We start from the raw sequence: 112,048 nt of genomic DNA, 5'->3' as shown, positions 1-112,048 counted from the left end.
CGTGTCGTCGCTCCGTCGGGCTTGGTGTAGTCGACCGGGACCTTGATCCACGCGCACCGCGCCGAGTCGCACGACGACCACGAGACCTTCTGGTCGTAGAACTGCGCGAGGCCTGACGGCGCCGAGGCGGAATCGGGCTTCGGCTCCTCCCAGTTGTCACGGTTGAGGGCGATCGCGACGAGACCGATGCCCGCGAGCACGACGACGACCGCGATGGCGATCAGGATCCTGGAGCGAGTCACCGGCGAAGTCCCATCATCATGCGTTCGAGCGCGAGCAGAGGTGCCGCGTTGGCCGTCAAGGCGGTTCGACAGTCGACGATGGCATCGATCGTGTGGATCGTCGACTCGGGCGTCCACACGCGGGCCATCTCGGCGATGTCGTCGGCGACGTCGGCATTGACCAGGTCGATGCCGTTGGCGCACTGGACAGCCAGCACGTCACGGCAGAACGAGAGCAGGTCGAGCAGCACGCCGTCGATCGAGTCGCGGGCCATCCGCTTGCGACGGCGCTCCTGGTCCTTCTGGAGCGTGGACAGCGCGCCGGCATATCCCGGTGGCCGGCGGCCACGCTCCTCGACGCCCCACGTGGTGCGCAGGTCGTCGAGCTCGCGCTCGTCGGCGGGATCGCAGAAGTCCTTGGCACGAGCCGTGGCCTCCTCGTTGACCTGGTGGGCGGCCCGCAGGCAGTCGCCGAGATCGCGAAGGCCGACCGGGATCGACAAGATGGCGCGGCGTCGCTCGCGCGCAGCCGGGTCACGAGCAAGCCCGCGGGCCCGACCGATGTGCCCTTGGGACGCGGCGGCGACCGCGTGCGCGAGCTCGGGCTCGATGCCGTCGCGGCTCACGAGCAGGCCCGTGATGGCCTGGGTCGAGGGGGTGCGCAGCAGCACGCTGCGGGCGCGCGACCGGATCGTCACCGAGACGTCGTCGACCGCAGGCGCGCACAGCATCCACACGGTCTGCCGCGACGGCTCCTCGATCGCCTTGAGCAAGGCGTTCGCCGCCTCGTCGGTGAGCCGGTCGGCGTCCTCGATGATGAGGATCTGCCATCGGCCGAGCGCCGGCCGCAGCGCCGCCGAGCGGACGTACTGGCGGATGTCCTTGACCCCGATCGACAGGCCGTCGGTGGTGATGAGGGTGATGTCGGGGTGGCTGCCGGCGCGCGCGGTCGTGCACGCGTGGCACTCGCCGCAGCCGCCGAGCTCGCACTGCAGGGCGGCCGCGAACGCGCGCGCGGCGTTGGAGCGGCCGGACCCGGGTGGTCCCGTGAACAGCCAGGCATGGGTCATCGAGCGGCCGTCGCCACCGGCGGACGAGACCGCCGACTGCAGCGTCTCGACCACGGGCTCCTGACCCACCAGGTCCGACCACACGGTCATGACGCGGCTCCGGCCTGACCCAGCCACGGCTCGACGGCGCCCCGGATGGCGGCGTGGATCTCGGCGGGGGTGCCCCGCCCACCGACCACGAGATAGTGCTGCGGGTCGGCGTCGGCCAGGTCGAGGAAGTGCTGGCGCACGCGCTGGTGGAACTCGAGCGGCTCGGACTCGATGCGGTCGGCGCCCTCGAACCGGGCGTGGCCGATCTCGGGATCGATGTCGAGGACGATCGTCAGGTGCGGGCGCAGCGACGAGGTGGCCCAGCGGGCGACGTGCTCGACCTCGGCGGCGTCGAGCTTGCGGCCACCACCTTGGTAGGCGAGCAGCGAGTCGACGTAGCGGTCCGTCAGGACGATCGTGCCCGCAGCGAGAGCCGGGAGCACGACCTGGTCGACGTGCTCGGCCTTGTCGGCGGCGTAGAGCAGGACCTCGGTGCGCGGTGACAGCTCACCGGTCTCGTTGTCGAGCACGATGTGGCGCAGGATCTTGCCGACCTCGGTGGCACCGGGCTCTCGCGTCAGCAGGACGTCGTGGCCGAGGCCCTCGAGCCACTCGACGAGCAGGGCGGCCTGCGTCGACTTGCCGGCGCCCTCCCCACCCTCCAGGGCTAGGAACACCCCGGTCTCGGTGAAGAGCGGATCCATGGAGGCGAGCCTAGTCTGCGTCACCCACATCCTCCGAGGGTGCGTACGCGTGACGGCCGAAGTACTCGACGATGCGGCGCGAGTTGGCCCGCGACCTGGTGAAGAGCACGTAGCGCTTGCGAGGGCCGGCCGACCCCGTCGCGATCTCCGGGACCCGGAAGTCGTGGCGCATGCGGCTGCGGCGGGCGATCACACCGATGGCCTTCGGGCTGTAGTAGGAGGTGTGTCCTCGGGAGTAGAGGTAGCGGTGGTTCTTGACGTTGCGACCGTCGTAGATGTTGGTCGAGCAGACCAGAAGGCCGTTCTTGGTCAGCAGCTTGAACAACCGGGGGAACTCCGTGCGCGGGTCCGTGAAGTGCTCGACGACCTCGCACGCGATGATCAGGTCGAAGCGCTCCGACGTGCCATTGGCGATGTTGATGAAGTCGGCGTCGATGCCGAGATCGACGACATCGCTCATGACGACCCGCTCGACGGCCGGAAGCTTCGCGATGTGGCGGTAGTCGAGGCTCCGGCCGGCGCCGAACACCATGACCGTGAGGCCCTGACGGCCCAAGATCTCGGCACCCATCTCGGCCATGTGGAACTCGCGCCCCTGGTGCTCCTCGGTGCCGACCCGCGGGGACAGCCGGAAGCTGTCGACCGACTCGAACGCGGTGTAGTCGACGGTGTTGGTGAAGTTGGAGACGTAGAGGCAGCGCTGGCAGATCCGGATCTCGTAGGACCGCCTCTTGCGGTCGACGACCTGGGTGCGCGAACGGCGTGATCCGCAGACCAGGCACGGGGGCGTACGGAGTCGTCGCGCGACCGCCTCGGCCGTTGCCTTGGGATCACGCACCAGCCGGGACACACGCTGCAGGGCCACCATGCGGCAACCGTAACGGGTCAGCCGGGCAGACCGGGCCGCTCGACGCGCGCGACCAGCTTGCCGGGCGCCATGACGCAGAAGCTGTCGGTCAGCAGCTCGGCGAGCTCGACCCAGTCGGTGTCGTCGCGCAGCTCGACACCGACGACGTCGCGCCCCCACCGCGCGACGAAGAAGGGCGGTCCGCTCTGTCGGAACGCCTCGAGCTCCTCGCCCGGAGCCCGGAACGTCACGACCGTGACTGGACCCTCGTCAGCGATGAACCTGGCATAGGCGTCGGGGCGGCCGTCCTCGATCACCAGCGCGTGCGCGAACGTCTTGCGGCGCACGCACCAGCGCAGTCCGGTCCACGCGGTCTCCTCGTAGGCCTCGGGCAGCGCGAGGCAGATCGCGCGGAGACGCTCCACGACGTCCAGCGACACATCGGCCATGGACCCACGCTAGGACGTGGCACCGACACTCTCGTCGTGCGTCGTGGTCAGGCGGATCTCGGTGACCAGCACGGCCAGCCCGATCAGACCGGCCCACAGCTCGGAGTAGGGCACGAACGTCACCGCCACCATCGCGACGGCACCAGCTGCGAAAGGCAGTGCGGTGCGCATCGACGCGTCGTGCAGGCGCACGTTGACGATCCACAGCGCCACCAGGAACGCCGCACCGGGTCCGGTCACGAAGGCGCTGCTGACCAGGTCCGACGCCTCGGAGTGATGGGTGTAGTGGTCGACCCGCGCCGCGAGCCCCGCTCCGACCGCTGCCGCAGCTCCGAAGATCACGTAGTGGCCGAAGCCCCAGACGTACCCGACCGAGTTGTCCAGCAGGACGCCGGAGTTGTCCCGGGCGAAGTACAGCCACCAGCCGGTGAACGTGATCAGCACGCCCGCGGTCACGACGAGCCAGAGCTCCGCCGGCGGGTGCGCCTCGTCGAAGGCGACCTGGAGGGCGATCGTCACCGAGAGGATCGTCTCGCCCAGCACGATGATGAAGAACAGCCCGTAGCGCTCGGCGATGTGGTGCGGGTGCCACGGCGTGGTGCCGGCCGCCTCGGCGTAGACCGGTACGGCGAAGTCGAGGGCCACGCCGATGACGAACAGCCAGATGGGCAGGTGGCCGTCGGTCGCCACGAGGGCGACGACCCAGCCGATCTGCACGGCGATGAGTCCGTACGCGTACCGGAGCGCCGTGGTGCGTCGAGCCTCGTGGCCGGCTGCTGCGCGCAACCACATCAGCACCAGGCCGACCCGCATGATGACGTAGCCGACGATGCCGAGCGTCAGGTCCTCCTCGAAGATCCGCGGCACGCCTGCGGCGAGCACGAGCGATCCGAAGACCTGGGTCAGCGTCAGGATCCGGTTGATCGTGTCGTCGGGGTCGTACGCGGAGTTGAACCAGACGAAGTTGAGCCAGGCCCAGAAGATCGCGAAGAACGACACGGCGAACCACAGGAGCCCGTGCGCGGCGTGCCCCTCGGCGATCTCGTGGTGCAGCGACAACGCGGCCTGCGCGATCGCGACGACGTAGCAGAGATCCGTGAACAGCTCGAGCGGCGATGCCGCCCGGTGCTCCTCGCGGGGGTCTCGGGGTGCAAGTGGCCTGACGATGGGGCGCAACATGGCCCCGATTGTGGCAGGTCGTCAGGCCTTCTTGGCAGCCGACTTCTTGGCGGGCGCCTTCTTGGTGGTCTTCTTCGCGGTCTTCTTGGCCGTCTTCTTGGCGGTCTTCTTGCCGCCCTTCTTGGCCGGGCCCTTGGCACGGCGCTCGGCGAGCAGCTCGAACGCACGCTCCGGCGTGAGGGTCTCGAGGGAGTCGTCCTTGCGCAGCGTCGCGTTGTACTCGCCGTCCGTCACGTACATGCCGAAGCGGCCGTCCTTGGCCACGACCGGCGCGCCGCTGACCGGGTCGTCGCCGAGCTCCTTGAGCGGGGCGGCCGCGGCGCGCCGACCGTACGTCTTGGGCTGCGCATAGATCGCCCGCACCTCCTCCTCGGTGATCGTGAGGAGCTGGTCCTCGCGCTCGAGCGACCGGGAGTCGGTGCCCTTCTTGAGGTAGGGGCCGTAGCGCCCGTTCTGGGCCGTGACCTCGGTGCCGTCCTCCTCGACGTAGACCACGCGCGGCAGCGTGAGCAGCTGGACCGCCTGGTCGAGCGTGATGGTGTCGAGGTCCATGTCCTTGAACAGGCTCGCGGTCCGCGGCTTGTCGGCCTTCTTGGCGTCCTCGGGCAGCGTCTCGGTGACGTAGGGGCCGAAGCGCCCGCTCTTCGCCACGATGGCGAGCCCGGTCTCGGGGTGCGTGCCGAGCTCGCGCTCGATGCCGGACGGGCTCGCGAGCAGCTCCTTGGCCTTGTCGAGCGTCAGCTCGTCGGGCGGCAGGTCGTCAGGCACGTTGGCGCGGGTCGGCACCTTCTTGCCCTCGGCGTCGTCGGTGAACGGCGGACCCTCGACGTACGGGCCGTAGCGGCCGACGCGCAGGTCGATGTCCTCGCCGAGGGGGAAGGTCGCGAGACCGCGCGCATCGATGTCGGGCAGGTTCTCCACGAGTCGCTTGAGGCCCGTGTCGCCCTCGCCCGTGCCGGTCCAGAAGCTCGACAGGACGTTGAGACGTTCTTCCTGTCCCTTGGCGACCTCGTCGAGCACGTCCTCGAGCTCGGCGGTGAAGTTGTAGTCGATGAGCCGCGGGAAGTGCTGCTCCATGAGCCGGATCACCGAGAACGCGATCCACGCCGGGACCAGCGCGGTGCCCTTCTTGTAGACGTAGCCCCGGTTCTGGATCGTGCCGACGATCGACGCGTACGTCGACGGTCGCCCGATCTCGCGGGTCTCGAGCTCGCTGATGAGGCTGGCCTCGGTGTAGCGCGACGGCGGCTTGGTCTCGTGGCCGGCCTTGCCGAGCTCGGCGGCCGTGACGGTCTGGCCCTCCGACAGGTTGGGCAGCTTGGTCTGCTGGTCGTCGCCCTCGGCGTCGGAGTCGTCGTGCGACTCGACGTACGCCTTGAGGAATCCGTAGAACGTGATCGTGCGGCCGGACGACCCGAAGACGACGTCCTCGCCGGTCGCGGCGGAGGCACCGATGCGGATCGACACCGAGTCGCCCTTGGCATCGCGCATCTGCGAGGCGATCGTGCGCTTCCAGATGAGCTCGTAGAGGCGGAGCTCGTCGCCGCCCAGACCGGTCTGCTGCGGCGTCGCGAACCGCTCGCCGGCGGGGCGGATGGCCTCGTGGGCCTCCTGTGCGTTCTTGACCTTGCTCGCGTAGACCCGCGGCTCGTCGGGCAGGTAGGCCGGGCCGTAGAGCTCGGTCACCTGGGCACGGGCCGCGTTGAGCGCGGTCTGCGACAGCGTCGTCGAGTCCGTGCGCATGTAGGTGATGTGCCCGCCTTCGTAGAGCCGCTGGGCGACCTGCATCGTGCGGGCGGCACCGAAGCCGAACTTGCGGGACGCCTCCTGCTGCATCGTCGTCGTGCGGAACGGGGCGTAGGGGCGACGTGTGTAGGGCTTGGACTCGACCGAGCGGACCGTGAACGGACGGTCGGCCAGGGCCTCGGCCAGCGCGCCGGCCTGCTGCTCGTCGAGGTGCGCGACCTTGTCGGAGGTCAGCTGACCGGTGTTGTCGAAGTTGCTGCCCGAGGCGATCCGCTTGCCGTCGACGCTGAACAGCTTGGCGGGGAACTGCCGCGGGTCGTGACCCTCGCCGACGTCGAACGTCGCCTCGAGGTCCCAGTAGGAGGCGATGCGGAACGCCATGCGCTCCCGCTCACGCTCGACCACGAGCCGGGTCGCGACGGACTGCACACGACCGGCCGACAGGCCGCTCATGACCTTCTTCCACAGCACGGGGCTGACCTCGTAGCCGTAGAGGCGGTCGAGGATGCGGCGGGTCTCCTGCGCGTCGACGAGGTCCATGTCGACGTCCCGCGGGTGCGCGATGGCGTACTGGATCGCGTCCTTGGTGATCTCGTTGAAGACGATGCGCTTGACCGGGACCTTGGGCTTGAGCTCGTCGAGGAGGTGCCACGCGATCGCCTCGCCCTCACGGTCCTCATCCGTCGCCAGGACGAGCTCGTCGGCGTCCTTCAGGAGCTTCTTGAGCTTGGTCATCTGCGACTTCTTGTCGGCCGAGACTACGTAGATCGGCTCGAACTCGCTGTCGATGTTGACGCCGAGGCGGGCCCAGGTCTCGCCCTTGAAGGCGGCCGGCACCTCGTCGGCGCCGCGCGGCAGGTCGCGGATGTGGCCGACGGACGAGTCCACGACATAGCCGTCCCCGAGGTAGCCCGCGATGCTGCGGACCTTGTTGGGGGACTCGACGATGACGAGGCTGGTCACTGGTGAACTCCTGATTGGTCAGACGCAGCACACCGTAGCGTGTGTCGTCAAGACTTCGTGCATCCGCATATGGGACCGGTTGGGGCGCGTCGATCCGTGACAGTCGGTCCTCCGGCGTCCCATGTCGGTGAAATACTGCGCTGTGGCCTTCTCCGGATATGCGCAGCTGCTGGCGGACCGATCTGTCCGCACGCTGTTCATCGCCGCGTTCTTCGCCCGCATCCCGATGATGGCCGCACCGCTGGTCCTCACGCTCTATGTGGTCGACGACCTCGACGGCACCTATGCCCAGGCCGGCATCGTCGCGGCGGCCACGACCGTCGGCGCCGCGATCGGCTCGCCGTGGCGCGGCCGGCTGATCGACCGACTGGGCCTGCGCCGCGCGATCCTTCCCTCGATCATCGCGATCGGCATCCTCTATCCCCTGGCGACGTTGGCGACGTACGTCTGGCTGGTCCCCGTCGCGGTGCTGATGGGCCTGTTCCTCATCTCCATCTTCTCGATCGTGCGGCTGTCGCTGAGCGTCATGGTCGAGGAGCGCCAGCGACGCACGGCGTTCTCGGCCGACTCGATCATCGCGGAGGCCAGCTTCATCGTCGGCCCGGCCGCGGGCGTCCTGCTGGTGACCCAGGCCGGCGCCGACGCCGCGCTCTACGCGATCGGCGCGTGCGAGGTGGTCGCCGGCCTCATCTTCCTGCGGCTGGACCCACCGACCCGCTCGGCGCGCACGGACGACGAACCTGCCCCGGACCCGGCGGCCACCAAGGCCCCGTTCGTCTCGGCGCCGGTCGTCTTCCTCTTCCTCATCTCCGGCGGCACGATGGCCACGCTGATCGGCACCGACCTCGGCATCGTCGCCGAGCTGCGCGAGCTCGACAAGGTCGGCGCGATCGGGTTCACGTACGGCCTGTGGGGGCTGTCCTCGCTGCTCGGGGGCCTCGTCTACGGATCGCTCAACCGCTCGATCAGGCCCACCTATCTCCTCCTTGCCCTCGGACTCACCACGATCCCGGTGGGTCTCGGCGGCGAGGTCTGGTCGCTGTCGCTCTGGGTCATCCCGACCGGCTTCCTCTGCGCGCCGACCATGACCGCCGCGGCCGAGTGGATCGCCAAGCTCGTGCCCGAGGAGCGACGGGGCGAGGCGATGGGCTGGCAGGGCACGGCGTTCACGATCGGTGGTGCGGCCAGCTCTCCGGTGATCGGCGCGGCGATCGACGAGGTCGGCGCATGGGGCGGCTTCGTCGTCGGCGGCTCGATCGCGACCGTCATCGCCCTGGTGTGCTGGGGCGGCCAGCTCATCCCGGCCTTCCGGCCGAGCAACTACGCCTCGGTCGACGACGAAGTCGGCGACAGCAGCCGATGATCGTCCGCGACGCCGGGCACGACGACCTGCCGGCCATCCTCGAGATCCACAACGACGCGATCCGCACGACGACGGCGATCTGGGACGAGCACGAGGTGGATCTCGCCGACCGGCGAGCCTGGTTCGACGCGAGGCGATCCGCCGGACTGCCGGTGCTGGTGGCCGAGCTCGACGGGGACGTCGTGGGCTTCGCGACGTACGGGCCGTGGCGGCCCAGGACCGGCTACCGGTTCACGGTCGAGAACTCGGTCTACGTCCACCCCGACCATCAGGGCCGCGGCGCCGCGAACGCGCTGATGCCGGTCCTGATCGAGCGGGCACGGGCGGGCGAGGTCCACAGCATCGTCGCCGGCATCGAGGCGACCAACACGAGCTCGATCGCGCTGCACGAGAAGCTCGGCTTCCAGCAGGTCGCGCTGATCCCCGAGGTCGGCTTCAAGTTCGGACGCTGGCTCGACCTCGCCTATCTCCAGCTGTTGCTCTAGCGCTTCCGGAACAGGGACCCGATGCCGCCCAGGCTCTTGGCTGCGAGGGCCAGGCCCTTGCCACCGGGCAGGCCCGGGACCTGGTCGAGGATCGGGGTGAGTGCGGTCAGCCCGGCGGGATGGGACACCCGCAGGCGTCGGGTGGCCAGCAGGCGTACCGGCTCGGCGCGACCTGCGGCCGCCTCGAGCAGGTCGCGGGCGCGACCGGAGATCCGGGGTCCATGCGGGTCACCCTCGACCGGGGCTGTCGTCCACGACCCGTCGGGACGGGAGGTGAAGGTCCACGGCGCCTCGTCCGCGATGATGCCGATCGTGGCGTCGGCGCCGGCCCGGGCGGCGAGGCAGCCGGTCGAGTCGGCAAGCGCCGCGACACCGTTGCGCAGCAGGACGGGATCGCACGTGGCTCCGGTCGCCTCGACGACGTCGAGCGCGTGGAGCGCAAGCTCGAAGCACTGCGCGTGCACGACGGTCAGCAGCGGCATCGGGCCCGTGACACTGGCCACCAGCTCCGTCCCACGGTCGCGGGCGATGTTGGACGTCAACAGCTCGGCGGCCGCGTCGCGCGACCCGACCAGGGCAGCCCGGATGTCGGCCGCGGTCGCGTCCGGGTGCGCGTCCACCAGCTCGGCGTTGAACGCGTCGGTGTCGAGCGGCTCGTCCGCGGCGGTCGAACCCAGGGTGACGAGCACCTCGGACAGCGCGGACCGGCCGTCCCAGGTGCCGACGTGCAGGGCGATCTCGCGGACCGACCAACCGCGCAGGCGAGTGTCCGCCGACAGGTCGACCTGGTCGACCAGCGCGATGAAGGCGTCCCAGCTGTCCAGCACCGCCGCGGCGAGGTCGTAGGCGGGCAGGTCGATGACACCGTGAGGGGAAGCTGACGTCATGCCCCGAGCATCTCGTGTGCTGCGCGTCTTCGCATGCCGAGCGTCAGGTGAGGAAGCCCTCGGCCACGAGGTCGCGCACCGAACCGGCATACGTACGCCGGAGGTCCGCGGCGTCGCGGTCGAGCAAGGTGGCGAGGGCGTCGAGGATCTGCCCCGCCGTCAGGTCGCCCTCGCTGGCACTGACCAGGCCGGCCTCCACGGTGTCGACCTGGCGGGCTCGGCGGACGCCCTGCTGGAGGCGGAGCACGATCGACTCCGGGTGCTCGGCGCCGACCGGTCCGCGGGTCTCCTCGACGAGGTCGGGGGCGTGCCGGAACGCGTGGCCCAGCAGGGTGTCGTCGTCGGCCCCACGCAGCAGGTCGGTGCGCCGTCCCCACGCGCTGACGGCCGGACCCACGGGCGGGGCGACCTCGCCGGTCCACTCCTCGAGGCGATGGACCGGGGTGGTCTGGGTCCTGCGCAGGTTCAGCCAGCCGAAGCCGACCGCCTCGATGCCCACGTCGACGAACCAGTCGAGCCACGCGTCGTAGCGCCGGGCGTAGTCCTCGGCATGTGCCAGGCCGGCGTCGGCGAGCCACATCTCGACGTACTCCGCGGGGTCGACCAGCTCGCGCTGCACCACCCAGGCGTCGAGGGGCTGCCCCGCGAGCCATTCCTCGAGCCCGTCCTGCCAGACCGTGTCCGACCGGTGTGCCCAGTTGGCCAGGATCTGGCACCAGCCGCCCTCGGTGAGGTGCGTCGCGGCGTTCCCGACGAGGTGGCGCACGACGCTGTCGCCCGGCATGCCGGAGTCGCGGTAGACCAGCACCTCGCTGCCGGGGGGTGAGATCACGAACGGTGGATTGGTCGCGATCAGGTCGAACGTCTCCCCCGCGACGGGCTCGAACAGGCTGCCGTCGCGCACGTCGATGGGCAGCCCGTTGAGCTCGGCCGTCAGCCGCGCCATGGCCAGGGCCCTCGGGTTCACGTCCGTCGCGACCACCTCGTCGGCGTGCTGGGTGAGGTGCAGCGCCTGGACGCCGCAGCCCGTGCCCAGGTCGAGCGCGCGCCCGACGGGCTCGCGGATCGTCAGCTGCGCCAGGGACGACGAGGCCTCGCTGATCCCCAGGACGTACGCGCCGTCCATCGGCGCCTGCTGGCCGTCGAGTCCCGGGGTGGGGTCGCACACGATCCACCAGTCGTGCGACTCGTCGCCGTACGGGCGGATGTCGACCAGCGCCCGAACCTCGTCCCCTGACGTCTGCAGCATGCCGGCGGCCACCAGTGGCTCCACCAGTCCGGGCAGGGCGGTGTCGGCGCGCCGACGGTCGACCGGGACCTGCAGGGCGAAGAGGCGCACCAAGGTCGCGAGGTCGCTGTCGCCGACCGTGGCGCGCCGCGCCGGCACGGTCTGGTTGCGACCGAGAGCGCGGTGGGCGTGCTCGCCGAGCAGCCCGAACACCGCGTCGACCGTGAAGTCCGCCCGTGTCAGCGCCGCACGGAGGTCTTGGACGTACGCGCCTGAGATCATCCGCCCAGCCTGTCAGACGTGCCGGGACGCACGAACGGCGCAGACCCTGAGGTCTGCGCCGCTCGTGTCGTACGTCCTACGGAGCCGGAACCGTCTGCGGCTCGGCCGGGTCGACGAGATCCGTCTCGAGCGCGATCGGACGACGCTTCGAGATGTAGACCGCCACCGCGATGATCAGCACCGAGACGCCGGCGATCGTGTAGCGGATCGGGTCGCTCGCGTCATCGCCGTACGAGTACTTGATGATCAGCGGCGTCGCCAGCAGGGCCACGAGGTTCATGACCTTGAGCAGCGGGTTGATCGCCGGTCCGGCGGTGTCCTTGAACGGGTCACCGACGGTGTCACCGATGATCGTCGCCTCGTGGGCGGGCGATCCCTTGCCACCGTGGTTGCCGTCCTCGACCAGCTTCTTGGCGTTGTCCCACGCGCCACCGGAGTTGGCCAGGAAGACCGCCATCAGCACGCCGGTGCCGATCGCGCCGGCGAGGTAGCCGCCGAGCGGACCGATGCCGAGACCGAACCCGACGGCGATCGGCGCGAAGATCGCCAGGATGCCGGGCGTCGCCAGCTCACGGAGCGAGTCGCGCGTGCAGATGTCGACGACCTTGCCGTACTCGGGACGACCCGTGCCCTCCATAATGCCGGGGATCTCGCGGAACTGGCGGCGCACCTCGTAGACGACGGCGCCGGCAGCACGGCCGACGGCGTTGATCGCGAGGCCGGAGAACAGGAACACCACGGCCGCACCGAGGATCAGGCCGACCAGGATGCTCGGGTCGCCGACGTTGAGGATGCCCTGGAAGGCGTACGTCTCGATCAGCTTGAGATCGGCCGCGTCCTTGGACTCGGCGAGGCCGGACTCCTCGACCGCCTCGGCGATCGAGCTGCTCAGCGAGCCGAACAGCGCGGTCGCGGCGAGCACGGCCGTCGCGATCGCGATGCCCTTGGTGATGGCCTTGGTCGTGTTGCCGACGGCGTCGAGCTCGGTGAGGATCTGCGCGCCCTCCTCGTCGACGTCGCCCGACATCTCGGCGATGCCCTGGGCGTTGTCGCTGACCGGACCGAAGGTGTCCATCGCGACGATGACGCCGACCGTGGTCAGCAGGCCGCAACCGGCCAGCGCGACCGCGAACAGCGCCACGACGAGCGAGCCGCTGCCCAGCAGGAACGCGCCGTAGACGGCGGCACCGATGACGATCGCGGTGTAGACGGCCGACTCGAAGCCGACCGACAGGCCGGACAGGATGACGGTGGCCGCGCCGGTCAGCGAGGTCTTGCCGACGTCCTTGACCGGACGGGTCTCGGTGCCGGTGAAGTAGCCGGTCAGCGCCAGGATCACGGCGGCCAGCACGATGCCGATGAGCACCGCGATGATCGCGATCAGTCGCGGGTTGGAGTCGAGGCCCGGCTCGCCACCCTGCGCCTGGCCGATCGTGATGATGAGCGACTGGGTGTCGATGCCCGGGAGCTTGGCGTCGCTGAACTTGGTGGGCAGCAGCAGGAACGCGGCACCGACCGAGGCAGCACCGGAGACCAGCGCCGTGATGTAGAACGAGCGGTTGATCGTGACGAGTCCGCCCTCACCGGCGCGGGGCCGGGTGATGTAGACGCCGAGGATCGCGGTCAGAGCGCCGATCGCGGGAATGACGAGCGGGAAGACGAGCCCGACCTCACCGAAGGCCACGGAACCGAGGATCAGGGCCGCGACGAGCGTCACGGCGTACGACTCGAAGAGATCGGCAGCCATGCCGGCGCAGTCGCCGACGTTGTCACCCACGTTGTCCGCGATGGTCGCGGCGTTGCGCGGGTCGTCCTCGGGGATGTTCTGCTCGACCTTGCCGACGAGGTCGGCGCCGACGTCAGCGGCCTTGGTGAAGATGCCGCCGCCGACACGCATGAACATCGCGAGCAGGGCCGCGCCGAAGCCGAAGCCCTCGAGCACGACGGGGGCATCACCGGTGTAGATCAGGACGATCGCGCCGGCGCCCAGCAGGCCCAGGCCGACCGTCAGCATGCCGACGGTGCCACCGGTGCGGAACGCGATGCGCATCGCGACCTCGCGGCCCTCGTTCTGGGCGGCAGCGGCGACGCGGATGTTGGCGCGCGTCGCGAGCCACATGCCGAGGTAGCCGATCAGCGCGGAGAACCCGGCTCCTGCGAGCAGTGCGACGTAGCGACCGATCTTGATCTTCCAGTCGTTGTCCCAGCCGAACACCGCCGCGTCGAGCGCGAACAGCATCACCAGGGCGACGAGCGCGAAGACCGCGAGGGTCCGGAACTGCCGGCTCAGGTAGGCCGAGGCACCTTCCTGGACGGCCTGGCCGATCTCCTGCATCTTCTCGGTGCCTTCGGACGCCTGGAGCACCTGCGAGCGGAAGATGCCCGCCATGATGAGCGCCAGGATCCCGACTCCGACGACTGCGTACAAGTAGTACGAGTTCTTGTCGGAGAAGTCGAGATCACCGCCTACTGCAGCAACAAAGGTCGCGTTTGCCATGAAATGGTCCTCCAGAGGTAAGGCAAGACGTGGAAACGGGCCTGGCGAGACCAGGCCGCGTGACGCAGGTTACATGGACGTTCGGTGATCCGGTGCGACCGGGATCACAGTTCCTGGTCGGTCCTCGCGTCCTCGATCGACGTGTGGAGGCCGAAGACCTTGTCGAGCCCGGTGATCTCGAAGATCTTGAGGATGCGTTCCTGGGTGCACACGATGTCGAGCGACCCACCGTCGGCGCGCACGCGCTTGAGGGCCCCGACCAGGACGCCGAGGCCCGTGGAGTCGAGGAAGTCGACCTTCTGCACGTCGATGATGAGGCGGGTGTGGCCGGCGTCGACGGCCGCCACGATGGCCTCGCGGAGCTTGGGAGCGGTGTAGACGTCGATCTCGCCACCGACCTCGATGATCTCGAAGTCACCCTCTGTGCGCGACGTCAGCGACAGCTCCATCTCCACCTTCTCTCTCCGCCTGCATTCAATCACGATCCGTAGGCCACTGCCGCTGGGCGAGATGCGTGCAGCCGTCTGGGAGAATCACGAGGTGGACCCCGCCGACCTCGTGCTGCGCTACGGCGAGCGGGTGACCCACGTCGAGCGGGTGCCCGAGCGCGAGGCGGTCGTCGAGCCGTGGCCCGACTGGGTCGACCCGGCCGTGCGCGCGATGTACGAGGCCGAGGGCATCGCGGCCCTGTGGGGACACCAGGCCGAGGCCCTGCACCAGGTCCACGAGGGCCGGCACGTCGTGATCTCCACCGGCACCGCTTCCGGCAAGTCGCTGGCGTTCCAAGCACCGGCGTTGACCGGGCTCGCCGAGGGTCGCAGCGGCAGTGCGCTGCGCGGCAACCGGCTGCCGACCGTCCTCTACCTGGCACCGACCAAGGCCCTCGCCGCCGACCAGCTGCGCCGGCTCTCCGGTGCCCGCGACTTCGCCCGGCCGGCGACCGTGGACGGCGACAACTCCCGCGAGGAGCGGGTCTGGGCCCGCGACCACGCCAACTACCTCCTGACCAACCCCGACACGTTGCACCACTCGATCCTCCCGGCCCACGCCCGCTGGGCTCGCGTCCTCGGCGGGCTGAGCCATGTCGTGATCGACGAGTGCCACCACTATCGCGGTGTCTTCGGGGCACACGTCGCCCACGTGCTGCGGCGTCTGCGGCGGGTGTGCGCCCACTACGGCGCCGAGCCGACCTTCGTCCTCTCGTCGGCGACCGTCGCCGAGCCAGAGGTGTTCGCGGGCCGGCTGACGGGGCTCGACGTCGTACCGGTCACCGATGACGCGTCACCCCATGCCGCCCGAACGATCGCCCTGTGGGAGCCGCCCCTGCTGCCCGGCCGAGACCCCGTCAGCGGCGACCAGACAGAAGGAGTGGTGCGGCGGGCCGCGACGACCGAGGCCGGCGAGCTGTTGACCGACCTCGTGATCGGCAAGGTCCGGACGCTGGCGTTCGTCCGCTCACGTCGAGGCGCCGAGTCCGTCGCCGCGACCGCCCAGCGCAGGCTGGCCGAGGTCGACCCCGAGCTCGTGGCCCGCGTCGCGACCTACCGCGGCGGCTACCTCCCCGAGGAGCGGCGCGAGCTCGAGCAGCGCCTGCGCAGCGGTGACCTGCTGGGGCTCGCCAGCACCAACGCGCTCGAGCTTGGCATCGACGTCGCCGGGCTGGACGCGGTGATCAGCGTCGGGTTCCCGGGCACGCGTGCCGCCCTCCAGCAGCAGTTCGGCCGCGCCGGCCGGTCCGGGCGCGACTCGATCGGCATCCTGGTGGCCCGCGACGACCCCCTCGACACGTTCCTCGTCCATCATCCTGAGGCACTGCTCGGCGCCCCTGTCGAGGCGTCGGTCTTCGATCCCGACAACCCGTACGTCCTGGGCCCTCACCTGGCCGCTGCGGCGCAGGAGATTCCGCTCACCGAGGCGGACTTCGACATGTTCGGACCCCGTACGGCGGAGGGCGTGCAGGCGCTCGAGGCCGCGGGATGGCTGCGCAAGCGCTCGTCCGGCTGGTACTGGACCAAGCGCGAGCGGGCCAGCGACCTCGCCGACATCCGGTCGAGCGGTGGCGCACCGGTGCAGATCGTCGATGCCGTGACGGGCCGCCTGATCGGCACGGTCGACGCCGGCTCGGCCGACTCCGCCGTCCACGAGGGTGCCGTCTACGTCCACCAGGGCGACGTGCACCTGGTCGACGACTACGACGTCGAGCACGGCGTCGCGATCGTCCATCGTGACGACCCCGACTACTCGACCATGGCTCGTTCGGTCACCGAGATCACCGTGACCGGCACCGAGCGCACGACCCAGTGGGGCCGGGCCGCGATGTCGTTCGGCTCGGTGGACGTGGTCAACCAGGTCGTGTCCTACATGAAGCGGAGCACGACCGGCGGCGGCATCCTCGGCGAGGAGCTGCTCGACCTGCCGGCGCGCACCCTGCAGACCAAGGCGGTGTGGTGGACCCTCGAGCCGTCCGCCGTCGCCGCAGCCCTCGAGACCGGGGACGTGCCGGGCGCCGCCCATGCCGCCGAGCATGCCGCCATCGGGCTGCTGCCGCTGCTCGCGACGTGCGACCGCTGGGACATCGGCGGCGTCTCGACCGCCCTGCACGCGGACACGGGGACCATGACGGTGTTCGTCTACGACGGCTACCCCGGCGGCGCGGGCTTCGCTGAGCGTGGCTATGAGCTGGCGGCCCGCTGGCTCCGGGTCACCCGCGAGGCCATCGTGGCCTGCGAGTGCGCGGCCGGCTGCCCGTCGTGCGTGTACTCCCCCAAGTGCGGCAACGGCAACGAGCCGCTCGACAAGGCCGCCGCCGTACGCCTGCTCGATGCCCTGCTGACCGATGCTCCGCCAGAGAGCCCCGCGTCACAGGAGTGAGGGCTGGGACCCACCGATCTCGTGACGCCACAGACCTGACCGGCTACTCCTCGATGTAGAAGTCCGGAGCTGCCCGGGCCTTCTGCTCGAGCGCCCAGCGGTGACCCCACCACCGGTGGCTGGTGGCTCGGGTGGTGATCGTGGCGACGTCGAAGTCCATCCGGCAGGTCACCAGCGTGGTGCCGTTGCGACGCGCGATGCGGCGAGCAGCGGAGCACGCGTCGTCCCCGGCAACGCTGGCCTGGGTCGCCGACAGCGCCGCCAGGTCCGCGCCCGCGGCGACCCGATGACGCAGCCTCACCAGGCCCGCCATCTCCGTGATGACGAGCGCCGCCACGACCAGGAGCACACAGATCGTGGCGGCGTGTGCCGTGACGGAGCCGCGTTCGGTCCACCGGCTCACGGTGACTCCACGGCAGCCACTGACGCCGAGTCCATCGTGCGGGAGCCGACCGAGGAGAAGAACGGCACCGGCATCCGCGATCGTGCGGTGACGGTGACGGTCACCGTGCCGGACTCGGTGTCCACCGAGACCTTGGCCCCCTCGGGCGCGTGCCTGCGGGCGACGTCCCTTGCGTCCTGCACCGCTTCGCCGCGGGCGATCATGCGGGCAGCCTCTCGCGAGGCATCGGTGATGCGGATCTGGGTCAGGCCCAGCGAGATGATCCAGAGCAGCAGGAAGGCGAAGGCCACCCCGAACGGCACGATCGTGGCCAGCTCGGCGGTGACCATCCCCCGGTCGCGCTTCATCCGACCCGGATGCCGATGCCGGGCACGGTGTCGAACAGGCTGCGCAGCCGCCCCCAGCCGAGAGCCCGGTCGAGGATCTCCTTGAACGAGTCGAGCCACGGATTGCCGTGGTCGAGCAGGCCGAGCCTGAAGAGAGCTGCGGCTATCACGACGGCGCCCAAGGTGCCGATGGTGTACTCCGCGGTCGCCATCCCGCGGTCGTCGTGGTGGGACATGTCATGCCCTTCGGGTCGAGGTCCGGGGCGGCACGACGGCCGCCCCGGACGATGGGTCAGAACGGGAGCAGGTCGGGGATCTTGCCGATCACGTCCTTGACGAGGTCGCCGAACCACGGGGACTGGCCGATCTTGACGAGGACGCCGCCGATCGTGCAGGCGCCCAACGTGCCCACGGTGTACTCGGCCGTCGTCATGCCCCGCTCGGAACGGCGGATGAGGTGCTTCATGTGGAGTCCTTTCGATGAATGAAACGGTCGAGAGGAAGATGCGGCAGGTGCGCCGCGCACTGCGCCTCGTGCCGTGTGGCTGGGGACAAGCCGGTCGAGGCACGCGACTGTGGATGGTCAGAAGCTGAACGAGCGGAACGTGGCGATGATCGTCGGCACGATCCCGATCAGGAAGAACGCGGGAAGGAAGCAGGCGCCCAGCGGGGCAGCCGTCCGGACCGCGACCTTGCGGCTCCGCTCTCGCCGGGCCGCCCGTCGCTCGCGCCTCAGGTCGTCCGCCACACCCGCGACGACCTGGGCGACCGGCATGCCGGACGCCGACGCTCGGCGGAACGCCCGACCGACCGGAGCCAGCGAGCGGTCGACCGTGACGGTCCGCCACACCGCCTCGGAGTCGCCGGCGATCGCGAGGCGGCCGGCGACGAGGCCGAGCTCGGACCCCAGCGGTTCCGCAGTGGCGTCAGCGGCGAGCTCGAACGCGGTGACCGGCGGCCGTCCCACCTCGAGCGCCGCAACGATGAGGTCGAGTGCCGTCGGCAGCTGCGCGGCGACCTTGGCGCTCCGGCGTCGCTCGGCCGTCCTCTCGAGACGGCTCATGGAACGGTGCACCATCGGGGCCAGACCCACGCCGACCAAGGGACCGATCGGGAGTCCGAGGACGACGGTCGCCGCCACCGGGGTGATGAGCGCGGCGACCAGGGCGGGATCGATCCGGCTGGGTGTCGCCTCGGGCTCGCCGAAGATCACCTCCCGCCGGGCTGCGGTCGACACGGGGATGAAGCACCACACGGCAAGGCCGGCGAGCACGGCGGAGATCACGACTCGGCCTCGGCGCTGGCCGCGATGCGCTCGACCCAGGCGACACCGGCGCAGGCCAGCGCGCAGCCCGCAGCCAGGCACACGACGCCCGGGTAGGTCCCCGTCAGGATCGCGACCGGGTCCGCGCCCATGCCCGAGCCCAGTGCCAGGCCGAAGACCGGAAGCACGGCCATCAATCGACCGGTCGCGCGGGCGGGCGCCAAGCCGGACTCGACCTCCCGCTCGATCTCCAGGTCTCCCCGAGCCGTCTCCTCGAGCCGGTCCAGGACTCGCGCCAAGGGCGCGCCTGCGCGCTCGGCCACGAGCCACGCCCCGGCGAGCTCCGCCAGCAGCCCGGCACCTGTCTCCTCGGCGGTGGCACGCAGGGCCGCCGGCACGTCGCCGCCGAGGTCGGCCGCACGCGCCGCAGGGGCCAGGAACTCGAAGTCGGGAGCGAGCCCCGACAGGACGCGCTGCGGGAGCAGCCCGGCCCGCAGCTCGGCCGCCATCAGCCCGATCGCCTCGGAGACGAGCCTTCGTCGCTCGTCCAGACGCTTGCGACGCAGTCCGGACCTCCACTGACGTACGCCGAAGCCGACGACCCCGGCGATGGTGACCGCGAGGATCAGGTGCGGACCGGACAGCGCGGTGCGGCCGGTCACCCACACCACCAGCAGCACCATCGCCGCGACGAGGACAGATCGGGATGGTCGCGTCGCCTCCACATCGAGCGCCAGTCGGTGCCGCGCGACCCACCGGCCTGGTGGGCTCTGCAGCCAGGCCGCGCCGGCAGCGAGCACTGCAGCCAGCAAGGTCACCCGAGGACCGCCCGGAGGCGCGCTTCGCCGGGCCCCTTCTCGACCCCTGACGCACCCGCAGTGAGCGCCGGGACGCAGGTGACGATCCCGTCGGGAGTCCGCTGCAGCACCGCGACCTGCTCGACACGACGCGTCCCGTCGCGCCCCCGACCCACGTGCACGACGAGGTCGAGGCTCGACGCGAGCTGGCTGTGCACGGCGTCGCGGGGCAGCCCGGCCGCCACTCCGAGAGCCTCGAACCGGGCCGGCACGTCGCCGGTCGAGTTGGCGTGGAGCGTGCCGCACCCGCCCTCGTGCCCGGTGTTGAGAGCCGCCAGGAGGTCCACGACCTCGGCACCCCGCACCTCGCCGACGACCAGACGGTCGGGCCGCATCCGCAGCGCCTGGCGCACGAGGTCGCGAACCGTCACGAGTCCCGCGCCCTCGACGTTGGCCGGCCGAGCCTCGAGCCCCACGACGTGCGGGTGATCGGGCCTCAGCTCGGTGGCGTCCTCGACCACGACGATCCGCTCGCCCGGATCCACCTCGGCGAGCAGGGCGGCGAGCAGGGTCGTCTTGCCCGAACCCGTGCCACCGGTCACCACGAACGCCGCCCGCGCGGCGATGATGCGGCGCAGCACGCCTGCGGTCTCGTCGGTGAGCGCGCCGACCACCCGCAGCTCGTCGAGCGAGAAGCTCCGCCGGGCCGGGACGCGCAACGAGACCAGCGTGCCGGGCCGGGCCAACGGCGCGAGAACGGCGTGGAGGCGGGTGCCGTCCGCGAGGCGCGCGTCGACCCACGGGCTGGCATCGTCCAAGCGTCGCCCCGCCTGAGCAGCGAGGCGCTGGGCCAGCCGCCGGACCGACTCCTCGTCGGCGAACCTGACGGACGACCTCTCGAGGCCACGTCCGCGATCCAGGTAGACCTCGTCGGCCCCGTTCACCAGGACGTCCGTGACGCCCGGCGTGGCCAGCAGCGGGTCGAGCACCCCGGCGCCGCGGGTCTCGCTGCGGAGCTGGTCGACCAGGGCGAGCACGGTGTCACTGCCGGCCACGTGCTGCTCGGCACGCAGTGCCGCCGCCACGGTGTGAGGCGTCGGCTGGGCCGTGCCGGCCGCCAGCCGGCGTCGGACGCGCTCGAGGATCGGCGGCTCCGTCATGGCGTGTCCAGTCCCAGGGCGTCGAGCAGGGTGGTGGCCGTGCGGCGTGCCGGCCGCGATCGTCGAGGACCGTGGCCGCGATCGACCGACCCGCGCAGTCGACGATCGACCCGATGTCGGGCCAGCACCGGGAGGCCTAGCGCGTCAGAGACCGCTGCGGGGCCGATGCCGCCCGGCCGGCTCACGCTCACGACGGCAACCGCCGACGCCACCCGTTGGAGGTTCCCGAGGACATGACGTGCGGCAGCCACCCCGCAGATGTCCTCGGCGACCAGCAGCACGCTGAGGACCGATCGCCCGACGACGTCGATCCCGAACTCGTCCAGGTGTCGCGGGACGTCCGCCACCACGAGGTCGAATCCCCGCACCGCCGCAGTGAGGACCGAGGACACCGCCGATGGGAGCGCCGTCGGGCCCGACCGGTCCCACGACAGCGTTGAAACCCCGTGGTGGACCGGGAGCACGTCGGCGAGCGACCCCGCACTCAGCCGGCCCTGGGTCGCGTCGAAGTCGTGCCACCGCAGGCCCTGGGCCTGCTCCGCGCCGATGAGCAGCTCGAGTCCTCCGCCGAGGGGGTCCACGTCGAACAGCAGCGACCTCAGTCCGCGGCGTTGCGCGGCGAGGCCCAGTGCGGCCGTCAACGTCGAGGCACCCACCCCTCCGGAGCCGCCGACCATGCTGACGACGCAGGCCTCGCCCTGCCCGTCGAGCGCGCCGGCGAGCACCTCGAGCATGCGTTGCTCCTCGTGGACGCCGCACACCGCGACTGCGCCCAGAGCGACCGCGTCGGGCCACCACTCGGACGGCTCCCTCGCCAGCAGCACGACGTGCTCGCGCCGGGGCAGCGCAGCACGTGCCAGCTGGGCCGCCAGGTCCTCCCCCACGACCACCACCGACGCCCGCCGCCACGACCTGCGGGTCGCGGTCAGGTCGGGCGCGACCTCGGGCACGGCCCCGACGGCGGCGCACCAGCGCAACGCGTCGTCCAGCAGGAGCTCGTCGGCGGTGGCGATCAGGGGGACGGCGAGGTCGGGCATACGTACGAGGGTTGCCACCCGGGCGGGGCCGCGGAACCGGCTCCGCCGCGCCTGTGGACCACCAAAGGCGGACCCGCGGGATGTGGACCGGCCTATCCTGAACGAGTGAGCCCCACGAGGTCCGCCGCATTCTTCGACCTGGACAAGACGATCATCGCCAAGTCGAGCACGCTCGCCTTCAGCAAGCCGTTCTTCCAGGGCGGCCTGCTCAGCCGTCGCGCGGTGCTCCGCAGCGCGTACGCCAACTTCATGTTCGCCCTCAACGGCGCCGACCACGACAAGCTCGAGAAGATGCGGGCCTACCTCACCCAGATGGTCACCGGCTGGGACGTCGACGTCGTACGCCAGTCGGTCGCCGAGACGCTGCACACGATCATCGACCCGCTCGTCTACGAGGAGGCGGTCGACCTGATCGAGGAGCACCAGGCGGCCGGGCGCGACGTCGTCATCGTGTCCGCGTCGGGCAGCGAGGTCGTCGAGCCCATCGGCGAGATGCTCGGTGTCGACCACGTCATCGCGACGACCCTGCTGGTCGAGGCCGGCCGCTACACCGGCCACGTCGACTTCTATGCGTACGGACCCAACAAGGCCGTCGCGATGGAGGCCCTCGCCGCCGAGCGCGGCTACGACCTCTCCGAGTCGTACGCCTACTCCGACTCCGAGACCGACGCGCCCATGCTCGAGGCCGTCGGCCACCCGTTCGCGGTCAACCCCGACAGAGCGCTGCGCCGCATCGCCGAGGACAACGGCTGGCCCGTCCTGTCGTTCGGCCGACCCGTCGCCCTGCGCAGCCGCCTGAGCCTGGACACCAAGGCCGGCAAGGCCGCCGCGGTCGCCGTGATCGCCAGCGCTGTCGGCGCGATCACCGTCGCGCTCGTCTCGCGCCGCAGGCACCGCCTCGTCGCGTGAGCCCGGCTTTGTGAAGCAAAGCGCACAACGTTACGACCGAGTAGGCCTCGCGCCGTCCGGTCGTTTGGCGTAGACAAGGAGCAAGAACTCCACAGCGGCAAAGCAGCCCAGTACCCACGCGGCGATCACCCGTCTCAATGGGAAAGTTGCTCGACGATCTTCGTCCCACTCAGGGATTCAGACGAGGACGCGACGACTCAGATCCAGCACGCCTGGTAGCCGGGCCGGCTTGCCAGGCGGCGCCATTCCCCCGGGGATCGGCGCCGCCGCCCTGTGGAGCTCCGCGCGTACGTCCGTCAGCCGGGCTGCACCGCGCGCAGCGCCTCGGCGCCGGCCGGGTCGTCACGGTGCGAGACCGCGACGTCCCAGAAGTGGTACGCCCGGGACTCCACCGGCTCGTCGAGCAGCGCCGCGCGCTCGGCCATCTCCGACAGCGGGTAGATGCCAATGGGGCGTCCCCCGTTGTCCCACACGCGCACGAGGTCGTAGCCCAGTGCGTCGAGGTCCTGCCACACCTTGACCGGGTCGTTGCCGGCGAGCCGCGACAGGTCGTGGTCGTACTCGAAGAACAGCACCGGCTTGGTGTCGGACCACGTACGCGCGACAGCCGGCACGAGCGTCACGTCGTAGCCGTCGGTGTCGGACTTGACCAGCCGCATCGCGTCGAAGTCGGGGTGCCGCTCGCGCAGCTGGCTCACGGTGACGGTCGGCGCGGTCTTCTCGGACTCGCCCGGCACGAACCGGGTCGTGCCGCCCTGGCGCACCGGTGCCATGGTGACCTCGGCCTCGTCGTCGAGCAGCAGCGACGCCTCGACCGCGACCCGGTCGTCGTCGCCGACGTTGCGGCGGAGGAAGTCGAGGTAGAACCCGTCGGCCTCGACGCACAGCACCTTGCCGTCGGCGACGTCGAGGATCTGCAGGGTCGAGTCACCCACGTTGGCGCCGATGTCCATCGCGACGACCGGACGACCGTCGGCGGCCGCGAGCGCCGCGGCGAGCCGCGGGAGGTTCTGGCCGTACTCCGGCTCCACCCGTGCGTAGTCGGGCAGCCGGTGCGACCACGGGAGGACCATGTCGACGCCCTGGACCGTGCGCTTCACCGGTCGGTTGGGCCAACGATCGCGGATCGCCCAGCCCAGACGGCGGCGCACCCGCTGAGCGATCGACTCCGGGGTCTTCGGTGGCATGCATTCTCCTTCGAGGTCGGAGGCAGTCTAGCCGCGGCTCACCGCGCGGATGCTTTGCGCCACATCGCATCGGCGCACGACCTATCATCGTCGGGTGACAGCAGCCAAGACCCGCAGCGTGGCGATCGACCTCGTCCGCGTCATTGCCATCATCGGCGTCGTCGCCCGGCACGTCTGGTACGACCCCGACGGCATCGTCGCCCAGGTCGTCTGCCCGTGGGCCATCGCGGTGTTCTTCGTCCTGACCGGCTACCTGTGGTCGTCACGGCGCGACCTCGAGGGTGAGGTCAAGAACCGGTTCCGCAACCTCCTGATCCCCTACATGACGTGGCTGGTCGTGATCGGCGTCCCGTTCTTCACGTGGGCATTCATCCACTTCTCCGACAAGCGGCTCGAGGTCCTGGCCCTGATGGCGGCGACGGCGTACGGATCGCAGCTCATGGTCGTGCCGTTCAGCGCCTGCTGGTTCTTCACCACGATGTTCTTCACCGCCGTGCTGGCGCGCTACCTCGAGCGCTACCCGCGCCGGGTCACCTGGGTCGTGCTCGCCGTGACGCTCCTCATCACCAGCGCCCCCGGCTCGATTCCCAAGGTTCTGTGGTTCCTGCCGCTCGGCACCGGTCTTGCGTTCCCCTGCCTGCTGTTCCTCGTCTTCGGCCAGGAGCTGCGCCGCCACCGCGCCCGCATCACGCGGCCCCTCACCACCGGCTTGCTCGTCATCGGCGTGGGCGCCGTCGCCGTCGCCCTGGGTGCGTCGCACAACCTCGCCGGCACCTTGATCGAGGTCAAGAACTCGACGTACGGGTTCCCGGTGCTCGGTCTCGTCAGCGGCGCCGTCATCGGGCTCGGCCTGGTCCTGGTCGCCGAGGGCCTCGACCCGATCGTGCCCAGCCGCATCGGTCCCGCTGTCGTGCAGGTCGCGTCCACGTCGACGTTCGTGATGTTCCTGCACCCGTGCATCCTGTTCCTGATGCGGGGCGACGAGGACGCCGGCACGTGGCCGCAGTTCCTGGCGTCGCTGCTGGGCTCGTTCGCCCTGGCCCTGCTGTTCCTGCGGCTGCGGATCTTCTCATGGCTGACCGGCGTGTGGGCTCCCCGGGTCCCGGCCGGCACGGCGGTCCAGCCCGCGGCGAAGGACCCGGTCTAGAGCGGAAGCGGCGTGCGCGAGAGCCACACCGTGCCGAGGCGCGGGGTCAGTGGCTCCTGGCGCACGACCGTCAGGCCGGCCTTGGCGAAGAACTCCTCGAGCTCCTCCCACGACTGACCGTCGACGGGGTGGTACTCCATGACGACTCGCTGCACGCCCAGCCAGTCCGACGGGTCCGAGCCGAGCACGATGTCATACTCCGCGCCCTCGGTGTCGATCTTGACGACGTCGACGCGATCGCCGGCCTGCGCGAACGCGGCGGCGACGGTCGTGCACGGGATCTCGATCACGGTGGAGCCGGCCGGGGCGGTGATGCCGTTGAGGCCGCTGCCGCCGGCGTTGTCGGCGAACTGCAGCGTGCCGATCGTGGACGACACAGCCGTGTTGTTGACCGTCACCCGGTCGGCCAGGCCGTTGCCGGAGATGTTGCGGGCGAGGAAGCTGTACGTCGTGGGGGACGCCTCGAACGTCTGGACCCGGCAGTGCGGGTGGAGCCGCGCGAACGCCATCGAGAAGCTGCCGATGTGACCGCCGATGTCGACCGCCGAGACGTCCTCGCGCAGGTCACCGGTGAACCACGGGAGCCGGTAGGCGTCCTCGGCAAACACCTCGTAGACCGGCACGCGTGCGCCGGCGACGTTGGGGATCGTCACGGTCAGGTCGTCGTCGACCTCGAACACGAGCTCCGGCTTGCGCTTGGCGATCGCTGTGAGGACCGACACGCCGTTGTCGAAGTCCACCAGGGTCTGGCGCACGCGCTTCGCGGCCAGGGTCAACCTGCTCATGCCTGAAGTCCTTTCGAGGGGCTGACGTCACCGTAACGCGGCACGCCAGGGGTCCAACGACCGGCCGGTCGCGTGGTCACGCGATGCCGATGACGGGCTTGTCGCGCCCCTTGGTGAGGCGCTTGAGCTTCATGGCCTGCTTCTCCAGCAGGTGCCAGCTGAGCCAGGCCAGCGGAGCCGTGACGATGAAGCACAGCGGCAGGAAGACCCAGACCGGCATCGCGTGGTCGAGCGCGATCGTCGCCAGGATCTGGGTCATCGGGAACGCGTAGATGTAGAGCCCGTACGAGTAGTCGTCGGGGTAGTTGATGCGCGCCAGGCGCGGTGAGCTGCCGAGGTACATCACGACGTACGCAAATGGCAGCGCCGCGAACACGTGGAACCAACCCACGACGCCCAGCAGGACGCACAGCGCGAAGCACGCCCACACGGCGGCCGGGACGAGCTTGATCCTGTCGCGGTGCAGGTAGAGGATCGCGCCAGCCATGAAGAAGATGCCGAGCCTGGCCAACGGCTCGAACGACGAGACCAGGGAGTCGAAGCCCGACGCCTGCGCCTCCGCGACCCTCTTGGCCGCGGTGTCCTCGGCGCCGAAGTCCGAGGACGAGTAGGAGACGACGAACCGGTCGAGGATTTTGACCGCCGTGAAGAAGACGAGCCCGAGGTAGACCCCGATGTGCAGGTGGCGACGACCGAGGATCGTCAGCAGCAGCCCCATGCCGACCCACAGCGCGAACTCGTAGAACAGGGTCCACGCCGAGAAGTTCCAGACCCCCGCGACCGGGACGCCCTCGAGGGTTCCGCTGACGTCGAGCTGGATCAGCTTGAGCCCCAGGTTGTAGACGATGTAGTCGACACCGCTGGACCAGTCGTAGCCGGACTTGCCCTCGATCATCCGGGAGATCGGGCCGAGGACCAGGCCGACGAGCAGGAGCGAGGCGATCCACGCGGGATACATCCGCAGGAACCGGCGCCAGAGATAGTCCCAGAACGAGCTGGAGGCCAGCCGGCTGGCGGCGATGAGGTAGCCGGACATCACGAAGAAGCCCGCCAAGGCGTACGTCGGGATCTCGTCGTGAAAGAACAGCTTCGGCATCCCGACCATGTAGCCGCCCAGCGGCAGGGCGTGGCCGAAGAGCACCGAGAGCGCGAAGAACATGCGGATCGCATTGATGCTGTTGCGGCGAGGGTCCAGCGCCTGCCCGAGACTTGTCACGGGCAGCAACTGTAGTCGCAGGCTCATGGGAGTCGTGAGAGCATTTCAGGAATTTCTTACCGGGTGCCCACGTGACTCACGCGTTCTGGAAGAGTTAATGCGGTGTGCCGACCAATGACGACCCGATGACCGACACCCAGCCCACCAGGACCGGCCTCCGCGCAAGGTTCGCCTCGCTGCTTCCCCCGGGGCACTGGGCCTACATCCTGCTCCAGCTCGTCCCGCTGGCGATCGTGGACCTGCTCTGCACCAGCATGCGCATCACGAGCGCCACCGAGGACAGCGACACCAGGGTGGGCTCGTGGTCGTGGATCGCCCAGCTCTCGTCAACGGTGTTCTTCTACCTCGCGCTGATCGCGTTCTGGGTGGGCGTCTTCGCGCTCGTGCGCCGGCGCGCGTCGCGACGCATCGCCGTCATCGTGTTCCACCTCGTCTTCACGGCGCTGGCGCTGCTCGTCGTGCTGACGCAGATCTACTTCATCCTGCTCGACGTCACGCTCAACTCCGAGTCGTTCGAGCTCGTCAAGCTGATCTTCCAAGTCAACATGCTCAAGATCATCCAGGCCGAGCTGCAGTCGTTCCTGCCGGTCCTCGCCGTGGTCTTCATCATCCTCGCCAACTTCTTCGCGGTCATCGTCAACCGTCGCTGGAAGCCCCGGCGGCTGCGCGACGACCCGCCCACCGGCTGGCGCCGCGCCCAGTCGGGCCCCGCCGTCGTGGCGTCGACGAGCCTCGTCGTGATCGCCTCGCTCGTCGTCTCGGCCCTGCCCAACGGTCAGGGCACGACCAACTTCAGCCGCAACCGCGTCGTCAGCATCACGATGGACTCGGTGACCAAACGCCTCGACGACAAGCCGGACGGGTTCACCGCGCCGACCAGGGCCGACCTCCCCCTCGACACGCGACTCGTGCCCACCAGCAGGACCAAGAAGTACAACGTCGTGCAGATCGTCCTGGAGTCCCAAGGGATCCAGGCCACCTCGCTCGGCGTGCCCGGGTTGCCAACGACGCCGTACCTCGCGTCGTTGGCCAAGGAGAGCCTCGTGGCCAACCGGGCCTACACCGGGATGCCCCACACGACCAAGTCGCTCGTCGCCTCCAACTGCGGCGTTGCTCCGCCGCTGGACACCAGCAACAGCGAGGCCGAGCCCGGGGGCCTCGCGGCCAAGTGCCTGCCCACGCTGCTCAAGGAGCAGGGCTACGCCACCTCGTTCTTCCAGACCGCGACCAAGAACTTCGAGAACCGCGAAAAGGTCGTCAAGGGCTTCGGCTACGACCAATTCTTCCCCCTCGAGGCGTTCGACAAGAAGGGGTTCTCCGAGACCAACACGCTGGGCTACGAGGACGACCTGATGCTGCAGCCGAGCCTCGACTGGGCGGCGGAGCAGGACGGCAAGCCGTTCGCGATGGAATACATGACCCTGACGGCGCACTCGGAGTACGTCCTGCCCGAGGGCTGGAAGATGAGGCACTACGTCGACGACGAGACGCACAACCACTACCTCAACGCGGTCGCCTACCAGGACCAGTTCGTCGAGCAGGTCATCGACGGGTTCAAGAAGCTCGGCCTCTACGACGACACGATCTTCGTCATCATGGGCGACCACGGCGAGGGCTTCCGCGAGCACGGCCGGCGGCTCCACAACGACACGATCTGGAACGAGGGCATCCAGATCCCGTACGTGATCCACGCTCCCGAGGCCACCGGCACGCAGGGCAAGACCGTCGACGCCCCGGTGCAGAACACCGCGACGCTCCAGACCGTCGCCGACCTCCTCGGCTTCGACATCGTGGGTGGGGAATACCACGCCTCCTCGATCCTCTCGCCCAAGGACAACGAACGCCCGCTGATGACGGGGTGCTGGGACATCGACCAGTGCGTCGCCTACTTCCCGGACGACCGGCACAAGTACATCTACTTCTTCGGTTACAAGAAGCCGCAGTACTACGACGTCGTGGCGGACCCGCTGGAGAAGAAGGACCTGTTCGAGACCCTGTCCGACGCCGAGGCCGAGCGCCTCAAGCAGGAGGTCTTGGTCTGGCAGGAAGAGGTCAACGCGACGCACGAGCTGAGCCGGCGGCTCGCCGACCGCTAGGTCGCCGTCAGCCGAGCAGGTCGTCGACGGCGGCCAGGACCCGCTTCGGGTCGAGGCTGATGTCGGCCTGGATGCCGGACAGCTCGCCGGCCGGCCGCGGCTCCCCACCGATCAGGTAGCGGTAGCTCGCCCCCTCGATGCTGTCGGTGATCGCCCAGAAGCAGTGCTTCACGTACGTCGAGGTGAACAGCTCCAGCACCGAGACACCCGGCTTGGCGAACACCAGGTTGGTCAGCGCCGCGCCGTGGATCCCGACGATGACGTCCGCGGCGGCGAAGTGGTCGATCTGGTCCCGCACCGACATGGCGCCGGGGTCGATCCGCACGAAGCCGCGACCCTCGAGCTCTGGCCACAGCTCCGGCTCCTCGATCAGCCGCCGCGTGTTGCGGCCACCCGTACGGGTCACGAAGATGCGCTTAGGCTTGTCGGCGGTCTCAACGGCGGGGAACGTGCGGCGCACCCACTCGACCATGCCGCGCGGCGCGACCTCCATGGGGTTGGCCGGCGAGGGCACGAGCAGGTGACGGGCCCGGACCGCGGTGCTGCGGGACGCCTCGATGACCGGTAGGCGGTCGAGCCCGGACAGGGCGAGCAGCTCGCGGTGGTAGCGCGTCGTGCTCGGGACGTGGATCGCGTCGGGCTCGCGGCCCGGCATGCTCTCCTCGAATACCCCCCAGCGCGGGAGGACGTCGAGCAGGAAGTGGTAGTAGCTGTTGCCGCCGCCGCGGGTCGCGAGGGCCAGCACCGAGCCGTCGACCTGCTCGGCGCGAGGCAGCCGCCGCCGCAGGAACAGCGGGTGCTCACGCCAGTCCGTGATCGCGAAGTAGGGACTGGTCTCGAAGTCGAGCGTGCCACCCGGCGTGACGACCGCGCCGTAGTCGCCCACGACCGTGCCGTCGGCGATGTCGGCGGTGAACGGCGGCGGCACGTCGTACGTCCGCATGGTCGCAAAGGCCCAGTGTCCCGCGGGCTCGCCCGGCGGCTGCTCGCGGTCGAGGTGCTCACCCTCCGGGCGTACGTGGATCGTGACCGCCTGGGGCTCCCACGCTGCTGTCATGGCCGTCGAGTCGCTGCCTCGGCGCGGCAGCGCGCGCTGGCCGAACACGACGGAGATCCGCCGGAACACGGCGCCGGCGAAGAAGGCCGTGAGACGGTGCGCGCGCTTGACGAGGGGCCACGCCGGTTGCAGCGCGCTGGGCAGCCGAGTCACGACACCGTCTCGACCGGGACGGCGCGACGGCGCGACCGCCGGGTCTCCATCGCGCCCTCGTCGTCCTCGTCGAAATCCATCCCGGTGACCACGAACGCCAGCGCCAGCAGGATGCCGACGTAGCGACTGCCCAGGTTGGGGGTGATCGGACCGGCGATGACGTAGGCCAGGGCGGGATAGGCGAGCAGCCGGTAGGGCCGCGGGCCGTGGAAGATCGGCGAGACCATCGACCACAGGACGAACAGGAACGCGATCAGGCCGATGACCCCCATGCCGGCCAGGACCTGCACGTAGATGTTGTGGGCCAGGAAGATGTCGAAGTCGAAGCCCGCGCCGAAGATCGGGTGGTGCGTGAAGACCTCCCAGCCCTCGCGCAGGCCCTTCTCACGCTCGGCGTTGGAGCCGGCGGCACCGGCCCGGCCGAGGAGGCGGGACAGCGCGTTGCCGCCTTCCTCGTTGAGGATGCGGTCGATGTTGGCGATGAGGAAGATGCCGCCGAGCGTTAGCCCGGCAGTGACCTTGATCGACCGCTCCATCGCGGGATAGATGACGGCCAGGACGGCCGCGACGAGGAGCGAGGCGCGGCTGCCGCTGATCCAGATCGTGTACATGCACAGGGCGCCCGCGAGGAGCACCATCCAGCGGTGCTGCGGGGCCAGCTTGGCGTAGATGAACGGCAGCAGGGCCAGGGCGAGCAGGCCGGCGTAGCCGAAGGCCGTGGGCTGCTCGGACAGGCCGATGTAGCGAGCCGTGAGCGGGTCGGGGCCGCTCACGATGCCGTACGCCAGGCTCAGCACGACGCCCACGACGTAGCCGGCCGCCAGGCAGAACAACGTACGTCCGCGCGGGGCCCACCACACGAAGAGAAGGGGAAACACCAAGGTCGCGGCGAACACGCGCACCATGAGGCTGAGGCTGCCGATCGGCACCTCGTTGAACAGCGACGTGCCGAAGCCCACGACGAACAGGACGCTGGCGCCCAGCGCGAACTGCCACGGGACCCGCAGGCGCTGGCCGAACATCGTCGGGAGCAGCAGGATGAAGCCGACGACGAACAGCAGGTCGGAGATCGTGACGGCGCTGGCGCCCGGCACCACGACGCTCGTCATCGGTGCGGCGACCATGCCGGCCACGTTGAGCCCCGCTCCGAGCCCCCGCAGCCCGAACGTGATGAGGGCGACGAAGAACAGGGCCACGCCGATCGAGAGCACGGCCCCGACGGTCGAGGACATCGCGAGCGGGAGCAGGCCGACCAAGAGCACCCCGGTGAGGGCGACCGGCCACACGCGCATCCCGACGGGATGCGCGTGTGGCACGTTCTTCGGATCCTCGTTGGGATCGATCGTCGGCGTCTCGAACGGAGCGCCGCTGAACGTCATCGCTTGGCCCGTCGACCCGTCCCACTCAGGGCGCTCTCGGACTCCTTGAACTTGACCTTGACCTTCCCCTTGTCGATTTCGTAGGGAACGCCGTAGCCGTAGCCGTAGTAACCGTAGCCGTCCGTGCTGGCCCGGCGCGGCGTGCGGTTGAGGACCGTGCCGAACAGGCGGCCACCGACGGCCTCGACGCGGGACACGGCCAGCCGCAGCTGCTCACGACCCGTCGAGCCGTAGCGCGCCAACAGCAGGGCCCCGTCGACCTCGGTCATGAGGATCGCGGTGTCGGCGACTGGGAGCAGCGGCGGCGCGTCGATGATGACGACGTCGTACAGCGCCCGGGCGTGCGCGAGCAGGTCGCGCATGGCCTGCGTGTCGAGCACCTCGGCCGGGTTGGGCGGGCGAGGGCCGGTGCCGAGGAAGTGCACCCCGCTGGAGTGCTCCTGGATCGCGTGTTCCAGCGTCGAGCGGCCGATGAGAGCCGTGATGACGCCCACGGAGTTCTCGAGACCCAGCAGGTCGGCGACGTTGGGGTTGCGCATGTCGGCGTCGATCAGCAGGACCGACCGGCCGGACTTGGCCATCGACACCGCGAGGTTGGTCGCGACCAGCGTCTTGCCCTCGTCGGGCAGGGCGCTGGAGACCACGATCATCTGCCGGCTCGCATCAAGGTTGGCGAACTGCAGGTTGGTTCTCAGCACCTTGAACGCCTCGCTGAGCGAGCCGCTGTCGTCACGACTCAGGGGGTCCTTCCTGACGGACGGGTCGAACGGCAGGGTCGCCATCACCGCATTCCCGGTCGCGTGCTCGACGTCCTGTCTCGTCTTGACGGTCGTGTCCAGCAGGTCACGGAGCACCGCCCCGGCCACACCGATGAACGTGCTCAGCAAGATGCCGACGATGATGTCGAGCATGACGTTGGGGGCCACGGGGCTGGCGTTGAACGAGGCCTTGCCGGTGACCCGGGCAACGATCGCGGCCGACAGGTTGGTGTCGGCGGGCTTCTCGATCTCCTTGACCAGGTCGACGATCTCCTCGCTCTCGGCGGCGGCGATCTGCTGGGCGAGCTGGGGCGTCTCGGCCTTGGCGGTGATCTGCAGGATCAGCGTCTGCGGCACGACGTCGGCCGAGATCTCGCCGGCGAGCTCCTCGCGCGTCATCTTGAGGCCGAGCCGGTCGATGACCTTCTGCAGCACCGTCGGATCGGTGGCGAGGTCGGCGTAGGAGGCGATGCGCTGGGCCGCGAACACCGTGGCAGCGTAGGGGTCGGCCTGCCCATTGGTCGGGGTCGAGACGAACACGCGGGCGGACGAGCTGTAGACCGGCGAGAGGTTGAGGACCAAGCCGACCGTCGCGATGGTGCCGATCACCAGCGTGCTGATGATGAACTTCCAACGACCACGCAGGATGCTCAGGAATTGACGCAGATCCACGCGTTGGTCCCTTTCAGTGAGTGTGCACGACCGACATGCCGGTCAGGTGTAATAGGGAGTGTATGCGAGGCGACGTTCGCGGCGTGCACGAAGTCCGTCCCGGGGGCCCCGGGCGTAACCATCGACACCCTGTGCCGTTGTGTAACCTGTGGTCCACCCTGGACAACTGACGGCACCACGGCCGGCGTACGCGGCCACGAAAAGGTAGGAATTCGATGACCGTACTTGTGACCGGCGCCGGAGGCTTCATCGGCGGCCACCTCGTTGCTGACCTCCTGAAGCAGGGCAAGGACGTGCGCGCTGTCGACGTCAAGCCCCAGGACGAGTGGTACCAGGTCCACGGCGACGCCGAGAACGTCGTCGCCGACTGCGCCGACATGAGCGACGCCCACAAGATCGCCGTCGGCACCCAGGAGATCTACAACCTCGCGGCCGACATGGGCGGCATGGGCTTCATCGAGAACAACAAGGCCGAGTGCATGCTCTCGGTGCTCACGAGCACCAACATGCTCGTCGCCGCCCGGGACGCCGGCACGCAGCGCTACTTCTACAGCAGCTCCGCATGCGTCTACGCCGGGGACAAGCAGACCGACCCCGACGTGACGGCCCTCAAGGAGTCGGACGCCTACCCGGCGGACCCCGAGGACGGCTACGGCTGGGAGAAGCTCTTCAGCGAGCGCATGGCCCGCCACTTCCGCGAGGACTTCGGCATCGAGACCCGCATCGCCCGCTACCACAACGTCTACGGTCCCGAGGGCACGTTCGAGGGCGGCCGCGAGAAGGCCCCCGCGGCGCTCTCGCGCAAGATCGCCCAGGCCAAGCTCAGCGGCGACCATACGATCGAGGTCTGGGGCGACGGCGAGCAGAGCCGCAGCTTCATGTACATCGACGACTGCGTCCGCGGCAGCCAGGAGATCCTGGCCGGCGACAACGTCGAGCCGGTCAACCTCGGCAGCGCCGAGCTCGTCACGATCAATCAGATGATCGGCATCCTCGAGGACATCGCCGGCATCACGGTCACCAAGAACCACGACCTGTCGGCCCCCCAGGGCGTGCGCGGCCGCAACTCCGACAACACGATGTTCCGGGAGATCTACGGGTGGGAGCCGTCGATCTCGCTGCGTGACGGGCTCGAGAAGACCTACGGCTGGATCTACGACCAGCTCAAGTCCCGGGCCTAGAGCCGCACGATGGAAGTCATCGTCCACGACTTCTCCGGCCACCCCTTCCAGGCCGAGCTGTCGCGCAAGCTGGCGAGCCGCGGCCACACCGTCGAGCACCTCTCGGCCGACCAGTACGTCAGCGGCAAGGGCCACCTGGAGCACCAGGACGGCGACCCGGACACCCTGACGTTCCGCTCGATCCGGCTCGACCTGGCGTTCCAGAAGTACGCCCCGCTGGCGCGGCTGCGCTGGGAGCGCGCATACGCGCGGGCGTGGATCAAGCAGCTGCGCACCTCGTCGCCCGATGTCGTCGTCGCCTGCAACCTGCCGCTGATCACGCTCTATCTCTTCTCCCGCTACGCCAAGCGCCGCGGGCTGGCCTGGGTGCTGTGGCACCAGGACATCTACAGCTTCGCGCTCGCCGACGAGCTGCGCCGCAAGCTGCCTCGTCCCCTGGCCTGGCTTGGCGGCAAGGTGCTCGTGAACCTTGAGGCGCGTTGCGCGCGCCGGGCGGCTCACGTCGTGGCGATCGGCGACGCGTTCGAGGGGGTCTACGACGACTGGAGCGTGCCGCGGGACCACGTCTCGGTGATTCCCAACTGGGCGCCGCTCGACAAGATCTACCCCGTCGAGCGGGACAACCCGCGCACGGCCGACCTCTTCGACGCCGATGCCGCGCTCCGGCTCGTCTACGCCGGCACGCTGGGCCGCAAGCACAACCCTCGGCTCCTGATCGACCTGCTGGCGACGGTCCGGTCCACCGGGATCGACGCCGCCCTCGCCGTGGTCTCGGAGGGCGAGGCGGCCGACGACCTTGCGGTCATGGCGCGTGAGCAGGACCTCCCGGTCCGCATCCTGCCGTTCCAGCCCGCGGCGAGCCTGCCGGACGTGCTCGGCACCGCCGACGTCCTCGTGGCGCTGCTCGAGCCTAACGCCACGAAGTTCTCGATCCCCAGCAAGGTCTTGTCCTACATGGCCGCCGGACGGCCGATCCTCGGTCTCATGCCGGCCGACAACCCCGCCGCCCTCGACATCCGGGACAGCGGCGGCTTCGTCGCCGACCCCTCCGACGTCGGGGCCAAGACCGGTGCCGGGTGGCTCGCCGAGCTCTCCGGGGACCGCGCCGCCCAGGCCGACATCGGCAGCCGCACCCGCGCGACGGCCGAGCGCAAGTTCGACGTCGACAAGGTCGCCGAGCAGTTCGAGCAGATCCTCGAGGCGGCGATCCCGGCCGGAGCCCTGACCGCGACGTGACCGAGCGACTCGACCATCCACGACTCGGAGCCTTCACCCTCGCGGGCTACGACAAGGGCCGCGGCGTGCTGTGGCAGGCCGCCTGGTTCGCCGTCCAGAACCTCGTGTTCGGCACGTGGTGGTTCCCTCGCCGCTTCCGTCCTGCGGTCCTGCGGGCCTTCGGCGCGACGGTCGGCAGCAACGTGACCATCCGGCACCGCGTCCGCGTGCTGTGGCCGTGGAAGCTCACGATCGGCGACGACACGTGGGTCGGCGAGGACGCGTGGCTGCTCAACCTCGAGCCCATCGCGATCGGCACGGACGTCTGCGTCTCGCAGGGGGTCTTCCTCTGCACGGGCAGCCACGACCGCCGGTCGGCGGACTTCCGCTACGACAACGGTCCTGTCACGATCGAGGACGGGGTGTGGCTGGCGGCGCAGAGCCTCGTGCTCCGCGGTGTCACGGTCGGCACCGCCAGCGTGATCGGCGCCAGGGCGGTGGCGACCAGGGACGTGTCCCCGGGCTCGACCATCCGCGTCGGGACGGTCCACTAGCTCCATGCGCATCCTCTTTGATGGCTTGCCGATCACCGGCTCGAGCCTCGCCATTGTCATCGAGCACACCCTCGCCGGCTGGCAGCAGCTCGCCGACCGCGACGAGCTGCACATCGTCTTGGGTCCGGACGCCGAGCTGACGGTGCCCGACGCGGTGACGGTGCACCGGGTCGGGTTCGGCAGGCGTCCCGGCCTCGGCCGCGTGCGCCAGCAGAACGTCGCGGTGCCCCGACTGGCCAGGCAGCTCGGCGCCGACGTCGTCGTGGGGGTCCTGCCGACCACCACGATCGCCCCGCTGCCGTGCCCACGGATCGTCATGGCGTACGACATCCGGCACGAGCTGCGACCGCACCAGTTCAGCCGCAAGACCCTCGCGATGCGCAAGGTCAGCTATGGCCTCGGCTGGCGGCAGGCCGACGGCATCACCTGCATCTCCAACCGCACGCGTCAGGACCTGCTGCGGTCACGACCGTGGCTCGCAAAACGGCCGGTGCGGCTGAATCTCCTGGGTGCCGACCACGTCGACTCCTGGCCCGCCGGCGTCCATCCGGAGCGCTATGCGATCGCGTTCGGGCAGTACGGCAACAAGAACGTCGATTTGGTGCTGGACGCCTGGCGCCTGCAGCTGGACCGCGGTCCTGTAGTGCCGCTCGTGATCGTCGGGCTCGGCGAGGGACCCCGGGCTGAGACCCAGCGACGGATCGACCAGCTCGGCCTGAGTGACGTCGTGACGCCGCTGCCGTGGCTGTCGGACGAGCAGTTCCGCGCCCGCTTCGCCTCCGCCGACCTCGTGGTGTTCCCCTCGGACTTCGAGGGCTTCGGCCTGCCGGCTGTCGAGGCGATGCGTCTCGGGCTGCCGCTCGTCGTCACACCGGAGACCGCCTTGCTCGAGGTCACCGGGGGCCACGCCACCGTGATGGACGGGTGGGACCCGCCCGCCCTCGCCGATGCCGTCGGCGTGGCGCTCGGACGTACGCCGGCCGAGCTCGAGGCGGCGCGCCAGCACGCGCTGCCCTTCACCTGGCGCCGGACGGCCGCAGACGTACGTGCTCTGCTCGTCGAGGTGGCGGACCGGAAGCCCTAGGGCATCAGGGGGTCTGCGTCGTCGAGCTCGATGACGTCCACCAGGTCGACCTCGTGCGGTTGTCCCTCAGCGTCGCCGGTCCCCCACGACAGGGTCGACGCGACCCACACGCAGGCGATCGCGGCCGAGACCACCAGGGCGACCCCAGCACCCTCGAGGCCCCACAGGTGCATGCCGAGGAACGCGGACGCGACGAGCACGACGGTCGAGCCTGCTTCGGCGAACGACGAGGCCGCGACCCGGCCCTGGGCCTGTGCCGCCGCGACGAGCACCCGGCGCAGCGCGAGCAGGGCCCAGGCCACGATCAGGATGCGGGCGACGTCGGTCGCCGGCACGAACTCCTCGCCGAAGAAGATCCGCAGGGCGGGGCCGATGACGAGCAGCATCCCGCCGACCATCGCGAGGTCGAGCACGATGGCAGCGGCGAGCCACCGACGCATCACCGCTTTGGCGCCAGCGGGCGGCAGGGCGGCCATCCGGGGCAGCAGAATCGCGGCGATGCCGGCCAGGACGATCGACGGGAAGCTGGTCGCGGACGCGGCCACTGCATAGAGGCCGAGGGCGGACGAGCCGAGCACGAGGCCGACCAGCAGCTGGTCGAGGCCCCACGCGTCGAGGGCGTTGAGGCCGCTGATAAACCCGCGCCGCGCGAAGGCGTGCACGTCGCGGCGGTCCACCTGCGCGTCGAGCTCGCCGGTCGGCGGCCGCAGCATGAGCCACGCGACGACGAACCCGCCCAGCAGCGAGAGGATGTAGATCAGCAGGATCACGGCGGCGTCGTCGACCGGATCGAGGATGAACAGGGCCGCGACCGCCGCGACGTACGACGCCATGCCGACGAGTCGCTGGGTGTTGATGCGACGGACGTTGCCCTCGCCCTGCAGCATCGCCCCGAGCAGGAACTGCACGGAAAGGCAGAAGCTGACAGCGAGGCACTCGACCGCCAGCAGCCACTGGTGTGGGGCGTCGCGGACCAGCGCCGCGACGAGCCCCGCGGCGACAGTGGCGGGCACGAGGGTGGCGAGGATCCAGACCTTGAGGTGGCCGCGCACCACGTCGCGCGCCGGCGCCCCGGACGAGCCCACAGCGTGCGCGATGGCTGGGCTGAGGCTGCCGACACCGGCGAGCGCCCCCAGCATCGCGACGAGCATGACCATGACCATCTGGCCGCGGCCCTCGGGGCCGATCATCCGAGCGACGAGCGGGCCCGAGGCGACGGTCAGCAGCTGGACGCCGAAACCGGCCGCGGCGATCGAGAGGAATGCCCGCAGCCCTCCGCCACGACGGGGCACCGACTTGTCGGGCGCGGCGTCAGCGGGGGTCATCGTCTCCTCGAGAGGTGCGGCAGATCGCGGGAAGTCTACGGAGGGCAGCGACCTCACCGTATCCGCCATCTGGGCCGGGTCAGGTCGGGGCCACGCGACCGCGACAATTCTCCATGGGGCGGCGTAACGAATTACTGTCTCTCTGAGTTGGATGTACGACGAGGAGCCACACAACGCGCTCGGCAGTGCCGACCGCCACACGGAGCGGAGCACCACCCGATGACGGACTCGAAGCGCGAGATCGGCCACGCGCCTTCGTGGGGAAAGCGGCTCGCGGGTCTCGACGGGCTACGCGGTCTGGCACTGCTCGCGGTGATCCTCGCGCACACGATCATCCTGCTGCCCGGGTCCGGCGGCTACAGCGCGTTCGGCACGGCACTCACGGGTCTGATGGTCCACGGCCTGACGTTCTTCTTCGTCCTCTCGGCGTTCCTGCTCTACCGGCCGTTCGCCTCCGCCGCGATCCAGGGCCGTACCCGCCCACCCACGCGCGAGTTCTACCGCAACCGCATCCTGCGCGTCTGGCCGGCGTACCTCGTGATCTTCGCGATCGTGACCTGGGGATTCGGCCTCGCGGTCGTCGACAACGAGATCCCCGGGGTCGAGCGGCTGGGGCGCATGACCGACCCGGTCGACATCATCCTCAACCTCCTGCTGCTCCAGAATTGGTGGCCCGGGTCGGCGTTCACGGGTCTCAGCGTCTCGTGGTCGCTCGTGACCGAGGTGTCGTTCTACGCCATGCTGCCGGTCCTTGGCGCGATCGCGATCTGGTTCGCCCGCCGCGGCCGGCCGGTCGTCGGCGCACTCGTGCCCGCCGGCCTGATGCTCCTGATGGGCCTGTGCGGCCGGCTCATCACGATGGGCATTAACGGCGGCGAGGACATCGAGGTCGAGTCGACCTGGCTGTCGGCCATCAACCGCAGCATCATCGGTCAGGGCGACCTGTTCGGTCTGGGCATGATCATCGCGGTTCTTATCGTCGTGTCCGACCGACTCAGCGAGAAGCGGCTGCGCACTTGGCGCATCGCCGGCTGGGCGACCGTGTTCGTCGCCTGCGTCGCGGTGCTCGGGATCGGGTCGGGCGAGTACGCCACACCGTTCATGGGCGTCATCTTCGCCTGCATCCTCCTGCTGACGCAGATGCCCAAGTCCGACGCCTTCTCCCGCGCCGTCGTGCGCGTCATGGAGACCCCGCTGCCGCGGCTCGCCGGCGAGTACAGCCTCAGCGCGTACCTCTGGCACTACCCCGTCATCTGGTTCCTCTACAAGCACGTCGGCCGGGCCGTCTACGACTCCAACGCCGACATCGCCGTGAGCTTCGCGATCGTGCTCGTGCCGACCGTGATCCTGGGCGCCATCACGTACCACCTGGTCGAGAAGCCCGCGATGAGCAAGAAGCGCCGCACCGACCGGCGCCTCAGCGAGGCCAACACTGCGCCTTAGTCGTCGGTCTTCTGCACGAACACCAGCAGCGCCGGCGACAACGCCGGCGGCGTCAGCCGATTGAGGAACGAGACGAGTCGCCAGGCAGTCACCGACCGACCGAAGTAGGCCGGCTCGCTGGTGTTGCCGTAGACGTACGTCCGATGGCGGCCGAACAACCGACGGAGCGTGCGCCGGGTGTTCATCTGGTAGCGGACCGGGAAGACGTCCTCGGCGACCCGGTCGGGCTGCAACCGCTTGAGCAGCCGCACGTGCAGCCCGTTGGGGATCGCCCGCGCACCGAGGCCGACCATGCCCCACTTGTTGGGCGTGCGGGCCGCGAACCATCCGCCCGGCTTCAGGACCCGCATGATGTCGTCGGCGACGTCCTGCGCGTCGGCCGCGTTGATGTGCTCGAGGACGAAGTCGGCGAAGACCAGGTCGAACGAGGCGTCCTCGAACGGGAGCGGCTTGCCGATCTCGACGACGAGGCCCTTGTCGAGGGACGGGTTGGTGAGGACCGCATCGTCCACGTCCGTGCCGACGACCTCGGCGACCCGTCCACGCAGCATGCGCAGGCGACGAGGCATCTCCGGGATGGGCTCGAACATCCACCAGGCGCGGCCCGCCCCGAAGTCGAGGACCCGGCTCTTCTCGTCCACGAGGGCGTTGATCCTGGAGTAGAACTCGATGTCGCCGTTGACCCGCGAGTAGCCGCCGACGGCCGCTTCCGGGAAGACGCGAAGCAGCGTGGGATCGGGCTTGAAGTCGTCGTTCTCCGTGGGCACGAGGAACAGCCTAAGGGGCGACGCCCGCTAGCGGCGGAGATACTCGGCAGACTCCTCGACCCCGGTCCGAACGCGCTGGAGCTCGACCTCCACCATCTCGGCGACGAGCTGCTCGAACGATGTCGCGGCGGTCCAGCCCAGCACCTCACGGGCCCGCGACGCGTCGCCGGACAGGCCCGGCGCGTCGGCCTTGCGCATCAGGGCCGGGTCCTGCTGGACGTACGGCCACGGGTCGGCGATGCCGACGGCACCGAAGGCCAGCTCGAGCAGGTCCTGCAGTGAGCGCAGGACCCCGGTCGCCAGGACGTAGTCACCGGGCTCGTCGTGGCCGAGGGCCAGGTGCATCGCGGTGACGTAGTCCCGGGCGGCGCCCCAGTCGCGCGAGACGTCGAGGTTGCCGAGACTGATTGCGTCGCGGCGGCCCTCCGAGATCTCGACGGCCGCCCGCACGATCTTGCGGGTCACGAACCCGGCACCGCGCAGCGGGCTCTCGTGGTTGTAGAGGATCCCGACGCACGCGAACAGCCCGTGATCCTGCCTGGCCCGCACCGTCGCCTGCTGCGCCCGGCTCTTGGAGACGGCGTAGGGACTGGCCGGGGCGTGCGGCGTCGACTCGTCCTGGGGGTTCGGGGCCCGCGGTCCGAACACCTCCGAGCTGGAGGCCTGGAAGAACCGCGGCGCCGCGCCCGTGCGGTCGCGCATCGCGAGCAGCGAGTCGAGCATCGACTCGACCGCCGCGGTGTTGACCTCGTGCACGAGCTCCTCGGCGTCCCAGCTCGCCCCGACGGACGTGAACCCGGCGAGGTTGTAGACCTCGTCCGGCTCGTGCGCCGCCAGCAGGCGATCGAGCCCCGCGGCGTCACGCAGGTCGTGCGGCTCGAGCTGCACCCCGTCGAGATACGGCAGCATCGGCGCCGTCGCCCCGGGCTGCACGGTGCCGACGACCCGGTATCCACCGGCGAGCAGGTGCCGGGCGAGGAGCACCCCGTCCTGTCCGCCGGCGCCCGTGACGAGGGCGGTTCGGGTCACGCCTTGAGCAGGGCGATGTCGGCGTCGACCATGAGCTCGGCGAGCTGCTGCGTGCCGGTCTGGGCCTTCCAGCCGAGCAGGTCGTTGGCCTTGGACGGGTCACCGAGCAGGGCGTCGACCTCCGTCGGGCGCTCGTAGCGCTCGTCGTACTTGACGTAGTCCTTCCAGTCGAGGCCCACGTGCGAGAACGCCATCTCGCAGAACTCCCGCACCGTGGTCCCGGTGCCGGTGGCCAGGACGAAGTCGGTCGGCTCGTCGTGCTGCAGCATCCGCCACATGCCCTCGACGTACTCCTTGGCGTAGCCCCAGTCGCGGATCGAGTCGATGTTGCCGAGCACGAGGTCGTCCTGCGTGCCCGCCGCGATGCGGGCGACGGCGCGAGTGATCTTGCGGGTCACGAATGTCTCGCCACGGCGGGGCGACTCGTGGTTGAACAAGATGCCCGAGACCGTGAACATGTCGTAGGCCTCGCGGTAGTTGACCGTGACCCAGTGCGCGTAGAGCTTGGCCGCGCCGTAGGGCGAGCGCGGGTAGAACATCGTGCCCTCGTCCTGCGGCGGCGGCGTGGCGCCGAACATCTCCGACGTCGAGGCCTGGTAGAAGCGGGCCTCGAGCTTGGCGGCCCGAATGGCCTCGAGCAGGCGGATCGTGCCGATGCCGTCGGCGGATGCGGTGTACTCGGGCATCTCGAACGACACCTTGACGTGGCTCTGCGCAGCCAGGTTGTAGACCTCGTCGGGCCGGATGTCGCGGATGAGGTTGACCAGGCTGACGCCGTCGGTCATGTCGCCGTAGTGCAGGAACAGGCGCTTGGCAGCCTCGGGATCGTTGTCGCGGATCGGGTCGATGCGGCCTCGGTTGAACGACGACGAGCGCCGGACCAGGCCGTGGACCTCGTAGCCCTTGTCGAGCAGGAGCTCGGTCAGGTAGGAACCGTCCTGGCCGGTGATCCCGGTGATGAACGCGCGCTTCATGGCCTGCCTCTACGTGGATTCGTTGGGGTTTCCCGCGCCTCAGCCCGGTCTCGCAGGTCACAGCATATGGGGTCCGCTGGGCGAAGCGGCCTATTATGCTCAGACGTGCTTACGATCGTCGTGACCGCCACCCGGGGGCTGTCCCCCCGGCACTCCCGAGGAGAAACCAGATGACCACCCAGGTCGTGGCCCCGCCGCGCTGTCAGGCGTGCCTGTCGACCGACGTCCAGGTTCACGCCGCTTCCAAGCGGACAGGTCTGGTCATCCACGAGTGTCGCGGCTGCGGGCTGCACGCCCTGGCCGAGCGCCCCGAGCTCGACGACCTCGTCGAGATCCTCGACGTTGACCGCGACTGGTACGCCGGCTGGGTCGAGCGAACCCGCGGCGACATCATCCACGCGAGCCACACGCAGGTGCTCGACCGGCTGGCGGCGATGGTCGGCGACGTCGACGACCGCAGCCTGTTCGACGTGGGGGCCGGCGAAGGCGGGTTCTTGACGATGGCCCGCGACAAGGGCTTCCGGCCCGCCGGCAACGACGTCGCGACCGGCGCGATCGACCTGGCCCGCGAGCGCAACGGCATCGAGCTGTTCATGGGCGACCTGTCCACCCTCGGAGACGTCGGTCAGTACGACGTCGTCACGATGTGGTGCGTCTTGGCGCACGTGCCCGACGGCAATCGGCTGCTCGCCGACGCCCTCAAGCTGCTCAAGCCGGGCGGCGTGCTCTACCTGCAGACCCCGCGCTGGTCGGCGATGGACACCGCCGGCATGGCCGCGCACGACGTGACCAGGGGCCGCTCGACCCGCATCACCGATCGCCGCCTGGCCCTGCACCACATGGCGCTGCACACCCCGACCAGCATGCGCACCAACCTCGAGCGACTGGGCTACGAGATCGACGCGATCGAGCCCAAGGTGCGCTACTCGCTCAACACCGCCGACTACCTCGGCTCGCTCGGAGTCGGCCAGGGGGTCGCCGAGCGCCTGGCCAAGCCAATCGACAAGCTCCTCGAGCGGGACCTCTTCTTCCGCAACGTGATCGACGTCTACGCGCGCCGACCCCGCTGACCTCATGCTTCTGAGGCGAGCCGCCGCCGCGCTGGTGGCCGGCACGACGGCGCTGGTCTTGGGCGCGTGCACCGGCTCCGACCCGGAGCAGGCGACCCAGAGCGTCCCGATGTACGTCGCCCTCGGCGACTCCTACGTCTCGGGAGCGATCGGCAAGGGCGCGGGCACGTGCGGCCGCGGCGACGACAACTACCCCCACCTCGTGGCGCGCGCGCTGCGCCCCATGACCGTGCGGGACGCGAGCTGCGGCGGGGCCGGCACCGCCAACGTGCTCTCGTCCGCCCCGCTGGCCGGCACGACGCTCCCGGCCCAGCTCGACGACGTGCCCGCCGACGCCGACCTCGTGACGCTCGGCATCGGCGCCAACGACGGCAACCTCTACCCTGCGATCTTCTACGGATGCTTCATCGAGTCCCAGATCAAGTCCGCCACGGCGTGCGGCCGCGCCCTCGCGAAGGCGCCCACGATCCTCGCGACGACGAGAACCAGCATCGTGAGCACGATCGACGCGGTCCGCAGGAAGGCCCCGCGCGCCGAAGTCGTCCTGGTCGGCTACCTCCGGCTGGCTCCGGACTCGGGTGACTGCCCGGACCTCGGCGCCGGGCAGCTCCAGGTCCGACAGTTCGCGCAGGTGGAGGCCCTGCTGGCGCAGACCCAGGCCGCCGCGGCCGAGGAGGCCGGCGTGCCGTTCGTCCCGGTGCACGAGAGGTCCGCCGGTCACGACGCGTGCGCCGACGACGCGTGGACCAACGCCTTGACGGCCGAGCGCGGTGACGGGATCCTGCTGCATCCTCGTGCCGCCGGCATGGAGGCGGTGGCCCGCATGCTCGAGCCGGTGCTGGCGGACACCTCAGCGCGCCAGCGGTGAGGCCTCCGCGCCACGGGTGAAGGCCTGCGACGCGTACATCAGCCACTGGTGCACCCCGGTGGGCTCTCCCCCGGCGTACGCCGCCAGAGCGGCTCGGTAGCCCTCGGCCTCCGCCGCGTGGCCGGCCTCGGGGACGGTGACCGACGCCGGGTCGACGCCCTTCGCGACGAGCACGAGTCGCTCGGCGGCCCGGCCGACGACGCCGTTGTGGGTCGCGAACGCCCCTGCGGCGGCGATCTCGGCGTGCACGAGTGCCGCGACCACGAGCCCGGGGGCGTCGGTCCGCTCCCCCAGCATCGCGGCGAGCGCCGTCAGACGGGCGACGCCCTCCGGGTGCACCGGACGGCCGAGGTCCGCGTCGTCCACCGAGCCCGCCGCCGCGAGAGCGTGCATGCGAGCCAGGGCCTGGACCGGCGAGTGGTTCCACACCGGCAGCAGGCCGAGCAGCTCCGTCGACAGCCGGACCGCACCGCGGGCCACCGCGTCTCCGCCGCCGGACGCGAGCACCTCGACGTCGTACGGGCTGCCCTCGAGCGATGCCGTCGCCGTGGCGCCCAGCAGCAGCGAGCGGGCCGTGTCGTCAGGCGTGCTCCGGCGCAGGCCCCGGTCGCGGAGCATCGAGTCGATGCCGTCCCGGGTGCCGGCGTACGTCGAGGGGATGCCCTCGAGCTGGGCTGCCGAGATGAACGGATCGGACACGCCCGAAGCGTACCGGCCGGCCCTCACGCCGACCGGTAGCCTGAGCAAGATGAACGACTCCCCCGAAGATCGCACCGCCAAGTGGCTGGTCGGGGACCGTCTGGCGTGCGTCCTGCACCTCGGTGACACGTCGCTGGCCTACCAGCTGGCCGAGCAGGGGCACGAGGTCGTCGTCGCGGGGGACGACGTCACGGCCAGCCGGCACGAGGACATCCAGTACGTCCGCAGCCAGGGCGAGCGGCTCCCGTTCCTCGCCGGCGCGTTCGACGTCGTGATCGCTCCCGAGCTGCGCGAGGCGCCGACGGCGCTCGCGGAGTACGCCCGGGTGCTGCGTCCCGACGGTCTGCTCTCGACCATCTCCCAGCGCTATGACGACTCGATCCCGTGGATGCGCAAGCTGCGCGAGATCACCGGCGACCGCGGCTCGGTCGCGGCGCCGGTCGACACGTTCACCGCCTCGGGCCTGTTCCACGAGCCCGAGACGCACGAGCTCGGCACCTGGGAGAAGCTCGACCTGCCCGGGCTGCTGCGCTTCGCCGAGGCGACCCGGCACCCGTCCGTGCCCGAGTCTGCCCTGTCCCAGGTGCGGGAGCTGTTCATGAGCCACGGCGCGCAGACCGGCTTCCTCCGCCTGCGGCACGAGACGTTCTGCGTACGCGCCAAGGTCGACAAGACCGGGATGGAGCATGAGGTCGAGCCCCCCGACACGATGCTGCTCGACTTCCGCTGACGGTCAGGCGCCGGCGGAACCTCGGGCACGGAGGCGGCCCACGGCGCCGCGCGCTGCCGACACCGACGACCTGCCCGCCTGCGTCAGACGCGGCGACAGCAGGATCTTGGTCGTCGCCCGCAGCGGGACGCGGTGGAACAGGTGGTAGTTGTCGCCGTTGCTGGTCAACTGGTAGTCGAGGCGCTCCGCGAGAACCTCGAGCGAGCGCTGTGTGTGGAACGCGATGTGCTGCCCGGACTCCAGCGCGTAGTAGAACCACTCGGAGGGCCGCGGCGGGATCGCCGGCTGCAGCCGCGTGGTGAAGAACAGGCGGTCGTTCGCGGCGGCGAGCTTCTCGAGCTCGGCGACCGGGTCGCTGATGTGCTCGACGACCTCGAACGCGGTGACCAGGTCGTACGACGCGTTCTCGTCACCGTCGAACCCGGGCGCCAGCAGGTTGTTCGCGTAGGCGTCGCAGGTGTAGTAGTCGAACCCCTTGTCGCGCATCATCCGGGTCAAGGTGCCGTAGCCGCCGGCCCAGTCCAGGAACCGGCCGTTCGAGAGGCGCTCGCTGCGAATCAGGGTCGTGGTCAGGGTGCTCATCAGCCGGCAGCGCCGCAGGAGACCGCTGTCACCGTCGTAGATCGCGCTCGCGTAGGCCTCCTCCAACCACGTCGGGTCGGGCAGGACGATCAGCCCGCAGGAGGTGCAGCGGTGGAAGTCCACCTCGTACTTGCCCAGCACGACGTCCCGGTCGAACAGGACGTGCGGACCGCCGCACACGGTGCAGGTCGGCCTGGGAGTAGGGGCCACAAGCTGAACGCTACCCGAGCCGGGGCGCCGCCGACCGCACAATCGATGATTCGTCGACACGAAACGCTCGCAGGTACCGGATTTGTCGGCCCCTGTTCCTATCGTGGTGGTTGAGGGAAGGAGATCGACATGCGACAGTCACTGGCACTCATCGGGCTCGCGATGGTCTGCGAGACCTGCGACGGGGAGATCGACCTCCCCGAGGACCTCGAGTCGGGCGACGGCATCTGCCGCCAGTGCGGCATCGCCTTCCTGGTCGACGCCCCCTACGACGCCGGCCGGGCCTCACGCCGCAGCGCCTGAGCGCCGTACCCACCGGGCCTCTAGAATTGTGCGGTGAAGTTCCTCAACGACCTGCAGCCCTCGTACGACCTGACCTACAACGACGTGTTCATGGTCCCGGGCCGCTCTGGCGTCACCAGCCGGTTCGACGTCGACCTGTCGACGGCCGACGGCATCGGCACGACGCTGCCGCTGGTCGTCTCCAACATGACCGCGATCTCCGGCAAGCGGATGGCCGAAACCATCGCCCGGCGCGGTGGGATCGCGATCATCCCCCAGGACATCCCGCTCGACATCGTGGCGGCGACGGTCCAGCGCGTGAAGGCGGCGCACACGGTCTACGAGACCCCCGTTACCGTCAGCCCGTCGACGACCGTCGGCGAGGCCATGAGCCTGATCCCCAAGCGGGCCCACGGCGCGGTCGTCGTGGTCGAGGACGGCAAGGTGCTCGGCATCGTCACCGAGCGTGACGGCGCCGAGATCGACCGGTTCGCCCAGGTGCGCGAGGTCATGACGACCGACGTCCTGACCTTCGACGCCGGCACCGACGCCCAGACCTGCTTCAACGAGATGTCGGCGCGCCACATCGACCTAGCCCCGGTGCTCGACGGCGGCCAGCTCCTCGGCGTGCTGACCCGCAAAGGCGCCCTGCGGTCGACGATCTATCAACCGGCCGTCGACGCGTCGGGCGCCCTCCTGATCGGCGCCGCGGTTGGCATCAACGGTGACGTGTCCGGCAAGGCCGGCGAGCTGCTGCAGATGGGGATCGACGTGCTCGTGGTCGACACGGCGCACGGCCACCAGGAAAAGATGCTGGAGGCCCTGCCGCTCGTCGTGTCGGCCCGCGACGCGTACGAGAAGGCCTCGGGCCACCGCGTCCCGATCGCGGCGGGCAACGTGGTGTCGGCCGACGGCGTGCGCGATCTCGTGGCGGCCGGCGCCGACATCGTCAAGGTCGGCGTCGGGCCCGGCGCCATGTGCACGACCCGCATGATGACCGGCGTCGGCCGGCCCCAGTTCTCCGCGGTGCTGGAGTGCGCCGCGGCCGCTCGCGAGCTCGGCGCCCACGTGTGGGCCGATGGCGGTGTCCGCTATCCCCGCGACGTCGCGCTGGCCCTGGCTGCTGGCGCCGCGAGCGTCATGATCGGCTCGTGGTTCGCGGGCACGCTCGAGAGCCCCGGCGACCTCAAGCACGGCCCGGACGGCCGCCCCTACAAGGAGTCGTTCGGCATGGCGTCCGCCCGCGCCGTCTCCAACCGCACGCGTGACGCGGCGGGGTTCGAACGGGCGCGCATGGCCCTGTTCGAGGAGGGCATCTCGTCCTCGCGCATGTTCTTGGACCCTGACCGTCCCGGTGTCGAGGACCTCGTCGACGCGATCACCGCCGGCGTACGGTCGAGCGCGACCTATGCGGGCGCCCGCTCGCTGCCGCAGTTCCACGAGCGCGCTGTCGTGGGCCTGCAGAGCTCCGCCGGCTACGACGAGGGCCGCCCGCTGCACGCCAGTTGGTAGGCGGGCACCGGAACGTGCCCCGGTCAGCCCGTTGCTCGGGCGGGCAGGCGTTGGCGGATGCCGTCGAGGATCAGGGTCAGCCCCAGCTCGAACGAGTCGGCGCCGGCCCGGGCGTACGGCTCGTCGTCGATCGCGCCGGCGCTGCCCGCCTGCAGGTGGGTCTGCTCGTCCGAGGCGTGACCGAAGACGAAGTAGAGGATCGTCGTCGCGGCCGACCGGGCGAACGCGGCGTCGAAGCCACCTGTCGAGATCGCAGCGGCGAGACGGCCGTTGAGCGAGAGCGCGCCGAGGCCGAACGCGTGGACCGTGGCGATCAGCTCGGCGCCGTCGCGATAGGCCAGCATCGCGTCGCGAAGCTCGCGGCTCGCCGCCAGGACCTGCTCGTCCCAGGTCGCGTCGTCGGGCAGGGGGCGGGCGCCACGTGCCAACAGCTCGTCGGCCACCGCCGCCAGCAGCACCTGCTTGTTGGCGAAGTGGTGGTAGAGCGCGCTCGGCTGGAGCCCCAGCTCGGCAGCGATCCGGCGCATCGACATGTCCGGGAGCCCGTACGTGTCGAGGATCCCGACAGCGCGCTCGACGATGTCCGAGCGGCGATAGCGCACGCGTGACCTCCGGGCTGGATTGACAGTGCCGTCAGCATATACGCTAACCTGAACGCCGTTCACCTGAGCACCGTTCAGGAACGTCGTCAGGAGCAGCCCATGACCAGCACCACCACGTCGCGCAGCAAGGCCGTGTCGACCACCGACCTCGCGCTCATCGCGACCTTCGCCGCGTTCATCGCCGTCTGCGCCATCATGCCGGCCCTCGGCACGAACGCCTCGGGCGTCGAGTTCACGCTGCAGATGTTCGGCATCTTCCTGACCGCCGGTGTCCTCGGGGCGTCCCGCGGCGCGCTGGCCGTCCTGCTCTACCTCGCCGTCGGCACGGCCGGCGTGCCGATCTTCGCCGGCCAGCAAGGCGGTCCGTCGGTGTGGACCGGGGCGTCGGCGGGCTACCTCGTCGCGTTCCCCATCGCGGCATTCCTCGTCGGCCTCGCCGCCAGCGCCGTCGCGCGTCGCAACCCGGCCGCCATCGCGGTCGTCCTGTCGGTCGTCGCGGCCATACTCACGGTCGCCGTGGTCGGCGTCCTCGGGACCATCGGCATGTCGATCAAGCTCGACGTCGACTTCGCCGCGGCCTGGGCCTACGCGACACCGTTCTTCCTCTTCGACATCCTCAAGGGCGTGTTCGCGGCGATCGTCGCGGCCGCGGTGCACCGCGCGTTCCCCCAGCTCGTCGCCAAGCGCTGAGCGTGGCGCCCGCGATCCGGTTGGACGAGGTCGCCGTCAGGGTCACCACCCCTGGCGGCGACCTCACCCTTCTGCACCCGACGAGCCTCGAGCTCGGCGAGTCGCGGATCGCCCTGATCGGCGGCAACGGCTCGGGCAAGTCGACCTTCGCGCGGCTGCTCAACGGCCTGGTCGAGCCGAGCAGCGGGACGGTCACGATCAACGGTCTCGACACCGTCGAGGACGGCGCGGCCGTACGCCGGAACGTCGGGTTCGTGTTCACCAACCCTGACGCGCAGCTCGTCATGCCGACGTGCGTCGAGGACATCGCGCTGTCGCTGCGGCGGACGATCAAGGACAAGAGGACCCGCCTGGCGCGCGCCCGCGAGATCCTCGACGGCATCGGTCTCGGCGACAAGGCCGACACGACGGTCCACGCATTGTCCGGCGGGCAGAAGCAGCTCCTGGCCCTGGCCGGGGTGCTCGCCACGGACCCGGAGGTCCTCGTCGCCGACGAGCCCACGACGCTGCTGGACCTGCGCAACACCCGCCTCGTCGCCGACCAGCTCTTCACGCTGCGGCAACAGCTCGTCCTCGTGACGCACGACCTCGACCTGGCGCTGCGCTGCGACCGTGCGCTCGTGATCGACGACGCGCGAGTCGTCTTCGACGGCGATCCGCAGGAGGCGGTCGCGTCCTACCGAGCGCTGGTCGACGGATGAGCCACCTGCTCGTCGGCGGCTACCGCCCGGGCACGACCGTGCTGCACCGGATCCCGGCCGGGCCGAAGCTCGGGCTGCTGGCCCTCTTCGGAGTGGCGACCGTCGTGGCGCCGTTCCGGCCTTGGGGGACGCTGGTGCTGCTCGCGGTCTCGCTCCTGCTCGTCGTCTGGGTCCGTCTTCCCGTCCGCACCATGCTCCGGGCCCTGCGACCCCTGCTGCTCGTCATCGCCGTCGTCACGGCCTTCCAGGTCTGGCAGCAGGGCTGGACGACCGCCATCCACGTCGTGGCCGGCCTGCTCGCCTCGGTGGTCGCCGCCTTGGTCTTCACCGCCACCACCTCGATCGACGCGATGCTCGACGCCATCACCCGGGGCCTGGGGCCGTACCGGAGGATCGGGGTCAAGCCACAGCGCGTGGCCCTGGCGTTCTCGCTCATGATCCGAGCGATTCCCGGAATCCTCGAGATCGGCCACGAGACCCGCGCCGCCGCCAAGGCCCGCGGGCTCGAGCGCAGCCCCCGGGCCCTGCTGGTCCCGATGGCGATCCGCACCGTCGCGCACGCGTACGAGACGGGGGCCGCGCTGCACGCACGCGGCATCGGGGACGACGACTGAGGGCGTCCTCGCGGTAGCGTCCCGGGATGGACAACATCAGGACGGCCGCGATCGTCATCGCCGCGCTGGTCGCGTCCGCGGTGTTCGTCCGGTGGCGGCTCCTGACACGCCGACGCGTCCTGGGTTCTCCCGCCGACCGGGCGACCTACGAGACGCTGCACACCGCCTCGCAGGCCGCGCCCGCCCTCCGCCGGGGGCTAGACGCGGAGAGCGCGGCACTCGCGCTGCCCCACGTGCGCACGCTCCTGGGCCAGCACGCCGTGGCCATCACCGACCTGCACGGGCGGCTGGCCGGCGACGCCCCCGAGGTCGCCGAGCTCACGGCCGACGCGTTGGCCAGCGGCCGGACCCAGGCCTCCGACCGCGCGATCGTCGCGCCACTGTCGGTGGAAGGACGGGTCGTCGGCAGCATCTCGGTCGTCACCGAGGAGGCGTCGGCCGGCCTGGCGCGCGCGACCACCGAGGTCGCTCGGTGGATGTCGAGCCAGCTCGACCTGGCCGAGCTGTCCGAATCCCGCACGGCGCTGATGGAGGCCGAGCTGCGGGCCCTGCGGGCGCAGATCTCCCCGCACTTCATCTACAACTCCCTCGGGGCGATCGCCTCGTTCGTGCGTACGGACCCCGAGCGGGCGCGCGAGCTGCTGCTGGAGTTCGCCGACTTCACCCGCTACTCGTTCCGCGAGCACGGGGAGTTCACGACCCTCGCCGAGGAGCTCCGCTCGATCGAGCGCTACCTCGTGCTGGAGAAGGCCCGCTTCGGCGACCGGCTGCGGGTCGTCACGCGGGTCGCGCCGGAGGTGCTGAGCGTGACGCTGCCGTTCCTCGCCATCCAGCCGCTCGTCGAGAACGCCGTGCGTCACGGCCTCGAGGCCAAGGACGGCGACGGGACCGTCACGGTCGTGGCGCTCGACGAGGGCGTCGAGTGCGTCATCACGATCGAGGACGACGGTGTCGGCGTCGACCCCGAGACGGTGCGGGACGCGCTTGCGGGCCACACGACGAGCGCCTCGGTGGGACTCGCCAACGTCGACGAGCGGCTTCGCACGGTCTACGGCGACGAGTACGGCATCGTCGTCGAGACCGCCCCCGGGCACGGCACCAAGGTGACGGTCAGGCTGCCGAAGTTCCAACCCGACCGGGAGCCCGCATGACGCGGCGGTTGTGGGGCGCCGGACATCTCGGCATGATCACGGCATGATCGAGCGCCAGGCGAGTGTTCCCCCGCGGGCCCTGCGCGCCTTGGTCGTGGACGACGAGCAGCCCGTGCTCGACGAGCTCGTGTGGCTGCTCGGCCGCGACGACCGCATCGCCTCCGTGCGCGCGGCTCGCTCGGGCGCCGAGGCGCTGCGGGTGCTCGACGAGGGCGACATCGAGCTGGTGTTCCTCGACGTCGCGATGCCGGGACTGAGTGGGCTCGAGATCGCCCGCCTGCTCGGCCGGTTCCGCACCCCGCCGCGCATCGTGTTCGTGACGGCCCACGACGCCCACGCGGTCGAGGCGTTCGAGATGAACGCCGTCGACTACCTGCTCAAGCCGATCCGCGAGGAGCGCCTGCGCGAGAGCGTCCGTCGCGCGTGCGCCGACGCCGACTCGACGCCGGTCGCGAGCGATGACCGGATCGCGGTCGAGCTGGGCGGCGTCACCCGGTTCGTGTCCCGCGCGTCGGTGTCGTACGTCGAGGCGCAGGGCGACTACGTCCGCCTGCACGTCGTCGACGGCGGCAGCCACCTCATCCGCACCCCCCTCACGACACTGGCCGAGGAGTGGGAGGAGGCCGGGTTCGCCCGCGTCCACCGCAGCCACGTCGTCAACCTCGCCCACCTGCGCGAGCTGCGGGTCCAGTCCGGCCGGTCCAGCGTGCTGGTACCGGTCGGTGACGAGCTCGTGGAGATCCAGGTCGCCCGTCGCCACGCCCGTGCCCTGCGCGAGCTGATCCACGAGCGGGCGCTGTGACGGAGGAGCACACCGAGCGTGTCCGGGTCACCAACCCGTTGACGACGGCACCGGCACACGTCCGGCGGAGCATCCGTCAGGAGATCGACGAGTCGACCGGCATCGGCGAGGTCTACATGCGTTCGCTGATCCGAGCCCAGCTGCGCGCGGCACTGACGGTCGCCGCCACCCTCATGCTGTCGATCGGTGCCCTGCCGCTGCTGTTCCTGGCCTTCGACAGCGTCACGGAGATGCACGTCCTCGGCGTGCCCGTGCCGTGGCTGATCCTCGGCGTCCTGGTCTATCCAGGGCTGTTCGCGCTGGGCTGGGTCTACATCCGGCAGGTCGAGCGCGCCGAGCGCGACTTCACCGAGCTGGTCGAGCCCGAGCGCCCGGACAGCCCATGAACAGCACGTACGGCGTCGTCGCGGTCGCGCTGGTGGCGATCGCCACGCTCGGGATCGGCGCCTTCGGGCTGCGGATGAGCCGGACGACCAGCGACTTCTACGTCGCCTCACGCTCGGTCAGCCCGGTGTGGAACAGCTCGGCCATCGGAGGCGAGTACCTCTCGGCGGCCTCGTTCCTGGGCGTCGCCGGCCTGGTGCTGACCCACGGCGCCGACATGCTCTGGTACCCCATCGGCTGGACCACGGGCTACCTGTTGCTGCTGGTGTTCGTGGCGGCGCCGCTGCGGCGCTCCGGGGCCTACACGATCCCCGACTTCGCCCAGGTACGCCTGCAGTCGACGGGCGTCCGCACGGTCGCCAGCGCCCTGGTCGTCGCCGTGGGGTGGCTCTACCTCATGCCGCAGTTCCAGGGTGCCGGGCTCACGCTGCGTACGGTCACGGGTGCGCCCACCTGGGTCGGCACCGTCGTCGTGGCCGTCATCGTGGTGGTCAACGTCGTGTCCGGGGGCATGCGCAGCATCACCTTCGTCCAGGCGTTCCAGTACTGGCTCAAGCTGACGGCCCTGCTGATCCCGGTGTTCTTCCTGCTCCACGCGTGGCGCGTCGACGGCCGGCCCTCCCCCGTCGCGCCGGAGGAGTGGTTCGAGCCGTTCAGCCAGGCCGACGGTCCCGGCCTCTACCTGACCTACTCCGTCATGATCGCGACGTTCCTCGGCACGATGGGGCTGCCGCACGTGGTGGTGCGGTTCTACACCAACCCCGACGGGCACGCCGCCCGTCGCACGACCTTGATCGTGCTCGCGCTGCTGGGCACGTTCTACCTGCTGCCGACGATCTACGGCGTCCTCGGCCGGATCTACGCCCGCGACCTGCTGGACTCCGGGCAGGCCGACACCGTGGTGCTCGAGCTGCCGTCGCGGGTCATCGGCGGCAGCACGGGCGAGCTGCTGGCGGCACTGCTCACGGCCGGCGCCTTCGCCGCGTTCCTCTCGACCTCCTCCGGGCTGACGATGTCGGTCGCCGGGGTCGTCGGTCAAGGTCTCGCGCGGGGTCGGATCTCGACGATCACGGCCCTGCGCATCGCGGCTGCCGCCTGCGTGGTCGTCCCGCTGGTCCTGGCGCTGTCGGCCGAGCGCATCGCGGTCGCGAGCTCCGTGACGTTCGCGTTCGCCCTCGCCGCGTCCACGTTCTGCCCCCTGCTGGTGCTGGGCATCTGGTGGCGTCGCCTGACGGCTCGCGGGGCGATCGCCGGGCTCGTCGGCGGTGGTCTGAGCGCCGGGACCGCGGCCGTCATCACCATCGCGGTGCGCCCCGACGGCTGGTTCGGCGTCATCATGAGCCAGCCGGCCGCGTGGTCCGTGCCGATCGGCTTCGCGCTGATGATCGGGACCTCGCTCGTCACCCGCGCCGACATCCCGCCGAACGTCTCCCGGACCATGGTCCGGCTCCACACGCCGGAGCGACTGGACGTGGATCGCCGCTTCTGACCCGACCGTTCGTCGCGTCCGGGCAACCGTTCGTCGTACGCCGTCGACCGCAGGCCGCACGGCCGTCGGCCTCCACCGCACGCCCCGCCCCGTGATCTGGCTCACAGGATTCGAGCTACCTAGGTTCGGGGGGCGGACACATCCCTGTGCCGTCCTGCCTTCACAGAAGAGGTGATCCCCGGTGGCCGAGAGAATCTCGCCCGAGGCCCAAGCGGCCTATCAACGCATTCATGCGACGGATGAGTTCGCGGAGCTGAAGCGTTCCTACCTGCGCTTCGTCGTACCGCTGACCGTCGCCTTCATGGCCTGGTACCTGCTGTACGTGCTGATGTCGAACTACGCCGGCGACTTCATGGGGCACGTCCTGTTCGGCAACATCAACGTGGCCCTCGTCTTCGGCCTGCTGCAGTTCGTCACGACGTTCGGCATCTCGATCTGGTACGCCAAGTTCGCCGCCCGCCGCATGGACCCCATCGCCGACAGCCTGCGCGACGAGTACGAGACGGAGATCGAGCGATGAGCACGACAGCCACCATCCTGCGCGCCGCCACCGACGACGACAGCAACCAGATGCTCACCGGTTCGCTGTTCGTCCTGATCGTCCTGATCACCGTCGCGATCACGTTCTGGGCCAGCCGCAACAACAAGACCGCCGCCGACTACTACGCCGGTGGCCGAAGCTTCTCCGGCGCCCAGAACGGGTTCGCGGTCGCCGGCGACTACATGTCAGCCGCGTCGTTCCTCGGCATCTCGGGTGCGATCGCCCTGTCGGGCTACGACGGCTTCCTGTACTCCATCGGCTTCCTGGTCGCGTGGCTCGTCGCCCTGCTGCTGGTCGCCGAGCTGCTGCGCAACTCGGGCCGCTTCACGATGGCCGACCAGCTGGCGTTCCGCATGCGGCAGCGGCCGGTGCGGACCGCCGCGGCGACGTCGACCGTCGTCGTGTCGATCTTCTACCTGCTGGCCCAGATGGTCGGCGCCGGCGCGCTCGTCGCGCTGCTGCTGGGTGTCGACAGCGAGACCGCCAAGAACCTGACGATCGCCGGTGTCGGCGTCCTGATGATCTTCTACGTCGTCGTCGGCGGCATGAAGGGCACGACCTGGGTGCAGATCGTCAAGGCGATCCTGCTGATGGGCGGGACGATCCTCATCACGGTCCTGGTGCTGGCGAAGTTCAACTTCAACATCAGCGACATGCTCGGCAGCGCGGCCGAGGAGAGCGGCGCCGGCAAGGCGTTCCTCGAGCCCGGCCTGAAGTACGGCGTGTCGACCGAGGCCAAGATCGACTTCATCTCGCTCGGCCTGGCCCTCGTGCTCGGCACCGCGGGTCTGCCGCACATCCTGATCCGGTTCTACACCGTCCCGACGGCCCGGCAGGCACGCAAGTCGGTGCTGTGGGCGATCGGCCTCATCGGCTCGTTCTACCTGATGACCCTGGTGCTCGGCTTCGGTGCTGCGGCGCTCGTCAAGGGCGACAAGAAGCAGGACATCGCCGACTCCGGCGGCAACCTCGCCTCACCGTTGCTGGCAGAAGCCGTCGGCGGTGGGTCCGGGTCCACCGGCGGCGCCATCTTGCTGGCGTTGATCTCGGCTGTCGCCTTCGCGACGATCCTCGCCGTGGTCGCCGGCCTGACGCTGACCTCGGCGTCGTCCGTGGCCCACGACCTCTACGCCAACGTGTGGAAGGACGGCAAGGTCACCGAGAAGCAGGAGGTCAAGGTCGCCCGCATCGCGGCGTTCGTGATCGGTGGTGTGGCGATCGCGCTGTCGATCCCGGCCCAGAAGCTCAACATCGCCTTCCTGGTGGCGTTGGCCTTCGCGGTCGCGGCCTCGGCGAACCTGCCGGCGCTGCTCTACAACCTCTTTTGGCGCCGCTTCAACACGCGCGGCGCGGTGTGGAGCATCTACGGCGGCCTGATCTCGTGCGTCGGCCTGGTGATCTTCTCCCCCGTCGTCTCGGGCTCGGAGACCGCCATGATCACCGGCAGCGACTTCAGCTGGTTCCCGCTGGCCAACCCGGGCATCATCTCGATCCCGTTCGGGTTCTTCTGCGGCTGGTTGGGCACCATCACGGCCCGGGACGCCGATGCCGAGGCGCGCTACGTGGAGCTCGACGTCCGGTCGATGACCGGAGCAGGCTCCGAGAAGTAGGGCCCGCGGCTCCGCCGCACCAGCTGCTCGTACCTCGCAGCTGCCGGGCTTCGCCCGGGCGCCTGCCTCGCTCCGCTCGGCCCATCGCCGGGTCGGGGTGAGGCAGGCGTACCCCCTGCGTGGCCCCTTGTGGGCTGCGCCACAATCAGAGAAGAACCCCTGGACGAGGAGCACATCGTGACCGAGCAGAACATCAGCAACCTGTCCCACGAGGACCGCGTGTTCGAGCCGCCGGCCGACCTGGCCGCCGACGCGAACGTCAAGGCGGAGGTCTACGACCAGGCTGCTGCCGACCGGGTCGCGTTCTGGGGCGAGCAGGCCGACCGGCTCGACTGGGGCACGCCGTTCACCGAGGTGCTCGACTGGTCCAACCCGCCGTTCGCCAAGTGGTTCGTCGGCGGCACGCTCAACGCGTCCTACAACTGTGTCGACCGGCACGTCGAGGCCGGCAATGGCGACAAGATCGCCCTGCACTTCGTCGGCGAGCCCGACGACGACACGCGCGACATCACCTACGCCGAGCTCAAGGACCTGGTGTCCCAGGCCGCCAACGCGTTGATCGAGCTGGGCGTGCAGACCGGCGACCGCATCGCGATCTACATGCCGATGATCCCCGAGGCCGTCATCGCGATGCTCGCGTGTGCGCGCCTCGGCGCCCCGCACACCGTGGTGTTCGGCGGCTTCTCGGCCGACGCGCTGTCGTCGCGCATCCTCGACTGCGAGGCCAAGGTCGTCATCACCGCCGACGGCGGCTACCGCCGGGGCGCTCCGTCGGCGCTCAAGCCTGCCGTCGACGAGGCACTGACCAAGTGTCCCGACGTGACGGGCGTGCTGGTCGTGCGCCGCACGGGCCAGGAGGTCGAGTGGACCGAGGGCCGCGACGTGTGGTGGCACGACGTCGTCGACTCGGCGTCGACCGACCACACCCCCGAGATGTTCGACTCCGAGCACCCGCTCTACGTCATGTACACGTCCGGCACGACCGGCAAGCCCAAGGGCATCCTGCACACGACCGGCGGCTACCTCGTGCAGTCGGCCTACACGTTCTGGGGCGTCTTCGACTACAAGCCCGACGACGTCTTCTGGTGCACCGCCGACGTCGGCTGGGTCACCGGGCACTCCTACATCGTCTACGGACCGCTGGCCAACGGCGCGACCCAGGTCATGTACGAGGGCACGCCGGACACCCCGCACAAGGGTCGCTGGTGGGAGATCATCGAGAAGTACAAGGTCTCGCTGTTCTACACGGCGCCGACTGCGATCCGTACGTTCATGAAGTGGGGCGAGCAGATCCCCGCCGAGCACGACCTGTCGTCGCTGCGCATCCTCGGCTCGGTCGGTGAGTCGATCAACCCCGAGGCGTACGTCTGGTACCGCGAGAACATCGGCGGCGGCCGCACCCCGATCGTCGACACCTGGTGGCAGACCGAGACCGGTGCGCACATGATCAGCCCGTTGCCCGGCGTCACCAAGGGCAAGCCCGGCTCCGCGATGACCGCGATCCCCGGCATCGCCGCGGAGGTCGTCGACGATGCCGGCAAGCCCGTCGACAACGGCGAGGGCGGCTACCTCGTCATCACCGAGCCGTGGCCGTCGATGCTGCGCACGATCTGGGGTGACGACGACCGCTACAAGGAGACCTACTGGTCGCGCTGGCCGCGGTACTACTTCGCCGGCGACGGGGCCCGCAAGGACGACGACGGGGCCATCTGGCTGCTCGGCCGCGTCGACGACGTCATGAACGTCTCGGGCCACCGGCTCTCCACGACCGAGATCGAGTCGGCCTTGGTGTCGCACCCGAAGGTCGCCGAGGCGGCCGTCGTCGGCGCCACCGACGAGACCACCGGCCAGGCCGTCGTCGCATTCGTCATCCTGCGGGAGTCCGCCGGCGACGGCGGCGAGGAGATCGTCGCCGAGCTGCGCACCCACGTCGCCAAGGAGATCGGCGCGATCGCCAAGCCCCGCCAGATCATGATCGTCCCGGAGCTGCCCAAGACCCGCTCGGGCAAGATCATGCGCCGGCTGCTGCGCGACGTCGCCGAGAACCGCGAGGTCGGCGACGCCACGACCCTGGCCGACACCGGGATCATGGACAAGATCACCGCCGGCATGAAGACCGCGAAGGACGAGGACTAGGCCACCGCGATGTGGGGTTCGCCACGCTGACAGGCGGCAGACGGCCGGTGTTCAGTTTGATCTCATGTTGGCGGGGAATTGTCGTCGGCATGGACACCACGACGACCACCAGCACCGATCAGCGCGGCGTCTCCACCATCGCGGAGCAGCCGAGCCCGGCGAGCCGCCGGATCAGCGCGGACCTCGCGCTCGGCCTGGCCCTCCTCGGAGCCGTCATCGTCGGCCGCCTGCTGTGGGCCGCGACCGATGGCAGCCTCCTCGTGGCCATCGGGGCACGCTGACCTGCGCGATCCCCTGGGTCACTTGTAGGCTCGCCGGTATGAACCGTGCTGACGATCCGACCATTGGCCGCTTGGTGGCTGACGCCAGCCGCGACATCTCCGCGCTGGTGCAGTCGGAGATCAAGCTGGCCAAGAGCGAGCTGAAGTTCAGCGTCAAGGCCGGCGGTGTCGGTGCCGGCATGCTGCTGGTCGCCGGGTTCTTCGGCCTGCTGATCATCATCCTGCTGTCGATCGCGGGTGCGTACTTCCTGACGATGACGGGCCTCGACCCAGCGTGGGCGTTCCTGATCGTCGCCGGCGGCTACTTCGTCCTGGCGTTGCTGTTGATCATCATCGGCATCGTGCTGCTGAAGAAGATCCGAGCACCCGAGCGCACCATCGCGACGGCCAAGGAGATCCCGGCCGCGCTCAAGGGGCGCACGAGCTAGACCGACCGCCCGGCCGCGCCGGTCACGCCGCGGCCCACGAGTCCTGCGGCCGTCGCGATGACGCCGGCGACCGCGAGGACGACGAGCCAGGCGTCGAGCGAGCCTGCGGCACGGTCCACCAGGAGCTTCTGCAGCGTCCGGGCGAACTCCGACGGCGCCTCGGTGTGGTCGAGGACCTCCTGGGTGACCGGACCACTCGCCAGCCAGAGCAGGCCGGCGACCACGAGCGTCCCGGCGCCGAGCCACGCGACGGCGCCGGACGTACGCCGGGCCAGCCCGACGCAGGCGAGGGCGCCAGCCACCGCGACGATCCCGGCGATGCGACCGAGGGGGGCCGACTGCTTGACCCGGTCGACCGCCTCGCGGTCACCGGAGTCCGTCACGACGGGCACGACGAGGCCGTCCGGGACGGCGAGGGCCACGGGCAGGTCGCCACTGACCTGCTTGACGACGAAGGTCGCCATGGGGCTCACGTCGATGCCGAGCACCTGGGGCATCGGGTCGGCGAACGCGGCGCGGTGCGAGCTGCGCTGCGTCTCCTCCCACGCCTCGACGAACCCGGCCTCGTTGCTCGTACGCTTGACGGCCGCGGTGAGCGCTGCGGCAGCCGGCGCCTTGAAGGCCGGCGGGATGACCCCGCGTGACGACAGCTTGTCGGTGAGGTAGGCCGAGAACGCGCTCTGCAGCTCGGCGTCCTTGGCCAGCGTGCTGCTGAACTCGACGTAGCCGTCCTCGTTGACGACGTGCGTCGACAGCCACAGCAACGGCACGGCCGCCATGAGCGACAGCAGCGCGACGACGCCACTGATGAACGAGAACGTCGTGCGCATCAGGCGCATCCTCCCGACGAGACCGTGGCGGTCGCGGCGATCCCGGCCCGGGCGTCGTCAGCCACCTGTGAAGCGGTGAGCGCATAGCCGGTGGACTTGTCCGTGATCGACGCCGCGAAGATCACGCCCAGCACGTCGCCGTCCTCGGAGACCAGCGGACCGCCGGAGTTGCCTGAGCGCACGAGGCCGCGCACCGAGTAGGTCTCGCGGACGACCTGGCCACGGTCGTAGATGTCGGGGCTTCGCAGTCGCATCTCGCTGCGGATGCGGGCGGCGCGCGCGTCGAACGGGCCGTTCTCGGGGAAGCCGAGGATGGCCGCCTCGTCGCCGGCACCGCCGCTGGTGTCGAAGTCGAGGGTGGGCAGGTCGGTGCCGTCGACCGCCAGCACCGCGATGTCGAGCTTGCGGTCGAACAGCACGACCCGTGCGCCCGTGCGCTGCCCGTTGACCACGATCGAGGGGTTCTCGACGCCCGCGACGACGTGGGCGTTGGTCATCACCCGACCCTCGGCGTACGCGAAGCCCGATCCCTCGATGCCACGGTTGCACGAGGCCTGACCGAGGATCTTCACGACGCTGCCCGAGGCCCTGCGCACGCCTTCGCTGGCGAGCGTCGCAGCATCCGGTGGCCCGACCGGCTTGATGTCCTCGCTCGCGAACGGGTCGATGTAGCGCGGGAACAGGTTGGCGTCGAGCACCTCGTTGAACGACCGCAGGACCGACGTGGCCCGGGACGGCATGACCGAGTCGACCTGGTCGAGGATGGCCGAGTCCCGCGACGCCGTCGACAGGTAAGGGATCGACGTCCCGCTGACCGAGTAGCCCAGCGCCCAGCCGGCGCACAGCACCGCGACCATGCTCAGCGCACTGCCGCCGACCGCGTCGACCCACCGCAACGGCTTCCACTTGAGTCCGTTGCGCAGGTCGGTGCCGACGTACGTCCCGATGCCCTGCCCGATCGCGGCGGCCCCCACGACCAGCCCGAGGGCCAGCAGGGACGAGCTGAGGGTCGCGCTGTTGCCGGACAGGAACTTGGGCACGATCGCGAGGGCCAGAAGCCCGGCCACGAGCAGGCCCACGGTGGCGATGAGGTTGACGACGAAGCCCTGGACGTAGCCGGAGACGGCGTACGCCAGCAGGACCAGGACGAGGATGACGTCGAGCGAGTTCATCAGAAGTCCGGGAGGGGTCGGGTGACGCTGTCGTCCCACGGCTGTTCCCAGCCGAGGCGCTCGAAGAGCCGCGACACGACGCCCGCGGTGAATCCCCAGAGCGGCACGCCGGAACCGACCTCAAAGGCCGGGCCGCGCCAGCCGGAGGGGTGCTCGACGCTGAACCGGTTGGCCGGGTCCAGCAGCCGGCGGATGGGCTGGTGGATGATCGCGCCGACCTCGTCGGCGCTGATCGGCAGGAGCGGACGTGGCTCTCGCCAGTAGCCGAGGACGGGGGTCACGGCGAAGTTGCTGGGCGGCAGCCACAACGTCGGCAGGGTGCCGAACACGTCGACCGTGCCGGGGTCGACGCCGACCTCCTCCTGCGCCTCGCGCAGCGCCGTGGCCACCGCGTCGGCGTCCTCGGGGTCCATCGCGCCGCCGGGGAACGAGATCTGGCCGGCGTGGTTGCGCATCCTCGCCGCCCGCTCGGTCAGCAGCAGCTCGGGGCCGTTGTCACCGTCGGCGAACAGCATCAGCACCGCCGCCGGGCGGGCATCGGCCGGTGCGTGCGGGAACCGGGGCGCCAGCTGCTCGGCCTCGACGGACCCGGCGAGCTCGGCCAGGGGTCGCAGCCACTCGGGGAGGTGCTCCCAGCTCACGGCGACACCCCCAGGTGCTTGTCGATCGCAGCCGTCAGGTCGGCATACGAACGGAACGCGATGCGCTCCGTGGCGACCATTCTTCCCTGTGCGTCCACGAACACCGTCTGCGGCAGACCGATGACCTTCAGCGAAGCCTTCGCATCGGCATCCGGGTCGACCAGCAAGGGGTAGGTCACCCCCGACCTCTCGGCGAGCTCGAGCGCCGCGTCGGGCGCCGCGTCGTCGAAGTCCACCCCGATGATGCGGAGCTTGTCGCCGTACGCCTGGTGCGCCTTGGCCAGCAGCGGCAGCTCCTCGCGGCACGGCGCGCACCAGCTGGCCCAGAGGTTGATGATCGTCGGAGTGTCCGTCAGGCCCGCCAGACGTACGGGAGTACCGCCGCCGAGGCAGCCCAGCTCCAGGTCCGGAAGCGCCTTGTCGGCCGGCGGCTCGCCGTCCGAGGATGGGCAGTCCTCGATGCCGGCTCGCGCCTTGAGGGCGGCGAGCTCCCCGGCGTCGCTCGTCGGCGCGGGTCCGTCGCCGCCGAACACCGGCTCGTCGTCGTCGGGTCCGGGGCCGCCACAGGCGGTGAGGACGAGCGCGACTGCGGCCAGGGTCAGGCGGGCCCTCACGCAGGACCCTGCGTCGTGATGAGCGCCGCCGCCTCGTCGCGGTCGGTCGGCCCGGTGCCGAACGACGGGCACCAGTGGGCGATCGGGCAGGCGCCGCAGGCCGGCTTTTTGGCGTGGCAGCACCTACGGCCGTGCCAGATCAGGCGATGGCTCAGCATCGTCCAGTCCCGGGGCGGGAACACTGCGGCGACCGCGTGCTCGGTCTTGACGGGGTCCTTGACGATCTCCTCGGGCACCCACTGCAGCCGTCGTACGAGCCGGGCGAAGTGGGTGTCGACCGTCAGGCCGGGGACACCGAACGCGTTGCCCAGGACCACGTTGGCGGTCTTGCGGCCGACGCCGTGCAGCTTGACCAGGTCCTCGAGACGGCCCGGGACCTCGCCGTCGTGGCGCTCGACGAGGTCGGCCGACAACCGCAGGAGGCTCTCGGTCTTGGCGCGGAAGAACCCCGTCGGCCGGATGAGCTCCTCGAGCGTCGCCCGGTCCGCCGCGGCCATGGCGCGGGCGTCGGGGAACGCCGCGAACAGGGCGGGCGTGATCGCGTTGACCCGCCGGTCGGTGGTCTGCGCGGAGAGGACCGTCGCGATCAGCAGCTCGAACGGCGTACGGAAGTCGAGCTCGCAGTCGGCGTCGGGATAGGTCTCGGCGAGGACGCGGTTGACCTTGCGGGCCCGGCGGACGAGTGTCGTCTCGGGGCGGGTCGCATCGCTCGGCACGGTGTCCAGCGTACGGGTTGCCGGGCAGAACGGCGGTCGGTCGGACCGCCGCGGGCCCCGTCGGGCGTACCTGCACCGGCGCGTATTCGGCATCGACCGTCTCGATGTGGGAAACTGCGATCGGTGCACACACTGTGACCCGTGCAACATGAGTGATAGGGATGACCCGTGACCGACGACGTTCTCCGCCAGGCTCCGCTGTTCTCCGGCCTCGATGACGAGGTGGCTGCCGCGCTCGAGTCGTCGATGTCGTCGATCTCGCTGCGCCGTGGGGAGATCCTGTTCAACGAGGGCGACGACGGCAACCAGCTCTACGTGGTCACCGAGGGCAAGATCAAGCTCGGTCGCACCTCCCCCGACGGCCGCGAGAACCTGCTCGCGATCCTCGGCCCCGGCCAGATGTTCGGCGAGCTGTCGTTCTTCGACCCCGGGCCCCGCTCGGCGACCGCCACGGCCGTCACCGATGTCGAGCTCAAGAGCCTCGGGCACGAGGCACTCAGCCCCGTCCTTAACGCGCATCCCGACGTCGCACACGCCCTGCTCAACCAGCTGGCGGGTCGCCTGCGCCGCACCAACGAGGTCGTCGGCGACCTCGTGTTCTCCGACGTCCCCGGTCGCGTCGCCAAGGCCCTCCTCGACCTGGCCTCGCGGTTCGGCCGTCGCGCCGATGACGGCGTGCACGTCAACCACGACCTCACCCAGGAAGAGCTCGCGCAGCTCGTCGGCGCCTCCCGCGAGACCGTCAACAAGGCCCTCGCCGACTTCGCGTCACGCGGCTGGCTGCGCCTCGAGCCCCGCAGCGTGGTCATCCTCGACCTCGAACGCCTCCAGCGCCGCGCCCGCTAACCCCAAGATTTGGATTCCGCTGCACCACCGGTGCCTGCGGCGTGGTGCAGATGAGTCCAAATCTCGGTCGTCAGTTCGGGTATCCGCGTGACGTGAGGGCTCGAGCGACCCGCGCGGCAACAGACTTGGGTGCCTGCATATCGGCCGTGGTCACCACGACGACGAGCCATCCTGCTGCCTCGAGCGCTTCGCGCCGTAGATGATCACGCTGCCGTTGCCATGCATCCCGCTCGTGATGCCATCCGTCGTACTCGACAAGAACCTTCCATCGGCGGTAGACCAAGTCACCCCGTGCGAGGAAGCGACCGGAAACGTCGACGATGTCGGTGTTGAGCTCTGGCTCGGCTAGTCCACTCTCGACGATGGCGAGCCGTACGTCAGTCTCGCGCGGGGACTCCACGCCTTCTCGTACGAGCTCGGCGGCACGGCGCGCCCGCTGAACACCGTCCAGGTGGGACGTCAGCACGTACGCCCTGAGGGCCAGCGGATCCGTGAGCTTCTGCGCGACGAGCCAGTCGCCCACACGCACCAGCTCCCTGATCGAGAGCATGGTGCCGCAGTCGACGAAGGTTCGTTCGGGATCCAGGAGAGGGACTCCGTGAACGAAGGTCGAGGCGAGCTGACCCCGGTAACGGTGCAGTACGAGGTCCTCGTGATGTCGCCGCAGGGGCCGGGACGTGGCGAAGTGCAACGGGTAGGGCGCTCGAATCGCATGACCCCGCCACCGCAGGTTGCTGACGTGACTGAGGGCGGCGTCGTCGGGCAACACCTTCAGCGCAGCCTCGACTGCCGCGTCGAACGCGATCTCGGTGTCGGCATATCGGTAGTAGCCGGGGTAGACCATGACGAATCGACGGCCCTGGAGAACCCGACGGGTCAGCCCGTGTGATGCAGCCTCGGCGATGCTGAAGACCCGACCGTCGAGGTCGGCGGGCAGAGGAGTCGGCGCTGGCATTCTCCGACCATGCCGACGCACCCCGCGTGAGGGTCCGACCGTCTGACGACCTGTGGACAACAACCCCACTGGGCCACCCTGTGCACCGAGATTTGGATGCATCTGCACCACCGGCGCGGCCAAGGTGGTGCACCTGGATCCAAATCTCGGGACCTCGGGCCGGGGCCGGGGCCGGGGCCGGGGCCGGGGCCGGGGCCGGGGCCGGGGCCGGGGTTAGGTTTTCAGGTAGTCCAGCTGGGCGGCGACGCTGAGCTCGGCGGCGCCCCAGAGGGACTCGTCGACGTCGCGGTAGACCACCTCGACGACCTGGCGGGCCGTCGTCGCGCCCGCGTCGACGGCCGCGCGTACCTGGTCGAGCCGGTCGGCTCGGTGGTCGAGGTAGAAGTCGACCACCGCGAGGGGATCGTCGATCACCGGCCCGTGCCCCGGCAGGATGCGGCTGACCAGACCCTCGTCGATCAGCTCACGAATGTGCGCGAGCGAGTCGAGGTAGGGGCCGAGCACACCGTCGGGATGGGCGATCACCGTGGTGCCACGCCCCAAGATCGTGTCGCCGCTGAGCAGCGAGCCGTCAGCCGTGAGCCGGAAGCAGGTCGAGTCGGTCGTGTGACCCGGCGTCGCGATGACCTCCAGCTCCAGCCCGTCGACGACGATCGTCTCGCCGTCGGAGAGCACCTCCGCCCCGCGCGTGAACTCCGGGTCCGTCGAACGCGTCGGCGCCCCGGTCAGCTCGACGAATCGCCCGAGCGCCTCGGTGTGGTCGAAGTGCCGGTGCGTGAACAGGACGAGCCCCACGGTCCCGGCCGCCGCCAGCACCGCCTGGAGGTGGGTCTCGTCGGACGGACCGGGGTCGACGACGACGGAGCTGGTCGCTCCCGGCTCGCGCAGGATCCAGGTGTTCGTGCCGTCGAGCGTCATGAGTCCCGGGTTGGCAGCCAGGACGTACGACGCGCGGTCGGTCACGGTGACAGCGTCAGTCATGCGGGGTCTCCCAGGTCGGTCTCGAGGAACAGCTCGCCGTCGACCTCGATGAGGCGCGGCTCGATCGTGCGGATCGTACGTTCGGCAGCGGCGCCGAGGATCGTCGACGCCGTGTGCCCGGCCACCTCACGACAGGCGACGACGGTGGGCGGCATCATCGCGGCCTCGCCCGCCTCGACCCGGTCTAGCACCTCGCGCAGCGGGATCCAGCTCGCGTGGTCGGCCTCGCGGCTCATCTCGCCGACCCGCTGGCCCTCCGGGAGCGCAGCCACGAAGAACCTGGTGTCGTAGCGCCGCGGCTCGAACGACGGCGTGATCCAGTGGGCCCACGCTCCGACGAGGTCGGAGCGCAGCACCAGGCCGTGGCTGCGCAGGAGCTCCCCGAAGCCCAGCTCCCCGGCCTCGAGCGTCGCTCGAGCAGCCTGCAGGTCGGCCCCACTGGTGTCCGACAGCACCGTCGAGGCGTCCGGCCCGGCGAGCAGGACCCCGGTCTCCTCGAACGTCTCGCGCACCGCCGCGACCACCAGCCCTCGGGCCATCGACTCGTCGCACCCCAGCCGGGCGCCCCACTCCGCGGGCGACGGTCCGGCCCAGGGCACGTCGTCGGTCACGTCGGTGGGATGCATGCCGCCGCCCGGGAAGACGTACATCCCGGCGGCGAACGCCATGCTGGTCTGGCGTCGCATGAGGTACGCCTCGACACCCTGGGCGCCGTCCCGCACCACGATGATCGTCGACGCGTGGCGCGGCTCGACGACGGATCCGTTGTATCCCTGCGCGTGCTCACGCAGCCGCTCGGGCAGGGGGACGCGCATCGGGTCAGCCGACCTCGACGATGAGCTCGAGCTCGACCGGGGCGTCAAGGGGAAGGACGGGGACCCCGACCGCGCTGCGGGCGTGGGTGCCGGCCTCGCCGAACGCGGCACCGAACAGCTCGCTCGCGCCGTTGGCGACACCCGGCTGGCCGGTGAAGTCCGGGGTGCTGGCGACGAACACCGTCGCCTTGACGACCCGGACGACCGAGTCGAGGTCGACCTGCGAGCTGACCGCAGCGATCGCGTTGAGCGCGCACTGACGGGCGCAGTCGTACGCCTCTTCGGCCGAGACCTCGCCGCCGACCTTGCCGGTCAGGATGAGCTGGCCGTCACGCAGCGGCAGCTGGCCCGACGTGTAGACGTACGAGCCGGAGCGCACCGCGGGCACGTAGACCGCGACCGGCGGGGGGACCGGCGGCACCGCCAGCCCGATCTCCGCGAGCCGGTCGTCGACCGTGCTCATGCGACCGGGCGCTTGAAGTAGGCGACGAGGTTCTCCGGGTTCATGCCGGGCACGATCTGCACGAGCTCCCAGCCGTCCTGGCCGAAGTTGTCGAGGATCTGCTTGGTGGCGTGCACCAGGACTGGGGCGGTGAGGTACTCCCATTGCGTCATGGCACGACTGTAACGGTCAGCCTGCGGATCTCGCCCGGCTGAGTAGGCTCGACGCGTGGCTCTCTCGACCCAGCTCCATGTCGTCACTGGCAAGGGCGGCACCGGCAAGACGACGGTCGCCGCGGCCCTAGCGATGTCACTCGCCGGCAAGGGCAAGCGGGTCCTGCTGTGCGAGGTCGAGGGCCGTCAGGGCATCGCGCAGCTGTTCGACGTGCCACCCCTGCCGTACGAGGAGCGCAAGATCGCCGTCGGCCTCGGCGGCGGTGAGGTGTACGCCCTGGCGATCGACCCTGAGTCGGCGCTGCTGGAGTACCTCGCGATGTACTACCGCCTCGGGCGCGCGGGCAAGGCCCTCGACAAGTTCGGCATCATCGACTTCGCCACGACGATCGCGCCCGGCGTCCGTGACGTGCTCCTGACCGGCAAGGTCTACGAGGCGGCCCGGCGGCGCAACGGCGACGGGTTCGCGTACGACGCGGTGATCATGGACGCCCCGCCGACGGGTCGCATCACCCGGTTCCTCAACGTCAACTCCGAGGTCGCGGGCCTGGCCAAGGTCGGCCCCATCCGTCGTCAGGCCGACTCGATCATGGAGATGATGCGATCGAGGGAGACCCACGTGCACCTCGTGACCGTGCTGGAGGAGATGCCGGTGCAGGAGACGATCGACGGCATCGCCGAGCTTCAGTCCGAGCGGCTCCCGGTCGGCCAGGTCATCCTCAACCTCGTACGCCCGCCGCTGTTGTCGGCCGGCACCCGCGAGGCGCTGGAGGCCGGCACGCTGACCGCGAGCAAGGTCAAGCAGTCGTTGGCCAAGGCTTCCATCGAGTCCGCCGCTGCGCCGGCACTCATCGCCGGTGGCGAGGCCCACCTCGAGCGGCAGCGGCTGCAGGACGGCCAGCGCGAGATCCTCGAAGGCTGCGGCCAGCCGCTCGTGGAGCTGCCCGCCCTGTCCGAAGGCATCGACCTCGGTGCGCTGTTCGAGCTCGCCGAGCGACTCCGGGACGCCGCATGACCGGCCGCGCGCAGACGTCGCCCTCGGCCCGCAAGGGCCGCACCTCGCCCCGCGGAGGCTCTGGCGGCCCAGCGGCCGGGACGCTGGACATCGACGAGCTGCTCGCCGACCGGACGACCGAGATCATCGTGTGCTGCGGGTCGGGCGGGGTCGGCAAGACCACGACCGCCGCCGCCCTCGCGCTGCGCGCCGCGGAGCAGGGCCGCAAGGTCTGTGTGCTCACGATCGACCCGGCCCGCCGGCTCGCCCAGGCGATGGGACTGACCGAGCTCGACAACACGCCCCGCCCGGTCAAGGACGTCGGACGGGACGGCGGCTCCCTCGACGCCATGATGCTCGACATGAAGCGCACGTTCGACGAGGTCGTCGAGGCGCACGCCACGCCGGAGAAGGCCCAGCAGATCCTGGCCAACCCGTTCTACGTCGCGCTGTCGAGCTCGTTCGCGGGCACGCAGGAGTACATGGCCATGGAGAAGCTGGGCCAGCTGCACGCCCAGGCGACCTCCACGACCGAGGACTCGGACGACACCAAGGCCTGGGACCTGATCGTCGTCGACACCCCGCCGTCGCGGTCAGCGCTGGACTTCCTCGACGCGCCCGACCGGCTGGCCTCGATGCTCGACGGCCGCTTCATCAAGCTCCTCCTCGCCCCCGCCAAGGGCCCGGCCAGGCTGCTGAGCGCCGGCTTCGGCATCGTCACGAGCGCGCTCAACAAGGTGCTGGGCGCGCAGGTGCTGACCGACATGCAGACGTTCGTCGCGGCGTTCGACACGCTCTTCGGCGGTTTCCGGCAGCGGGCCGAGGGCACGTACGCCCTGCTCCAGGCCAAGGAGACCGCCTTCATCGTGGTGGCCGCGCCCGAGCCGGCGGCGATGCGCGAGGCGTCCTACTTCGTCGAGCGGCTCGCGGGCGAGGACATGCCCTTGGCCGGTCTCGTCATCAACCGCGTCCACGAGACCGGCGCCGACGGCATCTCGGCCGCAGACGCCGAGTCCGCCGGTCGCAAGCTCGAGCAGGGTCGTGGGGCCGATCGCATGACGGCGGACCTTCTGACGATCCACGCCGAGCGCATGCGCGTTGCCGCTCGTGAGCTGCGCCTGAAGCGCAGGTTCGCCGCGGCACATCCCGGCGTGGCCACCACGTCGGTGGCAGCCCTGGCGGGCGACGTGCACGACCTCGACGGACTGCGCCGGATCGGCGCCCTGTTGACCGGCGCCGGCGAGACGGGCAGCTAGACGGCGAGCGAGAGGACGCTGCGCCAGGCCGTGACGTTGGGCCGACGGCGCAGCAGCGCACGGCGCTCGCGCTCGGTCATGCCGCCCCAGACGCCCCACTCGATTCGGTTGTCCAGCGCTTCGGCGAGGCACTCCGCACGTACGTGGCAGGTGCCGCAGACCTGCTTGGCCCGGTTCTGCTCAGCGCCCTTGACGAACAGCGCGTCGGACTTGCCGCGACATGCGGCCTCGGCCGCCCAGTTCTCGTTCCACATGTTCAAAACCTCCCCGAGACCGATCCCGGATGGATCGAAGTTGGTTGTCCTCAATCTAGGAATCAGGCTCTGGGGACGTCAGACCGATCGTGACCATCTTTCTCTAGTCCGTAGGGACTAGACACGTTGTCGCCACTGAGACTCTCGGCATCGTCCCGTAATCTGTTGACATGTCTTGGGATGAGCTCCGCGCCTCGCTGCGCCAGACCGCACAGCGGGAAAAGCACCACAACGGACCGCTCTCGATCCTCGGCACCATGGCCCTGCTGTCAGCCGTCGCCGGCGTGCTCCTCGCCGCGGTCTTCATCCCCGGCACGGCGCTGTTCGCCTCGACGGCCAACAACCTCAGCAACGACATCGTCGACCTGCCGCTGACCCTCGAGGACCAGCCCAGCGCCCAGACGACGCGGCTCCTCGCCTCCAACGGCGACCTCATCGCGTACTTCTACGAGGAGAACCGCCAGGACATCCCCCTGGCCAAGATCTCCCCGACGATGCAGGACGCGATCCTGTCGATCGAGGACGCCCGGTTCTACGAGCACGGCGCGCTCGACCTCAAGGGCACCTTGCGCGCACTGGTCAACAACGCGTCCGAAGGTGCGACCCAGGGTGGCTCGTCGATCACCCAGCAGCTCGTCAAGCTCACCCTCGTCTCGCAGGCGACGACCAAGGCACAGCGGCTGGCAGCCATCAAGAAGTCGACCGCCCGCAAGATCCGCGAGCTCAAGCTGGCGATCGAGTACGAGGAGACGCACACCAAGAAGGAGATCCTCGAGCGCTACCTCAACCTCGCCTACTTTGGTGACAGCGCCTACGGCATCAGCGCCGCCTCCTACCACTACTTCTCGGTCAGCCCGGCCAAGCTCAACGTGCGCCAGGCCGCGACGCTGGCCGGTCTGGTCAAGAACCCCGTCGAGTTCGACCCTCGCGTCTACCCCGAGAAGGCCCTGGCCCGGCGCAACACCGTCCTGGCGGTGATGGCGAAGCTCGGCAAGATCACCGAGGCCCAGGCCAAGCGCTTCCAGGCGGCTCCGCTCGGCCTCAAGATCACCAAGTTCCCCAACGGCTGCGTGTCGACCGTCGCGGAGTTCTCGTGCGACTACGTCCGCCGCTACCTGCTGACCCAGGGCGCGCTCGGCTCCACCGTCGAGGAGCGTCAGCGCGCGCTCGAGCGCGGCGGCCTGACGATCAAGTCCAACATCAGCGTCCGCATGCAGAAGGCCGCCAACAAGGCCGTCACGGACACCGTCAAGGCCAAGGACAGCGGCGCGATCGGCGCCATGGCGATGGTCGAGCCCGGCACCGGCAAGGTGCGGTCCCTCGCCCAGTCACGGCCGATGGGTCGCAGCAAGAAGAAGGGCCAGTCCTTCATCAACTTCACGGTCCCGCCGCGCTTCGGCGACTCCGGCGGCTTCCCGGCGGGCTCGACGTTCAAGATGTTCACGGTCGCGGCAGCGCTCAAGCAGGGCATCGACGTGGGCCAGTCCTTCAACTCCCCGCCGCGGATGACCGTCCCGGCCGGCACCTACTTCGCCTGCAACGGCGGCGGCACCTCGCCGTGGCCGGTCAAGAACTCCACCTCGAGCGGCAACAAGAACATGTACACCGGCACCCGTGAGTCGGTGAACACCTACTTCGCCCAGCTCGAGAAGAAGGCCGGGCTGTGCAACACCGTGCGCGCGGCCGAGGCCATGGGCATCAAGGTGCCCGACCAGGACCAGGTCGGACCCTTCACCCTCGGCGTCACCAGCGTCAGCCCGCTCGACATGGCGGCCGCGTACGCCGTGCCGGCCTCGGGCGGCCTCTACTGCAAGCCCCGGCCGATCGACTCGATCGTCGACTCCAACGGCAAATCCATCATGAAGTACCGCCCCGCCTGCGAGCGGGTGCTGACCGAGGAGCAGGCCGCTCAGATCAACGACATCCTGCGCGGCGTGCAGGAGCCCGGCGGCTTCGGCTTCTCCAACGGCACCGGACTCAGCGTCCCGTCGGCAGCCAAGACCGGGACGACGCAGGACAACAAGGCCGTCTGGTACGCCGGCTACACGCCCGAGCTCGCCACCGCAGCGATGATCGCGGGCGTCAAGAAGACCGGCGCACCCAAGTCGCTCGTCGGCGTCACGGTCAACGGCAGCTTCATCAGCTTCGCGGCCGTCGGCGGCAGCTCGCTCGCCGGACCGATGTGGGCCAAGGCCATGCAGGCGGTCGACGACTTCCTCCCGGGCACCAACTTCGACCCGCCGCCCGAGCGGCAGCCGGCCCCCCAGAAGGCGAAGAAGTCGTCAGGCGGTGACGACGACGATGCCGGCCGCGGTCGTGGCCGTGGCAACGGCAACGGCGACGACTAGGCGCCCAGCTGGCGCTTGACCTCGGCGGCGACGACGCCGCCGTCGGCCTTGCCCTTGACCTGGGGCGAGACGACGCCCATGACCTTGCCCATGGCCTTCATGCCCTCGCCGGCGGAACCGGTCGACTCGACGGCGGCCGTGACGATGACGGCGATCTCGTCGGCTGACAGCTGCGCAGGCAGGTACTCGGCGAGGATCTCGGCCTCGGCCCGCTCCTTGTCGGCGAGCTCGGGACGGTTGCCGTCGGCGAACGCCTGGGCGGCCTCGCGGCGCTTCTTGGCCTCGGACCCGAGCACCGTGACGATGTCCTCGTCACTCAGCTCACGGACCTCCTTGCCGGCGACCTCGGCGTTGCTGATCGCGGTCAGCACCATCCGCAAGGTCGACGTGCGCAGCGCGTCACGCGCCTTCATCGAGGTGGTGAGGTCGTCGTGAAGCTGGTCCTTGAGTCCTGACATGCCTCCAGTGTCCCACCATGCCTGTGACACGCTGGGGCCGTGCGTCCTTTGCTCTGGCCCCTCGCAGCCGCCGCGGCGGGACTGGCCTACGCCTCCGTGTACGAGGTCCGGGCCTTCACGCTGCGCCACGTCACGGTGCCGGTCCTCGAGGCCGGGTCCGAGCCGTTGCGGGTGCTCCACCTGTCCGACACCCACATGACGCCCAACCAGCACAAGAAGCAGGGCTGGCTGCGCACCCTGGCCGACCTCCAGCCCGACCTGGTCGTCAACACCGGCGACAACCTCGCCCACCTCGACGCCGTGCCCTCGGTCCTGCGGGCGTACGGGGACCTGCTCGACCTGCCCGGCGCGTTCGTCTTCGGCTCCAACGACTACTTCTCCCCTGTCGCCAAGAACCCCGTGAACTACCTCCGCGGCGGGACGGGCGGCGACTGGAGCCGCAAGCGCGACCTGCCGTTCGACCAGCTGCGGCACGCCTTCGAGCAGCGTGGCTGGATCGACCTGAGCAACCGCCACGCCTCGTTCGTCGCGGGTGGGCGGCGCCTGTCGTTCGTCGGTGTCGACGACCCGCACCTCAACTACGACGTGCTCGACGACGTGCCCGCGGACACCGCCGCCGACCTGGCCATCGGGGTCGCCCACGCGCCCTATGTCAGGGTGCTCGATCGCTGGAACTCGCTCGGCTACCCGCTGATCATGGCCGGGCACACCCACGGCGGCCAGCTCCGCGTGCCGTTTTATGGCGCTCTCGTCACCAACTGCGACCTCGACCGGGCCCGCGCGCGCGGGCTGCACCAGCACCAGGTCGACGGTCATGAGCCCTCGTGGCTGCACGTCTCGGCGGGCCTCGGGACCTCGCCCTACACGCCCGTACGATTCGCGTGCCGCCCCGAGGCGACCCTGCTCACCCTGACTGGGATAGACTCTTCCGGGTCCCTCAGCTAGGGACGTTCGGGCTGTGGCGCAGCTTGGTAGCGCGCGTCGTTCGGGACGACGAGGCCGCAGGTTCAAATCCTGTCAGCCCGACCAGATGGACAAGGAATGGCCGGACCTCACGGTTCGGCCATTTCTTGTCGCGGGTCGACAAACTCAACCAGATCGCAATCTCGGACGACCCTCGGCGTCACCCACGCTGTGAAAGACTCGGCGCATGGTCGACGAGCAGCAGCCCGCCAAGAAGGTGGTCAAGCGCGTCGTCAAGAAGACCGTCGTCCGTCCGGTCGCACCACCCCCGGCCGCCACCAAGCCGGTCCGCTACGGCCGACCGGTCTCGACGGCGAGCACCAAGCCGCAGGCCAAGGTCGCGAGCCGTCCAGGCTCCAAGCCCGCGGGCACGACCCGCACCCGTCCCCGCGTCAACGTCAGCAAGGCGGGCAAGGCCCTGACCTCGCGGGGCGCCGGCGTCGCGTCCGGATTCGCAGGCGTCACCGGGTCGGCCGCGCGCGCCACCGGCACGTTCGTCGCGGACCGGTTCCATGCGCTGATGGCCTGGCGGATCCCGCACATCGACCCACGCCTCGCCTCCGTCGTCACCGGCCTCGTCGTCGGCCTACTCTCGGTCGGCCTGGGACTCGTCGCCCTCGAGATCTTCAACGACGTCCGGGGCGTGGCCTCCGGCGGCAAGCAGTGGGGCTCGCTCACGTTCGTCGTCGTCACGTTCGTCGCGATCATCATCGGCGACCTGCTGCTGACGGCCTTCGGGACCGCCCGGGCCGGGATCATCAGCTTCCTCGGCGTCGTGCTGGCGATCGTCGCGATCCTCGGCGTCTTCCTCGAGATGGCCGACGACAACCGCGCTCTGGTGCTCGTCCCGGTGCTGGGCGCCGTCACCTATCTCGCCTCGCACTGGCTCATCACCGTGGCCGAGAGCAGCTCTACACTTCCCGAGTGACCGACATCCTGTGGAGCCCGCCGCTCGACGGCGGCTCGCGTCTCGAGCGCTTCATGCAGGGTCTTGGCAGGCCGTTCGCCGACTACGACGAGCTGTGGGCCTGGTCGGTCGAGCAGCCCGGTGACTTCTGGCGGGCGGTGTGGCTCGAGTTCGACCTCCCGTGCGACGGCGATCCTGCGACCGCGCTGTCGGACGCCTCGATGCCCGGCGCCGCGTGGTTCCCGGACGTACGACTCAACTACGCCGAGGCGATGCTGCGCCTGCCGGGTCGTGCCGACGACGACGTCGTCGTGGTGGCCGCGTCCCAGAGCCGGGACGACGTACGCCTGACAGCCGCCGAGCTGCGCGACCAGGTGGCCCGGGCACGCATCGGGCTCCTGCGTGCCGGCGTCGAGCCGGGAGACCGGGTCGCCGCCTACGCGCCCAACATCCCCGAGACCCTCGTGCTGATGCTCGCCGCAGCGAGCCTCGGCGCGGTCTTCTCGTCGTGTGCGCCCGAGTTCGGCACGCAAAGCGTCGTCGACCGGTGGCAGCAGATCGAGCCGACCGTCCTCCTCGCGGTCGACGGCTATCGCTACGGCTCGAAGGGGGTCGACCGTCGCGCCGAGGTCGAGGCGATCTCCGGCAGCCTCGCGAGCGTGCGCACCGTCGTGTGGCTCCCCTACCTCGACCCGTCGGCGCCGGCGCCTGACGGAGCGATCACGTGGGCCGAGCTCACCGCAGAGACGGGGCCGCTGGAGTTCGTACGCCTGCCGTTCGCGGCTCCGCTCTACGTGCTGTTCTCGTCGGGCACCACCGGCCTGCCGAAGCCGATCGTGCACGGGCACGGCGGCATCACGATCGAGCACGTCAAGTCCCTGGGCCTGCACCACGACCTCGGCCCCGAGGACCGGTTCTTCTGGTTCTCCACGACCGGCTGGATGATGTGGAACCTCCTGGTGTCGGGCCTCGCGGTCGGCTCGACGATCGTGCTGTTCGACGGCAACCCGGCCGCTCCTGACCTCGCGATGCTCTGGCGGCTCGCCGAGCGCCTCGAGGTGACGTACTTCGGCACCAGTGCGCCCTACCTGCTGCAGTGCCGCAAGGAAGGACTGGTGCCTCGCGAGGTCGCCGACCTCTCCCGCCTGCGCGGCGTCGGGTCCACCGGTGCGCCGTTGCCCGCCGAGGGCTTCCGCTGGGTCTACGAGGCGGTCAGCCCGACGGTGCAGCTCGGCTCGATCTCCGGCGGCACGGACGTGTGCTCCGGATTCGTCGGCGCTGCGCCGACCGTCCCCGTCTACGCCGGCGAGATCTCCTGCCGCATGCTCGGCTGCGCCGTCGAGGCGTACGGCGACGAACGTCGCCCCGTCGTCGGTTCCCTCGGAGAGCTCGTCATCACCCAGCCCATGCCGTCGATGCCGGTCGGCTTCTGGGGCGATGCCGACGGGTCGCGGTACCGAACGGCGTACTTCGAGGACATCCCCGGCGTCTGGCGCCACGGCGACTGGATCACGATCACCGAGCGCGGCTCGTGCGTCATCACCGGCCGCAGCGACGCGACGCTCAACCGCGGCGGCGTGCGCCTCGGGACCGCGGAGTTCTACACCGTCGTCGAGGCGCTGCCGGAGGTCGTCGACAGCCTCGTCGTGCACCTGGAGGACGACGAGGGCGGGGCTGGGCAGCTGCTGCTGTTCGTGACTCTTCGTCCAGGCCTCGACCTCGACGAGGCGCTGTACCAGCGCATCGCGCTCGCCCTGCGCACGCAGCTCTCGCCCCGGCACGTGCCCGACCTCATCCGCCAGGTCGCTGCGCTGCCCCGCACCCTGTCGGGCAAGAAGCTCGAGGTGCCGGTCAAGAAGATCCTTCAGGGCGCCTCGATCGACGATGCAGCCGCCAAGGGTGCACTCGTCGACCCGGACTCGCTCGACGCCTTCATCGGCATCCGCGACGCGCTCCAGTCCTCTGGCTAGACCAGCAGCTCGGCGATCTGGATCGTGTTGAGCGCGGCACCCTTGCGCAGGTTGTCGCCGCTCACGAACAGCACGAGACCGCGATCGTCGTCGACGCTCTGGTCCTGACGGATGCGACCCACCAGACTCGGGTCCGTGCCTGCGGCCTGCAGCGGGGTCGGCACGTCGACGAGCTCGACGCCGGCCGCTGCCGACAGCAGCTCGGTCGCGCGCTCCGGTGTGATCGACCGGGCGAACTCGGCGTGGATCGACAACGAGTGCCCGGTGAAGACCGGGACACGGACGCAGGTGCCGGCGACCTTGAGGTCCGGGATGTGCAGGATCTTGCGGCTCTCGTTACGGAGCTTCTGCTCCTCGTCGGTCTCGTACGATCCGTCGTCGACGATCGACCCAGCCATCGGCAGCACGTTGAAGGCGATCGGTGCGACGTACGTGGCGGGCGTCGGGAACGTGACGGCGCTGCCGTCGTACGCCAGCTCGTTGGCCTTGTCGACGACGGCGAGGGCCTGACCGTGGAGCTCCTGGACGCCGGCGATGCCGGAGCCGGAGACCGCCTGGTAGCTGCTGACGACGAGGCGGACGAGCTGGGCGTCGTCGTGCAGCGGCTTGAGCACGGGCATCGCGGCCATCGTGGTGCAGTTGGGGTTGGCGATGATGTTCTGGGTCGCCTTGGCGATGTCCTCGGGGTTGACCTCGCTGACGATCAGCGGGATCTCGGGATCCTTGCGGAACGCCGAGGAGTTGTCGATGACCATCGCGCCGGCCGCGGCGAAGCGCGGCGCCTGGGCCCTGGAGGTCGTGGCACCGGCCGAGAACAGCGCGATGTCGAGGCCGGCCGGATCAGCGGTCGCGGCGTCCTCGATGACGATCTCGCCACCCTTCCACGGCAGCGTCTTGCCGGCCGAGCGCGACGACGCGAAGAAGCGCACCTCGTCGGCCGGGAAGCTGCGCTCCTCGAGGATGCTGCGCATGGCGACGCCGACCTGCCCGGTCGCGCCGACGATTCCGATGGTGGTCATCGTCCGGTACCTCCGTAGACCACGGCCTCGACCTCGTCGGTGCCGAGGTCGAAGGCGGCGTGCGCGGCGTTGACGGCCGCGTCGATCTGGTTCTCGGTCACGACGACGGAGATGCGGATCTCCGAGGTCGAGATCATCTCGATGTTGACGCCGGCATCGGCGAGCGCACGGAAGAAGCGGGCCGTGATGCCCGGTGACGACCGCATGCCGGCACCGACGATCGACACCTTGCCGACGCTGTCGTCGTACTGCAGCTGCTCGAAGCCGACCTGGTCCTTGAGCCGCGCGAGCGCGGTCATGGCGGTCTGGCCGTCGGCCCGCGGCAGGGTGAACGAGATGTCGGTCAGCGACGTGGTGGCCGCCGACACGTTCTGGACGATCATGTCGATGTTGATCTGCGCATCAGCGAGCGCCTGCAGGATCGTGGCGGCCTCGCCGACCTTGTCGGGCACGCCCACGACGGTGATCTTGGCCTCGCTGCGGTCGTGCGCGACGCCGGAGATGATTGCTTGTTCCATGGAGTGCCCCTCTTGGATGACGTCCTCGGTCTTCACGACCCAGGTGCCGGTCTTGTCGGAGAACGACGAACGTACGTGGATCGGCATGTCGTTGCGGCGGGCGTACTCGACGCACCGCAGGTGCAGGATCTTGGCCCCGTTGGCCGCCATCTCCAGCATCTCCTCGTACGAGATGCGCGGGATCTGGCGGGCGTTGGGCACGATGCGCGGGTCGGCGGTGAAGATGCCGTCGACGTCGGTGTAGATCTCGCACACGTCGGCGTCGAGCGCTGCGGCGAGCGCGACCGCCGTGGTGTCGGAGCCGCCACGCCCCAGCGTCGTGATGTCCTTGGTGGTCTGCGAGACCCCTTGGAACCCGGCGACGATCGCGATCGCGCCCTCGGAGAGGGCGGCCTCGATGCGACCCGGGGTGACGTCGATGATCTTGGCCTTGCCGTGCTCGGAGTCGGTGATGACACCGGCCTGCGAGCCGGTGAATGACCGGGCCTCCTGGCCGAGCGTGCCGATCGCCATCGCCAGCACGGCCATGCTGATGCGCTCGCCGGCGGTCAGCAGCATGTCGAGCTCACGGCCCGGCGGCAGCGGTGCGACCTGGTTGGCGAGGTCGATGAGCTCATCGGTCGTGTCGCCCATGGCCGAGACCACGACGACGACGTCGTGACCGGCCTTCTTGGTCGCGACGATGCGCTGGGCGACCCTCTTGATGCTGGTTGCGTCGGCAACCGAGGAGCCGCCGTACTTCTGGACGACAATGCCCACGGGATTTCCTCAAGTGCTGGGAAACGTACGGATTGCGCGACGCTGCGCGCGACAAGTCTACCGGTTCGCCGCGGGTGGTTGCAGCCGCGATCCTGCCGATGGACACCGAGAAGCAGACACGTCCGCCGGACCCGCCCGCCGGCCACTCAGCCGATGGTGGTCCGGCCCTCGAAGGCGCGACCGAGGGTCAGCTCGTCGGCGTACTCGAGGTCGCCGCCGACGGGCAGTCCGCTGGCCAGCTTGCTGACCTTGACGCCGAGGGTCGAGAGCATGCGGATCAGGTAGGTCGCGGTCGCCTCGCCCTCGAGGTTGGGGTCCGTGGCGATGATGACCTCGGTGACGACGCCGTCCTGCAGCCGCTGGAGCAGCTCCTTGATGCGCAGCTGGTCGGGACCGATGCCGGCGATCGGCGAGATCGCGCCGCCCAGCACGTGGTAGCGGCCGCGGAACTCCCGCGTACGTTCGATCGCCACGACGTCCTTGGACTCCTCGACGACGCAGATGACGGCGAGATCGCGGCGCGGATCGGCGCAGACGCGGCACTCGGTGTCGACCGTGACGTTGCCGCAGATCGAGCAGAAGTGGACCTTGGCCTTGACCTCGACGAGCGTCGCGGCGAACCGGCGTACGTCGTCGGGATCGGCGTCGAGCAGGTGGAACGCGATGCGTTGCGCGCTCTTGGGACCGATGCCGGGCAGCTGCCCGAGCTCATCGATCAGATCCTGGATCACTCCGTCATACATCAGGCTCAGCCTATGTCGTCACGCCTGACCCGGCCTGCTCGACGCGCGCTGGAAGAGCGGCTGGCCCGCCAGGATCCGGACCAGCTGCTCGACGCGTACGTCCTCCTGCTCGGGGTGCGGGTAGACCGTCGCCGTCAGGGCTTCGCCGTCGAGCATGTGCACGATGCCGAGGACGATCGTGTCGAGCTCGACTTGGGGCATGGCGGCCGCGAACGGGAGCGCACGGCCGAGCTCGATGATCTCCTCGTGATAGCGCTGGGCGAGCGGCTCGAGGCGCTGGCGGAGCGCGGAGTCGGTGCGGGCTGCGACCAGGAGCTCGTACCAGGCGGCATTGATCGGGGCGCGGGTCGCTCGGCGCAGGAGCCTGACCACCTCGCCGATGTCGAGCTCGGGCATGGCTCCCAGTCCCGTGCGGAAGTCGTCGAACTGACGGGCCCGGACCGCGTCGGCGGCCGCGAGGATGACGTCCAGGCGCGACTCGAAGTGGCGGAACAGCCCGCCCTGCGAGACACCGGCACGCCGCGCGATCTCGTTGGTCGTGGTGCGCGCATAGCCCACCTCGCCGAGGGCTGCCACGGCCGCATCGACCAAGGCCGTGATCGTCGCCTCCCGGCGCTGCGCCTGGGTGCGTCGGGGCGCCGGCGTGGTCACGGCGCCTACTGTGCCACCACCGGGTCGAGATGACGGACCGGTGTGACGCTCCCCCGGGCCTCGGCGGCTCGGAGGAACCGGCCGGTGGCGAGCGTGCGCCCGTAGCCCTCGGTGAACTCCCCGCGCTCGTAGACCACCTCGCCGGTGACCAGCGTGGCCGTGACGGCCGCGTCGTTGCGGTTGACCATGCGGCTCACGTTGCCGAACTCCGGCATCAGGGCCTCGTGATAGCTGTCGACCTCGTCGCTCAAACCGGCCGGGTCGACCACGACGACGTCGGCGCGGTCGCCGACCTGGATGCGGCCGGCATCGATGCCGTAGAACTCGCCGAGCTCGCCGGTCAGCTTGAACACGGCCTTCTCGACGCTCATGAACGGCTTGGGCCGGCCCTGCGCCTCGTGCACGCGGTGCAGCAGCCGGATGCCGAAGTTGTAGAACGCCATGTTGCGCAGGTGGGCCCCGGCGTCCGAGAACCCGATCGTGATGCCGCGCCGGTTGATCAGCGAGTCCTGCACCTCCGGCCGGGTGTTGGCGATGTTGGTCTTCCAGCGCAGCCGGGTGCCGTGCTCGACGACGAGATCGAGGTAGCAGTCGACCGGGTGGACGCCCCGGTCGCGGGCGACCTGGCCGATCATCATGCCGACCAGCGCATCGTCGGGGCACTCGGTGATCTCGGCGTCGTCGAAGTCGCGGTGCCAGACGCGGGGCGAGAACCGCTTGTCGAAGTCGCGGCGGAACCAGCGCCGGTAGGCCTCGTCGCTCAGCAGCTCGTTGCGGCCCATCTCCTCGCGCAGGTGCAACGCCTCGCGGCCCGAGCCGAACTCCTCGAAGACCACCAGGTCGATGCCGTCGGCCCAGACCCGGAACGTCGTGGGCAGGTGCTGCCAGGTGAATCGTCCGCGGCCGAGGGTGTTGGCGATGAACGCGAGCGGGCCGAAGATGCGCTGCACCCATGGCTCGGCCTTGGTGTCGGCCGCGGCCAGCAACGACACCCGCAGCGGCTTGCGGAACAGCCCCATCGCGGTCGTGAGGTAGAACGCGATGTCGTACTTCTTGTTGAGGTTGGGCACGCCCTGCAGGACCCGGCCGCGTCGTCGCAGCACCCGGCTGAGCCCGCGGAACTCCTTCCAGCTCGAGTAGGTCGACGGCAGCGACCGCGAGCGGTAGCGGTCGCCGTCGAGCTTGTCCCAGGGGTTGGTCATCGTGGAGATGCCGAGGAACCCGGCGTCGAGGGCCTCCTCGAGGCGGCGCTCGATCTCGGCCTTCTCGTCCCTCGTCGCGCGCTGGTCCGGGTCGGTCGAACGACCCATGCCCATCACGCTGGCCCGCACGTCGGAGTGGCCGAGGAACGACGCGACGTGCGGCCCCAGTGGCAGCTGCTCCAACGCGTCGACCCACCCCTGCGGGGTCGACCAGGTCTTGGCCTCCTCGAGCGCGCCCAGCACGTGGGTGCGGGGCAGGGCCTCGACCCGGCTGAAGAGGTCGGCGATGTCCAGCGGCGTGGAGTAGACCGTCGAGAGCGAGCAGTTGCCCACCAGCACCGCGGTGACGCCGTGCCGTACCGACTCGTTGAGTCCCGGCGCGACCTGGACCTCGGCGTCGTAGTGGGTGTGGGCGTCGACGAAGCCAGGCATGACCCACTGCCCCGTGGCGTCCACGACCCGGGTCTCCGGGCCCAGCGGGAGCGGCCCCGCGGCCACGACCTCCACCCGCCCGTCGCGGATCCCGACGTCGGCGACCACCCCGGGCGCGCCGGCGCCGTCGAAGTAGGTGCCGCCGGTGATGACCACGTCCAGATGTGCCACGGGTGTCCCCTTGTGTGAGGTGGGACACACAAGGTAGCGAGTGGTCACTCGCTATGTCTAGTGCCGCAGGAACGACTGGAGCATCTCGTGGCCGCGGGCGGTGAGAATCGACTCGGGATGCATTTGCACGCCTTCAACCGGGTGGCTGCAGTGACGGACGCCCATCACGATGCCCGACGCGGTGTGGGCCGTCGCCTCGAGCTCGGCCGGCAACGTCTCGGGGTCGATGACGAGCGAATGGTAGCGGGCGCAGACGAGAGGGGTGCCCAACCCCGCGAAGACGCCGTGCCCGTCGTGGTGGATCAGCGACGGCTTGCCGTGCACGATCTCGGGCGCGCGCACGGTGGTCGCGCCGTAGACCTCGCCGATGGCCTGGTGCCCGAGGCAGACGCCGAGTGTGGGGGTCGTCGGGCCGAGGCGACGGATCGCCTCGATGCTGATGCCGGCGTCGGCCGGGGTCCCCGGGCCCGGCGACACGATGAGGTGCGTGAAGTCGCCGCGTTCGCGCGCCGCCACGAGGTCGTCGACCGAGATCGCGTCGTTGCGCACGACCTCGCTCCGCGCGCCGAGCTCGCCGACGTACTGCACGAGGTTGTAGACGAACGAGTCGTAGTTGTCGATGAACAGCACCTTGGGCTGCGTCCGCGGTGAGTCAGGTCGTGCGGGCGTCGCCGGGGTCGGTTCCGCCTCGCCGTTCGTCTGCGGGCGCCAGAACCGCCACAGCTCGTCGCGGACCCAGGCCGTCGTACGCCCGACGGGCCAACGGCCAACTCCCTCGCACGCCACGACCGGCACGACCCCGCGCAGCGAGTTGCTGACGAAGACCTCGGTCGCCCCCGAGAGGTCGTCGAGCGTGAGCCGGCGCTGGAACACCGGCACGGCCCCTTGACGCAGGATCTCGATGACGCGAGCACGGGCGGTGCCCGGCAGGATGCGTCCGTCGGTCGGCGGCGTGTGCACCCCGTCGTCGTGGACCACGAAGATGGTGGCCCGGGCGGTCTCCAGGATCGCACCGTCCTCGGCGAGGAGCAGCAGGTCGCGGTCCGGGGCCGGCTCGGACGACAGAGCCCTCCGGTCGGCCCACTTGTGCTGCCCGAAGCCGCCCACGATCGTCCTCGGTGTCAGCGACCAGGCGTCGGCGTCGTCGTCGATGGGCCGGCTCGTCATCGAGACCGTGACGCCGCCCTCGCTCGGGACCGCGTCGATGCGCATCCGGTGGCGTCCCCGCAGGCCCCCCGCTCGACGCAGCACCGCATCGTCGAGACCGGCCCGGATGGTGTCTCCGTAGACCGCCCTGACGCTGGCGTCGAGCCGCGCGAGGTGCGCCTCGAGGTCGGTGACCCGACCGTCCTCGACGAGCAGCGTGTCGTAGATGCCCATCGACTCGTCGACCGTGGCAGCCGGGCCGGGCGCACCCGGCAGCCGCACCTCGGCCACGTCGGGAGCGTCCGCCGTGAGCTCGAGCCGTCCGCCGATCGCCTCGATCAAGGGGCGCGCCTTGACGAGGCACTCGGCGTACTCGCCGTCGGGCGTGGAGTCCGCGACGATGCCACCGCCGACACCCAGCCACACCCGGTCGCCGGCGAACTCGAACGTGCGGATGACGACGTTGAGCTCGAGGCCGGCGGCGGGGCTGACGTGCCCGATCGCGCCGGTGTAGGCCTCGCGGCCCGTCGCCTCGAGGGTGTTGATGATCTCCATCGCGCGCACCTTGGGGGCACCGGTGACCGACCCCGGCGGGAACGTGGCGCGCAGCAGCTCGGAGTCGCGCACGCCGTGCGCGACGTGGCCGACGACGTCGGAGACGAGATGCCAGACTGCGTGGCGCTCGGCCCGGGTGATCGCCGGCACGCGGACCGAGCCGGGCACGCTCACCCGGCCCAGGTCGTTGCGCATCAGGTCGACGATCATGATGTTCTCGGCGCGGTTCTTGGCCGAGGCCACGAGCTCGTCGGGATCGCTGTCGAGGGGCGCAGTGCCCTTGATCGGAGAGCTCAGCACCTCGTCGCCGGTGCGCCGCAGGAACAGCTCGGGCGAGAGGCTCACCAGCGCCCCCTCGGGGCTGGAGACGAACGCCGCGTACGCCGGACGGAGCCGCTCGACCCCCGAGCAGAACACGTCGAGCGGATCGCCGCCGAACCGGGTCTCGAGCCGCGTGCAGAGGTTGGCTTGGAAGATGTCACCGGCCGCGATGTGATCGAGCACCGCGGTCAGGGCGGCCCGATGCTCGTCGGGCGACGGGGTCATCTCGAACGTGCCCACCTCGTACGCCCGAGGCTTCGGCGACGCTCCACCGAGCGTCTCCACGATGCGCGCGTCGCGATCCGCGTCAGGGGTCAGCCACTCCAGCCACCAGGTGCCGTCGGTGCGGCGCAGCACGTGGTCGTAGAACGCGATGCGGTGGTCGGGCTGCGGGAACGGCCGTGGGGGCACGGCCGGCAGGTCCTCGACCAGACGACCCAGCTGATAGCCCCAGGCGCCGATCCAGCCGCCGCCGAACCCGCGGACCTCCTGCGGCAGCGGGTCGAGGTCGATGCCGATGAACGGGTCGCCGTCGAGCACGGCGACGGGATCGAACGCGATCAGCGCCTCGCCGTGGTGCCACGCACCCAGCAGGGCGACCAGCCGGTCGCGGCCGCGGAAGCGGCGGAGCACGTCCAGCGGGTCGAGATCGAGGTCGAGGCGCCTGCGGCCGAGGCCGTGGTCAGTCGGTGCGGGACTCGTCAATGACCTGCGCCCCCAGCTCCCTGGTCAGGAGGTCCTCGGGATCGATGTCCTCCTGCTCGACGACGGGGTCGTCGCGGGTCGCAGTGGCATCGGGGTCCTCGCGCGCCTCCGGCGTGACGGGCTCGCGCAGCGCCTCGCGCACCGAGTCCGGGGCGCCCACGCCCTTGCGTGGTGCGGCCGCCGGGCTGGGGTCGGCCGACGCCGGCTCGTCCGGACCGCTGGTGCCGGGTCGGGCGCTGGGGTCGACGATCGCCTCGATCTTCCAGGTGACCCCGAGCACCGCGTGGAGGGCCTGCTGGACGTACTCCTCGGAACGGCTGTTGATGAACGAGTCGCGGGCTCCCGCGTTGACCAGCGCGATCGTCAGGGTCGTCCCGTCGAGGCCGGTGACCTGGGCGTTCTGGCTGAGCATGACCCACGCGAACCGGCGCAGGTCGCGGATCTTGTCGAGGATCTCGGGCCACAGGCGGCGCACGTCGGCGATCGTCAGCGAGCCGGTCGACGCGGCCTCCGCTGGGGGTGACGTTTGGGTCGCGTCGGGGCGGCGAGTCGCGGCCGGAACGTCACTCTCAGCGGGGTTCTCTTGGATCGGCTGGGGGACGGGGGTGGGCTCCTCGGCGACCGGCTCGGCGACGGGAGCCGGTTCAGCGGCGACCGGCTCGGCCACGGGAGCCGGTTCGACGGCGACGGGCTCGGCCACGGGAGCCGGTTCGACGGCGACCGGAGCCGCGGTGGCGGGTGCCGCCGGTGCAGCGGGGACCGGGGACACGCCGCCGTCGATCGAGAGGCGGCGCTCGAGACGGTCGAGGCGGGCCTGGAATCCCTGGGTCGAGTTGTCGGAGCCGGGCACGAGGATGCGGGCGCACATCAGTTCGAGCAGGAGGCGCGGCGCCGTGGCCCCGCGGAACTCGATGAGGGCTGCGTTGACGATGTCGGCGGCGCGGGTCAGCTCGGACGGACCGAAGTTGCTGGCCTGGCTGAGGAGCCGCTCGGCGCGGTCGCCCGGCACGTCGAGCAGGCCCTTGGACAACGCGTCCGGCACCGCGGCCACGATCACGAGGTCGCGGAGCCGCTGCAGGAGGTCCTCGCCGAAACGTCGCGGGTCCTGACCGGTCTCGATGACCTTGTCGACGACCCCGAAGACCGTCGAGCCATCACTGGCCGCGAAGGCGTCGATCGCCTCGTCGAGCAACGAGTCGGGCGTGTAGCCCAGCAGCTGCACCGCCAGGTCGTACGTCACGCCGTCGGGGCCGGCACCGCCGAGCAGCTGGTCGAGGACGCTCAAGGTGTCACGCACGGAGCCCTGCCCCGCGCGGACGACGAGCGGCAGCGCGTTGGGCTCGAGCTTGACCTGCTCGGACTCGCACAGCTGCAGGAGGTAGTCGCCGAGGGTCTTGGGCGGCACCAGCCGGAACGGGTAGTGATGGGTGCGCGACCGGATCGTGCCGATGACCTTGTCGGGCTCGGTCGTCGCGAAGATGAACCGCAGGTGCGGCGGCGGCTCCTCGACGAGCTTGAGCAGGGCGTTGAAGCCCTGCGGCGAGACCATGTGGGCCTCGTCGATGATGTAGACCTTGTAGCGGCTGCTGACGGGGGCGAAGAACGCCCGCTCGCGCAGGTCGCGGGCATCGTCGACACCGCCGTGGCTCGCGGCGTCGATCTCGATGACGTCGATGCTGCCCGGTCCGCCGCGGGCCAGGTCGCGGCAGCTCTGGCAGTCGCCGCACGGATCGGCGATCGGCGCCTTCTCGCAGTTGAGCGCACGGGCGAGGATGCGGGCGCTCGTGGTCTTGCCGCAGCCTCGCGGGCCGGAGAACAGATAGGCGTGGTTGACCCGGTTGGCGGCCAGCGCGTGGCGCAGGGGCTCGGTCACGTGGTCCTGCCCGATCACCTCGGCGAACGTCTCCGGCCGGTAGCGGCGATACAGGGCAAGGGGGGCATCCACGACCTGAACTCTATAGACCCGGTACGACCATGACGAGACGGTCGTACCGGGCCTGTCGAGACGGCGCGATCAGCCGACCTTCTGGAACGGCGTCGGCACGGTGCCGGTCCACCGGTAGAGGTCCAGGACGCCGGTCTGCTTCGTGACGCCGTCCTGCTTCACCGATGTGCCGGAGCCGCGGTAGAACAGTCCGTCGCCGAGCGACACCAGCCCGTAGGACGCGTCGAACGTCCAGCCGAACGTCGTCGACCGCGGGTCGTACGATCCCTCGCGCAGGAGCGACAGGTGCTCGCCGGTCTCGGGCTCGGCCTGCCCCGCCACCAGAGCCTCGTACGGCCGGCGGTGACCGTCGATGATGAACAGCGAGTGGTTGGGGAAGGTCGGCTTGGCGCCCGGATAGACCGCGGCGAACCAGTTCCCGCTCGCCTCGTCGTACTCGAGGTTCTGGATCCCGTAGCGGGTGTTGCCGGTCCGGACGAAGAACTTGCCGTCGACCTCGGCCGGTCCGCTGCGGTGCGGCGCGTCCTCGTTGAGCGGGCGCTCGAGGCGGCCCCACCGGGACGTGTCGAACTCGAGGATGACCTGGTTGTCGTTGTCGACCCGGTCGACGTTGGAGTACACGCCGTAGGCGACCTTCAGGGTCTGCTTCCCCGACGTCTTGCCGAAGGCGGGACCGAACGCGACGCCGTCGATGCCGCTGGAGCCGTAGCGGTGGTCGGGCGTCGTCGCGGTGTCGCCGTCGAAGACGCCGTTGCCATCCATGTCGGCAGTGAAGTCTTCGACGACCTCGGACAGGTGCACGGTCGTCATGACGCCGTCGGCCTCGGCGTCCATGCCGATCCGGTCGATCTTGCGCGGGTCGAAGATCGCGATGTAGAACGCCTTCTGCGCCTTGTACTCCAGCGATCCGTAGACCCGGCCGTCCCGGGGGTTGAGGTCGAGGTCGCCGAGATGGCCCGTCAAGCCCTGGACGGTGCCGAGGACCTTGCCCTGGAGGTCGGTGCGGACCAGCTGCTGGGTGAATGACCAGTAGATCTCGCCGCGCTCCCGATCGACCGCGGCGCCCTGCAGGTGACTGGTCGGCCAGGCGCCACCGTCGATGCGCTCAGGCAGCGGGGTGGATGGACGGGCGGGGCGATCGGCTTCGGCGGCCGGCGCCAAAGCGAGGCCGGCGAGGACGAGCGCCGCTGCCGCGGCGAGACGGACGGATGGGCTGGTGCGTGACATGCGATCTCCCCGATGGATGGACGTGGTCGCGCGGCTGGCGACGGCACGAGCGCACCGCACCTGCTCGACGCGACGGCGACCTCGACCCGAACCGGTGTTGAACGCTGCGTGACGCTGGCGGTGCAGGGCGAGGACGGCATCCACCACATGACTCCACGCACCCCGTCCGACGCTGAGAAGGCGTCGGCGGGCGAGCTCTCAGCCTGACGACTCGGGGGGCGAGGACTGGTCGTCGGCGTCCACCGGGAGGCTGTGCCAGATCTCGAACGCCACGGACGCGGCGCGCCCCGCGTCCCCAGCCGCGATGTGGTCGATCAGCTCCTCGTGCAGCGTCACCGATGTGTGCCCGTCCGCACGGAACCGCAGCTTCTCAGCGCGTCGTACGACGGGGTCGAACTGCTCGAGGACCGCGACGAGTGCCTGGTTGCCCAACGCCGCGACGGGAATCCTGTGCAGCTCCTCGTCCGCGTCCAGAGCCCTGGCGACGTCGCCAGCCTCGACGGCCTCGGCGAAGCGACGGTTCGCGTCCCGCATCCGTTCGACGTCGCCCTCCGAGAGGCGACCGGCGATCTCACGCGCGGCGAGCTGGTGCATGGCAGCGACGACGTCTCGCGCGTCCTGCAGGGCCCGCGTGTCGATCTCGCTCACGGTCGTCGACCGCCCCGGTAGAGCCACGACCAGCCCACTCGCCGCGAGCCGCAGGATCGCTTCTCGGACGGGGGTCCGGCTGACGCCCAGCCACGAGGCGAGCTCGCCGTCCTTCAGCTGCTCGCCCGGCAGGAAGCTGCCGTCGACGATGGCGTCACGGAGGCGGCGGTACACATCGTCCCTGAGCAGCGTGCGATCGACGACGGGGGCATCAACGGGAATCGGCATGTCTCATCTTGCACACACGACACCCTCTATGGCCACATTCAACATACTTTGTCTAATATATTGCACATCGCACATCACATTTAGTACGCTTGGAGGACACGCCGCTTCCGCGGCCCCAACGAGAGGTGGATCCGATGAGCAGCTCCCCGCACGAGATCAAGAACGTCGTCCTGGTGCACGGCGCATTCGCCGACGGCGCAGGATGGCGCAGCGTGTACGACCACCTGACGAGCCAGGGCTACCGCGTCACGATCGTGCAGAACCCGCTCACCTCGTTGGAGGACGACGTCGCAGCGACCACCCGGGTCCTCGACCTGCAGGACGGGCCGACGATCCTCGTCGGCCACTCGTGGGGCGGCACGGTCATCACCGAGGCGGGCGTCCACCCGGCTGTCGTCGGGCTGGTCTACGTGGCTGCCCTGGCGCCTGACGAGGGTGAGACCACGGCTCAGCAGTACGAAGGCTTCGCCGCGACACCCGACTTCGTCATCGACGTCGGCGACGACGGTTTCGGCTTCCTCAACCGCGACGCGTTCAAGGGCGGATTCGCCCACGACCTCGACGACGCGGATGCTGCCTTCCTGCGCGACTCACAGGTGCCGATCGACATGTCGGTCTTCGGCACTGTGGTGAAGAACGCCGCTTGGCGGGACAAGCCCACCTGGGCCGTCATCGCGACCAAGGACAAGGCGTTCGACCAGGCCATGCTCCGGCACATGGCCGAACGCATGGACGCCGACATCACCTACGTCCCGGGGAGCCACGCGCTCTACGTGTCCCAGGCCGACACCGTTGCCGACACCATCAAGGCCGCAGCGCACAGCGCCTCGAGCCGGGAACATCAGCCCGCTCGGTGACGCGCCCCGGCCGGGGCCGGTTCACCTCCCGCGCACCGGCCCCGCGGCGGCGCTCACGCCTGGCTGACGAGCTCCTTGACGCGCAGCCAGCTGTCCACGGCGTCGTACGCGGCGCGGCGCGGTTCCGCCAACGAGATGAACACGTCGTGCTTCGCGTCGGCGATCGGCATGACGGTGACCTGGTCGCCGAGGCACCCGGACCACCGCGCGATCTGCTTGACGTCGAGCACGGCGTCGGCGGTCGCGACGTCCTCGCTGAACCGACGGGCGAAGCGGGTGCGCGTCGAGCGCAGGACCAACGAGGGCACGCCGATGTCGAGTCCCTTGTGCAGCGCCGCGTGGCCGCGGCGGATCGCGGTCAGCCAGCCGTACGTGACGGGGAAGCCCTCGAGCGGCTTGAACGCCGTGTTGAAGTCCCACTCGCCGTTGGCGCTGACGTGCAGGCTGCTGCCGTACGCATCGGTGTGCGGCAGCTTGATGATCGACTTCGGCTTGAACCGGGCGGCCGCGGCGATCGCCTGCGTGCCGACAGTGCGCATCCAGGGCGCGCCCTGCAGGTCGAACCACGGGCTGTTGAGCACGAGACCCGTGATCCCCGCGCCCTTGGTCCCACCGGGCTGCTTGTTGAGCCGGTGGAGCCACAGGGCCAGGACCAGTCCCCCCGTGGAGTGGGCCGACAGCAGGACGGGCTTGCCCCCGGTTTCGTCGCGGATGATCTCGAGCGACCCGTCGAGCTCGGCGTCGTACAGCGCGAGGTCCGAGACGTAGTGACCCGTCTGCCCCTCGCGTCGGGAGCGGCCGCACTTGCGCAGGTCGAGCGCGTAGAACGCGAATCCCCGCTCGGCGAAGAAGTCGGCGAGCTCGCGCTGGAAGAAGTAGTCGCTGAACCCGTGGACGTAGAGGATCGCGTTGTCGTACGACTCGCCGGGCGTCCGCCGCACCAGGGTGGCCTCGATCTGGCCCTCGCCGTCAGGGTCGTCGCCGAGCGGGATCGTGCGCTGCTCGTATCCCTCGCCCAGCTCGTCGGGCACCCACTCGGTCATGCACCACTCCTCGTTTGGACAGGGACGTCGGGTCCAACAGTATGGGACGGTGACCGAGACACGTGAGATCCAGCGGACGCTCGACCTGGCTTTGCGTCTCGGCGAGATGCTCCTGACCAACGGAGCCGGTGCCGCTGACGTGACGGCGACGATGTCGTCGGTCGCGCACCACCTGGGGCTGCGGCAGTCGCTGGTCGACGTGACGTTCACGACGGTCCAGATGAGCTATCAGGCCTCCCCCGACGATCCTCCCGTGACGGCGATACGGCACGTCCGGCAGCGGGAGACCGACTTCGACGACCTCACCCGGGCCGATCACCTGGTGCGCGACCTGCTGGCGGACGAGATCGACGCCGACGAGGCCCGCATCCGGCTGGCGCAGATCGCGTCGACGGGGCACCGCACGCCGCGCTGGGCCGTGACGCTGAGCTGGGGCGCCATCGGCGCGGGCATCGCGATGCTCATCGGCGGTGACTGGGTCGTCACGGTCATCGCGACGATCGCGGCCATGGGGCTCGAGATCCTGCAGCGCTACCTCACCCGTCTCCGCCTGCCGTTCTTCTACGCCCAGGTGGCCGGCGGACTCTTCGCCTCGCTCCTCGCAGTCGGCGCCGCGGCCGTCGACATCCCGGCGGATCCTTCGCTCGTCATCACGGCGAGCATCGTCATGCTGCTGGCCGGCCTCGGGTTCATCGGCGCGATCCAGGACGCCTTGACGGACTTCTACATCACCGCAGGGGCGCGCATCCTCGAGGTCCTGATCTCGACGGCCGGCCTGATCGCCGGGATCAGCGGCGGGCTCACGGTCGGCCGGCTGCTCGGCGTCGACATCGCGCTCGACCCGGGGGCGTCCGGGCTCTCGCAGTTCCCCCTCGTGGTCGGCGGGGCGGCGTTGAGTGCCGGTGCCTTCGCCTTCGCAGGGTACGCACCGAGCCGCGTCCTGCTGCCCATCGCCGCGATCGCCGGTGTAGCCGCAGGGATCTACCTGCTCCTGGCCGAGAACGACCTCGGCCGCGCCTGGCCGGCGGCGATCGCCGCGATCTTCATCGGCGTCGTCAGCTATGCCGTCGCCGGCTGGGCCCAGGTGCCCCCGCTCGTGATCGTCGTCTCCGCGATCGTCCCACTGCTGCCCGGCCTGTCGATCTATCGCGGCCTCTCCCTGCTGGGCGCCGAGGACTACAGCGGGATCCTGCAGATGATCACGGCTGCGGCGATCGCGATCTCGCTGGCCGCCGGCGTCATCCTCGGCGAGTACGTCGCCCAGCCGTTGCGCCGCGAGGCCCGCCGCCTCGAGCACCGCCTCGCCGGACCTCGCCTGGTCGGCCCGCTCCGCGCCCGCGCCGTGCGGAAGGTCAAAGGGAGCTAGCCAGAAAAACATGCACTCGATGTGAATATTGTTTGCCGTGACACTAGACTCGCGGTGCGCCGCGTGGCGCGAACGCCGAGGAGTCGTACATGAAGCTTCAGCTGTCAGACGAGGATGCCGCCTTCCGCGAGGAGATGCACACCTTCTTCACGACGCAGATCCCCCAGCACGTCCGCGACACGGTCGCCGCACGACGCGAGCTCAGCAAGGAGCAGTTCGTCGAGTCGGTGCAGGCCATGAACGCCGCCGGGATCGCGGTGCCCAACTGGCCCGTCGAGTGGGGCGGCAAGGACTGGACCCCGCTCCAGCGGCACATCTGGCACGAGGAGATGCAGCTCGCGTGCGTACCGCCGCCGCTGGCGTTCAACGCCTCGATGGTCGGGCCGGTCATCGCCGCCTTCGGCTCGCAGGAGATCAAGGAGCGCTTCCTGCCCAAGACCGCCAACCTCGACATCTGGTGGTCGCAGGGATTCTCCGAGCCCGATGCAGGGTCGGACCTGGCGTCGCTGCGCACGACCGCGGTGCGCGACGGTGACGACTACGTCGTCAACGGCCAGAAGACGTGGACGACCCTCGGCCAGTACGGCGACTGGATCTTCACCCTCGTCCGTACGGATCCTTCGGTGAAGAAGCAGGCCGGCATCTCGTTCCTGCTGATCGACATGACCTCCCCCGGCGTCACCGTCCGCCCGATCGAGCTCATCGACGGCGGGCACGAGGTCAACGAGGTGTGGTTCGAGAACGTCCGCGTGCCGGCCGAGAACCTCGTCGGCGAGGAGAACAAGGGTTGGGACTACGCGAAGTTCCTCCTCGGCAACGAGCGCGTCGGCGTGGCACCGGTGGGCTCGACCAAGCGGACGCTGTCCCAGGCCAAGGAGTACGCCATGACGGCCGGTCCGGGTGGCACCTCGCTGCTCGACGATCCGCTGGTGGCCGCACAGATCGCGGACCTCGAGAACGAGCTGCTCGCCCTCGAGCTGACGGCCCTGCGGGTCGTCGCCAACTCTGCCGACGGCAAGCCGCACCCCGCCTCGTCAGTTCTCAAGCTGCGCGGCACCGAGCTGCAGCAGGCCGTCACCGAGCTCTTCGTCGACCTGGCCGGGCCTCTCGCCCTCGCCTCGGGAGCCGGCGAAGGATCGGACGTCCCGGACCTGGCGCGCGTCGCGACGCCCAACTACCTCAACTACCGCAAGGCTTCGATCTACGGCGGTTCCAACGAGGTGCAACGACAGATCATCGCCGGCACGATCCTGGGACTGAGGGGCTGACATGGACTTCCAACTGGACTCCGAGCAGGAGGCCCTGCGCGACGCCGTCCGCGGGCTGCTGGCCAAGGCGTACGACACGTCGGAGACCCGGCGTGCGGTGACCAAGCAGGACCCGGGCTGGAGCGACAAGACCTGGCAGCAGCTCGCCGAGATGGGTGTCCTCGGGCTGCCCTTCGCCGAGGACGACGGCGGCATGGGCGCCGGGCCGGCCGAGGTCGCGATCGTCGCGGAGGAGATCGGACGGGTCATCGCACCCGAGCCGTTCGTCGAGGCCGTCGTGCTCGCCGGCGGGTTGATCGCCGCGGCGGGCACCGCCGAGCAGCGCTCCGAGGCCCTGGGCGCTCTCGCCGAGGGGACGCTCGTGCCGGCGTTCGCGCACACCGAGCCGACCTCGCGCTACGAGCTCACGGCCACCGGCGTCACGGCGACCTCCGACGGAAACGCCTGGACCCTGAACGGGGTCAAGGAGCCGGTGCTGGGCGGCGCTCGCGCCGACCTGCTCGTGGTCAGCGCTGCCGTCGACGGCGGGACCGGCCTGTTCCTGGTGCAGCCCGACGCGGAGGGCCTCAGCCGTACGGGCTATGCCACGTTCGACGGCGGGCGCGCTGCTCGCGTCGCGTTCGACGGCACGCCTGCCACACCCTTGGGCGAGACCGAGGCGGACCAGTCGGCCGTCATCGCGGCGACCGTCGCACGGGCCCAGATCGCGTACGGGCACGAGGCCCTCGGGGCGATGGACACCGCGCTGCGCACGACGACGGACTACCTCAAGACGCGCAAGCAGTTCGGCGTGCCGCTCATGACGTTCCAGGCGCTCACGTTCCGCGCCGCCGACATGTACGTGTCGCTCGAGCTCGCGCGCAGCACCGTCACCTGGGCAACGCTGGTGCTGCTCGACGGCGGCGACGCGACCGAGGCCGCGTCACGCGCCAAGCTGCAGGTCAGCAAGGCCGGACGGCACATCGGCCAGGAGGCGATCCAGCTGCACGGTGGCATCGGCATGACGGCCGAGTACAGCGTTGGCCACTACACGAGCCGGCTCACGGCGATCGACCACGCGCTGGGCGACGGACGGCACCACCTCAACCAGCTCGTGTCGAGCCTCGGCGACCACACCGTCGTCGATCCCCTGCCCTGACCCCGCCCGCGCCGGGCGGTGACGTGTCACCGCTCAGGCTTGGGTGAGGATCTTCGCGTCGGCCATGACGCCGGCGACGAAGATGTCGATGCCGTCGGCGTAGTACTCGTCGGAGTCACCGCACTCGATCATCGAGTCAGCGGCAGCACGCAGCCGGGGATAGCGTTCCGCGGGGAGGCCCTGGATGAACGACCGCTTGGCCTCGAGGACGGCGACGCGATCCTCGGGCTTGACCCCCACCTCGGCGCCGGGCTCACGGCTCACGAGCGTCAGCGAGATCTGCATCGCGTAGTGCGCGATGGCCGCCGACCTCTCGATGTCGAACCCCGCGAGGGCGAGCTTGTCGAGGAAGCGCTCGGTGAGGTCCAAGCCGTTCTCTCCGTACATGAGCCGCTGGGCCATGAGAGACGAAGCGCTGGGGTGCGCTCGCATGGCGTCGATCAGCGACGTCATCGCCTCGCGGAGGTAGACCTCCAGCGGCAGGTCGGCGGCCGGCAGCGTGACCTGGGAGACGACGGCATCGCCGACGGCCGCCAGCAGCGCCTCCTTGTTGGCGAAGTGCCAGTAGAGCGCCATCGGCGTGACACCGAACGCATCGGCGACCTTGCGGACCGTCAGCGCCTCGAAACCCTCGGCGTCGACGATCGCGAGCGCCCGATCGACCAACGCCTCACGACTGAGTGAGCTCTTAGCGGCCTTCTTCGACGTCATGTTGACAACTGTACGTCATATAGTGTCCTATATCTAGTACATGTACGCCGTATAGTTGGCGCACCGATTCCCGAGGAATGCCCATGACCACCACCGCTCCGCCTCCCGCCTCCCCGGCCTCCCCGGCGCCCGATGTCGTCGCGACCGAGAGCCCAGCACGTCTGGGATGGGCCCTGGTGCTCATCTCGATCGCTCAGCTCGTCGTCGTGCTCGACGCCACGATCGCCACGATCGCCCTGCCGTTCATCGGTTCCGACCTCGACATCGGCTCAGCCAGCCTCGCCTGGGTCGTCACCGGCTACTCGCTCGCCTTCGGCGGGCTGCTGCTTCTCGGCGGTCGTCTCGGCGACATCTTCGGCCGCCGTCGCATCTTCGTGATCGGCCTCACGGTGTTCGCCGTGGCGTCCCTGTTGGGCGGTCTGGCGACGAACGAGGGCCTCCTGCTCGGCGCCCGCGGGCTGCAGGGCTTCGGTGCCGCACTCGCCTCCCCTGCCGCCCTGGCCTTGATCGCGACGACGTTCCCGGCCGGACCCGCGCGCAACCGCGCCTTCGCCGTGTATGCCGCGATGTCGGGTGTCGGTGCCGCCGTCGGCCTGATTCTCGGTGGCTGGCTGACCGGCCTCGACAGCGCGTTCGGTGTCGAGATGAGCGGCTGGCGCCTCACGTTCCTCATCAACGTGCCGATCGGCCTGGTCGCCGCCGCTCTCGCCCCGCGGTTCCTCAAGGAGTCCGACACACAGCTCGGGCGACTCGACATCCCGGGCGCCCTCACCGGCACCCTGGGTCTGCTCGGGCTCGTCTTCGGCCTGACCCGCGCCGGCGAGGAGGCGCACGGCTGGGGCGACCAGTGGACGATCGCCTCGCTCGTCAGCGGCGTCGCCCTCCTGGCTGCCTTCGCCGTGATCGAGAGCCGCGTCGAGCACCCCCTCCTGCCGATCCGCATCCTGCAGAACCGCACCCGCGCCGCCAGCTTCCTCGTGATGATGATCATCCCGGCGGCGATGTTCTCGATGTTCTTCTTCCTGAGCCTGTTCATCCAGCAGGTCGTCGGCTACAGCTCGCTGCGTACCGGGTTCGCGTTCCTGCCGTTCTCGGTCGGCATCATCGCGGGCTCGGTGCTGTCCTCGAACCTCGTCAACCGGTACGACGCGCGGTTCATCGCCGGCACCGGCGCGCTCCTCGGCTCGATCGCGCTCTTCGGGCTCTCCCGGCTCGATGTCCCCGACTCGGCGAGCACCATCGTGTCGACCCTCGCGGCCGGCGGCCACCTCGGTGCCGACGTGAGCTACTGGGCATCGATCTTCCCGTTCGTCCTGCTGCTCTCGTTCGGGATGGGCCTCGTGTTCGTCCCGATGACGCTGACCGCCGTCCATCACGTGCGTGACGAGGACACCGGCATCGGCTCGGGCGTCCTCAACACGATGCAGCAGGTCGGCGGTGCCCTCGGACTCGCGATCCTGAGCACGGTGTCCCTGCAGTTCACCAGCAGCCGGGCGGACGAGCTGGGACCGCAGCTGGCCCAGCAGGCCGGCGACCGGTTGACTCCGGAGCAGCTGGGCTACGCCAGCTACCTCGGCTCGTTCACCGACGGAGCCACGGCGGCGATCCTCGTCGGCGCGATCCTGATGCTCATCGGCGCGATCGTGGCGTTCATGTTCATCGACGTCAAGCACGACGAGCTGGCCACCGATGGGCCGGACGGCGTGCCGGTGCACATCGGCTGATCGCCCAGTACCGGGACGGGTGCGTCGACCTGCGGGTCGGCGCGCCCGTCGGCGTCCCGGGCATGAAAGGACCCCTCGCGCACCCGACAGAGGTCACTGACCCTTGCTGCCTTCCGGCCCTGGGGGAGTTGGGTGATGTGTCGCCGCGCGAGGGGCTGACGTCCATCATACGGAGCGTCTTCGTACGCCCTCAAGGCGGGCGCAGGCGTACCGATTCGTCGGCAGTCGGGCCGGACCGGTAACCTCGTCCGCGGAGGATTCGCATAGTGGCCTAGTGCGCTCGCTTGGAAAGCGGGTTGAGTGAAAGCTCTCAGGGGTTCGAATCCCCTATCCTCCGCCGAAACGCGAGGAGCCAGTTTCAGTCTGGAAGGTCAGACTGGGCTGGTTCTTCTGCGTATCGACCCGGCGGAGGCTTGCCGCCGCCCGCGAGATCAAGGCTCGTTAGACCACAGCCCCGACCATCCTGACCCGGCGGAGGCTTGCCTCCTCGTGAGATGCAGGCTCGCTCGACCACACACCCGCAAGCGCACACGCGTCAAGGCAGCGACAGGCCGAGATCGTCGCGCGGCTTGTCGGTGAGCTCCCGGATCGTGTCCTTCGACAGGTCGAGGCAGCCACTCGTGACCGACAGGTTGATGCCGCCAGCCCCGAAGCGAGCGCGCAGGTCCAGCCCGTCCTTGGCAGCCTTGACCAGCTCGCTGGACGACGTGCCCACCTTCCAGCCGGCTGACGTGAGAGCTGACTCGATGAGCTGGGGATACTGCGACGAACCGACATTGGTCTGGGTCACCGCCACCTCAGCGACGTACTCGGCACCGGAAGGGCTCGGTTCCATCCCGCAGATGGACCATGCACCGCCACCGGTGCTGGAGTAGCTCAGCGCCTCGACGGCCTTGCCGATCAGGGGGAACACCTCGGCCGCGGCCGCGCGCGTGACCTCGGCCCGCTCGTCCGGGCGCGCATCGGGCTCGTCCGACCCACCACACCCCGACAGGCTCAGGATCATCATCACGACCACCACGACCTTCATTCGTCCCATGTCTTTCCTTCAGTCGAGCGGGTTGAGCCAGCTGCCGGCATCCTCGGCACGGTCCCAGGCCCAGCCTGCACCGTCACTGATCTTGTCACCGGTCCACTCAGCACCCTCCCAGACCTTCTCCCCGCCGGAGACCAGCGACGAGCCCGTGGCCAAGGTGTCCAGGGTCTGATAGCTGCCCAAGGTGCGCCCGTCGACCTCGTCCGGTCGCGCGCCGGCGACGACGTCGGCCATGGCGTCGAGCGACGTCGAGTCCTGGTTGAAGTACGACGAGTGGTTGTCGAGCAGGTCCTGCACTCGGTAGGAGCCGGGATCGACCTCGAACCGATGCGCACCGAAGTCGGCCTGTGACGGATCGTGGCCGAGCGCGCCAAGGCCGGGGCCGCCGAGCAGCGTGACGGGGTCGTAGTCGGCCGATCCGACGTAGACGTTGCCGTCTGCCATGAGATCGGTGGCGTGGTCCGCCGAGCCGGTGCCGGGACTGCCGATGAGCACCATGTCGTCCACCGGAAGGACCTGGTCGGTCGCCGCGTGGGAGACCGTCGTCGAGCCGTAGCTGTGCCCGATCGCCGTGAAATGTGCCTGCGATCCCTGGTCGCTGGCGCGCAGGCCGGTCACGAAGTCGGCGAACCGTTCCCCGCCGTCCGTCGCCTTGTCCTGCGTGGCCACCTGCAGGAAGTCCAGCGGGTTGTCGGTCATGCCGTCGGCACTGCTGGGAGCGTCGTAGTCGATCCAGGTGATGGCGGCGACGCTGCGGTCACCGTTCTTCTCGTCGGCCAGCTGCATCAGCCGCTCCATGCTGTCCATGTTGCCGCCGAGCGACGTGGCCTCGGAGGTCAGGCCCGGCACGAACGACGTCACGTCGTCAGCCGTGTCCGGGTTGCCCAGGCTCATCGCGACGCCTCCGTCGCCCTCGAACGCATCCGGCCGGAAGATCAGCAGGAAGGCGTCGTTCTCACCGGTGTCGGGGTTGATCCGGTCCTTATAGCCGTCGAGGGTCTTCTGGGCGTCCCTGGCGTTCTCCAGCCGGTCCTCCTCGCGGTCCGTCAGCTGGCCGTCCTTCTCCCGTTCGGTCAGGTTGTCGATGTCGCTGAGCATCGACGTGCGGTTGGCCTCGTCCCGGTCGGCCGACGGTATGCCGCCGGCGTTGCCGACGAGCTCCGGGGAGTGGATCATGAGCGCCTGCTTCTGGGCCTCGCTCAAGGTCGCCCACCACGCCGCCACGGCCTCGGGGTCGCCTGCGTCGACCTTGTCCTGGAGCCGGTCGGCCAGCGCAGCGGCATCCGGTCGATCGGGGTCGGCCGCGGCCTTGTCACCCTCGGCCACCGTGTCGACGGCCTGCAGGGCGCGGATGACGGCAGCGTCGGCGGCGTCCTGGTCGGCGTTCCAGCTGTCGACCCTGCCCTGGAGCGCCGCGACCTGGGACTCCAGCTCGGCGTAACGCGCCTTGAGGGCTTCCTGCGCCTCGGCGTCCTCCTGGTCCGAGGCAGCCACGTCCGCGTCGTAGGCGTCGACCTTCCGGTTGAAGGCGCTGACCTCCTCGACCAATGTCTCTCGCCGGGAGAACAGCTTCTGCAACGTGTCGTCGAACGCGTCCATGGCCGTGGCCGCCTGGCCCAGTGCCGCAACCGCGGAGTCGAGGTCGCCGGAGATCTGGGTGAACTGGTTCTCCGCCGCGTCCGAGGCCGACCCCTTCCACCCTGCCGGCGCGCCGCGGGAGGCCATGGCCTCCTGGGAGTCGCTCACGCTCTCCCCGACGGCACGAATCCCGTTGGCGACGGTCGAGGCGCTCTCGGGCATCGTGCGCAGCGCATCAGGCGGCGTCACTCGTGTCAGCGTCATGCCATCCCCCTCGACATCACGGCGTCGGTGTGGGGGTCGGCGACGGACCGGGCGACGGGGTCGGTGGCTCCGGAGCCGAGTCGGTCGGCGGTGTCGGCGGCGGCCCCGGCTCGGGTGTCGGGACCAGGCCAGGCGGCGAGCCGAGGGGGTCCAGGGTGCTGTCGCGGTAGTCGAAGGGAAGCAGCGCCCGCATCCGCTCATAGGCGGCGTCGTCGATCGTCGTGTAGGACGTCACGGCGTCGCTGAGGCTGTCAGCGTGGGACTGGGACCTGGTGGCGATCCTCTTGATCTCGTCGACCCAGCGCTCCCGGAACGTCCCGAACGCCGCCGCGACGCCCGCGTCCATGGGCGAGCCGGAGGTGCCGTGCAGGCGACGCCAAGCGCCGTCGAGCCCGTCCGCCGCACCGTCCCACACCGAGGACGCAGCGGAAAGGATCGTGTAGTCGACCTCCGTGCCGCCGGTCATCGACGTGCCTCCTTGTCGAGGGACACCAGGTCGTGCGGTGCGACCGGGACGACGGGGCCTGCGAGGGTGAGCTGGGTGGCCGCCCGTCCGCTGCGTGCGTCGAGGTCGATCCACCCGTTGGTGGCCATCAGGTGCGGGCGCTGCTCGTCGCCGGCCGCCTCGACGGCCCACCCACGATCGTGCAGCTCGCGGGCCAGGCGGCGAAGCAGCTCGAGACCCGCCTCGCCGCCGGCCTCGCGAAGTGCCTTCTCGACCACGTACGCGTGACCGCCCGCGGTCCCGCGCCAGGTCTTGGTCGGCTCCGGCAGGTTCGCCGGGAGCACATGACGGATCGAGTCGTACGCATCGTCCACACCCCGCTCGATCAGACGTGCCTGCTCGAGCGCGATCGTGGGCTCGACGCCCGGCTCAGGCCGGTCGAGCGGCGATGGCCCGTCGAGGACGATCAGGTCGATGTCCGGGTGACGCCGGCGCACCACGTCCCAGAACGGGTCGTTCGCGACAACGTCTCTTCCCCCGTCAGACATGCCACCGACCGTACCCGGACACCCCAGCCACGGCCAGGCCGGACGTCGACCGGGCATGGAATGTTCAGGCAAGGTGCGCCAAGGTGTCGTATCGGCCCCGGTCTGTTCGTGGTGAAGGTAGAGGCAGCCGGACGGCGGCCACCGACGAAGGGACCCTGACATGACGCAGTACATGCTCTCCGTGCACGCGACCCCCGAGACGTACGACATGCCGCTCGAAGAGGCGCAGCCGATGTACGACGCCACCGAGGAGTTCAACCAGAAGCTCATGGCCGAGGGGTCCTGGGTCTTCGGCGGAGGGCTCGAGCGCATCGAGTCGGCGACGACCGTCGACGGAAGGGGCAGCGACGTCATCGTCACCGACGGCCCCTACCTCGAGACCAAGGAGTTCCTGGGTGGGTTCTGGGTCATCGAGGCTCCCGACCTCGACGCCGCGCTGAAGATCGCGGCCGAGGGCTCCAAGGCCTGCGGCCACTCCGTGGAGGTCCGACCCTTCCAGGTCGAGCCCGAGTGACCCCACCCGCGGACCTGCGCGCGGAGATCGATCGGATCTACCGCGAGGAGTACGGCCGGGTGATCGCGTCGCTCGCCCGCCGATTCGGCGATCTCGACATCGCCGAGGACGCGGCCGGAGAGGCCCTCCTCACCGCGATCGAGCGCTGGCCGGTCGACGGCGTCCCGCCCAACCCGGGCGGTTGGCTGACGACCACGGCCGGCAACCGGGCGATCGACCGCCTCCGCCGCGAGTCCCTGCGTGACACCAAGCACCAGGCGGCCATGATGATCAGCGACGACACCCCGCACGAGGCGACCGGGCCGGTCGAGGACGACCGGCTGCGGCTGGTCTTCACGTGCTGTCACCCTGCGCTCGCTCCCGAGGCTCGAGTCGCACTGACCCTGCGACTCCTCGGAGGGCTGACGGTCGGGGAGATCGCTCGCGCGTTCCTCGTCCCCGAGACGACCATGGCCCAGCGCATCACCCGGGCGAAGGCCAAGATCAAGTCCGCGCACATCCCGTTCCGCGTCCCGGACCACGACGACGTGACCGACCGGCTCGGCGGCGTGCTCGCGGTGATCTACCTGGTGTTCAACGAGGGATACCTCGCCGGTGCCGGCGACGATCCCGTCCGGGTCGAGCTGACGGACGAGGCCATCCGGCTGGGCCGCATCGTGCGACAGCTCGTCCCCGACGACGGCGAGGTCGCCGGCCTGCTGGCGCTGATGCTGCTGAGCGATGCGCGCCGCCACGCCCGGTTCGCCGGAGGCGAGCTCGTGACGCTCGACGAGCAGGATCGCAGTGGGTGGGACCGTGAGCTGATCGCCGAGGGGCACACCCTCGTCCGCGAGTGCCTCGCCCGCGTCGCGGCGACGTCGACGCACCCCGGGCCGTACCAGCTCATGGCTGCGATCAATGCCGTGCACACCGCCGCCAAGGACGCCCGCGACACCGACTGGACGCAGATCGTCGCACTGTACGACCAGCTGTACGCCCTCTCGCCGAGCCCCGTCGTCGCGCTCAACCGTGCCGTCGCCGTCGCCGAGCTCGACGGGCCCGACGTCGCCCTCGCGATTGTCGACTCGCTCGACCTCGACGGCTACCACGCGTGGCACGCCACGAGGGCCGACCTGTTGCGGCGGCTCGGCCGCAGCAGCGAGGCGCGCACCGAGTACGACGCGGCGATCGCCGCGACGCAGAACCGCGCCGAGACGGCCTACCTGTCGCGTCGCCGGGCCCACCTCGTGCCGTCCGAGGGCTGAATCCGCTCACAGCAGAATCTCGGCAGCCCGTCGAGGGATGTGCCTACGCTGGAGCATGACCGAGATCGTCCGCCTGCACGCCGTCCCACTCCGCTCCGCCGGCCCCGAGCCGCTCTGGCGCGAGGTCCTGGGCCAGAGGCTTCGTGCCCTTCGGCGACACCGCCGTGAGACGTTGACCGAGACCGCCGAGCGGGCCGGCATCTCACCGCAGTACCTCTCCGAGATCGAGCGCGGTCTCAAGGACCCCTCGAGCGAGGTGCTCGCCGCGGTCACCGGCGCCCTCGGCGCGACGCTGATCGACCTGACCTCGCAGGTCACCAGCGACCTGCGCGGCTCGTACGCCGCCGGAGCTCCTCGCGCGTCCGGCCAGGCCCTGCTGCTGGCTGCCTAGGCCGCCACGGTCGCCGACCGGCGCTGCAGCACCTCGTCGGCGAGCCCGTAGGTGATGGCGGCCTCGGCCGCGAAAACCCGGTCCCGGTCGGTGTCCGCGCGCAGCGCCTCCACGGTCTGTCCCGTGTGCGTCGACAGGATCGACTCGATCGCGGCGCGGATGCGGACCACCTCGTCGGCCTGGAGGATCAGGTCGGGGATCGCACCGCGACCCTGGACGGCCGGCTGGTGCAGCACGACCCGGCTGTGCGGCAGGACCGACCGACGGCCGGGCTCCCCCGCCGCCAGCAGCACGGCCCCGGCGGCGATGGCCTGGCCCACGCAGGTCGTGGCGACGGGCGCCTGGATGAACTGCATCGTGTCGTAGATCGCCAGCATGGCGGTCTCGTCGCCACCCTCGCAGTTGATGTAGAGGTTGATCTCCTGACCCGGGCCTTCGGCCTCGAGGTGCAGCAGCTGCGCGATCAGCGCATTGGCGACGCCGGGGTCGATGCCGGTGCCGAGGTAGATGATGCGCTCGGCCAGCAGGTGCGAGTAGACGTCCATGACCCGCTCGCCCCGCGGATGCTGCGCGATGACGTTCGGGATCGTGTACGAAGTCATGACCGCACCCCCATCGCCATCGCCGGGCGCGTGGTCGGCATGACCTGCGCGAAGTCGTCGACGATCGCGTCGACGAAGCCGTAGTCGACCGCCTCCTGCGCGGTGTACCAGCGGTCGCGCAGGGAGTCCTCGAAGATCCGTTCCACGGGCTGGCCGGTGTCGTCGGCGATGATCCCGAGCACGGTGTCCCGGGTGTGGCGCAGGTCTTCGGCCTGGAGCTCGACGTCGACGGCCGAACCGCCGATGCCGGCCGACCCCTGGTGCATGAGGATCCGCGAGTGCGGCAGGGCGTACCGCTTGCCCTTGGTCCCCGACGAGAGCAGGAACTGCCCCGCGCTGCACGCCAGCCCGAGGGCGAGCGTCGCCACGTCGCACGGGACGAGCCGCATGACGTCGCGGATCGCCAGCATGGAGGGCACCGACCCCCCGGGCGAGTGGATCCAGAGGACGGCGTCGGACACCGGGTCCTCAGCGGCCAGCGTGAGGAGCTGGGTCGCGAGGAGCGTGCCGTTGTCGTCGTCCAGCGCGCCGTCCAGCACCAGGACGCGGCGGTGGAGGAGCTGCTGGCGCATCTGTCCGGTGAAGAGGGTGGTCCTGTCGTTGTCAGCCATACGACCATCGTGCGGACTCCGGTGGCTGCACGACAGGTCTTGCTGCTGGAGGCAGATCAGCCCAGAGCGGAGCGTCAGGGCGCTGGGATGAACCCGCGGTCGCTCAGCAGCGGCACCGTGCGACCTGCCCCGATCTCGGCGGCGAGGACGACGTCCTCGGCATGGCCGGCACCGACCAGCTCGCTCCCGCCGGCGCACGCCTTGAGGTGGGACTCCTCACGCCCCTCGATCAGGCGGTAGGCATCGGCGGCCATCGCGGCCTCGGGAGACAGCCCGGGCCAGTCATGGTCCTCCAGCGCGGCCAGGACGGCTCCCGCACCCCACAGGTCCTCGATCGCCGGGCGCAGTGATCCGTCGGCCCATCGCTCGCCCGCCGCCACGACGGCGATGGAGGCGGTCTCGGCGTCGTGCTCGCGGGCGATCCAGTCCGCGACCGCCGGTGCGTTGCGCAACGAGGCACCGACGACCGTCGTCGCGATCGACGCGAGGTCGACCGAGATGGCCGAGCCGTTGGGCGACGGCAGGACGAGCCTCTCGACGGACCCTGCGGCCCGGATGCTCGCGGGCGACACGCTCACCTCGCCCGCCGCCGCGGCGCTGCGACCCACGGCCAGCACCGCACGGTTCTGGGCCGCGTACGTCGGGGCGTCCTCGGCCTCCCACGGGTAGGGCAGCACCACGATTCCGAGGTCGGCCGCCATGCTCAAGGAGGTCGAGAACGACAGGACGTCGACCACCACCGCGACGTCGGCGCCGGCGGCGATCGCCCGCGCGCCCGCAGGACCCCAGTCGAACCTGACGCCGTACGGGGACTGGTGCAGGACAGGGTTCACGAGCCGACTGTGTCAGATCGGGACCGGGGCGTCCTCGTGGGCCACCACCGGACTGCGTTTCTCCCAGGCGATGACGGCGCCGAAGGCGGCGAGGACGACGAGCCAGCCGACCACCGCGTCGAGGACCCAGTGGTTGCCGGTGCCGATGATCACGACCGTCATGATGGCCGCGTAGGCGACACCGATCGCCTGGACGATCCGGTGAACGTTGGCGCGGATCAGCACGATCGCGACCCACAGGGCCCAGCCGGCGTGGAGCGAGGGGAACGCGGCGAGCTCGTTGGTCATGCCGCCCAGGCCCTTGGGTGCCGACGCGTCGGCTCCCCACCAACCCGCGGCGGAGTGCAGGTTGAGCACGTCGACGTACATGCCACTGATGAGGCGGGGCGGCGCGGTCGGCATCACGAGGTAGAACGACAGCCCCATGATGGTCGCGAACACGAGGGCCCGACGAGCTGTGACGTACTCGGACGCACTGCGACGGTAGATCCAGACCAGGACGACCGCCGTGGCGATGTAGTGCGTCGTGGCGTACCAGTAGCTGCCGAACAGCCCGAGCCAGTCGTGCTGGACGAACTTGTCGTTGAGCCACGACTCGATGTCGAAGCGCCAGGTCTTCTCGAACGCCAAGATGTCGAGGGCGCGGCCGCGGGCCGGGGCGAAGTCGTTGGAGGCCAGCAGCCGCGAGGCACTGTAGGCGACGTAGAGGACGCCGAGGAAGGTCAGCTCGATCGCGCCACGCTTGAGCCCCTGGGGCACCCCAGAACGGCGCACGGCCTCGGTGCGCTCGGTCTGCTGTGCCGACTGCGGCATGCCGCCTCCTGTGCCTGTGTGCCGGGATCCAGACCCGGTTGAAGGCACCCAGGTGCGCCTTCGTGTTGTCACTCTGTCTGCCGGCTGTGCCTTGCGGCAACCAGAGGAAACCCTGATTTGTTCCCTGAGAGTACCGGTTCTCACCGACGCTTTCGGAACAAGTTCTTGATCAGTTCTCGCGCAATCGTGCGGCTCGCTTCACCGACTGCGCGGTCCACCGGCGACATCCGGCGCGATCGGGACCGCTTCGGGGCCCGCTGCTTCGCGAGCGTGTCGGCCTCCCGTTGCAGGCGTTCGGCCTCCTTCTGCTCCCACTGCTTGCCGGTCTCCTCCGCGGTCGACGCGACCTCGTCGGCCGTCGCCGCCTTGGCCCCGAGGATCTCGGAGGCCGACTGCGGGTCGACCGCCGTGCCGTACGTGGCCAGCAGGGGCGATGCCGCGACGGCTGCCTGGATCTGGTCGGAAGGCGTCGGGTCCATCGAGCCCTGAGGTGCGCGCAGCCGGGTCCAGGCGACCGGCGTCGGGGCGCCCTTGTCGCTCATCACCGTCACGATCGCCTCGCCGATGCCGAGCGACGTCAGCACCTCCTCGAGGTCGTACGTCGTGTTGGGATACGTCGACACGGTGGCCTTGAGGGCCTTGGCGGCATCCGGCGTGTGGGCACGCAGCTGGTGCTGCACGCGCGATCCCAGCTGGGCCAGGACGTCACTCGGTACGTCCTTCGGCGTCTGCGTGACGAAGAAGATGCCGACGCCCTTGGACCGGATGAGACGGACGGTCTGGGTGATCGACTCGAGGAAGTCGTCCGAGGCATCGGCGAACAGCAGGTGGGCCTCGTCGAAGAAGAACACGAGCTTGGGCTTGTCGGAGTCACCGACCTCGGGCAGCTCGGTGAACAGCTGCTTGAGCAGGTACATCAGGAACGTCGAGAACAGCGCAGGCTTGTCCTGGACGCCGGGGACCTCGAGGAGCGACACGATGCCGCGGCCGTCAGGAGCCGTGCGCAGGAAGTCCGAGACCACGATCTCCGGCTGCCCGAAGAACTGGTCGGCACCTTCGTCCGCGAACGCGATCAGCTCGCGCAAGATGACGCCGACGGTGGCGGCGGAGAGCCCGCCCAGTGCCTTGAGCTCGGCCTTGCCCTCGTCGCCCGTCAGGTGCGTCAGGACGTCGCGCAGGTCCTTGAGATCGATCATCGGGAGCGAGGCGTTGCGGGCGTAGTGGAATACCAGGCCGAGCGAGGACTCCTGCGTCGCGTTGAGGCCCAGGACCTTGGCCAGCAGCGTCGGGCCGAACCCGTCGATCGTGGCGCGGACCGGCACCCCCATGCCGATGCCGCCCAGCGCGAAGTACTCCGTCGGCGTCGCGACCGGCTGCCAGTCCTGACCGATGCTCTTGGTCCGCGCCAGCAGCTTGTCGTCAGGCGTGCCGGGCGTCGCGATGCCCGACAGGTCACCCTTGATGTCGGCGGCGAACACGGGGACGCCGTTGGCCGCGATCTGCTCGGCCAGGACCTGGAGCGTCTTGGTCTTGCCCGTGCCGGTCGCGCCCGCGACCAGGCCGTGCCGGTTGAGCATCGCGAGCGGGATGCGGACCTGCGCCTCGGGGACTGCGTCACCGTCGACCAGCGCGCCCATCTCGATCGCGGTGCCCTCGAAGGCATACCCCGCCGTCACGATGTCGACGATCTCGCTGCGACCGGCCGCCTCGGCCTGGTCCGGCTCGGCCTTGTCTGCCGAGGACTTCGACGCCGCCTCTCGCGCTGCCACCGCGAGCTCGTCGGCCTTCTTCTGCGCCTCCTCGGCGTCGGCCCTGGCCTTCTCGGCCGCCTTCGCAGCCTCTTCCGCAGCTCGTTGTGCGTCATCGCTGGTCGTCATGGCCACACGCTACCGGCAGACATCAGGCACCCTGTCTACACTGACCGGGTGATCTTCAGGAGGGTGAGCGAGGGGCGCCCCTATCCGGACCACGGGCTGACGCAGAGCACGTGGGCCGAGATCTCCCCGTCCCAGGTGCGACTGGACGACCTGACGACCACCAAGACCCAGCTCGACCTCGAGCACCTGCTCGACGACGACTCGACCTACTTCGGCGACCTGTTCGCCCACGTCGTGAGCTGGCGCGGCGAGCTCTTCCTCGAGGACGGGCTCCACCGTGCCCTGCGCGCCGCCCTGCAGCAGCGCAACATGCTGCACGCCCGCGTCTACTCGTTCGAGAAGTCGGCATGACGAGCGCGTTCCGGGCCGTGGTGCTTGCCGTGGCTGCGGCGGTCTTCGTCTTCGGCGGGGTCACCGGCTTCCGGCTGCTCACGTCGAGCGCGGACACCGCCGAGCCGGCGCCCACGTGCACCAACAAGACGGTCAAGAAGGGCGAGCCGCTCGACAGCAACCTCGTGACGGTCAACGTTTTCAACGCGTCCAACCGCTCCGGACTCGCCAACCGGGTCACGATCAACCTCCAGACCGACGGGTTCCTCGGCGGCACGATCGGCAACAGCGAGAGCGCCACGAAGCCCAACCGCGTCGCGATCCTGACCAACGACCCCCGCGATCCCCGCGTACGCCTCGTGGCGCGCCAGTTCAAGGACAAGGTCACCTACCGCGAGCCCGACATCACGGTCGAGGACGGCGTCATCGTGATCGTGGGCGACAACTACTCGGGCCTGCGGTCCAAGGCGCCCACCCGGATCACGTCCGACCGCGAGATCACGGCCTGCGTGCCGACCGTCCTGCCCTAGCCCGTCGGCGGGCGCGGCACCGGATCAGCTGTCCCGGCCCCAGCCGGCCAGGCGGCCGTGACGCCCGACGGCACGCAGCCGCTCCTCCGCCTGCTCGCGCACGCCGCGCCCCGCCACGATCAGCAGGTCGTCGTGGATCGCGATCCGCTCGGCGCGGTGCGGCACGAACGTCGCGCCGTCCCGCACGACCATCGAGACCGAGGCTCCCACCGGGAGCCGCAGCTCGCCGATCTCGACCCCGGCCAGCCGCGAGCCCTTGGGCACGTGGATCTGCAGCAGGTCGGCCGACACCCGCTCGAGCGGCGCTGCCTCCACCTCGACGTCACGCGCCTCGTCGCTCAGCACGCCGCACCAGGCGGCGAGCCGGGCCAGGGGCGCAGCCTGCACCAGGGTGTAGACGACGACCGCGACGAACACCACGTTGAACAGGTCGCGGGACCCGGGCACGTCGGCGGCGAGCGGGATCGTCGCGAGCACGATCGGCACGGCACCCCGCAGCCCGGCCCACCCGACGAACAGCTGCTCGCGGATCCCGCGTCTGAACCAGACGGCACAGGCGACCACTGACAGCGGACGGGCGACGAACGTGAGGATCGCTCCGGCCGCCAGCCCGTGCCAGACGTGCCACCACCGCAGCTCGTCGGGGCTGGCGAGCAGGCCGAGCATCACGAACAGGCCGATCTGGGCGAGCCAGCCGATGCCCTCGACGAACGATCGCGTGGCGACCCGGTGCGGCAGCTCGGTGTTGCCGAGCACCAGCGCCGCGATGTAGACCGCCGCGAACCCACTCGCGTGGACGTACGCCGCCGAGCCGTAGGCGAGCACCGCGAACGCGAAGACCACGAGCGGGTAAAGGCCCGAAGCCGGCAGGGCGACCCGGCGCAACCCGTTGGCGCCGACCCAGCCGATCGCGAAGCCGATGGCACCGCCGGCGATCAGCTCGAACACGATGAGCCCGACGAGCGCCCACAAGCCGTGCTCGAGCGCGTCGCCGGCGCTGATCGCGACGACCAGCACCACGATGGGGGCGTCGTTGAGACCGGACTCGGCCTCGAGGGTTCCCGTCACCGAGTGCCGCAGCGGGACCGTGCGCAGGACCGAGAAGACCGCCGCGGCATCCGTCGGCGTCAGCACGGCGGCCAGGAGGATCGCGAGCTCCCAGTGCAGGTCGAGCAGGTAGTGCCCGCCGGCCGCGACGACGGCGATGCTGATGATCGAGCCCAGCGTCGCCAGCAGCAGGCCGTAGCCGAGGTTGGGCCTGACGTGCTCCCACTTGGTCGTCAGACCACCCTCGGCGAGGATCAGCACCAGCCCGCCGAAGCCCAGTGCGTGGGCCAGGTCGGCGTCGGCGAACTGGATGCCGAGACCGGAGCTGCCCAGCAGCAGGCCGAGGAACAGGTAGACGAGGAGTGAGGGAAGTCCCGCCGTGACGGAGATGCGTACCGCGAGGACCGCCAGCACCAGGACGCCGGAACCGATCAGCAGGATCTGGTCGAGCTGGTCGGCGTCCAAGACGGCTCCTCTCATGGTGTCGACGGGCCCTGATTCTATCGGTCCGCAGCCGCGAGCCCGACCGCCCGCTCAGCGTCTCGGGTGGCGCCCGCCGACGCAGTCCGGTTGGGTGGCACGGTGGACCGACGAAGCATGCTCGCCCTGATGGCGGCGTCGCTCGTCGCCTGCACGGGCCGACCTCCAGAGAGGAGCACCAGGACGGTGACCACCCTTCCATACGGCAAGGACCCCCAGCAGCTCGCCGAGCTCACGCGACCATCGGGCACGTCCAAGGGCGTCGTCGTGGTGATCCACGGCGGATTCTGGCGTGCCCAGTACGACCTCTCGCTCGGCCGCCCACTCGCAGCCTCCCTCGCCGAGGCGGGCTGGACGGCCTACAACCTCGAGTACCGCAGGGTCGGCAACGGCGGCGGCTACCCGCAGACCTTCGACGACGTGGCCGCCGGGATCGACGCCCTGGCCGCGATCGACGACCTGGACACGTCGACCGTCGTCACGCTGGGGCACTCCGCCGGCGGTCACCTCGCGGTGTGGGCGGCTGGCCGGGCCAAGCTCGTGGGGACTCCGTGGGCCGACCCGGTCGTCCCCGTCACGGCCGCAGTCGCCCAGGCCGGCGTGCTCGACCTGCACGCCGCCGTCAACCTCGGCAGCGGTGCCGCCAAGCAGTTCATGGGCGGGCAGACCGACCTCACCGACGCCGACCCCTACGCCCAGGTCCCGCTGGACGTGCCGGTGCGCTGCGTCCACGGCACGGACGACGACATCGTCCCCATCAGCCAGTCGAGGACCTACGTCGACCGCACTCGGTCGCTCGGCGGGGACGCCGAGCTCATCGAGGTCCAGGGAGATCACTTCACCGTCATCGACCCGTCCTCGCGGGCGTGGGAGCGGACCCTGCAGGCCCTCGACGATCTCCGGTCTGCCTGACCGCCGTCGACAACGGCGCCCTGTTCTGCCTCCTCCACCACCACCACTGCACGACGCCGGCCGGCACGCGCACATGGCATCCGACGGCATCATCGAGGTCATCCCGCCGGCCGACTGTCTTCTGCCGTTCTCCAACGCTTTGCTGCTCTCACACATACC

At 70.1% G+C, this 112,048-nt stretch carries 111 protein-coding genes, 2 tRNA genes, 1 other RNA gene and 2 pseudogenes (1 of these 116 running past the window's edge); 49 read left to right on the top strand and 67 right to left on the bottom strand.

The genetic code is table 11. The annotated features are described in order from the left end of the window. The 7 genes in view from AB0N22_RS14655 to topA are tightly spaced (at most 21 nt apart) and all read right to left on the bottom strand, a layout consistent with a single transcriptional unit that may run on beyond the window. On the bottom strand, nt 1–242 hold the start of the coding sequence (locus AB0N22_RS14655) for an alpha/beta hydrolase (RefSeq protein WP_364641609.1). It extends 1,282 nt beyond the left edge of the window; the window shows 242 of its 1,524 coding nt (coding positions 1–242); its start codon is at nt 240–242; its stop codon lies beyond the left edge, outside the window. Continuing rightward, a complete protein-coding gene (locus AB0N22_RS14650; RefSeq protein ID WP_364641606.1) occupies nt 239–1,381 on the bottom strand; it encodes a DNA polymerase III subunit delta' in 1,143 nt (380 codons plus the stop codon). Before AB0N22_RS14650 ends, AB0N22_RS14655 begins: the two co-directional genes overlap by 4 nt. After that, complete coding sequence (gene tmk, locus AB0N22_RS14645) at nt 1,378–2,025, bottom strand: dTMP kinase (RefSeq protein ID WP_364641603.1); 648 nt, start codon at nt 2,023–2,025, stop codon at nt 1,378–1,380. The genes AB0N22_RS14650 and tmk overlap by 4 nt, the downstream gene beginning before the upstream one ends. 10 nt (nt 2,026–2,035) lie before the next feature. Continuing rightward, nucleotides 2,036–2,893 carry a methyltransferase domain-containing protein gene (locus AB0N22_RS14640; RefSeq protein ID WP_364641600.1) on the bottom strand — a complete coding sequence of 286 codons (858 nt, stop codon included), beginning with the start codon at nt 2,891–2,893 and terminating at the stop codon, nt 2,036–2,038. 17 nt (nt 2,894–2,910) lie between these two features. Continuing rightward, a complete protein-coding gene (locus AB0N22_RS14635; RefSeq protein WP_364641597.1) occupies nt 2,911–3,321 on the bottom strand; it encodes an MmcQ/YjbR family DNA-binding protein in 411 nt (136 codons plus the stop codon). A 9-nt stretch (nt 3,322–3,330) separates the two neighbouring features. Continuing rightward, on the bottom strand, nt 3,331–4,500 hold the full coding sequence (locus AB0N22_RS14630; RefSeq protein WP_364641595.1) for a low temperature requirement protein A: 1,170 nt from the start codon (nt 4,498–4,500) through the stop codon (nt 3,331–3,333). Nucleotides 4,501–4,521: 21 nt separating this feature from the next. Further along, a complete protein-coding gene (gene topA / locus AB0N22_RS14625) occupies nt 4,522–7,209 on the bottom strand; it encodes a type I DNA topoisomerase (RefSeq protein WP_364641593.1) in 2,688 nt (895 codons plus the stop codon). A 142-nt stretch (nt 7,210–7,351) separates the two neighbouring features. Between topA and AB0N22_RS14620 the strand changes: the two genes are divergently transcribed. Continuing rightward, nucleotides 7,352–8,572 carry an MFS transporter gene (locus AB0N22_RS14620; protein ID WP_364641590.1) on the top strand — a complete coding sequence of 407 codons (1,221 nt, stop codon included), beginning with the start codon at nt 7,352–7,354 and terminating at the stop codon, nt 8,570–8,572. After that, entirely contained in the window at nt 8,569–9,057 is a 489-nt protein-coding gene (locus AB0N22_RS14615) for an N-acetyltransferase family protein (protein WP_364641587.1), read from the top strand. The genes AB0N22_RS14620 and AB0N22_RS14615 overlap by 4 nt, the downstream gene beginning before the upstream one ends. Here the strand turns inward: AB0N22_RS14615 and AB0N22_RS14610 are convergent. The 4 genes from AB0N22_RS14610 to AB0N22_RS14595 all read right to left on the bottom strand — a co-directional run bounded on the left by AB0N22_RS14610 (nt 9,054) and on the right by AB0N22_RS14595 (nt 14,400). After that, a complete protein-coding gene (locus tag AB0N22_RS14610; RefSeq protein WP_364641584.1) occupies nt 9,054–9,944 on the bottom strand; it encodes a maleylpyruvate isomerase N-terminal domain-containing protein in 891 nt (296 codons plus the stop codon). The two genes, AB0N22_RS14615 and AB0N22_RS14610, sit on opposite strands and share 4 nt — an antisense overlap. A gap of 43 nt (nt 9,945–9,987) precedes the next feature. Next, entirely contained in the window at nt 9,988–11,454 is a 1,467-nt protein-coding gene (locus AB0N22_RS14605; protein WP_364641582.1) for a methyltransferase, read from the bottom strand. Between the two features lie 76 nt (nt 11,455–11,530). Continuing rightward, nucleotides 11,531–13,951 (bottom strand): sodium-translocating pyrophosphatase, encoded by a 2,421-nt coding sequence (locus tag AB0N22_RS14600; protein ID WP_364641579.1) that lies wholly within the window; start codon nt 13,949–13,951, stop codon nt 11,531–11,533. Nucleotides 13,952–14,055: 104 nt separating this feature from the next. Further along, nucleotides 14,056–14,400: an STAS domain-containing protein gene (locus tag AB0N22_RS14595; protein WP_364641576.1), complete on the bottom strand. Its 345-nt coding sequence runs from the start codon at nt 14,398–14,400 to the stop codon at nt 14,056–14,058. A gap of 91 nt (nt 14,401–14,491) precedes the next feature. Between AB0N22_RS14595 and AB0N22_RS14590 the strand changes: the two genes are divergently transcribed. Next, nucleotides 14,492–16,822: a DEAD/DEAH box helicase gene (locus AB0N22_RS14590; protein ID WP_364641573.1), complete on the top strand. Its 2,331-nt coding sequence runs from the start codon at nt 14,492–14,494 to the stop codon at nt 16,820–16,822. Between the two features lie 43 nt (nt 16,823–16,865). On the opposite strand, the gene AB0N22_RS14585 is transcribed toward AB0N22_RS14590, so the two are convergent. The 8 genes from AB0N22_RS14585 to ssd form a co-directional block, all read right to left on the bottom strand. Continuing rightward, nucleotides 16,866–17,225 carry an Rv3654c family TadE-like protein gene (locus AB0N22_RS14585; RefSeq protein WP_364641571.1) on the bottom strand — a complete coding sequence of 120 codons (360 nt, stop codon included), beginning with the start codon at nt 17,223–17,225 and terminating at the stop codon, nt 16,866–16,868. After that, entirely contained in the window at nt 17,222–17,572 is a 351-nt protein-coding gene (locus AB0N22_RS14580) for a TadE family type IV pilus minor pilin (RefSeq protein WP_364641568.1), read from the bottom strand. Before AB0N22_RS14580 ends, AB0N22_RS14585 begins: the two co-directional genes overlap by 4 nt. Continuing rightward, a complete protein-coding gene (locus AB0N22_RS14575; protein WP_364641566.1) occupies nt 17,569–17,787 on the bottom strand; it encodes a DUF4244 domain-containing protein in 219 nt (72 codons plus the stop codon). Before AB0N22_RS14575 ends, AB0N22_RS14580 begins: the two co-directional genes overlap by 4 nt. 56 nt (nt 17,788–17,843) lie before the next feature. Further along, the gene (locus tag AB0N22_RS14570; RefSeq protein ID WP_364641563.1) at nt 17,844–18,017 is read right to left on the bottom strand and encodes a DUF4244 domain-containing protein; all 174 of its coding nucleotides are present in this window, start codon (nt 18,015–18,017) and stop codon (nt 17,844–17,846) included. A gap of 117 nt (nt 18,018–18,134) precedes the next feature. Further along, the gene (locus tag AB0N22_RS14565; RefSeq protein ID WP_364641560.1) at nt 18,135–18,836 is read right to left on the bottom strand and encodes a type II secretion system F family protein; all 702 of its coding nucleotides are present in this window, start codon (nt 18,834–18,836) and stop codon (nt 18,135–18,137) included. After that, nucleotides 18,833–19,633 carry a type II secretion system F family protein gene (locus AB0N22_RS14560; RefSeq protein WP_364641557.1) on the bottom strand — a complete coding sequence of 267 codons (801 nt, stop codon included), beginning with the start codon at nt 19,631–19,633 and terminating at the stop codon, nt 18,833–18,835. Before AB0N22_RS14560 ends, AB0N22_RS14565 begins: the two co-directional genes overlap by 4 nt. Then, complete coding sequence (locus tag AB0N22_RS14555; protein WP_364641554.1) at nt 19,630–20,772, bottom strand: TadA family conjugal transfer-associated ATPase; 1,143 nt, start codon at nt 20,770–20,772, stop codon at nt 19,630–19,632. Before AB0N22_RS14555 ends, AB0N22_RS14560 begins: the two co-directional genes overlap by 4 nt. Further along, entirely contained in the window at nt 20,769–21,809 is a 1,041-nt protein-coding gene (gene ssd / locus AB0N22_RS14550; protein WP_364641551.1) for a septum site-determining protein Ssd, read from the bottom strand. Before ssd ends, AB0N22_RS14555 begins: the two co-directional genes overlap by 4 nt. Nucleotides 21,810–21,914: 105 nt before the next feature. On the opposite strand from ssd, the gene AB0N22_RS14545 reads away from it, so the two are divergent. Then, on the top strand, nt 21,915–22,718 hold the full coding sequence (locus AB0N22_RS14545) for an HAD-IB family hydrolase (RefSeq protein WP_364641548.1): 804 nt from the start codon (nt 21,915–21,917) through the stop codon (nt 22,716–22,718). Between the two features lie 296 nt (nt 22,719–23,014). Here the strand turns inward: AB0N22_RS14545 and AB0N22_RS14540 are convergent, their stop codons facing one another. After that, the gene (locus AB0N22_RS14540) at nt 23,015–23,905 is read right to left on the bottom strand and encodes an FkbM family methyltransferase (RefSeq protein ID WP_364641545.1); all 891 of its coding nucleotides are present in this window, start codon (nt 23,903–23,905) and stop codon (nt 23,015–23,017) included. Nucleotides 23,906–23,999: 94 nt separating this feature from the next. Here AB0N22_RS14540 and AB0N22_RS14535 point away from each other — a divergent pair, with 94 nt between their 5' ends. Next, nucleotides 24,000–25,052 (top strand): acyltransferase, encoded by a 1,053-nt coding sequence (locus AB0N22_RS14535; protein ID WP_364641543.1) that lies wholly within the window; start codon nt 24,000–24,002, stop codon nt 25,050–25,052. Here the strand turns inward: AB0N22_RS14535 and AB0N22_RS14530 are convergent. Further along, a complete protein-coding gene (locus tag AB0N22_RS14530; RefSeq protein ID WP_364641540.1) occupies nt 25,049–25,837 on the bottom strand; it encodes an FkbM family methyltransferase in 789 nt (262 codons plus the stop codon). The two genes, AB0N22_RS14535 and AB0N22_RS14530, sit on opposite strands and share 4 nt — an antisense overlap. Before the next feature lie 76 nt (nt 25,838–25,913). Continuing rightward, nucleotides 25,914–27,053 carry an acyltransferase gene (locus AB0N22_RS14525; protein WP_364641537.1) on the bottom strand — a complete coding sequence of 380 codons (1,140 nt, stop codon included), beginning with the start codon at nt 27,051–27,053 and terminating at the stop codon, nt 25,914–25,916. A gap of 125 nt (nt 27,054–27,178) precedes the next feature. Between AB0N22_RS14525 and AB0N22_RS14520 the strand changes: the two genes are divergently transcribed. Further along, on the top strand, nt 27,179–29,149 hold the full coding sequence (locus AB0N22_RS14520) for a sulfatase-like hydrolase/transferase (protein WP_364641534.1): 1,971 nt from the start codon (nt 27,179–27,181) through the stop codon (nt 29,147–29,149). Nucleotides 29,150–29,156: 7 nt separating this feature from the next. On the opposite strand, the gene AB0N22_RS14515 is transcribed toward AB0N22_RS14520, so the two are convergent. From AB0N22_RS14515 to AB0N22_RS14505, 3 genes are read right to left on the bottom strand one after another with little or no spacing between them, the layout of a single operon-like run. Beyond that, nucleotides 29,157–30,359, bottom strand: a complete 1,203-nt coding sequence (locus AB0N22_RS14515) for a glycosyltransferase 61 family protein (protein WP_364641531.1) — start codon at nt 30,357–30,359, stop codon at nt 29,157–29,159. Next, entirely contained in the window at nt 30,356–31,738 is a 1,383-nt protein-coding gene (locus AB0N22_RS14510) for an O-antigen ligase family protein (RefSeq protein ID WP_364641528.1), read from the bottom strand. Before AB0N22_RS14510 ends, AB0N22_RS14515 begins: the two co-directional genes overlap by 4 nt. Then, entirely contained in the window at nt 31,735–33,168 is a 1,434-nt protein-coding gene (locus tag AB0N22_RS14505; protein ID WP_364641525.1) for a polysaccharide biosynthesis tyrosine autokinase, read from the bottom strand. The genes AB0N22_RS14510 and AB0N22_RS14505 overlap by 4 nt, the downstream gene beginning before the upstream one ends. A gap of 215 nt (nt 33,169–33,383) precedes the next feature. Here AB0N22_RS14505 and AB0N22_RS14500 point away from each other — a divergent pair, with 215 nt between their 5' ends. The 4 genes from AB0N22_RS14500 to AB0N22_RS14485 are packed head-to-tail and all read left to right on the top strand — an operon-like array spanning nt 33,384 to nt 37,202. Then, complete coding sequence (locus AB0N22_RS14500; RefSeq protein ID WP_364641522.1) at nt 33,384–34,349, top strand: NAD-dependent epimerase/dehydratase family protein; 966 nt, start codon at nt 33,384–33,386, stop codon at nt 34,347–34,349. A 9-nt stretch (nt 34,350–34,358) separates the two neighbouring features. After that, complete coding sequence (locus AB0N22_RS14495; protein WP_364641520.1) at nt 34,359–35,585, top strand: glycosyltransferase family 4 protein; 1,227 nt, start codon at nt 34,359–34,361, stop codon at nt 35,583–35,585. Continuing rightward, entirely contained in the window at nt 35,582–36,118 is a 537-nt protein-coding gene (locus AB0N22_RS14490) for a DapH/DapD/GlmU-related protein (protein WP_364641517.1), read from the top strand. Before AB0N22_RS14495 ends, AB0N22_RS14490 begins: the two co-directional genes overlap by 4 nt. Before the next feature lie 4 nt (nt 36,119–36,122). Further along, a complete protein-coding gene (locus tag AB0N22_RS14485) occupies nt 36,123–37,202 on the top strand; it encodes a glycosyltransferase family 1 protein (protein WP_364641514.1) in 1,080 nt (359 codons plus the stop codon). Here AB0N22_RS14485 and AB0N22_RS14480 read toward each other — a convergent pair. Then, entirely contained in the window at nt 37,199–38,527 is a 1,329-nt protein-coding gene (locus AB0N22_RS14480; protein WP_364641511.1) for a lipopolysaccharide biosynthesis protein, read from the bottom strand. The two genes, AB0N22_RS14485 and AB0N22_RS14480, sit on opposite strands and share 4 nt — an antisense overlap. A gap of 219 nt (nt 38,528–38,746) precedes the next feature. Between AB0N22_RS14480 and AB0N22_RS14475 the strand changes: the two genes are divergently transcribed. Continuing rightward, nucleotides 38,747–39,970: an acyltransferase gene (locus tag AB0N22_RS14475; RefSeq protein ID WP_364641510.1), complete on the top strand. Its 1,224-nt coding sequence runs from the start codon at nt 38,747–38,749 to the stop codon at nt 39,968–39,970. Here AB0N22_RS14475 and AB0N22_RS14470 read toward each other — a convergent pair. Genes AB0N22_RS14470 through gmd form a run of 3 tightly spaced genes read right to left on the bottom strand, consistent with a single transcriptional unit; the run spans nt 39,967 to nt 42,740 of the window. After that, nucleotides 39,967–40,737, bottom strand: a complete 771-nt coding sequence (locus tag AB0N22_RS14470) for a class I SAM-dependent methyltransferase (protein ID WP_364641507.1) — start codon at nt 40,735–40,737, stop codon at nt 39,967–39,969. The two genes, AB0N22_RS14475 and AB0N22_RS14470, sit on opposite strands and share 4 nt — an antisense overlap. A gap of 27 nt (nt 40,738–40,764) precedes the next feature. Beyond that, nucleotides 40,765–41,766 carry a GDP-mannose 4,6-dehydratase gene (locus tag AB0N22_RS14465; protein ID WP_364641504.1) on the bottom strand — a complete coding sequence of 334 codons (1,002 nt, stop codon included), beginning with the start codon at nt 41,764–41,766 and terminating at the stop codon, nt 40,765–40,767. Next, nucleotides 41,763–42,740 carry a GDP-mannose 4,6-dehydratase gene (gene gmd, locus AB0N22_RS14460; RefSeq protein WP_364641501.1) on the bottom strand — a complete coding sequence of 326 codons (978 nt, stop codon included), beginning with the start codon at nt 42,738–42,740 and terminating at the stop codon, nt 41,763–41,765. The genes AB0N22_RS14465 and gmd overlap by 4 nt, the downstream gene beginning before the upstream one ends. Nucleotides 42,741–42,910: 170 nt before the next feature. Here gmd and AB0N22_RS14455 point away from each other — a divergent pair, with 170 nt between their 5' ends. Continuing rightward, complete coding sequence (locus AB0N22_RS14455) at nt 42,911–43,810, top strand: methyltransferase domain-containing protein (protein WP_364641498.1); 900 nt, start codon at nt 42,911–42,913, stop codon at nt 43,808–43,810. Between the two features lie 4 nt (nt 43,811–43,814). Then, the gene (locus AB0N22_RS14450) at nt 43,815–44,678 is read left to right on the top strand and encodes an SGNH/GDSL hydrolase family protein (protein ID WP_364641495.1); all 864 of its coding nucleotides are present in this window, start codon (nt 43,815–43,817) and stop codon (nt 44,676–44,678) included. Here the strand turns inward: AB0N22_RS14450 and AB0N22_RS14445 are convergent. Continuing rightward, a complete protein-coding gene (locus AB0N22_RS14445; RefSeq protein ID WP_364641492.1) occupies nt 44,661–45,377 on the bottom strand; it encodes an oxidoreductase in 717 nt (238 codons plus the stop codon). The two genes, AB0N22_RS14450 and AB0N22_RS14445, sit on opposite strands and share 18 nt — an antisense overlap. Nucleotides 45,378–45,426: 49 nt before the next feature. Between AB0N22_RS14445 and AB0N22_RS14440 the strand changes: the two genes are divergently transcribed. Then, nucleotides 45,427–46,107 carry a methyltransferase domain-containing protein gene (locus AB0N22_RS14440; RefSeq protein ID WP_364641489.1) on the top strand — a complete coding sequence of 227 codons (681 nt, stop codon included), beginning with the start codon at nt 45,427–45,429 and terminating at the stop codon, nt 46,105–46,107. A 3-nt stretch (nt 46,108–46,110) separates the two neighbouring features. On the opposite strand, the gene AB0N22_RS14435 is transcribed toward AB0N22_RS14440, so the two are convergent. Then, entirely contained in the window at nt 46,111–46,899 is a 789-nt protein-coding gene (locus tag AB0N22_RS14435; protein ID WP_364641487.1) for a class I SAM-dependent methyltransferase, read from the bottom strand. Nucleotides 46,900–47,028: 129 nt separating this feature from the next. Here AB0N22_RS14435 and AB0N22_RS14430 point away from each other — a divergent pair, with 129 nt between their 5' ends. Both AB0N22_RS14430 and AB0N22_RS14425 read left to right on the top strand, forming a co-directional pair. Further along, nucleotides 47,029–47,202, top strand: a complete 174-nt coding sequence (locus AB0N22_RS14430; protein ID WP_364641484.1) for a hypothetical protein — start codon at nt 47,029–47,031, stop codon at nt 47,200–47,202. A 33-nt stretch (nt 47,203–47,235) separates the two neighbouring features. After that, the gene (locus AB0N22_RS14425; protein WP_364641481.1) at nt 47,236–48,693 is read left to right on the top strand and encodes a GuaB1 family IMP dehydrogenase-related protein; all 1,458 of its coding nucleotides are present in this window, start codon (nt 47,236–47,238) and stop codon (nt 48,691–48,693) included. Nucleotides 48,694–48,716: 23 nt separating this feature from the next. On the opposite strand, the gene AB0N22_RS14420 is transcribed toward AB0N22_RS14425, so the two are convergent. Then, nucleotides 48,717–49,295, bottom strand: coding sequence for a TetR/AcrR family transcriptional regulator C-terminal domain-containing protein (locus tag AB0N22_RS14420; protein WP_364641478.1), 579 nt, complete (start codon nt 49,293–49,295; stop codon nt 48,717–48,719). Between the two features lie 99 nt (nt 49,296–49,394). On the opposite strand from AB0N22_RS14420, the gene AB0N22_RS14415 reads away from it, so the two are divergent. The 12 genes from AB0N22_RS14415 to AB0N22_RS14360 all read left to right on the top strand — a co-directional run bounded on the left by AB0N22_RS14415 (nt 49,395) and on the right by AB0N22_RS14360 (nt 60,122). Then, nucleotides 49,395–49,985: a biotin transporter BioY gene (locus tag AB0N22_RS14415; RefSeq protein ID WP_364641475.1), complete on the top strand. Its 591-nt coding sequence runs from the start codon at nt 49,395–49,397 to the stop codon at nt 49,983–49,985. 2 nt (nt 49,986–49,987) lie between these two features. Further along, the gene (locus AB0N22_RS14410; RefSeq protein WP_364641472.1) at nt 49,988–50,686 is read left to right on the top strand and encodes an ABC transporter ATP-binding protein; all 699 of its coding nucleotides are present in this window, start codon (nt 49,988–49,990) and stop codon (nt 50,684–50,686) included. Continuing rightward, nucleotides 50,683–51,300, top strand: a complete 618-nt coding sequence (locus AB0N22_RS14405) for an energy-coupling factor transporter transmembrane component T (RefSeq protein ID WP_364641469.1) — start codon at nt 50,683–50,685, stop codon at nt 51,298–51,300. The genes AB0N22_RS14410 and AB0N22_RS14405 overlap by 4 nt, the downstream gene beginning before the upstream one ends. 26 nt (nt 51,301–51,326) lie before the next feature. Continuing rightward, a complete protein-coding gene (locus AB0N22_RS14400) occupies nt 51,327–52,451 on the top strand; it encodes a histidine kinase (protein ID WP_364641466.1) in 1,125 nt (374 codons plus the stop codon). A 43-nt stretch (nt 52,452–52,494) separates the two neighbouring features. Then, entirely contained in the window at nt 52,495–53,253 is a 759-nt protein-coding gene (locus tag AB0N22_RS14395) for a LytTR family DNA-binding domain-containing protein (protein WP_364641463.1), read from the top strand. Then, complete coding sequence (locus tag AB0N22_RS14390) at nt 53,250–53,639, top strand: hypothetical protein (RefSeq protein WP_364641460.1); 390 nt, start codon at nt 53,250–53,252, stop codon at nt 53,637–53,639. Before AB0N22_RS14395 ends, AB0N22_RS14390 begins: the two co-directional genes overlap by 4 nt. Continuing rightward, a complete protein-coding gene (locus AB0N22_RS14385; RefSeq protein ID WP_364641457.1) occupies nt 53,636–55,126 on the top strand; it encodes a cation acetate symporter in 1,491 nt (496 codons plus the stop codon). The genes AB0N22_RS14390 and AB0N22_RS14385 overlap by 4 nt, the downstream gene beginning before the upstream one ends. A gap of 181 nt (nt 55,127–55,307) precedes the next feature. Beyond that, nucleotides 55,308–55,646 (top strand): DUF485 domain-containing protein, encoded by a 339-nt coding sequence (locus AB0N22_RS14380; RefSeq protein WP_364641454.1) that lies wholly within the window; start codon nt 55,308–55,310, stop codon nt 55,644–55,646. After that, entirely contained in the window at nt 55,643–57,277 is a 1,635-nt protein-coding gene (locus AB0N22_RS14375; RefSeq protein ID WP_364641451.1) for a cation acetate symporter, read from the top strand. Before AB0N22_RS14380 ends, AB0N22_RS14375 begins: the two co-directional genes overlap by 4 nt. 177 nt (nt 57,278–57,454) lie before the next feature. Beyond that, a complete protein-coding gene (acs, locus tag AB0N22_RS14370; protein ID WP_364641448.1) occupies nt 57,455–59,413 on the top strand; it encodes an acetate--CoA ligase in 1,959 nt (652 codons plus the stop codon). 89 nt (nt 59,414–59,502) lie between these two features. Further along, nucleotides 59,503–59,694 carry a hypothetical protein gene (locus AB0N22_RS14365; protein WP_364641445.1) on the top strand — a complete coding sequence of 64 codons (192 nt, stop codon included), beginning with the start codon at nt 59,503–59,505 and terminating at the stop codon, nt 59,692–59,694. A 38-nt stretch (nt 59,695–59,732) separates the two neighbouring features. After that, entirely contained in the window at nt 59,733–60,122 is a 390-nt protein-coding gene (locus AB0N22_RS14360) for a phage holin family protein (RefSeq protein WP_364641442.1), read from the top strand. Here the strand turns inward: AB0N22_RS14360 and AB0N22_RS14355 are convergent. The 5 genes from AB0N22_RS14355 to nth are packed head-to-tail and all read right to left on the bottom strand — an operon-like array spanning nt 60,119 to nt 64,095. Beyond that, on the bottom strand, nt 60,119–60,952 hold the full coding sequence (locus AB0N22_RS14355) for a hypothetical protein (RefSeq protein ID WP_364641440.1): 834 nt from the start codon (nt 60,950–60,952) through the stop codon (nt 60,119–60,121). The genes AB0N22_RS14360 and AB0N22_RS14355 overlap by 4 nt on opposite strands. After that, nucleotides 60,952–62,124 (bottom strand): MarP family serine protease, encoded by a 1,173-nt coding sequence (locus tag AB0N22_RS14350; protein ID WP_364641437.1) that lies wholly within the window; start codon nt 62,122–62,124, stop codon nt 60,952–60,954. Before AB0N22_RS14350 ends, AB0N22_RS14355 begins: the two co-directional genes overlap by 1 nt. Continuing rightward, the gene (locus AB0N22_RS14345; RefSeq protein WP_364641434.1) at nt 62,124–62,765 is read right to left on the bottom strand and encodes a CoA pyrophosphatase; all 642 of its coding nucleotides are present in this window, start codon (nt 62,763–62,765) and stop codon (nt 62,124–62,126) included. The genes AB0N22_RS14350 and AB0N22_RS14345 overlap by 1 nt, the downstream gene beginning before the upstream one ends. Beyond that, the gene (locus AB0N22_RS14340; RefSeq protein ID WP_364641431.1) at nt 62,762–63,379 is read right to left on the bottom strand and encodes a TlpA disulfide reductase family protein; all 618 of its coding nucleotides are present in this window, start codon (nt 63,377–63,379) and stop codon (nt 62,762–62,764) included. The genes AB0N22_RS14345 and AB0N22_RS14340 overlap by 4 nt, the downstream gene beginning before the upstream one ends. Continuing rightward, a complete protein-coding gene (nth, locus tag AB0N22_RS14335) occupies nt 63,376–64,095 on the bottom strand; it encodes an endonuclease III (RefSeq protein WP_364641429.1) in 720 nt (239 codons plus the stop codon). The genes AB0N22_RS14340 and nth overlap by 4 nt, the downstream gene beginning before the upstream one ends. Before the next feature lie 168 nt (nt 64,096–64,263). Between nth and AB0N22_RS14330 the strand changes: the two genes are divergently transcribed. Further along, on the top strand, nt 64,264–64,941 hold the full coding sequence (locus tag AB0N22_RS14330; RefSeq protein ID WP_364641426.1) for a Crp/Fnr family transcriptional regulator: 678 nt from the start codon (nt 64,264–64,266) through the stop codon (nt 64,939–64,941). Between the two features lie 70 nt (nt 64,942–65,011). Here the strand turns inward: AB0N22_RS14330 and AB0N22_RS14325 are convergent, their stop codons facing one another. The 5 genes from AB0N22_RS14325 to AB0N22_RS14305 all read right to left on the bottom strand — a co-directional run bounded on the left by AB0N22_RS14325 (nt 65,012) and on the right by AB0N22_RS14305 (nt 68,307). Beyond that, nucleotides 65,012–65,896, bottom strand: a complete 885-nt coding sequence (locus AB0N22_RS14325; RefSeq protein ID WP_364641423.1) for a DUF559 domain-containing protein — start codon at nt 65,894–65,896, stop codon at nt 65,012–65,014. 213 nt (nt 65,897–66,109) lie between these two features. Continuing rightward, the gene (locus AB0N22_RS14320) at nt 66,110–66,877 is read right to left on the bottom strand and encodes an MBL fold metallo-hydrolase (protein ID WP_364641420.1); all 768 of its coding nucleotides are present in this window, start codon (nt 66,875–66,877) and stop codon (nt 66,110–66,112) included. Beyond that, nucleotides 66,874–67,692 carry an NUDIX hydrolase gene (locus AB0N22_RS14315; protein WP_364641417.1) on the bottom strand — a complete coding sequence of 273 codons (819 nt, stop codon included), beginning with the start codon at nt 67,690–67,692 and terminating at the stop codon, nt 66,874–66,876. The genes AB0N22_RS14320 and AB0N22_RS14315 overlap by 4 nt, the downstream gene beginning before the upstream one ends. 4 nt (nt 67,693–67,696) lie before the next feature. Beyond that, nucleotides 67,697–68,155, bottom strand: a complete 459-nt coding sequence (locus AB0N22_RS14310) for a RidA family protein (RefSeq protein WP_364641414.1) — start codon at nt 68,153–68,155, stop codon at nt 67,697–67,699. Then, nucleotides 68,152–68,307, bottom strand: a complete 156-nt coding sequence (locus AB0N22_RS14305) for a DUF4177 domain-containing protein (RefSeq protein WP_364641411.1) — start codon at nt 68,305–68,307, stop codon at nt 68,152–68,154. Before AB0N22_RS14305 ends, AB0N22_RS14310 begins: the two co-directional genes overlap by 4 nt. A gap of 55 nt (nt 68,308–68,362) precedes the next feature. On the opposite strand from AB0N22_RS14305, the gene AB0N22_RS14300 reads away from it, so the two are divergent. Next, complete coding sequence (locus tag AB0N22_RS14300) at nt 68,363–69,322, top strand: ArsA-related P-loop ATPase (RefSeq protein WP_364641408.1); 960 nt, start codon at nt 68,363–68,365, stop codon at nt 69,320–69,322. Beyond that, nucleotides 69,319–70,557 (top strand): ArsA-related P-loop ATPase, encoded by a 1,239-nt coding sequence (locus AB0N22_RS14295; protein ID WP_364641405.1) that lies wholly within the window; start codon nt 69,319–69,321, stop codon nt 70,555–70,557. The genes AB0N22_RS14300 and AB0N22_RS14295 overlap by 4 nt, the downstream gene beginning before the upstream one ends. On the opposite strand, the gene AB0N22_RS14290 is transcribed toward AB0N22_RS14295, so the two are convergent. Then, the gene (locus AB0N22_RS14290; protein WP_364641402.1) at nt 70,554–70,811 is read right to left on the bottom strand and encodes a WhiB family transcriptional regulator; all 258 of its coding nucleotides are present in this window, start codon (nt 70,809–70,811) and stop codon (nt 70,554–70,556) included. The genes AB0N22_RS14295 and AB0N22_RS14290 overlap by 4 nt on opposite strands. 170 nt (nt 70,812–70,981) lie before the next feature. Here AB0N22_RS14290 and AB0N22_RS14285 point away from each other — a divergent pair, with 170 nt between their 5' ends. Further along, on the top strand, nt 70,982–73,159 hold the full coding sequence (locus AB0N22_RS14285) for a transglycosylase domain-containing protein (protein WP_364641399.1): 2,178 nt from the start codon (nt 70,982–70,984) through the stop codon (nt 73,157–73,159). Here the strand turns inward: AB0N22_RS14285 and AB0N22_RS14280 are convergent. Next, nucleotides 73,156–73,617 (bottom strand): GatB/YqeY domain-containing protein, encoded by a 462-nt coding sequence (locus AB0N22_RS14280; RefSeq protein ID WP_364641396.1) that lies wholly within the window; start codon nt 73,615–73,617, stop codon nt 73,156–73,158. The genes AB0N22_RS14285 and AB0N22_RS14280 overlap by 4 nt on opposite strands. Before the next feature lie 39 nt (nt 73,618–73,656). Between AB0N22_RS14280 and AB0N22_RS14275 the strand changes: the two genes are divergently transcribed. The 4 genes from AB0N22_RS14275 (at nt 73,657) to AB0N22_RS14260 (ending at nt 77,457) form a co-directional block, all read left to right on the top strand. Then, nucleotides 73,657–74,562, top strand: coding sequence for a metallophosphoesterase (locus tag AB0N22_RS14275; protein WP_364641393.1), 906 nt, complete (start codon nt 73,657–73,659; stop codon nt 74,560–74,562). A 7-nt stretch (nt 74,563–74,569) separates the two neighbouring features. Then, nucleotides 74,570–74,646, top strand: a tRNA-Pro gene (locus AB0N22_RS14270). Nucleotides 74,647–74,767: 121 nt separating this feature from the next. Further along, a complete protein-coding gene (locus AB0N22_RS14265; protein WP_364641390.1) occupies nt 74,768–75,508 on the top strand; it encodes a hypothetical protein in 741 nt (246 codons plus the stop codon). Beyond that, nucleotides 75,505–77,457, top strand: a complete 1,953-nt coding sequence (locus AB0N22_RS14260) for an acetoacetate--CoA ligase (RefSeq protein WP_364641387.1) — start codon at nt 75,505–75,507, stop codon at nt 77,455–77,457. The genes AB0N22_RS14265 and AB0N22_RS14260 overlap by 4 nt, the downstream gene beginning before the upstream one ends. Here the strand turns inward: AB0N22_RS14260 and AB0N22_RS14255 are convergent. The 9 genes and pseudogenes from AB0N22_RS14255 to AB0N22_RS14215 all read right to left on the bottom strand — a co-directional run bounded on the left by AB0N22_RS14255 (nt 77,454) and on the right by AB0N22_RS14215 (nt 88,851). After that, nucleotides 77,454–78,476, bottom strand: a complete 1,023-nt coding sequence (locus AB0N22_RS14255) for an aspartate-semialdehyde dehydrogenase (protein WP_364641384.1) — start codon at nt 78,474–78,476, stop codon at nt 77,454–77,456. The two genes, AB0N22_RS14260 and AB0N22_RS14255, sit on opposite strands and share 4 nt — an antisense overlap. Beyond that, nucleotides 78,473–79,753, bottom strand: coding sequence for an aspartate kinase (locus AB0N22_RS14250; protein ID WP_364641381.1), 1,281 nt, complete (start codon nt 79,751–79,753; stop codon nt 78,473–78,475). Before AB0N22_RS14250 ends, AB0N22_RS14255 begins: the two co-directional genes overlap by 4 nt. A gap of 146 nt (nt 79,754–79,899) precedes the next feature. Then, the gene (gene recR / locus AB0N22_RS14245; RefSeq protein WP_364641378.1) at nt 79,900–80,496 is read right to left on the bottom strand and encodes a recombination mediator RecR; all 597 of its coding nucleotides are present in this window, start codon (nt 80,494–80,496) and stop codon (nt 79,900–79,902) included. 18 nt (nt 80,497–80,514) lie between these two features. Next, the gene (locus AB0N22_RS14240) at nt 80,515–81,147 is read right to left on the bottom strand and encodes a TetR/AcrR family transcriptional regulator (RefSeq protein WP_364641375.1); all 633 of its coding nucleotides are present in this window, start codon (nt 81,145–81,147) and stop codon (nt 80,515–80,517) included. A 5-nt stretch (nt 81,148–81,152) separates the two neighbouring features. Continuing rightward, a complete protein-coding gene (locus AB0N22_RS14235; RefSeq protein ID WP_364641373.1) occupies nt 81,153–82,952 on the bottom strand; it encodes an amidohydrolase family protein in 1,800 nt (599 codons plus the stop codon). Between the two features lie 57 nt (nt 82,953–83,009). Beyond that, nucleotides 83,010–83,582, bottom strand: coding sequence for an aminodeoxychorismate/anthranilate synthase component II (locus tag AB0N22_RS14230; RefSeq protein WP_364642762.1), 573 nt, complete (start codon nt 83,580–83,582; stop codon nt 83,010–83,012). Between the two features lie 162 nt (nt 83,583–83,744). Beyond that, nucleotides 83,745–85,607, bottom strand: a pseudogene (locus AB0N22_RS14225) (aminodeoxychorismate synthase component I); the annotation flags it as partial. Nucleotides 85,608–86,445: 838 nt separating this feature from the next. After that, nucleotides 86,446–87,624, bottom strand: a pseudogene (locus tag AB0N22_RS14220) (DNA polymerase III subunit gamma and tau); the annotation flags it as partial. 69 nt (nt 87,625–87,693) lie between these two features. Then, a complete protein-coding gene (locus AB0N22_RS14215; RefSeq protein ID WP_364641370.1) occupies nt 87,694–88,851 on the bottom strand; it encodes a hypothetical protein in 1,158 nt (385 codons plus the stop codon). Between the two features lie 12 nt (nt 88,852–88,863). Between AB0N22_RS14215 and AB0N22_RS14210 the strand changes: the two genes are divergently transcribed. Beyond that, nucleotides 88,864–89,058, top strand: coding sequence for a hypothetical protein (locus AB0N22_RS14210; protein WP_364641368.1), 195 nt, complete (start codon nt 88,864–88,866; stop codon nt 89,056–89,058). On the opposite strand, the gene AB0N22_RS14205 is transcribed toward AB0N22_RS14210, so the two are convergent. Then, nucleotides 89,050–89,727 carry a GntR family transcriptional regulator gene (locus AB0N22_RS14205; protein ID WP_364641365.1) on the bottom strand — a complete coding sequence of 226 codons (678 nt, stop codon included), beginning with the start codon at nt 89,725–89,727 and terminating at the stop codon, nt 89,050–89,052. The genes AB0N22_RS14210 and AB0N22_RS14205 overlap by 9 nt on opposite strands. A gap of 134 nt (nt 89,728–89,861) precedes the next feature. Here AB0N22_RS14205 and AB0N22_RS14200 point away from each other — a divergent pair, with 134 nt between their 5' ends. Next, on the top strand, nt 89,862–90,584 hold the full coding sequence (locus AB0N22_RS14200) for an alpha/beta hydrolase (RefSeq protein ID WP_364641362.1): 723 nt from the start codon (nt 89,862–89,864) through the stop codon (nt 90,582–90,584). Nucleotides 90,585–90,637: 53 nt separating this feature from the next. Here the strand turns inward: AB0N22_RS14200 and AB0N22_RS14195 are convergent, their stop codons facing one another. After that, nucleotides 90,638–91,627: an alpha/beta hydrolase gene (locus tag AB0N22_RS14195; RefSeq protein ID WP_364641359.1), complete on the bottom strand. Its 990-nt coding sequence runs from the start codon at nt 91,625–91,627 to the stop codon at nt 90,638–90,640. Nucleotides 91,628–91,676: 49 nt separating this feature from the next. On the opposite strand from AB0N22_RS14195, the gene AB0N22_RS14190 reads away from it, so the two are divergent. The 3 genes from AB0N22_RS14190 (at nt 91,677) to AB0N22_RS14180 (ending at nt 95,399) form a co-directional block, all read left to right on the top strand. Next, complete coding sequence (locus tag AB0N22_RS14190; RefSeq protein ID WP_364641356.1) at nt 91,677–92,993, top strand: threonine/serine exporter family protein; 1,317 nt, start codon at nt 91,677–91,679, stop codon at nt 92,991–92,993. A gap of 89 nt (nt 92,994–93,082) precedes the next feature. After that, nucleotides 93,083–94,261 (top strand): acyl-CoA dehydrogenase family protein, encoded by a 1,179-nt coding sequence (locus tag AB0N22_RS14185; RefSeq protein ID WP_364641353.1) that lies wholly within the window; start codon nt 93,083–93,085, stop codon nt 94,259–94,261. A 1-nt stretch (nt 94,262) separates the two neighbouring features. Continuing rightward, entirely contained in the window at nt 94,263–95,399 is a 1,137-nt protein-coding gene (locus AB0N22_RS14180; protein ID WP_364641350.1) for an acyl-CoA dehydrogenase family protein, read from the top strand. A gap of 33 nt (nt 95,400–95,432) precedes the next feature. Here AB0N22_RS14180 and AB0N22_RS14175 read toward each other — a convergent pair whose 3' ends face one another. Beyond that, on the bottom strand, nt 95,433–96,110 hold the full coding sequence (locus tag AB0N22_RS14175) for a TetR family transcriptional regulator (protein WP_364641347.1): 678 nt from the start codon (nt 96,108–96,110) through the stop codon (nt 95,433–95,435). Nucleotides 96,111–96,193: 83 nt separating this feature from the next. Here AB0N22_RS14175 and AB0N22_RS14170 point away from each other — a divergent pair, with 83 nt between their 5' ends. Further along, entirely contained in the window at nt 96,194–97,834 is a 1,641-nt protein-coding gene (locus tag AB0N22_RS14170; RefSeq protein ID WP_364641344.1) for an MFS transporter, read from the top strand. Nucleotides 97,835–97,897: 63 nt separating this feature from the next. On the opposite strand, the gene ffs is transcribed toward AB0N22_RS14170, so the two are convergent. After that, nucleotides 97,898–97,994: signal recognition particle sRNA small type (gene ffs, locus AB0N22_RS14165), an RNA gene on the bottom strand. Between the two features lie 92 nt (nt 97,995–98,086). Between ffs and AB0N22_RS14160 the strand changes: the two genes are divergently transcribed. Next, a tRNA-Ser gene (locus AB0N22_RS14160) sits at nt 98,087–98,171 on the top strand. Nucleotides 98,172–98,369: 198 nt separating this feature from the next. On the opposite strand, the gene AB0N22_RS14155 is transcribed toward AB0N22_RS14160, so the two are convergent. The 4 genes from AB0N22_RS14155 to AB0N22_RS14140 are packed head-to-tail and all read right to left on the bottom strand — an operon-like array spanning nt 98,370 to nt 101,705. Further along, complete coding sequence (locus AB0N22_RS14155) at nt 98,370–98,873, bottom strand: hypothetical protein (protein WP_364641342.1); 504 nt, start codon at nt 98,871–98,873, stop codon at nt 98,370–98,372. Between the two features lie 9 nt (nt 98,874–98,882). Then, nucleotides 98,883–100,712: an alpha/beta hydrolase gene (locus AB0N22_RS14150; protein ID WP_364641339.1), complete on the bottom strand. Its 1,830-nt coding sequence runs from the start codon at nt 100,710–100,712 to the stop codon at nt 98,883–98,885. A 16-nt stretch (nt 100,713–100,728) separates the two neighbouring features. After that, a complete protein-coding gene (locus AB0N22_RS14145; protein ID WP_364641336.1) occupies nt 100,729–101,178 on the bottom strand; it encodes a hypothetical protein in 450 nt (149 codons plus the stop codon). Beyond that, entirely contained in the window at nt 101,175–101,705 is a 531-nt protein-coding gene (locus tag AB0N22_RS14140) for a hypothetical protein (RefSeq protein WP_364641333.1), read from the bottom strand. Before AB0N22_RS14140 ends, AB0N22_RS14145 begins: the two co-directional genes overlap by 4 nt. 160 nt (nt 101,706–101,865) lie before the next feature. Here AB0N22_RS14140 and AB0N22_RS14135 point away from each other — a divergent pair, with 160 nt between their 5' ends. From AB0N22_RS14135 to AB0N22_RS14125, 3 genes are read left to right on the top strand one after another with little or no spacing between them, the layout of a single operon-like run. Further along, entirely contained in the window at nt 101,866–102,219 is a 354-nt protein-coding gene (locus AB0N22_RS14135) for a YciI family protein (protein WP_364641330.1), read from the top strand. Continuing rightward, a complete protein-coding gene (locus AB0N22_RS14130; RefSeq protein WP_364641327.1) occupies nt 102,216–103,463 on the top strand; it encodes an RNA polymerase sigma factor in 1,248 nt (415 codons plus the stop codon). The genes AB0N22_RS14135 and AB0N22_RS14130 overlap by 4 nt, the downstream gene beginning before the upstream one ends. A 55-nt stretch (nt 103,464–103,518) precedes the next feature. Then, nucleotides 103,519–103,854 carry a helix-turn-helix transcriptional regulator gene (locus AB0N22_RS14125; protein ID WP_364641324.1) on the top strand — a complete coding sequence of 112 codons (336 nt, stop codon included), beginning with the start codon at nt 103,519–103,521 and terminating at the stop codon, nt 103,852–103,854. Here the strand turns inward: AB0N22_RS14125 and AB0N22_RS14120 are convergent. The 5 genes from AB0N22_RS14120 to AB0N22_RS14100 form a co-directional block, all read right to left on the bottom strand. Continuing rightward, entirely contained in the window at nt 103,851–104,456 is a 606-nt protein-coding gene (locus AB0N22_RS14120; protein ID WP_364641321.1) for an ATP-dependent Clp protease proteolytic subunit, read from the bottom strand. The genes AB0N22_RS14125 and AB0N22_RS14120 overlap by 4 nt on opposite strands. Continuing rightward, the gene (locus AB0N22_RS14115; protein WP_364641318.1) at nt 104,453–105,067 is read right to left on the bottom strand and encodes an ATP-dependent Clp protease proteolytic subunit; all 615 of its coding nucleotides are present in this window, start codon (nt 105,065–105,067) and stop codon (nt 104,453–104,455) included. Before AB0N22_RS14115 ends, AB0N22_RS14120 begins: the two co-directional genes overlap by 4 nt. 74 nt (nt 105,068–105,141) lie before the next feature. Beyond that, a complete protein-coding gene (locus AB0N22_RS14110) occupies nt 105,142–105,900 on the bottom strand; it encodes a 2-phosphosulfolactate phosphatase (RefSeq protein WP_364641315.1) in 759 nt (252 codons plus the stop codon). A gap of 12 nt (nt 105,901–105,912) precedes the next feature. Further along, nucleotides 105,913–106,713 (bottom strand): phosphatase PAP2 family protein, encoded by an 801-nt coding sequence (locus AB0N22_RS14105; RefSeq protein WP_364641312.1) that lies wholly within the window; start codon nt 106,711–106,713, stop codon nt 105,913–105,915. Nucleotides 106,714–106,853: 140 nt separating this feature from the next. Beyond that, nucleotides 106,854–108,350 carry a helicase HerA-like domain-containing protein gene (locus AB0N22_RS14100; RefSeq protein ID WP_364642759.1) on the bottom strand — a complete coding sequence of 499 codons (1,497 nt, stop codon included), beginning with the start codon at nt 108,348–108,350 and terminating at the stop codon, nt 106,854–106,856. A 288-nt stretch (nt 108,351–108,638) separates the two neighbouring features. Here AB0N22_RS14100 and AB0N22_RS14095 point away from each other — a divergent pair, with 288 nt between their 5' ends. Together AB0N22_RS14095 and AB0N22_RS14090 are read left to right on the top strand one after the other, a co-directional pair. Then, a complete protein-coding gene (locus AB0N22_RS14095; RefSeq protein ID WP_364641309.1) occupies nt 108,639–108,941 on the top strand; it encodes a type II toxin-antitoxin system VapB family antitoxin in 303 nt (100 codons plus the stop codon). Further along, nucleotides 108,938–109,450 carry a LytR C-terminal domain-containing protein gene (locus AB0N22_RS14090; RefSeq protein ID WP_364641306.1) on the top strand — a complete coding sequence of 171 codons (513 nt, stop codon included), beginning with the start codon at nt 108,938–108,940 and terminating at the stop codon, nt 109,448–109,450. Before AB0N22_RS14095 ends, AB0N22_RS14090 begins: the two co-directional genes overlap by 4 nt. A 24-nt stretch (nt 109,451–109,474) precedes the next feature. Here AB0N22_RS14090 and AB0N22_RS14085 read toward each other — a convergent pair whose 3' ends face one another. Continuing rightward, nucleotides 109,475–110,962, bottom strand: a complete 1,488-nt coding sequence (locus AB0N22_RS14085) for a potassium/proton antiporter (RefSeq protein ID WP_364641304.1) — start codon at nt 110,960–110,962, stop codon at nt 109,475–109,477. Nucleotides 110,963–111,163: 201 nt separating this feature from the next. On the opposite strand from AB0N22_RS14085, the gene AB0N22_RS14080 reads away from it, so the two are divergent. Continuing rightward, nucleotides 111,164–111,889 (top strand): alpha/beta hydrolase, encoded by a 726-nt coding sequence (locus AB0N22_RS14080; protein WP_364641301.1) that lies wholly within the window; start codon nt 111,164–111,166, stop codon nt 111,887–111,889. The last annotated feature ends 159 nt before the right edge of the window (nt 111,890–112,048 follow it).

The organism is Aeromicrobium sp. NPDC092404 (assembly GCF_040684095.1).
Classification (GTDB): Bacteria; Actinomycetota; Actinomycetes; order Propionibacteriales; family Nocardioidaceae; genus Aeromicrobium.
Note: the sequence above shows the minus strand (reverse complement) of the source record. Positions and strands in the feature narration are given on the sequence as shown.

Bases quoted from the DNA above. Each gene is read 5' to 3' on its own strand.
- AB0N22_RS14325 (WP_364641423.1), bottom strand. From the start codon at position 65,896: ATGCCAGCGCCGACTCCTCTGCCCGCCGACCTCGACGGTCGGGTCTTC.
- AB0N22_RS14440 (WP_364641489.1), top strand. From the start codon at position 45,427: ATGAACGACTCCCCCGAAGATCGCACCGCCAAGTGGCTGGTCGGGGAC.
- AB0N22_RS14280 (WP_364641396.1), bottom strand. From the start codon at position 73,617: ATGTCAGGACTCAAGGACCAGCTTCACGACGACCTCACCACCTCGATG.
- AB0N22_RS14555 (WP_364641554.1), bottom strand. From the start codon at position 20,772: ATGACGGAGCCGCCGATCCTCGAGCGCGTCCGACGCCGGCTGGCGGCC.
- AB0N22_RS14115 (WP_364641318.1), bottom strand. From the start codon at position 105,067: ATGGCTGACAACGACAGGACCACCCTCTTCACCGGACAGATGCGCCAG.
- AB0N22_RS14315 (WP_364641417.1), bottom strand. From the start codon at position 67,692: ATGCGCGTCCCCCTGCCCGAGCGGCTGCGTGAGCACGCGCAGGGATAC.
- AB0N22_RS14475 (WP_364641510.1), top strand. From the start codon at position 38,747: ATGACGGACTCGAAGCGCGAGATCGGCCACGCGCCTTCGTGGGGAAAG.
- AB0N22_RS14150 (WP_364641339.1), bottom strand. From the start codon at position 100,712: ATGACGCTGACACGAGTGACGCCGCCTGATGCGCTGCGCACGATGCCC.
- AB0N22_RS14450 (WP_364641495.1), top strand. From the start codon at position 43,815: ATGCTTCTGAGGCGAGCCGCCGCCGCGCTGGTGGCCGGCACGACGGCG.
- AB0N22_RS14485 (WP_364641514.1), top strand. From the start codon at position 36,123: ATGCGCATCCTCTTTGATGGCTTGCCGATCACCGGCTCGAGCCTCGCC.
- AB0N22_RS14615 (WP_364641587.1), top strand. From the start codon at position 8,569: ATGATCGTCCGCGACGCCGGGCACGACGACCTGCCGGCCATCCTCGAG.
- AB0N22_RS14520 (WP_364641534.1), top strand. From the start codon at position 27,179: ATGACCGACACCCAGCCCACCAGGACCGGCCTCCGCGCAAGGTTCGCC.
- AB0N22_RS14295 (WP_364641405.1), top strand. From the start codon at position 69,319: ATGACCGGCCGCGCGCAGACGTCGCCCTCGGCCCGCAAGGGCCGCACC.
- AB0N22_RS14100 (WP_364642759.1), bottom strand. From the start codon at position 108,350: ATGGGCGCGCTGGTCGACGGTGACGCAGTCCCCGAGGCGCAGGTCCGC.
- AB0N22_RS14595 (WP_364641576.1), bottom strand. From the start codon at position 14,400: ATGGAGCTGTCGCTGACGTCGCGCACAGAGGGTGACTTCGAGATCATC.
- AB0N22_RS14640 (WP_364641600.1), bottom strand. From the start codon at position 2,893: ATGGTGGCCCTGCAGCGTGTGTCCCGGCTGGTGCGTGATCCCAAGGCA.
- AB0N22_RS14500 (WP_364641522.1), top strand. From the start codon at position 33,384: ATGACCGTACTTGTGACCGGCGCCGGAGGCTTCATCGGCGGCCACCTC.
- AB0N22_RS14350 (WP_364641437.1), bottom strand. From the start codon at position 62,124: ATGAACTCGCTCGACGTCATCCTCGTCCTGGTCCTGCTGGCGTACGCC.
- AB0N22_RS14155 (WP_364641342.1), bottom strand. From the start codon at position 98,873: ATGGGACGAATGAAGGTCGTGGTGGTCGTGATGATGATCCTGAGCCTG.
- gmd (WP_364641501.1), bottom strand. From the start codon at position 42,740: ATGAAGCGCGCGTTCATCACCGGGATCACCGGCCAGGACGGTTCCTAC.
- AB0N22_RS14530 (WP_364641540.1), bottom strand. From the start codon at position 25,837: ATGAGCAGGTTGACCCTGGCCGCGAAGCGCGTGCGCCAGACCCTGGTG.
- AB0N22_RS14415 (WP_364641475.1), top strand. From the start codon at position 49,395: ATGACCAGCACCACCACGTCGCGCAGCAAGGCCGTGTCGACCACCGAC.
- AB0N22_RS14570 (WP_364641563.1), bottom strand. From the start codon at position 18,017: ATGAAGCACCTCATCCGCCGTTCCGAGCGGGGCATGACGACGGCCGAG.
- ssd (WP_364641551.1), bottom strand. From the start codon at position 21,809: ATGCCCGACCTCGCCGTCCCCCTGATCGCCACCGCCGACGAGCTCCTG.
- AB0N22_RS14495 (WP_364641520.1), top strand. From the start codon at position 34,359: ATGGAAGTCATCGTCCACGACTTCTCCGGCCACCCCTTCCAGGCCGAG.
- recR (WP_364641378.1), bottom strand. From the start codon at position 80,496: ATGTATGACGGAGTGATCCAGGATCTGATCGATGAGCTCGGGCAGCTG.
- AB0N22_RS14265 (WP_364641390.1), top strand. From the start codon at position 74,768: ATGGTCGACGAGCAGCAGCCCGCCAAGAAGGTGGTCAAGCGCGTCGTC.
- AB0N22_RS14580 (WP_364641568.1), bottom strand. From the start codon at position 17,572: ATGAAGCGCGACCGGGGGATGGTCACCGCCGAGCTGGCCACGATCGTG.
- AB0N22_RS14480 (WP_364641511.1), bottom strand. From the start codon at position 38,527: ATGACCCCCGCTGACGCCGCGCCCGACAAGTCGGTGCCCCGTCGTGGC.
- AB0N22_RS14215 (WP_364641370.1), bottom strand. From the start codon at position 88,851: ATGTCACGCACCAGCCCATCCGTCCGTCTCGCCGCGGCAGCGGCGCTC.
- AB0N22_RS14360 (WP_364641442.1), top strand. From the start codon at position 59,733: ATGAACCGTGCTGACGATCCGACCATTGGCCGCTTGGTGGCTGACGCC.
- AB0N22_RS14120 (WP_364641321.1), bottom strand. From the start codon at position 104,456: ATGACTTCGTACACGATCCCGAACGTCATCGCGCAGCATCCGCGGGGC.
- AB0N22_RS14635 (WP_364641597.1), bottom strand. From the start codon at position 3,321: ATGGCCGATGTGTCGCTGGACGTCGTGGAGCGTCTCCGCGCGATCTGC.
- AB0N22_RS14200 (WP_364641362.1), top strand. From the start codon at position 89,862: ATGAGCAGCTCCCCGCACGAGATCAAGAACGTCGTCCTGGTGCACGGC.
- tmk (WP_364641603.1), bottom strand. From the start codon at position 2,025: ATGGATCCGCTCTTCACCGAGACCGGGGTGTTCCTAGCCCTGGAGGGT.
- AB0N22_RS14540 (WP_364641545.1), bottom strand. From the start codon at position 23,905: ATGCCACCGAAGACCCCGGAGTCGATCGCTCAGCGGGTGCGCCGCCGT.
- AB0N22_RS14455 (WP_364641498.1), top strand. From the start codon at position 42,911: ATGACCACCCAGGTCGTGGCCCCGCCGCGCTGTCAGGCGTGCCTGTCG.
- AB0N22_RS14405 (WP_364641469.1), top strand. From the start codon at position 50,683: ATGAGCCACCTGCTCGTCGGCGGCTACCGCCCGGGCACGACCGTGCTG.
- AB0N22_RS14185 (WP_364641353.1), top strand. From the start codon at position 93,083: ATGAAGCTTCAGCTGTCAGACGAGGATGCCGCCTTCCGCGAGGAGATG.
- AB0N22_RS14090 (WP_364641306.1), top strand. From the start codon at position 108,938: ATGACGAGCGCGTTCCGGGCCGTGGTGCTTGCCGTGGCTGCGGCGGTC.
- AB0N22_RS14140 (WP_364641333.1), bottom strand. From the start codon at position 101,705: ATGTCTGACGGGGGAAGAGACGTTGTCGCGAACGACCCGTTCTGGGAC.
- AB0N22_RS14605 (WP_364641582.1), bottom strand. From the start codon at position 11,454: ATGATCTCAGGCGCGTACGTCCAAGACCTCCGTGCGGCGCTGACACGG.
- AB0N22_RS14105 (WP_364641312.1), bottom strand. From the start codon at position 106,713: ATGCCGCAGTCGGCACAGCAGACCGAGCGCACCGAGGCCGTGCGCCGT.
- AB0N22_RS14145 (WP_364641336.1), bottom strand. From the start codon at position 101,178: ATGACCGGCGGCACGGAGGTCGACTACACGATCCTTTCCGCTGCGTCC.
- AB0N22_RS14385 (WP_364641457.1), top strand. From the start codon at position 53,636: ATGAACAGCACGTACGGCGTCGTCGCGGTCGCGCTGGTGGCGATCGCC.
- AB0N22_RS14175 (WP_364641347.1), bottom strand. From the start codon at position 96,110: ATGACGTCGAAGAAGGCCGCTAAGAGCTCACTCAGTCGTGAGGCGTTG.
- AB0N22_RS14395 (WP_364641463.1), top strand. From the start codon at position 52,495: ATGATCGAGCGCCAGGCGAGTGTTCCCCCGCGGGCCCTGCGCGCCTTG.
- AB0N22_RS14430 (WP_364641484.1), top strand. From the start codon at position 47,029: ATGCGACAGTCACTGGCACTCATCGGGCTCGCGATGGTCTGCGAGACC.
- AB0N22_RS14575 (WP_364641566.1), bottom strand. From the start codon at position 17,787: ATGTCCCACCACGACGACCGCGGGATGGCGACCGCGGAGTACACCATC.
- AB0N22_RS14310 (WP_364641414.1), bottom strand. From the start codon at position 68,155: ATGAGCACGGTCGACGACCGGCTCGCGGAGATCGGGCTGGCGGTGCCG.
- AB0N22_RS14180 (WP_364641350.1), top strand. From the start codon at position 94,263: ATGGACTTCCAACTGGACTCCGAGCAGGAGGCCCTGCGCGACGCCGTC.
- AB0N22_RS14205 (WP_364641365.1), bottom strand. From the start codon at position 89,727: ATGCCGATTCCCGTTGATGCCCCCGTCGTCGATCGCACGCTGCTCAGG.
- AB0N22_RS14650 (WP_364641606.1), bottom strand. From the start codon at position 1,381: ATGACCGTGTGGTCGGACCTGGTGGGTCAGGAGCCCGTGGTCGAGACG.
- AB0N22_RS14285 (WP_364641399.1), top strand. From the start codon at position 70,982: ATGTCTTGGGATGAGCTCCGCGCCTCGCTGCGCCAGACCGCACAGCGG.
- AB0N22_RS14290 (WP_364641402.1), bottom strand. From the start codon at position 70,811: ATGTGGAACGAGAACTGGGCGGCCGAGGCCGCATGTCGCGGCAAGTCC.
- AB0N22_RS14600 (WP_364641579.1), bottom strand. From the start codon at position 13,951: ATGGCAAACGCGACCTTTGTTGCTGCAGTAGGCGGTGATCTCGACTTC.
- AB0N22_RS14305 (WP_364641411.1), bottom strand. From the start codon at position 68,307: ATGACGCAATGGGAGTACCTCACCGCCCCAGTCCTGGTGCACGCCACC.
- AB0N22_RS14210 (WP_364641368.1), top strand. From the start codon at position 88,864: ATGGATGGACGTGGTCGCGCGGCTGGCGACGGCACGAGCGCACCGCAC.
- AB0N22_RS14320 (WP_364641420.1), bottom strand. From the start codon at position 66,877: ATGACTGACGCTGTCACCGTGACCGACCGCGCGTCGTACGTCCTGGCT.
- AB0N22_RS14400 (WP_364641466.1), top strand. From the start codon at position 51,327: ATGGACAACATCAGGACGGCCGCGATCGTCATCGCCGCGCTGGTCGCG.
- AB0N22_RS14195 (WP_364641359.1), bottom strand. From the start codon at position 91,627: ATGACCGAGTGGGTGCCCGACGAGCTGGGCGAGGGATACGAGCAGCGC.
- AB0N22_RS14630 (WP_364641595.1), bottom strand. From the start codon at position 4,500: ATGTTGCGCCCCATCGTCAGGCCACTTGCACCCCGAGACCCCCGCGAG.
- AB0N22_RS14365 (WP_364641445.1), top strand. From the start codon at position 59,503: ATGGACACCACGACGACCACCAGCACCGATCAGCGCGGCGTCTCCACC.
- AB0N22_RS14355 (WP_364641440.1), bottom strand. From the start codon at position 60,952: ATGCGCACGACGTTCTCGTTCATCAGTGGCGTCGTCGCGCTGCTGTCG.
- AB0N22_RS14255 (WP_364641384.1), bottom strand. From the start codon at position 78,476: ATGACCACCATCGGAATCGTCGGCGCGACCGGGCAGGTCGGCGTCGCC.
- AB0N22_RS14375 (WP_364641451.1), top strand. From the start codon at position 55,643: ATGAGCACGACAGCCACCATCCTGCGCGCCGCCACCGACGACGACAGC.
- AB0N22_RS14125 (WP_364641324.1), top strand. From the start codon at position 103,519: ATGACCGAGATCGTCCGCCTGCACGCCGTCCCACTCCGCTCCGCCGGC.
- AB0N22_RS14135 (WP_364641330.1), top strand. From the start codon at position 101,866: ATGACGCAGTACATGCTCTCCGTGCACGCGACCCCCGAGACGTACGAC.
- AB0N22_RS14170 (WP_364641344.1), top strand. From the start codon at position 96,194: ATGACCACCACCGCTCCGCCTCCCGCCTCCCCGGCCTCCCCGGCGCCC.
- AB0N22_RS14510 (WP_364641528.1), bottom strand. From the start codon at position 31,738: ATGACGTTCAGCGGCGCTCCGTTCGAGACGCCGACGATCGATCCCAAC.
- AB0N22_RS14610 (WP_364641584.1), bottom strand. From the start codon at position 9,944: ATGACGTCAGCTTCCCCTCACGGTGTCATCGACCTGCCCGCCTACGAC.